Annotated in this window: 110 protein-coding genes (2 of these 110 only partly in view); 57 read left to right on the top strand and 53 right to left on the bottom strand. The window is 71.1% G+C overall.

Going from position 1 to position 111,161, the window contains the following annotated elements:
• The 3 genes in view from ACZ7OU_RS23330 to ACZ7OU_RS23320 are tightly spaced (at most 20 nt apart) and all read left to right on the top strand, a layout consistent with a single transcriptional unit that may run on beyond the window.
• Positions 1–138, top strand: the 3' end of a protein-coding gene (locus ACZ7OU_RS23330) for a DUF6292 family protein (protein ID WP_470256670.1). Its footprint begins 297 nt before the window's first position; the window shows 138 of its 435 coding nt (coding positions 298–435); its start codon lies beyond the left edge, outside the window; the stop codon is at positions 136–138.
• Positions 135–608 carry a DivIVA domain-containing protein gene (locus tag ACZ7OU_RS23325; RefSeq protein ID WP_470256669.1) on the top strand — a complete coding sequence of 158 codons (474 nt, stop codon included), beginning with the start codon at positions 135–137 and terminating at the stop codon, positions 606–608. Before ACZ7OU_RS23330 ends, ACZ7OU_RS23325 begins: the two co-directional genes overlap by 4 nt.
• A gap of 20 nt (positions 609–628) precedes the next feature.
• Positions 629–922 carry a hypothetical protein gene (locus tag ACZ7OU_RS23320; protein WP_470256668.1) on the top strand — a complete coding sequence of 98 codons (294 nt, stop codon included), beginning with the start codon at positions 629–631 and terminating at the stop codon, positions 920–922.
• 61 nt (positions 923–983) lie between these two features.
• On the opposite strand, the gene ACZ7OU_RS23315 is transcribed toward ACZ7OU_RS23320, so the two are convergent.
• From ACZ7OU_RS23315 to ACZ7OU_RS23305, 3 genes are all read right to left on the bottom strand, one after another.
• Positions 984–1,706, bottom strand: a complete 723-nt coding sequence (locus ACZ7OU_RS23315) for an SDR family NAD(P)-dependent oxidoreductase (protein WP_470256667.1) — start codon at positions 1,704–1,706, stop codon at positions 984–986.
• Positions 1,703–2,293, bottom strand: a complete 591-nt coding sequence (locus ACZ7OU_RS23310; protein ID WP_470256666.1) for a VOC family protein — start codon at positions 2,291–2,293, stop codon at positions 1,703–1,705. Before ACZ7OU_RS23310 ends, ACZ7OU_RS23315 begins: the two co-directional genes overlap by 4 nt.
• Positions 2,294–2,384: 91 nt before the next feature.
• On the bottom strand, positions 2,385–5,129 hold the full coding sequence (locus ACZ7OU_RS23305) for a helix-turn-helix transcriptional regulator (protein ID WP_470256665.1): 2,745 nt from the start codon (positions 5,127–5,129) through the stop codon (positions 2,385–2,387).
• Positions 5,130–5,266: 137 nt separating this feature from the next.
• Between ACZ7OU_RS23305 and ACZ7OU_RS23300 the strand changes: the two genes are divergently transcribed.
• The 3 genes from ACZ7OU_RS23300 (at position 5,267) to ACZ7OU_RS23290 (ending at position 8,293) form a co-directional block, all read left to right on the top strand.
• Positions 5,267–5,839 (top strand): VOC family protein, encoded by a 573-nt coding sequence (locus tag ACZ7OU_RS23300; RefSeq protein WP_470256664.1) that lies wholly within the window; start codon positions 5,267–5,269, stop codon positions 5,837–5,839.
• A 76-nt stretch (positions 5,840–5,915) separates the two neighbouring features.
• Entirely contained in the window at positions 5,916–7,280 is a 1,365-nt protein-coding gene (locus ACZ7OU_RS23295) for a dihydrolipoyl dehydrogenase family protein (RefSeq protein WP_470256663.1), read from the top strand.
• 20 nt (positions 7,281–7,300) lie between these two features.
• Positions 7,301–8,293, top strand: coding sequence for an alcohol dehydrogenase catalytic domain-containing protein (locus tag ACZ7OU_RS23290; protein ID WP_470256662.1), 993 nt, complete (start codon positions 7,301–7,303; stop codon positions 8,291–8,293).
• 81 nt (positions 8,294–8,374) lie between these two features.
• Here ACZ7OU_RS23290 and ACZ7OU_RS23285 read toward each other — a convergent pair whose 3' ends face one another.
• The 3 genes from ACZ7OU_RS23285 to ACZ7OU_RS23275 form a co-directional block, all read right to left on the bottom strand.
• Positions 8,375–9,217, bottom strand: a complete 843-nt coding sequence (locus tag ACZ7OU_RS23285) for an SAM-dependent methyltransferase (protein ID WP_470256661.1) — start codon at positions 9,215–9,217, stop codon at positions 8,375–8,377.
• 222 nt (positions 9,218–9,439) lie between these two features.
• Positions 9,440–10,597 (bottom strand): N(5)-(carboxyethyl)ornithine synthase, encoded by a 1,158-nt coding sequence (locus ACZ7OU_RS23280; RefSeq protein WP_470256660.1) that lies wholly within the window; start codon positions 10,595–10,597, stop codon positions 9,440–9,442.
• Between the two features lie 275 nt (positions 10,598–10,872).
• Positions 10,873–11,784 (bottom strand): helix-turn-helix transcriptional regulator, encoded by a 912-nt coding sequence (locus tag ACZ7OU_RS23275; protein WP_470256659.1) that lies wholly within the window; start codon positions 11,782–11,784, stop codon positions 10,873–10,875.
• Positions 11,785–11,915: 131 nt separating this feature from the next.
• Between ACZ7OU_RS23275 and ACZ7OU_RS23270 the strand changes: the two genes are divergently transcribed.
• Complete coding sequence (locus tag ACZ7OU_RS23270) at positions 11,916–12,866, top strand: NADP-dependent oxidoreductase (protein ID WP_470256658.1); 951 nt, start codon at positions 11,916–11,918, stop codon at positions 12,864–12,866.
• A 123-nt stretch (positions 12,867–12,989) separates the two neighbouring features.
• A complete protein-coding gene (locus ACZ7OU_RS23265; RefSeq protein WP_470256657.1) occupies positions 12,990–13,370 on the top strand; it encodes a VOC family protein in 381 nt (126 codons plus the stop codon).
• 136 nt (positions 13,371–13,506) lie between these two features.
• Here the strand turns inward: ACZ7OU_RS23265 and ACZ7OU_RS23260 are convergent, their stop codons facing one another.
• Entirely contained in the window at positions 13,507–13,992 is a 486-nt protein-coding gene (locus tag ACZ7OU_RS23260) for a hypothetical protein (protein WP_470256656.1), read from the bottom strand.
• A gap of 608 nt (positions 13,993–14,600) precedes the next feature.
• Between ACZ7OU_RS23260 and ACZ7OU_RS23255 the strand changes: the two genes are divergently transcribed.
• From ACZ7OU_RS23255 to ACZ7OU_RS23225, 7 genes are all read left to right on the top strand, one after another.
• The gene (locus tag ACZ7OU_RS23255; RefSeq protein WP_470256655.1) at positions 14,601–14,792 is read left to right on the top strand and encodes a hypothetical protein; all 192 of its coding nucleotides are present in this window, start codon (positions 14,601–14,603) and stop codon (positions 14,790–14,792) included.
• Positions 14,793–14,878: 86 nt separating this feature from the next.
• The gene (locus ACZ7OU_RS23250; RefSeq protein WP_470256654.1) at positions 14,879–15,571 is read left to right on the top strand and encodes a response regulator transcription factor; all 693 of its coding nucleotides are present in this window, start codon (positions 14,879–14,881) and stop codon (positions 15,569–15,571) included.
• The gene (locus ACZ7OU_RS23245) at positions 15,568–16,947 is read left to right on the top strand and encodes a HAMP domain-containing sensor histidine kinase (protein ID WP_470256653.1); all 1,380 of its coding nucleotides are present in this window, start codon (positions 15,568–15,570) and stop codon (positions 16,945–16,947) included. The genes ACZ7OU_RS23250 and ACZ7OU_RS23245 overlap by 4 nt, the downstream gene beginning before the upstream one ends.
• Before the next feature lie 47 nt (positions 16,948–16,994).
• Positions 16,995–18,377, top strand: a complete 1,383-nt coding sequence (locus ACZ7OU_RS23240; RefSeq protein ID WP_470256652.1) for a ferredoxin reductase family protein — start codon at positions 16,995–16,997, stop codon at positions 18,375–18,377.
• Positions 18,378–18,390: 13 nt separating this feature from the next.
• Complete coding sequence (locus ACZ7OU_RS23235; RefSeq protein WP_470256651.1) at positions 18,391–18,846, top strand: FMN-binding protein; 456 nt, start codon at positions 18,391–18,393, stop codon at positions 18,844–18,846.
• Positions 18,843–19,586 carry an FAD:protein FMN transferase gene (locus tag ACZ7OU_RS23230; RefSeq protein WP_470256650.1) on the top strand — a complete coding sequence of 248 codons (744 nt, stop codon included), beginning with the start codon at positions 18,843–18,845 and terminating at the stop codon, positions 19,584–19,586. The genes ACZ7OU_RS23235 and ACZ7OU_RS23230 overlap by 4 nt, the downstream gene beginning before the upstream one ends.
• Positions 19,587–19,629: 43 nt before the next feature.
• On the top strand, positions 19,630–20,157 hold the full coding sequence (locus tag ACZ7OU_RS23225; RefSeq protein WP_470256649.1) for a DUF2231 domain-containing protein: 528 nt from the start codon (positions 19,630–19,632) through the stop codon (positions 20,155–20,157).
• Between the two features lie 187 nt (positions 20,158–20,344).
• On the opposite strand, the gene ACZ7OU_RS23220 is transcribed toward ACZ7OU_RS23225, so the two are convergent.
• The 3 genes from ACZ7OU_RS23220 to ACZ7OU_RS23210 are packed head-to-tail and all read right to left on the bottom strand — an operon-like array spanning position 20,345 to position 22,227.
• Positions 20,345–21,583, bottom strand: a complete 1,239-nt coding sequence (locus ACZ7OU_RS23220) for an RNA polymerase sigma factor (RefSeq protein WP_470256648.1) — start codon at positions 21,581–21,583, stop codon at positions 20,345–20,347.
• Complete coding sequence (locus ACZ7OU_RS23215; protein ID WP_470256647.1) at positions 21,580–21,894, bottom strand: YciI family protein; 315 nt, start codon at positions 21,892–21,894, stop codon at positions 21,580–21,582. The genes ACZ7OU_RS23220 and ACZ7OU_RS23215 overlap by 4 nt, the downstream gene beginning before the upstream one ends.
• Positions 21,895–21,897: 3 nt before the next feature.
• Positions 21,898–22,227 (bottom strand): YciI family protein, encoded by a 330-nt coding sequence (locus tag ACZ7OU_RS23210; protein WP_470257647.1) that lies wholly within the window; start codon positions 22,225–22,227, stop codon positions 21,898–21,900.
• A 163-nt stretch (positions 22,228–22,390) separates the two neighbouring features.
• On the opposite strand from ACZ7OU_RS23210, the gene ACZ7OU_RS23205 reads away from it, so the two are divergent.
• The 4 genes from ACZ7OU_RS23205 (at position 22,391) to ACZ7OU_RS23190 (ending at position 25,307) form a co-directional block, all read left to right on the top strand.
• Positions 22,391–22,582 (top strand): hypothetical protein, encoded by a 192-nt coding sequence (locus ACZ7OU_RS23205; RefSeq protein ID WP_470256646.1) that lies wholly within the window; start codon positions 22,391–22,393, stop codon positions 22,580–22,582.
• Positions 22,583–23,403: 821 nt separating this feature from the next.
• Positions 23,404–24,189, top strand: a complete 786-nt coding sequence (locus ACZ7OU_RS23200) for a hypothetical protein (RefSeq protein WP_470256645.1) — start codon at positions 23,404–23,406, stop codon at positions 24,187–24,189.
• Positions 24,190–24,252: 63 nt separating this feature from the next.
• On the top strand, positions 24,253–24,708 hold the full coding sequence (locus ACZ7OU_RS23195) for a MarR family winged helix-turn-helix transcriptional regulator (RefSeq protein WP_470256644.1): 456 nt from the start codon (positions 24,253–24,255) through the stop codon (positions 24,706–24,708).
• Positions 24,705–25,307: an NADPH-dependent FMN reductase gene (locus ACZ7OU_RS23190; RefSeq protein WP_470256643.1), complete on the top strand. Its 603-nt coding sequence runs from the start codon at positions 24,705–24,707 to the stop codon at positions 25,305–25,307. Before ACZ7OU_RS23195 ends, ACZ7OU_RS23190 begins: the two co-directional genes overlap by 4 nt.
• A gap of 29 nt (positions 25,308–25,336) precedes the next feature.
• On the opposite strand, the gene ACZ7OU_RS23185 is transcribed toward ACZ7OU_RS23190, so the two are convergent.
• The 5 genes from ACZ7OU_RS23185 to ACZ7OU_RS23165 form a co-directional block, all read right to left on the bottom strand.
• Positions 25,337–25,924 carry a hypothetical protein gene (locus tag ACZ7OU_RS23185; RefSeq protein WP_470256642.1) on the bottom strand — a complete coding sequence of 196 codons (588 nt, stop codon included), beginning with the start codon at positions 25,922–25,924 and terminating at the stop codon, positions 25,337–25,339.
• Positions 25,925–26,062: 138 nt separating this feature from the next.
• Positions 26,063–26,833 carry an SDR family NAD(P)-dependent oxidoreductase gene (locus ACZ7OU_RS23180; protein ID WP_470256641.1) on the bottom strand — a complete coding sequence of 257 codons (771 nt, stop codon included), beginning with the start codon at positions 26,831–26,833 and terminating at the stop codon, positions 26,063–26,065.
• Between the two features lie 61 nt (positions 26,834–26,894).
• Entirely contained in the window at positions 26,895–27,965 is a 1,071-nt protein-coding gene (locus ACZ7OU_RS23175) for a class I SAM-dependent methyltransferase (RefSeq protein WP_470256640.1), read from the bottom strand.
• 179 nt (positions 27,966–28,144) lie between these two features.
• Entirely contained in the window at positions 28,145–28,288 is a 144-nt protein-coding gene (locus tag ACZ7OU_RS23170) for a hypothetical protein (RefSeq protein ID WP_470256639.1), read from the bottom strand.
• Between the two features lie 188 nt (positions 28,289–28,476).
• Positions 28,477–29,331 (bottom strand): LysR family transcriptional regulator, encoded by an 855-nt coding sequence (locus ACZ7OU_RS23165; protein ID WP_470256638.1) that lies wholly within the window; start codon positions 29,329–29,331, stop codon positions 28,477–28,479.
• A 92-nt stretch (positions 29,332–29,423) separates the two neighbouring features.
• Between ACZ7OU_RS23165 and ACZ7OU_RS23160 the strand changes: the two genes are divergently transcribed.
• A complete protein-coding gene (locus ACZ7OU_RS23160; RefSeq protein WP_470256637.1) occupies positions 29,424–30,158 on the top strand; it encodes an SDR family NAD(P)-dependent oxidoreductase in 735 nt (244 codons plus the stop codon).
• Here the strand turns inward: ACZ7OU_RS23160 and ACZ7OU_RS23155 are convergent.
• Both ACZ7OU_RS23155 and ACZ7OU_RS23150 read right to left on the bottom strand, forming a co-directional pair.
• Positions 30,145–30,909 carry a hypothetical protein gene (locus ACZ7OU_RS23155; protein ID WP_470256636.1) on the bottom strand — a complete coding sequence of 255 codons (765 nt, stop codon included), beginning with the start codon at positions 30,907–30,909 and terminating at the stop codon, positions 30,145–30,147. The two genes, ACZ7OU_RS23160 and ACZ7OU_RS23155, sit on opposite strands and share 14 nt — an antisense overlap.
• Before the next feature lie 80 nt (positions 30,910–30,989).
• On the bottom strand, positions 30,990–31,409 hold the full coding sequence (locus tag ACZ7OU_RS23150; RefSeq protein ID WP_470256635.1) for a MarR family winged helix-turn-helix transcriptional regulator: 420 nt from the start codon (positions 31,407–31,409) through the stop codon (positions 30,990–30,992).
• A gap of 56 nt (positions 31,410–31,465) precedes the next feature.
• Here ACZ7OU_RS23150 and ACZ7OU_RS23145 point away from each other — a divergent pair, with 56 nt between their 5' ends.
• From ACZ7OU_RS23145 to ACZ7OU_RS23130, 4 genes are all read left to right on the top strand, one after another.
• Entirely contained in the window at positions 31,466–31,987 is a 522-nt protein-coding gene (locus ACZ7OU_RS23145) for a DUF6790 family protein (protein ID WP_470256634.1), read from the top strand.
• A gap of 259 nt (positions 31,988–32,246) precedes the next feature.
• On the top strand, positions 32,247–36,740 hold the full coding sequence (locus ACZ7OU_RS23140) for an RHS repeat-associated core domain-containing protein (protein WP_470256633.1): 4,494 nt from the start codon (positions 32,247–32,249) through the stop codon (positions 36,738–36,740).
• A gap of 162 nt (positions 36,741–36,902) precedes the next feature.
• Positions 36,903–39,686 carry an AfsR/SARP family transcriptional regulator gene (locus ACZ7OU_RS23135; protein ID WP_470256632.1) on the top strand — a complete coding sequence of 928 codons (2,784 nt, stop codon included), beginning with the start codon at positions 36,903–36,905 and terminating at the stop codon, positions 39,684–39,686.
• A 94-nt stretch (positions 39,687–39,780) separates the two neighbouring features.
• On the top strand, positions 39,781–41,553 hold the full coding sequence (locus tag ACZ7OU_RS23130; protein ID WP_470256631.1) for an AfsR/SARP family transcriptional regulator: 1,773 nt from the start codon (positions 39,781–39,783) through the stop codon (positions 41,551–41,553).
• On the opposite strand, the gene ACZ7OU_RS23125 is transcribed toward ACZ7OU_RS23130, so the two are convergent.
• Entirely contained in the window at positions 41,550–41,978 is a 429-nt protein-coding gene (locus ACZ7OU_RS23125) for a hypothetical protein (RefSeq protein WP_470256630.1), read from the bottom strand. The two genes, ACZ7OU_RS23130 and ACZ7OU_RS23125, sit on opposite strands and share 4 nt — an antisense overlap.
• A 220-nt stretch (positions 41,979–42,198) precedes the next feature.
• Here ACZ7OU_RS23125 and ACZ7OU_RS23120 point away from each other — a divergent pair, with 220 nt between their 5' ends.
• Positions 42,199–43,710, top strand: a complete 1,512-nt coding sequence (locus ACZ7OU_RS23120) for an FAD-dependent oxidoreductase (protein WP_470256629.1) — start codon at positions 42,199–42,201, stop codon at positions 43,708–43,710.
• Between the two features lie 24 nt (positions 43,711–43,734).
• On the opposite strand, the gene ACZ7OU_RS23115 is transcribed toward ACZ7OU_RS23120, so the two are convergent.
• Complete coding sequence (locus tag ACZ7OU_RS23115; protein WP_470256628.1) at positions 43,735–44,169, bottom strand: hypothetical protein; 435 nt, start codon at positions 44,167–44,169, stop codon at positions 43,735–43,737.
• A 29-nt stretch (positions 44,170–44,198) separates the two neighbouring features.
• On the opposite strand from ACZ7OU_RS23115, the gene ACZ7OU_RS23110 reads away from it, so the two are divergent.
• The gene (locus ACZ7OU_RS23110) at positions 44,199–44,939 is read left to right on the top strand and encodes an ABC transporter permease (protein WP_470238035.1); all 741 of its coding nucleotides are present in this window, start codon (positions 44,199–44,201) and stop codon (positions 44,937–44,939) included.
• A 9-nt stretch (positions 44,940–44,948) separates the two neighbouring features.
• On the opposite strand, the gene ACZ7OU_RS23105 is transcribed toward ACZ7OU_RS23110, so the two are convergent.
• A complete protein-coding gene (locus tag ACZ7OU_RS23105; protein WP_470256627.1) occupies positions 44,949–45,398 on the bottom strand; it encodes a DUF1707 SHOCT-like domain-containing protein in 450 nt (149 codons plus the stop codon).
• Positions 45,399–45,518: 120 nt separating this feature from the next.
• On the opposite strand from ACZ7OU_RS23105, the gene ACZ7OU_RS23100 reads away from it, so the two are divergent.
• The 4 genes from ACZ7OU_RS23100 to ACZ7OU_RS23085 all read left to right on the top strand — a co-directional run bounded on the left by ACZ7OU_RS23100 (position 45,519) and on the right by ACZ7OU_RS23085 (position 49,514).
• Positions 45,519–46,172 (top strand): DUF998 domain-containing protein, encoded by a 654-nt coding sequence (locus ACZ7OU_RS23100; RefSeq protein WP_470256626.1) that lies wholly within the window; start codon positions 45,519–45,521, stop codon positions 46,170–46,172.
• Positions 46,169–48,157, top strand: coding sequence for a glycosyltransferase family 4 protein (locus ACZ7OU_RS23095; protein WP_470256625.1), 1,989 nt, complete (start codon positions 46,169–46,171; stop codon positions 48,155–48,157). The genes ACZ7OU_RS23100 and ACZ7OU_RS23095 overlap by 4 nt, the downstream gene beginning before the upstream one ends.
• 71 nt (positions 48,158–48,228) lie before the next feature.
• Positions 48,229–48,603: a BlaI/MecI/CopY family transcriptional regulator gene (locus tag ACZ7OU_RS23090; RefSeq protein WP_470256624.1), complete on the top strand. Its 375-nt coding sequence runs from the start codon at positions 48,229–48,231 to the stop codon at positions 48,601–48,603.
• A complete protein-coding gene (locus tag ACZ7OU_RS23085) occupies positions 48,600–49,514 on the top strand; it encodes a M56 family metallopeptidase (RefSeq protein WP_470256623.1) in 915 nt (304 codons plus the stop codon). The genes ACZ7OU_RS23090 and ACZ7OU_RS23085 overlap by 4 nt, the downstream gene beginning before the upstream one ends.
• Before the next feature lie 222 nt (positions 49,515–49,736).
• On the opposite strand, the gene ACZ7OU_RS23080 is transcribed toward ACZ7OU_RS23085, so the two are convergent.
• The 8 genes from ACZ7OU_RS23080 to ACZ7OU_RS23045 form a co-directional block, all read right to left on the bottom strand.
• Positions 49,737–50,153 (bottom strand): hypothetical protein, encoded by a 417-nt coding sequence (locus ACZ7OU_RS23080; RefSeq protein WP_470238041.1) that lies wholly within the window; start codon positions 50,151–50,153, stop codon positions 49,737–49,739.
• A gap of 162 nt (positions 50,154–50,315) precedes the next feature.
• Entirely contained in the window at positions 50,316–53,078 is a 2,763-nt protein-coding gene (locus ACZ7OU_RS23075; RefSeq protein WP_470256622.1) for an alkaline phosphatase family protein, read from the bottom strand.
• A gap of 4 nt (positions 53,079–53,082) precedes the next feature.
• Positions 53,083–54,438, bottom strand: a complete 1,356-nt coding sequence (locus tag ACZ7OU_RS23070; RefSeq protein WP_470256621.1) for an ABC transporter permease — start codon at positions 54,436–54,438, stop codon at positions 53,083–53,085.
• Positions 54,435–55,373: an ABC transporter ATP-binding protein gene (locus tag ACZ7OU_RS23065; RefSeq protein WP_470256620.1), complete on the bottom strand. Its 939-nt coding sequence runs from the start codon at positions 55,371–55,373 to the stop codon at positions 54,435–54,437. Before ACZ7OU_RS23065 ends, ACZ7OU_RS23070 begins: the two co-directional genes overlap by 4 nt.
• Before the next feature lie 163 nt (positions 55,374–55,536).
• Positions 55,537–56,802, bottom strand: a complete 1,266-nt coding sequence (locus ACZ7OU_RS23060) for an APC family permease (RefSeq protein WP_470256619.1) — start codon at positions 56,800–56,802, stop codon at positions 55,537–55,539.
• A gap of 98 nt (positions 56,803–56,900) precedes the next feature.
• On the bottom strand, positions 56,901–57,290 hold the full coding sequence (locus ACZ7OU_RS23055; RefSeq protein WP_470238046.1) for a VOC family protein: 390 nt from the start codon (positions 57,288–57,290) through the stop codon (positions 56,901–56,903).
• The gene (locus tag ACZ7OU_RS23050; RefSeq protein ID WP_470257646.1) at positions 57,280–58,044 is read right to left on the bottom strand and encodes a metalloregulator ArsR/SmtB family transcription factor; all 765 of its coding nucleotides are present in this window, start codon (positions 58,042–58,044) and stop codon (positions 57,280–57,282) included. Before ACZ7OU_RS23050 ends, ACZ7OU_RS23055 begins: the two co-directional genes overlap by 11 nt.
• Before the next feature lie 18 nt (positions 58,045–58,062).
• A complete protein-coding gene (locus ACZ7OU_RS23045; RefSeq protein WP_470256618.1) occupies positions 58,063–58,425 on the bottom strand; it encodes a DUF6223 family protein in 363 nt (120 codons plus the stop codon).
• A gap of 193 nt (positions 58,426–58,618) precedes the next feature.
• Between ACZ7OU_RS23045 and ACZ7OU_RS23040 the strand changes: the two genes are divergently transcribed.
• On the top strand, positions 58,619–59,731 hold the full coding sequence (locus ACZ7OU_RS23040; RefSeq protein ID WP_470256617.1) for a sensor histidine kinase: 1,113 nt from the start codon (positions 58,619–58,621) through the stop codon (positions 59,729–59,731).
• Positions 59,728–60,396 carry a response regulator gene (locus ACZ7OU_RS23035; protein WP_470256616.1) on the top strand — a complete coding sequence of 223 codons (669 nt, stop codon included), beginning with the start codon at positions 59,728–59,730 and terminating at the stop codon, positions 60,394–60,396. The genes ACZ7OU_RS23040 and ACZ7OU_RS23035 overlap by 4 nt, the downstream gene beginning before the upstream one ends.
• Here the strand turns inward: ACZ7OU_RS23035 and ACZ7OU_RS23030 are convergent.
• Both ACZ7OU_RS23030 and ACZ7OU_RS23025 read right to left on the bottom strand, forming a co-directional pair.
• Positions 60,383–62,764 (bottom strand): glycoside hydrolase family 32 protein, encoded by a 2,382-nt coding sequence (locus ACZ7OU_RS23030; RefSeq protein WP_470256615.1) that lies wholly within the window; start codon positions 62,762–62,764, stop codon positions 60,383–60,385. The two genes, ACZ7OU_RS23035 and ACZ7OU_RS23030, sit on opposite strands and share 14 nt — an antisense overlap.
• 35 nt (positions 62,765–62,799) lie before the next feature.
• The gene (locus ACZ7OU_RS23025) at positions 62,800–64,533 is read right to left on the bottom strand and encodes an SGNH/GDSL hydrolase family protein (protein ID WP_470256614.1); all 1,734 of its coding nucleotides are present in this window, start codon (positions 64,531–64,533) and stop codon (positions 62,800–62,802) included.
• 206 nt (positions 64,534–64,739) lie between these two features.
• Between ACZ7OU_RS23025 and ACZ7OU_RS23020 the strand changes: the two genes are divergently transcribed.
• The 3 genes from ACZ7OU_RS23020 (at position 64,740) to ACZ7OU_RS23010 (ending at position 67,923) form a co-directional block, all read left to right on the top strand.
• Positions 64,740–66,290 (top strand): family 43 glycosylhydrolase, encoded by a 1,551-nt coding sequence (locus ACZ7OU_RS23020; RefSeq protein WP_470256613.1) that lies wholly within the window; start codon positions 64,740–64,742, stop codon positions 66,288–66,290.
• A gap of 261 nt (positions 66,291–66,551) precedes the next feature.
• Entirely contained in the window at positions 66,552–67,103 is a 552-nt protein-coding gene (locus tag ACZ7OU_RS23015; protein ID WP_470256612.1) for a hemerythrin domain-containing protein, read from the top strand.
• Position 67,104: 1 nt separating this feature from the next.
• Positions 67,105–67,923 (top strand): family 1 encapsulin nanocompartment shell protein, encoded by an 819-nt coding sequence (locus ACZ7OU_RS23010; RefSeq protein ID WP_470256611.1) that lies wholly within the window; start codon positions 67,105–67,107, stop codon positions 67,921–67,923.
• Between the two features lie 12 nt (positions 67,924–67,935).
• On the opposite strand, the gene ACZ7OU_RS23005 is transcribed toward ACZ7OU_RS23010, so the two are convergent.
• Together ACZ7OU_RS23005 and ACZ7OU_RS23000 are read right to left on the bottom strand one after the other, a co-directional pair.
• A complete protein-coding gene (locus ACZ7OU_RS23005) occupies positions 67,936–68,274 on the bottom strand; it encodes a hypothetical protein (RefSeq protein ID WP_470256610.1) in 339 nt (112 codons plus the stop codon).
• A gap of 39 nt (positions 68,275–68,313) precedes the next feature.
• Positions 68,314–69,633, bottom strand: a complete 1,320-nt coding sequence (locus tag ACZ7OU_RS23000) for a serine/threonine-protein kinase (RefSeq protein ID WP_470256609.1) — start codon at positions 69,631–69,633, stop codon at positions 68,314–68,316.
• Between the two features lie 290 nt (positions 69,634–69,923).
• Between ACZ7OU_RS23000 and ACZ7OU_RS22995 the strand changes: the two genes are divergently transcribed.
• On the top strand, positions 69,924–70,928 hold the full coding sequence (locus ACZ7OU_RS22995; RefSeq protein WP_470256608.1) for an ABC transporter substrate-binding protein: 1,005 nt from the start codon (positions 69,924–69,926) through the stop codon (positions 70,926–70,928).
• Positions 70,929–70,970: 42 nt separating this feature from the next.
• Here ACZ7OU_RS22995 and ACZ7OU_RS22990 read toward each other — a convergent pair whose 3' ends face one another.
• Positions 70,971–72,467: an arabinofuranosidase catalytic domain-containing protein gene (locus ACZ7OU_RS22990; RefSeq protein ID WP_470256607.1), complete on the bottom strand. Its 1,497-nt coding sequence runs from the start codon at positions 72,465–72,467 to the stop codon at positions 70,971–70,973.
• A gap of 358 nt (positions 72,468–72,825) precedes the next feature.
• Here ACZ7OU_RS22990 and ACZ7OU_RS22985 point away from each other — a divergent pair, with 358 nt between their 5' ends.
• The 4 genes from ACZ7OU_RS22985 (at position 72,826) to ACZ7OU_RS22970 (ending at position 77,504) form a co-directional block, all read left to right on the top strand.
• On the top strand, positions 72,826–73,629 hold the full coding sequence (locus tag ACZ7OU_RS22985; RefSeq protein WP_470238059.1) for an SDR family oxidoreductase: 804 nt from the start codon (positions 72,826–72,828) through the stop codon (positions 73,627–73,629).
• A 62-nt stretch (positions 73,630–73,691) separates the two neighbouring features.
• The gene (locus tag ACZ7OU_RS22980) at positions 73,692–74,576 is read left to right on the top strand and encodes a helix-turn-helix transcriptional regulator (protein WP_470238060.1); all 885 of its coding nucleotides are present in this window, start codon (positions 73,692–73,694) and stop codon (positions 74,574–74,576) included.
• Positions 74,577–74,700: 124 nt separating this feature from the next.
• On the top strand, positions 74,701–76,197 hold the full coding sequence (locus tag ACZ7OU_RS22975) for a hypothetical protein (protein WP_470256606.1): 1,497 nt from the start codon (positions 74,701–74,703) through the stop codon (positions 76,195–76,197).
• On the top strand, positions 76,194–77,504 hold the full coding sequence (locus ACZ7OU_RS22970) for a GNAT family N-acetyltransferase (protein ID WP_470256605.1): 1,311 nt from the start codon (positions 76,194–76,196) through the stop codon (positions 77,502–77,504). Before ACZ7OU_RS22975 ends, ACZ7OU_RS22970 begins: the two co-directional genes overlap by 4 nt.
• 37 nt (positions 77,505–77,541) lie before the next feature.
• On the opposite strand, the gene ACZ7OU_RS22965 is transcribed toward ACZ7OU_RS22970, so the two are convergent.
• Both ACZ7OU_RS22965 and ACZ7OU_RS22960 read right to left on the bottom strand, forming a co-directional pair.
• Positions 77,542–78,570 carry a hypothetical protein gene (locus ACZ7OU_RS22965; RefSeq protein ID WP_470256604.1) on the bottom strand — a complete coding sequence of 343 codons (1,029 nt, stop codon included), beginning with the start codon at positions 78,568–78,570 and terminating at the stop codon, positions 77,542–77,544.
• 29 nt (positions 78,571–78,599) lie between these two features.
• On the bottom strand, positions 78,600–79,154 hold the full coding sequence (locus tag ACZ7OU_RS22960; protein WP_470256603.1) for an RNA polymerase sigma factor: 555 nt from the start codon (positions 79,152–79,154) through the stop codon (positions 78,600–78,602).
• Between the two features lie 109 nt (positions 79,155–79,263).
• On the opposite strand from ACZ7OU_RS22960, the gene ACZ7OU_RS22955 reads away from it, so the two are divergent.
• Complete coding sequence (locus ACZ7OU_RS22955) at positions 79,264–80,466, top strand: cytochrome P450 (RefSeq protein ID WP_470256602.1); 1,203 nt, start codon at positions 79,264–79,266, stop codon at positions 80,464–80,466.
• An 86-nt stretch (positions 80,467–80,552) separates the two neighbouring features.
• On the opposite strand, the gene ACZ7OU_RS22950 is transcribed toward ACZ7OU_RS22955, so the two are convergent.
• The 3 genes from ACZ7OU_RS22950 to ACZ7OU_RS22940 all read right to left on the bottom strand — a co-directional run bounded on the left by ACZ7OU_RS22950 (position 80,553) and on the right by ACZ7OU_RS22940 (position 81,788).
• Positions 80,553–80,969 carry a hypothetical protein gene (locus tag ACZ7OU_RS22950; protein ID WP_470256601.1) on the bottom strand — a complete coding sequence of 139 codons (417 nt, stop codon included), beginning with the start codon at positions 80,967–80,969 and terminating at the stop codon, positions 80,553–80,555.
• Positions 80,970–81,017: 48 nt separating this feature from the next.
• Positions 81,018–81,224, bottom strand: coding sequence for a hypothetical protein (locus ACZ7OU_RS22945; RefSeq protein ID WP_470256600.1), 207 nt, complete (start codon positions 81,222–81,224; stop codon positions 81,018–81,020).
• 180 nt (positions 81,225–81,404) lie between these two features.
• Positions 81,405–81,788, bottom strand: coding sequence for a hypothetical protein (locus tag ACZ7OU_RS22940; protein WP_470256599.1), 384 nt, complete (start codon positions 81,786–81,788; stop codon positions 81,405–81,407).
• A 232-nt stretch (positions 81,789–82,020) separates the two neighbouring features.
• Here ACZ7OU_RS22940 and ACZ7OU_RS22935 point away from each other — a divergent pair, with 232 nt between their 5' ends.
• Positions 82,021–82,719, top strand: coding sequence for an LppX_LprAFG lipoprotein (locus ACZ7OU_RS22935; protein ID WP_470256598.1), 699 nt, complete (start codon positions 82,021–82,023; stop codon positions 82,717–82,719).
• Positions 82,716–84,248: an MFS transporter gene (locus ACZ7OU_RS22930; RefSeq protein ID WP_470256597.1), complete on the top strand. Its 1,533-nt coding sequence runs from the start codon at positions 82,716–82,718 to the stop codon at positions 84,246–84,248. The genes ACZ7OU_RS22935 and ACZ7OU_RS22930 overlap by 4 nt, the downstream gene beginning before the upstream one ends.
• A 196-nt stretch (positions 84,249–84,444) precedes the next feature.
• Here the strand turns inward: ACZ7OU_RS22930 and ACZ7OU_RS22925 are convergent, their stop codons facing one another.
• Entirely contained in the window at positions 84,445–85,074 is a 630-nt protein-coding gene (locus tag ACZ7OU_RS22925) for a TetR/AcrR family transcriptional regulator (protein ID WP_470256596.1), read from the bottom strand.
• Between the two features lie 193 nt (positions 85,075–85,267).
• Between ACZ7OU_RS22925 and ACZ7OU_RS22920 the strand changes: the two genes are divergently transcribed.
• The 3 genes from ACZ7OU_RS22920 (at position 85,268) to ACZ7OU_RS22910 (ending at position 86,515) form a co-directional block, all read left to right on the top strand.
• Positions 85,268–85,579: a TMEM199/VMA12 family protein gene (locus ACZ7OU_RS22920; protein WP_470256595.1), complete on the top strand. Its 312-nt coding sequence runs from the start codon at positions 85,268–85,270 to the stop codon at positions 85,577–85,579.
• 196 nt (positions 85,580–85,775) lie between these two features.
• Entirely contained in the window at positions 85,776–85,997 is a 222-nt protein-coding gene (locus ACZ7OU_RS22915) for a hypothetical protein (protein ID WP_470256594.1), read from the top strand.
• A 59-nt stretch (positions 85,998–86,056) separates the two neighbouring features.
• The gene (locus ACZ7OU_RS22910) at positions 86,057–86,515 is read left to right on the top strand and encodes a GNAT family N-acetyltransferase (protein WP_470256593.1); all 459 of its coding nucleotides are present in this window, start codon (positions 86,057–86,059) and stop codon (positions 86,513–86,515) included.
• Between the two features lie 343 nt (positions 86,516–86,858).
• Here the strand turns inward: ACZ7OU_RS22910 and ACZ7OU_RS22905 are convergent, their stop codons facing one another.
• Positions 86,859–87,329 (bottom strand): hypothetical protein, encoded by a 471-nt coding sequence (locus ACZ7OU_RS22905; RefSeq protein WP_470256592.1) that lies wholly within the window; start codon positions 87,327–87,329, stop codon positions 86,859–86,861.
• A 281-nt stretch (positions 87,330–87,610) separates the two neighbouring features.
• On the opposite strand from ACZ7OU_RS22905, the gene ACZ7OU_RS22900 reads away from it, so the two are divergent.
• The 5 genes from ACZ7OU_RS22900 to ACZ7OU_RS22880 are packed head-to-tail and all read left to right on the top strand — an operon-like array spanning position 87,611 to position 90,261.
• Positions 87,611–88,240, top strand: a complete 630-nt coding sequence (locus ACZ7OU_RS22900; protein WP_470256591.1) for a YbaB/EbfC family nucleoid-associated protein — start codon at positions 87,611–87,613, stop codon at positions 88,238–88,240.
• Positions 88,237–88,548, top strand: a complete 312-nt coding sequence (locus ACZ7OU_RS22895) for a hypothetical protein (protein WP_470238074.1) — start codon at positions 88,237–88,239, stop codon at positions 88,546–88,548. The genes ACZ7OU_RS22900 and ACZ7OU_RS22895 overlap by 4 nt, the downstream gene beginning before the upstream one ends.
• The gene (locus ACZ7OU_RS22890) at positions 88,545–88,922 is read left to right on the top strand and encodes a hypothetical protein (protein ID WP_470256590.1); all 378 of its coding nucleotides are present in this window, start codon (positions 88,545–88,547) and stop codon (positions 88,920–88,922) included. Before ACZ7OU_RS22895 ends, ACZ7OU_RS22890 begins: the two co-directional genes overlap by 4 nt.
• Positions 88,919–89,674: a WXG100 family type VII secretion target gene (locus tag ACZ7OU_RS22885; protein ID WP_470256589.1), complete on the top strand. Its 756-nt coding sequence runs from the start codon at positions 88,919–88,921 to the stop codon at positions 89,672–89,674. Before ACZ7OU_RS22890 ends, ACZ7OU_RS22885 begins: the two co-directional genes overlap by 4 nt.
• Positions 89,671–90,261 carry a DUF3558 family protein gene (locus tag ACZ7OU_RS22880; RefSeq protein ID WP_470256588.1) on the top strand — a complete coding sequence of 197 codons (591 nt, stop codon included), beginning with the start codon at positions 89,671–89,673 and terminating at the stop codon, positions 90,259–90,261. Before ACZ7OU_RS22885 ends, ACZ7OU_RS22880 begins: the two co-directional genes overlap by 4 nt.
• Positions 90,262–90,361: 100 nt before the next feature.
• Here the strand turns inward: ACZ7OU_RS22880 and ACZ7OU_RS22875 are convergent, their stop codons facing one another.
• From ACZ7OU_RS22875 to ACZ7OU_RS22855, 5 genes are all read right to left on the bottom strand, one after another.
• On the bottom strand, positions 90,362–91,153 hold the full coding sequence (locus tag ACZ7OU_RS22875; RefSeq protein ID WP_470256587.1) for a hypothetical protein: 792 nt from the start codon (positions 91,151–91,153) through the stop codon (positions 90,362–90,364).
• Positions 91,154–91,271: 118 nt separating this feature from the next.
• Positions 91,272–92,018 (bottom strand): SAM-dependent methyltransferase, encoded by a 747-nt coding sequence (locus ACZ7OU_RS22870; protein WP_470256586.1) that lies wholly within the window; start codon positions 92,016–92,018, stop codon positions 91,272–91,274.
• Positions 92,019–92,178: 160 nt separating this feature from the next.
• Positions 92,179–93,195: a helix-turn-helix domain-containing protein gene (locus ACZ7OU_RS22865; RefSeq protein ID WP_470256585.1), complete on the bottom strand. Its 1,017-nt coding sequence runs from the start codon at positions 93,193–93,195 to the stop codon at positions 92,179–92,181.
• 56 nt (positions 93,196–93,251) lie between these two features.
• On the bottom strand, positions 93,252–94,259 hold the full coding sequence (locus ACZ7OU_RS22860; RefSeq protein ID WP_470256584.1) for a hypothetical protein: 1,008 nt from the start codon (positions 94,257–94,259) through the stop codon (positions 93,252–93,254).
• A complete protein-coding gene (locus ACZ7OU_RS22855) occupies positions 94,256–98,419 on the bottom strand; it encodes a phage tail protein (RefSeq protein WP_470256583.1) in 4,164 nt (1,387 codons plus the stop codon). Before ACZ7OU_RS22855 ends, ACZ7OU_RS22860 begins: the two co-directional genes overlap by 4 nt.
• A 151-nt stretch (positions 98,420–98,570) precedes the next feature.
• Between ACZ7OU_RS22855 and ACZ7OU_RS22850 the strand changes: the two genes are divergently transcribed.
• The 3 genes from ACZ7OU_RS22850 (at position 98,571) to ACZ7OU_RS22840 (ending at position 101,915) form a co-directional block, all read left to right on the top strand.
• Positions 98,571–99,116: an SRPBCC family protein gene (locus ACZ7OU_RS22850; protein ID WP_470256582.1), complete on the top strand. Its 546-nt coding sequence runs from the start codon at positions 98,571–98,573 to the stop codon at positions 99,114–99,116.
• 9 nt (positions 99,117–99,125) lie between these two features.
• Complete coding sequence (locus ACZ7OU_RS22845; RefSeq protein WP_470256581.1) at positions 99,126–100,379, top strand: PucR family transcriptional regulator; 1,254 nt, start codon at positions 99,126–99,128, stop codon at positions 100,377–100,379.
• A 96-nt stretch (positions 100,380–100,475) separates the two neighbouring features.
• Complete coding sequence (locus tag ACZ7OU_RS22840; protein WP_470256580.1) at positions 100,476–101,915, top strand: non-reducing end alpha-L-arabinofuranosidase family hydrolase; 1,440 nt, start codon at positions 100,476–100,478, stop codon at positions 101,913–101,915.
• Between the two features lie 211 nt (positions 101,916–102,126).
• Here ACZ7OU_RS22840 and ACZ7OU_RS22835 read toward each other — a convergent pair whose 3' ends face one another.
• Positions 102,127–103,329, bottom strand: a complete 1,203-nt coding sequence (locus ACZ7OU_RS22835; RefSeq protein WP_470256579.1) for a L,D-transpeptidase — start codon at positions 103,327–103,329, stop codon at positions 102,127–102,129.
• Between the two features lie 121 nt (positions 103,330–103,450).
• On the opposite strand from ACZ7OU_RS22835, the gene ACZ7OU_RS22830 reads away from it, so the two are divergent.
• Positions 103,451–104,197, top strand: a complete 747-nt coding sequence (locus ACZ7OU_RS22830; protein WP_470238087.1) for an ANTAR domain-containing protein — start codon at positions 103,451–103,453, stop codon at positions 104,195–104,197.
• Between the two features lie 252 nt (positions 104,198–104,449).
• A complete protein-coding gene (locus ACZ7OU_RS22825) occupies positions 104,450–105,271 on the top strand; it encodes a GAF and ANTAR domain-containing protein (protein WP_470256578.1) in 822 nt (273 codons plus the stop codon).
• A 296-nt stretch (positions 105,272–105,567) separates the two neighbouring features.
• On the opposite strand, the gene ACZ7OU_RS22820 is transcribed toward ACZ7OU_RS22825, so the two are convergent.
• From ACZ7OU_RS22820 to ACZ7OU_RS22810, 3 genes are all read right to left on the bottom strand, one after another.
• Positions 105,568–105,969: an ATP-binding protein gene (locus tag ACZ7OU_RS22820; RefSeq protein WP_470256577.1), complete on the bottom strand. Its 402-nt coding sequence runs from the start codon at positions 105,967–105,969 to the stop codon at positions 105,568–105,570.
• Positions 105,969–107,144: a serine/threonine-protein kinase gene (locus ACZ7OU_RS22815; RefSeq protein ID WP_470238090.1), complete on the bottom strand. Its 1,176-nt coding sequence runs from the start codon at positions 107,142–107,144 to the stop codon at positions 105,969–105,971. Before ACZ7OU_RS22815 ends, ACZ7OU_RS22820 begins: the two co-directional genes overlap by 1 nt.
• Before the next feature lie 73 nt (positions 107,145–107,217).
• Positions 107,218–107,829, bottom strand: coding sequence for an HSP18 transcriptional regulator (locus tag ACZ7OU_RS22810; protein ID WP_470238091.1), 612 nt, complete (start codon positions 107,827–107,829; stop codon positions 107,218–107,220).
• Between the two features lie 105 nt (positions 107,830–107,934).
• On the opposite strand from ACZ7OU_RS22810, the gene ACZ7OU_RS22805 reads away from it, so the two are divergent.
• On the top strand, positions 107,935–108,378 hold the full coding sequence (locus ACZ7OU_RS22805) for an Hsp20/alpha crystallin family protein (RefSeq protein ID WP_470238092.1): 444 nt from the start codon (positions 107,935–107,937) through the stop codon (positions 108,376–108,378).
• A gap of 101 nt (positions 108,379–108,479) precedes the next feature.
• On the opposite strand, the gene ACZ7OU_RS22800 is transcribed toward ACZ7OU_RS22805, so the two are convergent.
• The 4 genes from ACZ7OU_RS22800 to ACZ7OU_RS22785 all read right to left on the bottom strand — a co-directional run.
• Positions 108,480–108,923: an RDD family protein gene (locus ACZ7OU_RS22800; RefSeq protein WP_470238093.1), complete on the bottom strand. Its 444-nt coding sequence runs from the start codon at positions 108,921–108,923 to the stop codon at positions 108,480–108,482.
• Between the two features lie 128 nt (positions 108,924–109,051).
• Positions 109,052–109,702 carry a response regulator gene (locus tag ACZ7OU_RS22795; protein WP_470256576.1) on the bottom strand — a complete coding sequence of 217 codons (651 nt, stop codon included), beginning with the start codon at positions 109,700–109,702 and terminating at the stop codon, positions 109,052–109,054.
• Positions 109,702–110,892, bottom strand: coding sequence for a sensor histidine kinase (locus ACZ7OU_RS22790; protein WP_470256575.1), 1,191 nt, complete (start codon positions 110,890–110,892; stop codon positions 109,702–109,704). Before ACZ7OU_RS22790 ends, ACZ7OU_RS22795 begins: the two co-directional genes overlap by 1 nt.
• Before the next feature lie 25 nt (positions 110,893–110,917).
• Positions 110,918–111,161, bottom strand: partial view of a hypothetical protein gene (locus ACZ7OU_RS22785; protein WP_470256574.1) — the 3' portion only. It continues 203 nt past the right edge of the window; 244 of the gene's 447 nt are visible here — the last part of the coding sequence; its start codon lies beyond the right edge, outside the window; the stop codon is at positions 110,918–110,920.

The following is a 111,161-nucleotide window of genomic DNA, read 5'->3' as shown; positions in this document are numbered from 1 at the left end:
CCCGAGGAAATCACCCGGTTCTTGACGGCGCTGCGCGAGGACGATCACCGCATCGGCCGCCTCGACCCGCCCGTCATCCGCGCCGCCGGCACCCTCACCGAACTGCGGGCCGTCCTCTCCGAGAGGAGAACGGCGTGACCTCCCCGGTTCTGCCGCTGCCGGTCGGTTTCGCCCTCGCCGTCCGCGGATACGACCGTGCGCAGGTCGACGAACACCTCGCCGACCTGCACGACGAAATCCGGCTTCTGACTGTCGACCGCGACGCCGCGGTCGCCGAAGCCGAAACCCTGGCCCGGCTCCTCGAGAGCACTCGCGCCGAGGCGGGTGACCTGCGGGCTCGCCTCGACCGCGTCGTCCGCGCCCCAGCCGACCCGGCGGCCGTCGGCGACCGTGTCCAGCGCATGCTCGAACTCGCCCGCGCCGAGGCCGACACGATCGTCGCCACCGCACGCGAACGCGCCGAGGCCATCCTGCGGCACGCCACGACGGCGGAGCGGCGTACCGCGGCCCGCCTGCGAGCGATCGATGCCTACCTCGCCCGCGCCGAGCACATCCTCGCCGAGGAGCCGGGACCCGCGGTCCGCGGGGAAAGCCTCGCCGCCGCCTGACATCCATCTCGGAGAACGACATGAGCAAGTCCGCGCACGAGGCGGCGGAGAGGATCCTCGCGGCAGCCGCCGAAATCGGTGCCACACGGCAAGAAGTCCTGCTGGTGACCCGGGCGGTGCACGCGATCAAGAAAGGCCGCTCGACCGACGTCGCGCTCACCGACACCGAACAACACCGGCGCCGGAAGCTGGCCCACATCGTCGGCACGCAGATGTGGGACCCGTACCTCGACGCCGACGCCGTACTCGCCGCCGTCACGGGAACTAACCCGCCGGTGGCCCGGGAGCCTCGGTCACCGGCGCTGCTCAGCTAGCCGCCCCAATGGCCTTGGCCCGCCAGGAAGATCGCGGGCCGCGAGGGGAACCGCTCCACCCTCAAAAGACGAACTGCTGACCTCCGTCGATGTCGTACGTCGCGCCGGTCAGGGCCGTGTTGGTCATCAGGTGGACCGCCAGCGCGGCGACGTCGGCGGGGCCCACCACGCGGCCGATCGGCAGCTTGGCGCGCAGCTCGGCCCGGCGGTCCTCCAGCTTGTCGCCGAGCAACGTCGCCGACAGCGGCGTGTCGACGAACCCGGCGGCGATCAGGTTGACGCGCACCGGCGCGACCTCCAGAGCCAAGGCCGCGGTGAACGGCGGCAGCGCCGCGGTCGCGGCCGAGACGATGCCCAAGCCGTGCCCGACGCGGCGGCCGCCGGTGCCGCCCATCAGCAGCAGCGCGCCACCGGGCCGCATCCTCGGGACGGCGTGGCGGGCGATTTCGAGCGAGACGACGATGTGGTCGCTGACCGCTGTCCGGACGTCCTCGGCGCTCATCTCCAGCAACGGCCCGTAGTGCGGCCCGCCCGCGGTGATCAGCACGTGGTCGATCACACCCGGCAGACCGGCGAAGAACCGCGCCACCGCGGCCGGCTCGGAGGCGTCGAACGCGGCCGTGCCGCGCGCGCCGAGTGCTTCCGCGGCGCGGTCGAGCTTGGCGGGGTCGCGGCCGGTGAGGACGACCTCGGCGCCTTCGGCCCGCGCCAGCCGCGCGGTCTCGAACCCGATGCCGGCGCTGCCGCCGATCAGCACGACCGTCTGCCCGTCCAGGTCCTTCATTCCGGCAGCTCCGATCCGGCGTGCTCGGCGACCATGTACCGCGCGTACCAGTCCGGCCAGTCCGGATCTTCGGCTCCGGTGCGCTTTTCGTGCTCGCCGTGGGCGGCCGCCGCGCGCCGGAGTGCGCCCGCCAGGTCGCTCGCGGTCGCGAACGACGTGTCGGTGGCGTCGACGCGGCCAGGCAGCCGCGCGGTGATTTCCTGCAGCAGCCAGGTGTTGCCGTCGGGGTCGGCGAACGTCGCCCGCGAGCGGTAGGTGCGGTGCTCGGGATCCGGCCCCGGCACCGGGCCGTCGGGGCCGATGTGGAAGATTTCGCCCACGTCGGCGCCGGCAGCGACCAGCGCGGCGCGGGCGGCGACGATGTCGGACACGACCAGGTAGCCCTTGCCCGACCCCGGCGCGGCCGTGGTCAGGGTCGCGCCGAACTGGACCGAGCACGGTGAGCCGTGCGGGGTGAACTGCACGACGCCCGGCGGTGTCACGTCCAGCCGCCAGCCGAGGCTCGCGTAGAACGCTTTCGCGCGTTCGACGTCCGACACCGGTACGACGACCACCTCGAGCTTGACGTCGATGGAATCGATTCCCATCACGGCCTCCCTGGCTGGCGCCAAGTCACCGTAGCGCTTCACGGTGGCGAGCGATGTCACCCGATCGCCGGGTCTTGCCGGCGCGAACGGCTCACCGGCCGGCCGGGTCGACCGGCGCCGCCGCCCCGTCGAAGACCGCGTCGCGCAGTTGACGCCGCGAGCTGATCGCGAGCTTGCCGAAAACCTTGCGCAGGTGCCATTCCACGGTGCGCGGGCTGAGGAAGAGCCGCGAGCCGATCTCGGGGTTCGACAGTCCTTCGCGCGCGAGGCGGGCGATCTGGAACTCCTGCGGGGTCAGCTCCTCGGCGGCTCCGGCGGTGCGTTTGCGCGCCGTCTCACCGGTGGCCAGCAGCTCGCGGCGCGCGCGTTCGGCGAAGGCTTCGAGGCCCATCTCCGAGGTCGAGACGTGCGCGGTGCGCAGGTGCTCGCGAGCGTCGACACGGCGTCCTTCGCGCCGGAGCCACTCGCCGAACAGCAGGTGGGCCCGGGCCAGCTCGACCCGCAACGGCGTCCCGGCGAGCAGCGCGACCGATTCGGCGTAGCACTCGCCCGGTGTGAAGCCCGCCAACGCTCGCAGACGGGCTTCGAGGGCTCGGTTCCACACCGTCGGGGTGGCCCGCGCCCGTTCCGACATCCGCTCCAGCGCCGCGGTGACGAGGTCGGCGTCGCCGGTGCGCGAGGCGGCCTCCGCCAGTTCCGCCGTCGCCAGGGCCTGGTGGCCGACCGTGTCGTGCTCGAACACCCGGTAGGCCGCGTCCCGGGCGGCTTCATGGCGGCCGAGGCCGTTGGCGAGCACGGCCTGCGCGTAGTCGGCGAACCGCACGACCCGGCCCTGGCCCCGCTCGGCCGCCGCCGCGGCGGCGGCCGTGATCTCCGCGGAGGCGTCCCTGCCGCGCAAGGCGGCGAGCAGGACAGCGCTGTACCCGACGGGACGGCCCCCGGTGACCTCGGCGAGCAGGCGATCCTCGTCGACGAGTGCCTGTGCCGCCGGCAGATCGCCCGCCAGCAGCTCGTGGTTGCCGAGGAAGTTGAGGGCGAACTGCAGCTGGACGAGCGCGCCGGTGTCGCGCGCCAGCCGCACTTGACGCTCGGCGAACGCACGCCCGGCGGCGTAGTCCAGCACCTCGGTCGCCAGGGTGCCGCCGGCCCGGTTGCCCAGCAGCCACAGCACGCGGCCGGTGTTCTCGCCATCGGTGTCCAGCGTCCGGACGGCGTCGATCGCCTTGGTCATCAGCGGGGCCGCGGCCGCGTAGCCGTCGGTGAAGCGGGTGACGAGCGCGTCGAGCACGAGGTCGACGACGGTCGGGGGCGATTCGGCCGCGGGGGCCGCACGCGCCTGCTTCGCGGCTTCGGTCCCGGATCCCGCCCAGACCGCGGCGCCCAGCGCTTCCAGGTACGTTTCGCGAGCCCGGGCCCCGTCGAGCCGTCCGGCGGCGCGCAGGAGCAACTCCGCCGCGTCGCCGCCTCTGCGCTGGTCGAACGCGATCTGCCCGCGCAGCCGTTCGACCTCGGCGTCCCGCGCGGAGTCCGGTGGACCGGCTTCGGCCGCTCCCAGCAGGTCCAACGCCGCTTCGAGCGCGCCCGCGCCACGTTTCGCCCGGGCGGCCGCGAGCTCCCGCCGGGCCCGCAGCGCCGGATCGGGGGTGAGCGTGGCGGCCTGGTCCAGCAGCGCCGCCGCGGCGCCGAGCCCCCCTCGCGCCTGAGCACGACCGGCCGACCGCTCCAGCTCGGCCGCGACGTCTTCGTCCGGGGCGACGGTCGCCTGCGCGCGGTGCCACGCCCGCCGATCCGGATCGAGCGCCGGGTCGGTGACCGCCGCGAGCGCCCGGTGCACTTCCTGCCGCTCTCGGACCGAGGCGGACCGGTAGACGGCCGAGCGCACCAGCGGATGCCGGAACCGGATCCGCGGCCCGAACTCGATCAGCCCGGTCGACTCGGCGGCGGCAGCCGGGTCCGCGCCCAAGCCGAGCTCCCCGGCCGCGCGCCAGAGCACCGTGGCGTCTCCCAGCGGCTCCGCCGCCGCGGCCAGCAGCAGCTTCCTGGTGCTCACCGGCAGTGGCGCGAGCTGCTGCAGGAAGCAGCGCTCGAGGCGGTCGGCCAGCGCATCGCCGTCCGGCCGGAACAGGCCGTCGGTGTGCTCGGCGGCGGTCCAGAACCGGGGCAGCTCCACCAGAGCGAGCGGGTTGCCGTGCGTTTCGGCGATGATCCGGTCGCGCACGCGGCCGTCCAGCGGCCCTTTGAGCACCGAGTCCAGCAGAGCGCCGGCCGCCGCAGCTTCGATGCCGCGGACAGCCAGCTCCGGCAGGCCGGCCAGATCGAGCTCCTCCGCGGGCTCGCGCACGGCGACGACCAGAGCGATCGGCTCGGCCAGCAGCCGCCGCGCGACGAACGCGAAGACCTGCGCGGACACGCGATCCAGCCACTGCGCGTCGTCGACCAGGCACACCAGGGGCCGGTCCTCGGCGACTTCCCCGAGCAAGGTCAGCACCGCCAGGCCGACCAGGAACCGGTCCGGCGGGTCGCCCGCGGTCAAGCCGAACGCCGTGCCGAGCGCGGCCAGCTGCGGCGCGGGCAGGTGCTCGAGCCGGCCGAGGAACGGCGCGCAAAGCTGCTGCAGGCCGGCGTAGGGCAGCTCCCGCTCCGACTCGACACCGGCCGTCCGCGCCACCCGGCAGCCGGTCGCCCGCGCCGCGACCCGGTCCAGCAGAGCGGTCTTGCCGATCCCCGCCTCGCCGCGCAGCACCAGTACCCGGCTGTGCCCGGCCCGCGCGGCGGCGAGGACGCCGTCGAGCGCGGCGAGCTCGTCGCCGCGGCCGACCAGCTCCGGATCCGACATGAACCGGACCCTAGCGCGCCCCCGGGTCCCGGGCCCGGGACGGACCAGGGTGTCTCACGGGGGCGAACGGGCCCGCTCCGGGGCGAATGTGGTGGCAGCGGCGAAACCCGCCGTCCCACGAAGAAGGAGTTCCGATCATGGACATGAAGCTCGAAGTCGTGGTCCTGCCCGTCACCGACGTCGACCGGACCAAGCACTTCTACAAGACCCTCGGCTGGCGCGAAGACGCCGACATCGCCTTCGGCACCTCCCGGATCGTGCAGCTGACCCCGCCGGGGTCCGCCACCTCGGTCCACTTCGGCACCGGCATCACCGACGCCACTCCGGGCTCGGTCCGCAGCACCTACCTCGTCGTCGACGACGTCGAAGCGGCCCGCAAGGAGCTCGCCGGCCACGGCGTCGAGGTCAGCGAGGTGTTCCACCGCGACGACACCGGCGCGTTCGCCCCGGGCGTGCATCCCGACCGCGGCACCTACTCCTCGTTCGCCTCCTTCAGCGACCCCGACGGCAACACCTGGCTGCTGCAGGAGATCACCAGCCGCTTCCCGGGCCGCGTCGACGGCGTGACCTACGGCTCGACGCAGAAGCTCGAGACGGCGCTGCGCGAAGCCGCGGCCGCGCACGGCGAACACGAGAAGGAAACCGGGGAGTACGACGAGCAATGGCCGGTCTGGTACGCCGAGTACATGGCCCGGCACCAGGACGCCTGAGCCCATCCGGCGGTGCGCGGGGCGACCCGCGCACCGGATCCTCGACATGAAGGCCAGCTCTTCGAAAGAAGGAATCATGGCTCAACGCGATTTCGACGCCATCGTCCTCGGCGGTGGCGCACCGGGTGAACACACCGCGGCCGCGATCGCCGCGGGCGGCCTGCGGGTCGCCGTCGTCGAGCGGGAGCTGCTCGGCGGCGAATGCTCCTACTGGGCGTGCATCCCGTCCAAAACCCTGCTGCGGCCCGGCGAAGCACTCGCCGCCGCCCGCGACGTCCCGGGTGCCCGCGAGGCGGTCACCGGTCAGGCCGACGCCGCCGCGGCGTTCGCCTGGCGTGACTTCATGGTGTCGTCCTACGACGACGCGGGCGCCGAGAAGTGGGCCCGCGACACCGGCATCGAGGTGCTGCGCGGCGAAGGCAAGCTCGCCGGGCCGCACACCGTCGCCGTCGGCGGAAAGGAGTACACCGCCGACCACATCGTCGTCGCGACCGGCTCCGCGCCGGTCATCCCGCCGGTGCCCGGTCTGCGCGACCTGCCCGGGCTGTGGACGAACCGGGAAGCCACCGGCGCCACCGAAGTCCCCCGCCGGCTCCTCGTCCTCGGGGCCGGGCCGACGGGAGTCGAGCTGTCCCAGGCGTTCGCCCGCCTCGGCGCCGACGTCACGCTCGTCGACGGCGCCGACCACGTCCTCCCCCGCGAACCCCGGGCACTCGGCGAAGCCGTCGGAGAAGCACTGCGCGCGGACGGCATCACCCTGCACCTCGGGCAGCACGCGAGCGCGGCCCGGCTCGACAGCGACGAGTACGTGCTCGACTTCCCCAACGGCACGCGGCTGCGCGCCGAACGGCTCCTCGTCGCCACCGGACGACGTCCCCGCGTCGAAGGCATCGGGCTGGAGACCGTCGGCGTCGAGGCGAACCCACACGGGATCCCGGTCGACGACCGCATGAACGCGGGCGAGGGCCTGTGGGCCGTCGGCGACGTCACCGGGCAGTGGAACCTGACCCACGTCGGCGAGTACCAGGGCCGGGTCGTGGCCGCGAACATCCTCGGCCGGCCCGCTTCCGTGAACTACGACGCGATCCCCCGCGTGGTGTTCACCGACCCGCAGGCCGCGGCCGTCGGCGCCGCCGAAGGCGCCTTCACCGCGACGGTGCAGCTCTCCGGAGTCCCGCGCACCTCGACCTACACCCGCGCCTACGACACGCGCCCCGGCTTCCTCACCGTCTTCTCCGACGGCGAACGGCTGACCGGCGCGTACGCGGCCGGCCCCGAGGCCGGCGAGTGGCTGCAGCAGGCCACTCTCGCGATCCGCGCCCGCGTCCCGCTGGCCGTGCTGCTCGACGTCGTCCAGCCGTTCCCGACCTTCTCCGAAGCCTTCCTGCACGTCCTGCGCGATCTCGACCGCCAGGTCCACCCCCTGATCGGAGCCCCGTGATGTCCTACCGTGCGTTCGAAGTGACCGGGACACGCCAGTTCACCCTGGTCGAACGCGAAATCCGCGACCCGCTGCCCGGTGAGGTGCGCCTGCGCGTCGAGTCCTGCGGGGTCTGCCACAGCGACACCCTCGCGGTCGAAGGCCTGCGTGCCGACCCGTCGGCGCCGGTCGTGCCGGGCCACGAGATCGTCGGCGTGATCGAGGCCGTCGGCCCGGGCGTGACGGCCTGGGCCGCCGGTGACCACGTCGGCGTGGGCTACCTCAACGGCCACTGCGGGCAGTGCGACAACTGCCGCCGCGGCGACTTCGTCAACTGCACCGACCAGCCCTGGACCGGCACCACCACCGACGGCGGCTACGCCGAAGTCGCCTACGCTCGCGCCACCGGCCTGGTCCGCATCCCCGCCGGCGCGCAGCCGCTCGACGTGGCACCGCTGCTGTGCGCCGGGCTCACCGTGTACCGCGCGCTGCTCACCGCCGACGCCCGGCCGGGCTCCCTGGTAGCGGTGCAAGGCATCGGCGGCCTCGGCCACCTCGGCATCCAGTACGCCAAGACGCTCGGCTACCGCGTCGCGGCGATCGCCCGCGGCACCGGCAAAGCCGAACTGGCCGCCGAACTCGGCGCCGACGAGTACCTCGACAGCACCGCGACCGATCCCGGCCAGGCGCTGACGAGGCTGGGCGGAGCGGCGGCGATCGTCGCGACGGCGTCCAGCGGCGCGTCGATGTCCTCGCTCGTGGCCGGGCTCGGTACTCGCGGGCAGCTGCTCGTCGTCGGCGCGGCCCCCGACCCGATCGAGATCCGCACCCCCGACCTGATCTTCGGAACGCGTTCGGTGACCGGCGCGCTCACCGGTTCCTCGATCGAGAACGAGGACAGTCTCCGGCTTGCCCACGACCGCGGAATCCGCAGCCGCAACGAGATCATGCCACTGTCCGAGGCACCGAAGGCCTACGAGCGGATGATGTCCGGCGACGCCCGGTTCCGCGTCGTCCTCGACGCCCGGGAATGAACCAGCCGATTTCCGCGAGCCGGTGACGGCGGCAGGCATCAGGCCGGCGCCGTCACCCGCGGGAACGGTTCGGGTCGACCGTCAGGGTTTGCGTGCCACGACACCGGCGATGAGCCGCTGGGCGGAGTTGAGCGGTTTCAGGTTCGGCCCGTCCGACCACCAGTTCGCCAGCAGCACAACCCCCGGCTCCACCGGCACCAGCCCGGGCAGCAGCTCCTCGATCTCCGCCTCGGTGCGCGCGGTGGCGCCGCCGAGCGAGCCGCGGGCGATAGCTTCCTCGAAGGCCGCCATCGTGTCGTGATCGCCGCCTTCGCCAGGGTCGAACAGGTGCGAAATGGCGACATAGGAACCCGACGGGAGCGCCTCGACGTACTCCCGCATGATTTCGGCCGGCCGGTGCCGGTCGCCCTTGTAGTGGTGCAGCGTGGCGACGAACATCAGGGCGATCGGGCGCGACCAGTCGAGGTGCTCCCGCACGACGTCGTCCTGCAGGATCGTCTTCGGTTCGAAGATGTCGCCGGCCACGAACCGGGTCCGGTCGTTCTCCACCAGCAGCGCTTGGCCGTGCGCGACCACGACCGGGTCGTTGTCGACGTAGACGACCTTGGCCTGCTTGTCGACGCGCTGGACGACCTGGTGCACGTTCTCCGTCGTCGGCAGCCCCGACCCGCAGTCGAGGTACTGATCGATCCCGGCCCGCTCGGCGAGGAAACGGCACACCCGGATGAGGTACCGCCGGTTCTCCAGCGCCAGGTCCGCGACCTCGGGCATGACCTGCTGCAGCCGCGCCAGCTCGTCCCGGTCGACCTGGTAGTGGTCTTTCCCACCGAGCACGAAGTCGTACATGCGGGCAATGCTGGCCCGGCCCGGATCGACCCCGACCGGCGTGTTCGGGCCGGCTCCTGCCTCCGATGCCACGATCATCTCCCTTGCTCACGCTGCCGAGGTCGAACCGAGCGTAGCCGGACTACTCTGTTCCGTGAAGGCAGGCTCGGTCACGGCCGAGGTCCTCGTACGGTTCCGCCGGTTGTGCGAAGGGTTTCGGCCTGTCGGCCGGTGAGCGAGTGTCCGCGGTCGCAGACGGCCCGGTCGGCGTAGTCGATCACGGCCGCTTCACCCCGCCGAGGTATGTCCACTCAGGACACCTTAGGTTCCGGATCGGTGGTGCGGGTATTCCGGTGAACGGTGCTGGAAGGACAGGATCGCCGGGTTCCGGATCGTGCCGTCCCGGATTTCCCCGGCCCGCCGCACGGTTTCGTTCTCGTCCCATGCGGACTGTCCGGAAAGGACCGTCCGCAGGTGGGGCAGCAGGGCCTCGCTGATCTCCCAGGTCGCCGAGTTCCACAGGTAGGACGGGCTGTGGTCGACGGCGTAGTAGGTGACGCCGTCGCCGATCGGGACGGTCGGCCGGGCGAACGTCGTGGGCCGGGCCCAGCTGAAGCCCATGCCTTCGTCGCAGGAGACGTCGACGATGAGGCTCCCCGGTGCGAAGGCGGCGAGATCTTCCTCGATGAGGAACGTCAGCGGCGCGCCGGTGTCCTGCAGCACGCAGTTGACGACGATGTCGTGCTCGGCGAGGAACCCGGCCAGCGGTACCCGGCCGTTGCCGGTGATCGCGTGGCTGCGGCGGAGGTCTCCCGGGTTGTTCGCGTCGTGGTCGATGTGCACCATCGTCGCCGAGTGGATCGGTGAGCCGACCGCGCTGAGGCCGCGCGCGGTGAGGACGTCGACGTCGTGGATCCCGTGGGCGTTCAGCGCGGTCACCGAACCGCGCGCCGTCGCGCCGAAGCCGATCACCACGGCCCGCAGGCGGCGGCCGTAGTCGCCGGTCGAGCCGATCAGCTGCAGGGCGTGCAGCACCGAGCAGTAGCCGGCCAGTTCGTTGTTCTTGTGGAAGACGTGCAGGCCGAACGAGCCGTCGCGCCGCCAATGGTTCATCGCCTCGAAGGCGATGACCGTCAGCTTCCGGTCGATGGCCTGCTGGGTCAGCTCCGTGTCCTGCACGCAGTGCGGCCAGCCCCACAGCACCTGGCCGGGCCGCAGCTCGGCGACGTCCTCCCGAAGCGGCTTGGCGAGCAGGATGACGTCGCACCCGGCGATCAGCTCCTCGCGCGTGCGCAGCCCCGCGACGGCGGCCGCCAGTCGTTCGTCGGGCACGCCGAAGGGTTCGCCGTAGCCGTGTTCGAGGTAGATCCTCTTCCGGAGATCGGCGTCGATCCGGTCCAGGTGATGGGGGTGGATCGGCAACCGCCGTTCGTTCTCTTTCCGTGAACGCGCGATGACGCCGAGACTGAGCTGGTGCACGGTGGCCCCTTTGCTAGAAGCCAGTCTTAGCACACTCAGCGACGCCGTCGTGCACGCTGGGTGGTGTCCGAGAGCATTTCGTGCGAGCGCGCCTGCTCGCCGCGCAGACCGAGGGTGACGTACCGCTGCCCGCCTGAGCCACGTCACCTGCCGGCGGTCGGTCTCTGTCCTCAAAGGACGCTTCCGTGGAGACCACCCCACCTGGCCACGGACCCCGGCACCTGAACCCGGACTGACTCCACCGAGGCGAACCGTCCGCTTCTGCCGCAAGTCCGTCAGCCACCCCGGGAACGGTGTCCGTCCGATGCCGCGGGCGATCCGGATCCGGCGTGGACCGCCGGCCGGGTGGCCGGATCGAGCGTGCCCGCCAGCCGCTGAAGTCGTTCGTCGTCCGGGCTGCCCGGCTCGGCGGTGTAGACGATGAGCACGGGCCCGGGCGCGCCCGGCATCGGGTAGGCGTCCCAGTCCAGGCTCAGCTCTCCGACCAGCGGGTGATCGACGCGCATCCGGCCGCGGGTCGTGTCCTCGACGTCGTGGCGAGCCCACAGCGCCGCGAACTCCGCACTGCGCGCCGCCAGCTCACCCACCAGCTCCACCGCGCGCGGGTGCCCCGGCTCGGTGGCGACCTGCGTCCGCAGCATGGCCGTCAGCTCGGCGACCGTGCCCGACCGTTCCGGGCAGGCCTGGTCGGCCTCGGGGTGCAGCAACATCGCCAGCAGGTTCCGCTCGGCCCGCGGCAGCTCGGTGAACGCGCCCAGCAACGCACCGGCCAGCGGGTTCCAGGCCAGCACGTCCAGGAAGCGCCCGACGACCAGGGCGGGCGAGGTCGTCGCGGCCAGCAGCCGCAGCGTGGTCGCCGGCACCTCCTCCGGCGCATACGCCTGCGCGGGCCGGTTCGGGGTGCGCGCGGCGACGGCGAGGCTGTGCAGGTGCCGGGTCTCCTCGGCGGAGAAGCCCAGCGCCCCGGCGATGGCGTCGAGGACCTGGTCGGACGGCCGCACGTCGCGCCCCTGCTCCATGCGCTGGTAGTAGTCCGAGCTCACCCCGGCCAGCAGGGCCAGCTCCTCGCGGCGCAGCCCGGCGACACGCCGCCGGGGGCCCGGCTCCAAGCCGACGTCCTGCGGCCGCACCCGGGTCCGCCGGGTCCGCAGGAACTCGGCCAGCGCGCGGCGAGGGTCATCGGTCACCGGCCCAGTATGCCCGGGACGTGCCCGGCGAGGGTGGGTCCGGCAGACCCAGGACAACGCGAACGACCGTGATTCCGCGGGCACGCCCCAAGATCGGTGGCACACCAGCCGATCACGGGAGGAAACACCAAATGAAGGCCGCACAGATCACCAGCTTCGGAGCACCGGACGTCCTGCGCGTCACCGAAACCGACCGCCCCTCCCCCGGCGCCGGCGAGGTCCTGGTGTCGGTCGAGGCGTCCAGCGTCAACGGACACGACGCGATCGTCCGCGCCGGCGGGCTGAAGATGGTGTCGGGCCGGACGTTCCCGATCGGGGTCGGCCTGGACTTCGCCGGTGTCGTCGTCACGACCGGCTCCGACGTCGAGAGCTACCAGGCCGGGGACCGGGTGTGGGGCATGGTGCACCCCCGGAAACGGCACACCGTCGCCGGGGCAGCCGAGTACGTCGTGGTTCCCGCCGACCGCATCAGCTCCGCACCGGTGGGCGTTTCGGCGGTCGAGGCGGCATCACTGGTCGTCGCGGGCAGCACCGCGCTGCTCGCACTGCGCGACAGTGTCCGGCTGACCGAGGGCGAGCGGGTCCTGGTCCGCGGCGCGGCCGGTGGCGTGGGCACCGCCGCGGTGCAGCTGGCCCACGCGATGGGCGGCCACGTCACCGCGCTGGCCCGCGACCGCCACGCCGCGGTCCTGCGTGAGCTGGGAGCCGACGAGGTCCTCGACTACGGCACCACCACCTCGGAGGAGATCGGGCCGTTCGACGTCATCGTCGACACGGTCGGCACCGAGCTGCACTGCTACCGCGGCAGGCTGGCCAAGGGCGGCCGGATGGTCACCGTCGGGCTCTCGGCTCCCGCACTGGCCGCGATCGCGGCGTCGAGCATCCACGGCTCCCGGCGCATCCGCACGTTCAGCGCCAACCCCGGTTCCGCCGCACTGGACGAGCTGGCCGACCACGTCACGGCCGGCGCGCTCCGCCCGGCGGTGCACCGCGTGTACCCGCTGGCCGACATCGCCACCGCGCACGAGGCCTTCGAACGCGGCGGTGTGCTGGGCAAGCACGTGCTCGCCATCTCCGGCTGAGGCATCGAACGGGGCTGCGCGCTCATGCCGATGAGCGGGCGTCGGTCTTCGTGGTTACGACCTCGGACAGGGAAGCGGCAGTCAGCCGCACCAGGGCGGTTCATCCCGATAAGCTCCCATCTCATGACGAGCCGGGTGGGCGACATCATCATCGACTGCAACGATCCCGAGCTGCTCGCCGTTTTCTGGTGCGAGGTACTGGGCTACCGAGTCTTCGCTCGCGATGAAACCGGTGTGGCGATCCGAGGAGCGACGACCAGCCCGGAGATCCTGTTCATCCGTACCGGCGAGCCGAAAACGACAAAGAACCGCATGCATTTCGATATCTGCCCCACCGATCGCGGACAGGATGAGGAACTTGCGCGGCTGCTCGATCTCGGCGCCCAGCGGTCGAGCATCACCGGCAGCGGTTCTTGGGTGGTCTTGGAGGATCCGGAAGGCAACGAGTTCTGCCTGATGCCCAACCGGATCCCAGCCGAACCGGCATCCTTCCATGACCCGTAGTGCCGGTCCTCGCCACGCTTCCCTTGGAACATGCCAGGGCCTCCGCGCGTCGAGGATCCGTTTCCTCGCGTCCCGAAAGGTGCGTCCGGTACCCGGCCACAGCCTTCTGGCGATCGCGCGGCCGGCTGTCGCGCGGTCAGGAACCTCCGACTGCCTGCTCGTACGTTTGAATGGGCAAGGTGGACGGACTGGTCGGCACGACCGGAGGCGCTGTTGCGGGTGCCGTTGGGGGCGCCGGCTGAGGTGGCGGTGGCGGTGCGGGGTGCTCGCGGGCGAGCAGGCCCTTGCCGAGCACCGCGAGGGCAGCGAGGAACGCGACGTTGAATGCGGTACCCCAGTCGAACTTGGTGATGTCGAATACTCCGGCCGCGAACGATCCGGCGAACGACCCCAAGAACGTCTTCACAAGGCGCAGCAGCAGGTCCGGCCAGAAGCCCAGACTCGTGATTCTCCCGAGGTACTGCACCGCCGTGAGGAAGACGGATGCCACCGCCGCGCTGATGCCGAGCGTGACGGCGTACTTCCACGGCAGGCCCGCGACCGGGGCGCCACCGGCGAGAAGGGTTGCGACGAACACCTGCCCGGCCGACCAGCCGGCCCGCTCCAGGAAGTCGAGAAACACGGCTCGCATCCTGGACCCCGTCGATGCCATCGCTCCATCTCCTTTCAAAGAAAGATCTGCGGAACGGCCCCCGGCTCGGGCACCCGAAATGTCGGACCGTGACCAGTAGCTCGGTCGCGGAAGCGATTTCGTTACAAGAATGCCGAACACCGGGGAAGACGGCCGGCGCCCCGTCACCGCGAGCGCATCCTGAACCGATGAGAGACCGGTCTTCTTGCCGGTGTTCAGCCCGAGCTCGGCCAGCGGGGGAGGGTGCGCCATGGCGGCCTCCGGAGTCGCTGAATGCGTGACGAGCCCAGCAAATCGCGCCGGGGGTGCCACCACCGCTGGCGAACGCCCCCGGCACCGGGGTCCTCGGTCACCACCGGGTGGGACCATCGGCTCTGCCGCTCGCGTGGACCTGGCGGTGAGACTGCGCCGCATGGGAGCCGGCGATCGACGTGAACCGCCTCCTGACGACACTGGGCGCGATCGCCGTGGCAGCGCTCTTCGCGGCTACGCGGCTAGCGAAGCTGAAATACCGGGCCGAGACCGATGAGCGTCCCTGATCCGGCCCCGCTGGGCCCGGCCCGCTGCCGCGCGTTGCTCGCCTCACCCCGGACTGGAGCGTGATCGTCAGCGGGATCGCCATCCTCACGACCGACGTCGAGACCGTGGCCGCACAGCTGGGTGCCGGCCTGCGCTCATGGGCTCCCCCACCGCGCGATCGGCTGCTGCGGAGCAGCCTCGACCGGGTCGACCGCCGCCGGCTCGCCCGTCTGCCGGACGCGGACGACTCGACGGAATCGGGGCCACCATGACACCGCGGAAGCCGCGCTTTACCGGCCGCTAACCCTCCGCTGGCACAACGAAACCCGACAGGACGGGGAGCCCGCACCCGGGCATCATGGCGGCCATGCCGCACCGCGTCCTGCTCGCCGACGACGACCGCGCGATCCGCGAGTCGCTCGTCCGGGCCCTCGACCTCGAGGGCTACCACGTCACCGAAGTGACCGACGGCGTCGACGCACTGGCCACGGCCCGGCGCGACGACTTCGACGTGCTGATCCTCGACGTCATGATGCCCGGCGTCGACGGCCTCGGCGTCTGCCGCGTGCTGCGCGCCGAAGGCGACCCCACCCCGATCCTCATGCTCACCGCCCGCGTCGAAACCCCTGATCGGGTGGCGGGCCTGGACGCCGGGGCCGACGACTACCTGCCCAAGCCGTTCGAGCTCGACGAACTCCTCGCCCGGCTGCGAGCCCTGCTGCGCCGCACTGCACCCGAACCGGAGGCCCGGCGCACCCTCCGGCTCGGCGAGCTCGCGGTCGACCCGGCCGCCCGGCGGGTGTGGTGGCAGGGCACCGAGATCACCCTCTCCAAGACCGAGTTCGACCTGCTGGAACTGCTCGTGCGCAACGCCGGGATCGTGCTCGACCGCAGCACGATCTACCAGCGCATCTGGGGCTACGAGTTCGGCTCCGACTCCAAGAACCTCGCCGTCTACATCGGCTACCTCCGGCGCAAGCTGGAGCAGGCCGGCGCGGCGGACCTGATCCACACCGTCCGCGGCATCGGCTACTCGGTGCGCCCGGCATGAACCTGCGCAGCAAGCTCGCCATCGCGTTCGCCGGCGTCGGCGCGGCCGCGGCGATCCTCGTCGGCGTGCTCAGCTACCAGGCCGCCTCCCAGCGGATCGACGCCGAGCTCGACCGCTCCCTGCTCACGACGTCGGCGGAGGTCGCGGCCGGCGCGACGCAGGTCCTGGCGCCGAGCCCGGTCACCCGCGGCCCCGATGACGACGACCACGACGAAGCCCAGCCCATGGTCGCCCAGTCGATCACCCCGGACGGCACCGTCCGCCCGATCGGCGGCCGCCCGGTCCACCTCGACGTCGCCGACGCCGACCGCGCGCTCGCCGCGACCGGCTCGCTCGGCGACCACCGCTACTGGGACTTCACCGCCGGCCGCGACGACTACCGGGTGATCACCGTGGCGCTCGGGCCCGGCCGTGGCGCCGTCCAGCTCGCCCTCGACGTCGACGAGTCCCGGCACGTGCTCAGCGAACTGGCCACCCGCATCACCGGCGTGAGCGCCCTGGTCCTGCTCGGCGCAGCCCTGGCCGGCTGGCTGCTGGCGCGGCAGATCACCCGGCGGCTGGTCCGGCTGACCGACGTCACCGAGCAGGTCAGCGACGGCCGCCTCGACGACGTCGCCGTGCCCACCGACGGCCGCGACGAGGTCGGCAGGCTCGCGACCTCGTTCGACCGGATGCTCGCCCGGCTCGCCGACGCCCGCGCCGACCAGGACCGCCTGGTCCAGGACGCCGCCCACGAACTGCGGACCCCGCTGACCAGCCTGCGCACCAACGCCAGCGTCCTGCGCCGGTTCTCCGAGCTCAGCCCCGAGTCGCGCACGCGTCTGCTCGACGACGTCGACGGCGAAGCCCGCGAGCTGACCCATCTCATCGACGAGCTCGTCGAACTGGCCACCCGCCGCTATGAAGCCGAAGAACCGGCGCCGGTGGAGCTGGGCGAGACCGTCGAACGCGCGGCCGACCGTGTCCGGCGCCGGTCGGGGCGCGCCATCACCGTCGAGGCGGACGCGTCAACGGTGCGCGGCCAGGCGAAAGCGCTGGAACGCGCCGTCTCGAACCTCCTGGAAAACGCCGTCAAGTTCGCGCCCGACGGCCCGATCGAGGTCGTCGTCCGCGACGGGCGCGTGCAGGTGCTCGACCGCGGCCCGGGCATCGGCGACGACGACGCGGTCCGTGTGTTCGACCGCTTCCACCGCGCGGACGGCGCCCGCGGCCTGCCCGGCTCCGGCCTCGGCCTGGCCATCGTGCGGGACATCGCCCTCGCCCACGGCGGCACCGTGTTCGCCGAGCCGCGCCCCGGCGGTGGCGCGGTGGTCGGGTTCACGGTCGGAGCGGATCTTCTCTTACCGAACTCTCACCCTGGTCACGTCGACGGCTAACCGGGCTCGGGAAGGGTGGATTCCGTAGCGATCACCCGAGGAGCCCGATGTCCGCCACTCTCGCCGCCCGCCCGGTGGCCCGGCCCGCCGTCCGCCTGTGGTGGCGGGACGCCGCGGGCCTGACGGCCTGGCTGAGCGTCCTGTTCGTGGTCGCGCTCTGGGTGTCCGGCCGCGGCCTGCAAGGCCTCGGCACCGACTTCTTCACCTCGACCGGGCGGCTGACCGGGCTGCTGTCGGCGGACCTCCTGCTGCTGCAGGTGCTGCTGATGGCGCGTATCCCCTGGGTCGAGCGCAGCTACGGCCAGGACGAGCTGGCCCGCCGGCACCGGCTCGTCGGGTTCACCTCGATCACGCTGCTCGCCGCGCACCTCGTGCTCATCACCCTCGGCTACGCGGCGACCGACCGCTCCGGCGTCCTGGCCGAGGCGTGGGCGCTGGTGACGACCTACCCGGGCATGCTCCTGGCGACCGCCGGCACGGCCGCCCTGATCATGGTCGCCGTGACGTCGGTGCGCGCGGCCCGGCGGCGGTTGCGCTACGAGTCCTGGCACCTGCTGCACCTCTACGCCTACCTCGGCGCCGGGCTCGCCCTGCCGCACCAGCTGTGGACCGGCGCCGACTTCACCGCCTCCCCGGTCGCCACCGCGTTCTGGTGGACCGCCTACGCCTCGGCCGCGGGCGCCGTGCTCGTGTTCCGCGTCGGGCGGCCGGTGTGGCTCAACCTCCGGCACCGCCTGGTCGTCGAGCAGGTCGTGCCCGAAGGCCGCGGCGTCGTCTCGGTGTACCTGGGCGGCCGCGACCTCGACCGCCTGCCCGTAGCGGCGGGCCAGTTCTTCGTCTGGCGGTTCGCCTCCGGACCGGGCTGGACCCGCGGAAAACCGTTCTCGCTCTCGGCCGCCCCGGACGGGCACCGGCTGCGGATCACCGCGAAGGACCTCGGCGAGGGCAGCCGCCGGCTCGCCACCCTGCGCCCCGGCACGCCCGCGCTGTTCGAAGGGCCGTACGGCCGCCTGACCGGAACCGTCCGAAAAGGACGGAAGCTCGCGCTGTTCGCCTCCGGGATCGGGATCACGCCCCTGCGCGCGCTGCTGGACGAACTCCCCTACCAACCGGGGCACGCCGTGTTGTTCCAGCGCGCCGGCCGCCCCGCGGACCTGCTGTTCCGCCGGGAGCTGGAAGACCTCGCCGCCCGCCGCGGGATCCGGATCCACTACCTGCTCGGCCGGCGCTCGCGCGACCGCGCGTCGTGGCTGCCCGCCGGGTACGCCCCGGTGCCCGACGAGCAGGTGCTGCGCCACCTCGTGCCCGACATCGCCGACCACGACGTCTACGTGTGCGGCCCCGACGCCTGGACCGCCGCCGTGCTCGACAGCGCACGCGCCGCCGGCGTCCCCGCCGACCGCGTCCACGCCGAGCGGTTCGCCTGGTAGGAAAGGACTTCCGATGCGCAGGATCGCCATCACCCTCGCCGCGACCGTGTCCGTCGTCGTGCTGCTGTTCAGCTACCGCACCAGCACCGACGAGACCCCGGTCGCCGCCGGACGGCCGCTCGGCGGCACCCAGCCGTCCCGCACGACCAGCCCACCCGCCTCCGGTACGTCGTCGGCCGCTCCGTCCGGAGGCACCGGGACGTTCACCGGAGAGGCCGCCGACACCCGCTACGGCCCGGTCCAAGTGCAGATCACCGTCGCGGGCGGCAAGATCACCGGAGCCCAGGCCATCGACTACCCGCAGGAAAGCGGCCGTGACGTCCGGATCAACTCCGAAGCCGTACCGGAGCTGAACCAGGAGACGCTGCAGGCCCAGAGCGCCCAGATCGACACGGTCAGCGGCGCCACCTACACCTCCGAGGGCTACCAGCAGTCGCTGCAGTCCGCGATCGACCAGGCCCACGGGTGACCACCACGCACCGGCACCGGCGGTCCTGGACCCGGCCGGTCATGGGGACGGAGGCCAGCCTCCACCTGCGCGGCCCGCGCATCGACTCCGACCCCGCGATCGAGCCGGCGGTGTCGGCAGTGTTCGGGCACCTGCGCAGCGCCGACGAGCTGTTCAGCACCTACCGGTCCGACAGCCAGGTGAGCGCACTCCGCCGAGGTGACCTTCCGCGGGAGGAGTGGCACCCCTGGCTCACCGAAGTCGTGGCGCTCTGCGAAGAAGCACGGGACCTGACGGACGGCTACTTCGACGCGGACCTGCCCGGCGGTTTCGACCCGTCCGGGCTGGTGAAGGGCTGGGCGGCCGAGCGCGCCGCCGCTCACCTCGCGGGCCTGCGCGCGTTCGACCACTACCTCAACGTCGGCGGCGACCTCACCGGCCGGGTCGGCGTCACAAGTGCCCCACCGTGGCGAGTCGCCGTCGAAGACCCCACCGACAAGAGCGCTTTCCTGGCGATTCTCGATCTCCGGTCCGGCAGCGTCGCGACGTCCGGGTCGGCCGCGCGCGGCCCGCACATCGTCGACCCGCACACCGGCCTTCACCCGCGCGAACTGCTCGCCGTGACCATCACCGGCCCGTCCCTGCTGTGGTCCGACGTCTTGGCCACGGCCGCGTTCGCCCGTGGCGGCGCGGACATTGCCGAGTGGGTGTCGACGCGCGCACCGGGTTACCGCGTCGCCTCTCTCGCCCGTGCTCCCTGAGCGCAGCACGTCCCCGATCCACGCACCCTCCACAAAGGACACCATGACCACCGTCAACGGCCTGCCCGCCCACGTGCTGCTCGTGCACGCGATCGTCGTCCTGCTCCCGCTGTCCGCGCTGCTGCTGGTGCTCAGCGCGCTCTGGCCCGCCGCACGCGCCAAGCTCGCCGGGCCGAACGCGATCCTGTCCGTCATCGTCGTGATCCTCGTCCCGATCACGACCGACGCCGGCGAATGGCTGGAGCGCCGCGTCGCCTCGACCCCGCTCGTGCGAACCCACACCGAACTGGGCGACACCGCACTGTGGGTCGCGATCCCGGTGGCCGTGCTCGCGCTCCTGGTCTGGTGGCGCCGGCGGGAAAGCCTGCGGACCCCAGCCGCGGACACCACCGGCCGCCGCACGTTCCTGGCGCCGGCGTCGAGCGCCGTGACGGTGGTGCTGTCGGTCCTGGCGGTCGCGGCCGCGGGCGCTGCGGTGTACGACGTCTACCGCATCGGCGACTCCGGAGCGCAGGCGAGCTGGCAGGGCCAGTTCAGCTCGACCCCGGCCCCGCGCGGCCCTGGCCGCTGATCCCGGCCTGCCATCACCCACTGCCGGCCGACAGCGAGCAGACGACGGCCTCGCGACCCTCTTGGCAGCCCGTCGCCGGAAGACGCACCGGTGCCGAGCTTTGTTATAGGAGAGCCGGGCTGGGCCGGCTTCCAAGTGTCGCCGTCGGGTCCGATCCGGGCTCGGCTCGCCACGGTCACCCGCCGCGTCACGGATCCAGTTCTTCGATCCGCCGGGTGAGGTACCGCCGTTCCGCTTCCGTGGGCGCCAGTTCCCGTGCCTCCCGGTACGCCGCCGCCGCGTCTCCGAGCCGGCCGAGACGACGCAGGAAGTCCGCGCGGGTCGCAGAGAGCAGGTGGTAGCCCGCCAAGAGGCCCCCGGCCGCGAGGTCGTCGGTCAAGGCCAGGCCCGCCGCCGGGCCGTCGGCCATCGCCACCGCCACCGCCCGGTTCAGCTCGACCACCGGGGACGGGCTCAGCTTCGCCACCAGCTCGTACAGCCGGGCGATCCGCGCCCAGTCCGTGTCCTCGGCGCGGGACGCCGTCGCGTGGCACGCGGCGATCGCCGCTTGGAGTTGGTACGGGCCCGGCCGGCCGAGGGCCAGCGCGGTGTCCAGGACGCTCACGCCCTCGTCGATCACCGCGCGGTCCCAGCGGGTGCGGTCCTGCTCGGCCAGGGTGACCAGGTCCCCCACGTCGTCGGTGCGAGTCGCGTGGCGGGCGTCGTGGAACAGCATCAGGGCCAGCAACCCGCTCGCTTCCGGTGCGGTCGGCAGCAACCGGACGACGACGCGCGTGAGCCGGATCGCCTCTGCCGTCAGTGCCCGGCGGACCAGGTCGGCGCCCGCGCTGGCCGAATAACCTTCGTTGAACAGCAGGTAAAGCACGCCCAGCACACCCGCCGTCCGCTCGGGCAGCAGGTCGGCCGGCGGGACGCGGTACGGGATGCGGGCGTTGCGGATCTTCCGCTTGGCCCGCACGATCCGCTGCGCCATCGTCGCTTCCGGCACCAGGAACGCACGGGCGATCTCCGGGGTGGTCAGGCCGGCGAGCGTCCGCAGCGTCAGCGCCACCTGCGCCTCCAGCGGCAGCGCCGGGTGACAGCAGGTGAACATCAGCCGCAGCCGGTCGTCCGGGACGTCGTCCGGCTCCGGCGGCGCGTCGTCGCCACCGGACGCCGTGACCGCGACGTCCCGCAGCCGGTTCGCCTCGGCGGCGCCGCGACGCAGCTTGTCCAGCGCCCGGTGGCGGGCGGTCGTCGTGAGCCACGCCCCGGGACGGCGCGGCACGCCGTCCCGGGGCCAGGTGTCCAGGGCCTTGGCGAACGCTTCCTGCGCGCACTCCTCGGCCAGGTCCCAGTCGCCGGTGACCCGGATCAGGGTGGCGACGACGCGGCCCCACTCGCCGCGGAAAGCCTCGTCGACCGCCGCGCGGACGGTGTCCGTCACTCCCACACCGGGCGCAGCTCGATGGCACCGAACTTCGCGACCGGGTGCGCCGCCGCGATGTCGATCGCTTCGGCGAGGTCGACGCAGTCGAGGATGTCGTAGCCGGCGATCTGCTCCTTCGTCTCGGCGAACGGGCCGTCGGAGACGAACGTGCCGCCGTCGCGCGGCCACAGCGTCGTCGCGTCGGCGACCGACCTCAGCTGGCTGCCTTCGAGCCGGCGGGCGCCGGCTTCGGCGACCCAGTCGTCCGGGTGGTCTTCGGCGGTGCCGACGAGCTCGGGGTCGACGCACACCCACATCAGGAACTTCATCGTTCAGTCCTCCCCGAACGGCCGGATCTCGATGGGGAACCGCCCGGCGGCGGGGTGCGCGGACGCGATCGCGATGGCTTCGTCGAGGTCGCCGCACTCGACGACCTCGCAACCGGCGATCCACTCCTTCGTCTCGGCGAACGGGCCGTCCGACGTCAGCCGCCGCCCGTCGCGCACCCGCACGGTCACGGCTTCGGCGGGTGGGCGCAGCAGCGTCCCGGCCCGGCGGGCGCGCCGCGCTTCGACGTCGCGCAGCCAGGCAACGAACTCGGGCTTGGCGTCGATCTCCGGCGGGCTGGACAGCTCCGCGCCGTCATCGCAGATCATCAGCATGTACCGCAAGGCTCCTCCTGGTCGTCTGGTGCAGCTTCTCACCCACCCGACGCCGCCGCGGCCCGGAATCGACAGGTCCTCGAAAAGTTTTCCGGCGATCTGTCGATCCGGGCGAAGCGCGGCGTCGTCCTGGCGGAACCACCCCACGACCGGAGGAGCCGTCATGATCCCGATCAGCCAGACCGGACAGCTGTGGACCGCCACCCACCAGGGCGAACGCGACCGCCGCCGGGCCGAGGAACGCCTGGGCGAGCTGGTCGCCCGGTGGACGCGCCGCCGGCGTCCGTCCACCGGGGAGCCGCGCGCACCCGGGTGGACGGGAACCCAGCCGACCCGCCCGTCGATACAGGAGTAGAACGCCTTCGGCCGTCCGTGGTGCTGCCCTCGTGGCCTGAGCTGTCAGCCACGCCAGCCAGCGCACCTTGCGGCCGTCACCGCAGCCGCCCGATCCAGATCAGGGTTGGCTCGGCAAGTTGCCCGGCGGGCCGATCTCGCACGCTGATGTGACGCTTCCCGAGGGTGGCTGCCGCAGCGTGCGTTGCCGGGCACGGACGGGAAATTGGCGTGCGTGAAGACGCAGTCGGTGGGCACAATTGCGACATGAATGCCAACCCGTCGACGGTGCCAATGCGATTTGCCGATCCCGGTGTATCGCTGTATGCCCTGGCGGAGAACGCGATTCAGGTGGTATGTCCGGACTGCCAGGCCCGCGCTGAGGTGGTGCCGTGGCTTGAAGGGTAACCGCGTAGCCCCTACTCGATCCGATGGCCTCGCCGGCTGGCGTGCCGCGCCTGTGGCCACGTCAGGAACTGGCCCGGTGAAGTCAAGCACGCGAGCTCGTGCTGGGGCGGTCCGGTTGATCCGTACTTCCGTCAACCGCTGTGGCTGCGAGCGGACTGCTGCGGAAACCATACCCTGTGGGGGTTCAACGAACGCCACCTGGACATCTTGGAGGGATACGTCGGTGCCCGGCTCCGCGAGCGCGGCGAACGTCCCGGGATGACTATGCTGGCCCGGCTTCCGGAATGGATGAAATCGGCCAAGCACCGCACCGAGATCCTGCGAGTCATCGGCCGGCTGCGAGCGTCCCTCTCGCAGTGACGGGACGGTCCTTGGCGTTCACGTCCGGTCGTGCCGACGAGATTATCGGCTTGGGGGCAACGGTAAAATGGAGTCGTGATGCTGTCCGGGGAACAGTGGTTGGCGCAAGTCTTCCGACCGGCTGTGGCCGGGGTGAGCCGTGCTCGGCGCGAAGGGTCTGCCGGTGTGGTTTCGGTGGATCCGTTGCGCATGCTGGGAAGTCGGCTCGCGGCGCAGGTCGAAGCGCTCGGCGATACCGGCGTGCTCACCGACGAGCAGGAAAGCGCCGCGCTCGACGCCCTCGAGGAGGCCGGGATCAGACCGGAAATCCGGTCGGTGTCGTCCTCGACGGCCACGAGCGCTTTCGCTCCCGTGGCTATGCGGGCGGGTTCGGCGCCGGTTGTCGCCCCCGAGCCGGCCGAGCCACCGACGTTGCGGGATGTGCTGGTGGGGCCGCGGCAACTCGGTCACCTCGGCGGACGGCCGGTGACACTGATTTCGGCGGAGCTGTGGAGCGACCGGTTTCTGGTCGACCTCTACACCGACCCCGGCCCGGAGCACCGCGACAGGCGCGCGCGGGCCTCGCGTGAGCACCTGGAGTGGATGAAACGCCAACGCCGCGGGCAAGCCACCGAGCGACCGGGCCGGGCGGCCGTCGGCTCGCCACTGGCCGAGCTCACCTGGGAACTACGCGACGAGCAGGGCACCGCGTACCGCCGGACCGGCGGCACGGGCGAATCGGGAGACCATCTCGACCGGCAGCGAATGCAGTGGTCTCCGGCACCCCCTGCGCACTCCGGACGCCTGACTCTGCTCGCCACCGACACCACCGGCACGATCGTGCTCGACGCCGAAATCCCCGCCCCTCGGCCAACCACGTAACGCCGCGGCGCGGTGATTCCGCCTACTGTTCACATGTGAACTGTTCACACGTATACTACAAGAATGAGTCCGCAATCGTCCCTGCATCGGGACCTCATGCGTTACCTGCACCGGGCGGCGTTGCTCAGTGAACGAGCCGGCGATCGCCGGTTCCAGCAGCGGATCGGCATCGGACGAACACAGTTCCTCGTGCTGCGGTCGATCGGCGAAGCCGACGAAGTCCCCCCGTCCCAACAGGAGATCGCCGACCTCCTGAGCTTGACGAAAGGCGCGGTCAGCCGCCACGTCGAGACGGCCCGGCAACGCGGGTGGCTGGCCGTCGCGGCCTCATCCGCGTCTCGTCGTGAGCACGCGTTGACGCTGACCCCCGCAGGCCGGTCCCTCGTGCAGGAAGGGCTGGCCGTGCAACGCGAGTACGACAAGCTCGGCGGCGAGCAGATGACCGACGCCGCCATGTCCACCACGATCCGAACCCTGAAGACGTTGTGCGAACTTCTGGAGACCGAGGAGCGGCGATGAGAATCGAGGTCATCCTCGGCAGCACCCGGCCCGGACGCCTCGGCGACCGCGTCAGCCGGTTCATCATGAACAAGGCAGCCCTCGTCGACGACGCCGAGTTCGCCCTGCTCGACCTCGCCGACCATCCGATGCCGTTCTTCGACGAGCCACTCGCGCCGCTGGCCAATCCCGACCGCCGGCCATCCCCGGTCGTAAGGGCTTGGCTCACGGCCATGGCGGCCGCCGACGCCTACGTCTTCGTGACACCCGAGTACAACCACGCACCACCGGCAGCTCTGAAGAACGCCCTGGACTTCCTGGCCACCGAAGCCACCGGCAAACCCGCGTCGATCGTGTCGTACTCCACCACCGCACACGGCGGAACCCTGGCCAGCCAGCAACTGCGTCTGGCGCTCAGCAAAGCGGGCATGCTCCCAGTACCCAAGAGTCTTCCCCTCGCCCACGCCGACCGACTCATCAGCCCCACCGGCGAAGTGGCCGAGCAATCCGATCGGGCACGCCGCGTCGCCGAGTTCGCGTCAGCGTCCCTGCACGACCTCGTGGCTCACGCCCGCGCGCTCAAGCCCCTGAAGGATGCCGGCAGTAAGGCGACCGGGTAACCCATCCAACGAACGCTCATGACTCCCCTTTATGTCAAGGGGTGACCGGACCAGGCCCTGTCGCCCAGTCTTGAGTAGCCGATATGCGGACTCGCCCTCAGCGACCACCCGAACTTCTCGCCGTACTCGGGACTCGTGATCGACGGCGGCCGGATGTCACGCGGCCCGAAGAACGTCTGCAGCAGCGCCCGAGGAACCGGCCGCGACGTCTTCGCTGCCTTTCGGCAGGTCACGCGAGACGGACTCGTCGTCGACGAGGTCGACCGGCCGCGCTCCTCGCCGAGGAGGCCCTTGGTGTGCCCGGCGAACAGGCTGATGATCGACGGCACCGCCTGCGCCAGCGCCGGCAGGAACGCCGCGAGGCTCGGCAGGAACCGGTCGGCCGATGGTTCGACCGGGGCAGGTCCGTCGGATCCCGCGTCGCGCACCTGGTCGGCGGCGGGCGACGTCGGCTGTCCCGCACACCCGGGATTGGCACGTGGTTTCCTTCGGGCGTGCCTGAAGAGCGGATGAATGGTGCCTGGCGCAACCACCGGGCCAGAAGTGGCATCATGCTGCGAATCTCGCTCGCGGCAGGCACCTGAAACCGCTTCCTCGCCAACGAGCAACCCCGCCACTCGCCCAAGCACCAACGTCTGTCATGCCGCGACGGGGGACCCGTCAGCGAGTGCTGGTCGACTACGCCGACAAGTTCTGCTGCCGGTTTGTTGAAGCGTCCTCGGCCGTCCGGTAGGGCGAAAGCCGGCGGCGAGACATCAGCCGACGTACGGCGCGATCGCCGTGTAACCGCCGTCCACGGCCAGCTCCGCGCCGGTCACGAACGAGGCGCGGTCCGACAGCAGCCACGCCGCCGCCTCGGCCACTTCCTCCGGGCGGGCCAGCCGCTTCAGCGCGTTCCACCCGGCGACCCGGTCGCGCTCGCCGGGGACCGAGTCGAGCCACGGCCCCGTCTGCGGGGTTTCGGTGACGCCGGGGTTCAGGACGTTGACCCGGATCCCCGACGCGCCGTACTCGGCGGCCGCCGACTTCGACAGCCCGACCACGCCGTGCTTGGATGCGGAATACGCGGCGGAGAAAGCGGTTCCGAAGAACGCGGCTGTGCTGGCGTTGTTGACGATCGCGCCGCCGCCGGCCGCTCGCATCGCGCGGATTTCGTGTCGCAGGCACTGCGCGACGCCGGTCAGGTTGGTCGCGAGCGCCGCCTGCCACGCCTCCGGTGACGTGTCCGCGAGCGGCGTTCCCTCCGGACCGACGCCCGCGTTGTTGAAGGCCACATCGAGCCGTCCGAACTCCTCGACCGCCGCGGCGACGGCCGCTTCGCAGTCCGCGTCCCGGGCCACGTCGGCGACGACCGCGGCGGCCTGCCCTCCCGCGGCCCGGATCTCCTCGACCAGCGCGGCGAGCTTGTCCGCCGAACGCGCGCTCAGCACCACGGCCGCGCCTTCCCGGGCGAAGAGCCGCGCGGACGCGGCGCCGATCCCGGTGCTCGCTCCGGTGATCAGGGCGACCTTTCCCGCCAGCAGCATGACGCGACCTTAGAACACCGCGCCGGGCAAGCAAAGGGCGTTCCCCGGACGGATGCGGGGGTTACGCGGCGTCCCGGCGGGCCACCACCCGGTACGCGTTGGACCACCCGCGCCGCCGGCCGAAGGGTGCACTGATCCGGTCCGCCGCCGCGGCCAGTACGAACAACGGCACGCACGCGACGAACGTGGCCTTGCGCAGGATCCGCCGCCACCGCGATGGCGGCGCGCTCCGCCACGGAAGATCTTCCCCGGCGATCGTCAGGGCGTTGACCGCCATGATCGACGCGGCCAGCACGTCGATGGCGGAATGCGGCTCGGCACGTTGCTCGGCGACCACCGTGAACCCGCGGGCCGCCAGCTCGGCCCGGAGGTTGCCGATCGGCATCAGGTTCAGGTGCTGGGGTTGCAGCCACGGCATCCACCACCGGCCGAGCACCTTCGCCCAGCGGCATTCCGGATCGGGCAGCTCGATCGCCAGCAGCCCGCCGGGCCGCAACACCGTCATCGCCGCCGCCAGCTCTCGCCGGGGTTCCGTGGTGTGTTCCAGGTAGTGGTACATGCTGACCACGTCGTAGCGCCCGGCGAGCTCCTCGGCCAAGTCCACGAACGAGCCCCGGTAGCCGGTGCGGATCCGGCCCTGCCGACGCGCCAGGTCCACCGCGTCGCCGAGATCGAGACCGTCGAACTTGACGCCGGGCAGCACCGCGGCAGCTTCCTGGCAGAAATGCCCGTGTCCCATGCCGACGTCGAGCCACTCCCCCGACGCGCCGGCGTCCCGGGCCAGCTCGGCCCGGGAGCGATAGCCCGCCCGGTTGCCTTCGAACATCCCGGTCATGTTCTTTTCGCCGAGCCCGTCGTAGCAGTCCCGGTAGTAGAACTCGAGCCCGTCCGGGTTCAGCCGGGGGTTCTGGAAGACGTGCCCGCAGTCCCGGCATTCGTCGAGCAGGAACCGGCCCGGCTTGTGCTGCAGCAGGTCGGTCGTGCGCAACCGGCCCCGAAGCGCACCGGAGCCGCACCACGGACAGCCGGTCCGGCGAGGCTCGAAGAACCGATCCACACCGCCGGCCAGGTCCTCCAGATAGGCCGGACGGCGCGAGGCGACCGGATCGGCTGGCGTGTCGTCCTCGATCATGGAGGCGGAGCCTAGTGCGCGGACCAGCGGGAGGTGCACCGTCGAACGGACCAAAATTCCGGCACGTTGCCCATCGACAACAACGGTCAGCTGTTCCGTGTCGCGCAGCCGCATGGCGCCACCTGACAGGATCCGGTACCGGCACGCCGCGAGGCGCCGCAACGGCCGCGGCCGATCCGTCACGGCCGTTCGGGGCCGAGCAGCGGTGTCGTGAGTTCGTCCAGCAACGTGATCGTCCGCCGCAGCTGCTCCGGTTCGTCGTCGCTCGCCAGTGCCGGGCCGATCGAGCGGGCGCCCCGGGCGCTGAACACCTCGCGTGGCATGGCCGTTGCGATCCGCGCGAAGCCTGGTCACCGTCTTCGACACCTAGTTCTGCGCGAGCCCGGTCCGGGCGGCGACCTCCGAGACCCGTGGCATCGGCTGGGGCGACGCCCCAGTTCTTCGCCGCCCTGCACGAAACCGTCGTCGCGGAGGGCTCCCGCGCCCGCCCTCACCGGCAGCCGACTGAAAGCTACCGGAACAGGTGACCTGCCGTGCGGACGAGCCCGGCGATGGCCAGGGAGCGGCTGTGAGCAGGCCAGGCGAGAACCGTCGTGACAGGAGATACGCCGGTCAGCGGAACGGCGACATGTGCGCTCCACAGCCAAGATCGGGCGGACGCGTCCGTGACGGCGACCGTGTGCCCGAGGGCGATCAGCTGCGCCAGCTGGGACTGGTCGTGGATCTCGGGGCCCGGGCCAGGTGAGTACGCGCCGCCGTCGCAAGGCCAGCGGGCGAGCGGTAGGTCCGCCAGATCGCTGATGTCAGCCATGGTCAGCGATGTGCGTGTGGCGAGGGGATGCCCCGCGGGCAGGATGGCGATCTGCTCCTCGGTCAGCAGGTCTTCGGTGTCGAACCCGGTGAGGTCGTGGAAAGGGCGCTGCATGAGCGCCACGTCGGCGCGGCCGTCTCGCAGCATCGGCGCCTGTTCTCCCATTCCGCACAGCAGCACCTCGATTTCGGCCGCGTCGGGCTCGGCGGCGTGGGCGTCGAGAAGCTTCCGCAACAGCTCGTGATTCGCGCCGGCCTTCGTCGCCAGCGTCAGGCCGTTCGGGGCGGACGCGGCGCGGCGGGTGCGGCGGACGGCCGCGGCGGCTCCCTCGAGGATGACGCGGGCCTCGCCGAGCAGCACCCGGCCCGCGTTGGTGAGGGTGACGCCGCGGCGGTTGCGTTCGAGCAGGGTGACGCCGAGACGCCGTTCGAGCTGCTGGATCGCCCGGGACAAGGGCGGCTGAGCGATGCCGAGGCGCTCGGCCGCCCGGCTGAAGTGCAGTTCCTCGGCGACGGTGACGAAGTACCTCAGCTCGCGGGTCTCCAGCGTGTCCACCGCACCACGATACTGCGGTGATACCGGGCGGGTATGACAGCGCACCTGATCGGTGTTGGGACACCGCTCGCCGGGTGGGCAGGATCGAGGTCATGAGCGACAAGAAGCTCGCGCTGGTGACCGGCGCGAACAAGGGACTCGGCTACGAGATCGCCGCGGGGCTGGGCGCGAAGGGCTACCGCGTGGCGGTGGGTGCCCGCGACGAGGCGCGGGGCGAGGCGGCCGTGAAGACGTTGCAGGCCAACGGGTTGGACGCGTTCGCGGTCCCCTTGGACGTCACCAGTGACCGCAGCGTCACCGAGGCCGCGGAACTCGTCGGACGTCAAGGCGGACGCCTGGACGCCCTGGTCAACAACGCCGGCATCTCCGGAGAGATGGGACCGGGGTGGATGCAGGACCCGACCACGCTCGACCTCGACGTCGTGCGCGAGATCGTGGAGACCAACGTCTACGGCGTGATCCGGGTGACCAACGCGATGCTGCCGTTCGTGCGGCGCGCGGCCTCTCCGCGCATCGTCACCATCTCGAGCAGCGTCGGGTCGGTGACGTTGCAGGCGGACCCGGACGTCGAAGTCGGCCCGATCATGGCGGCCTACGCGCCGACGAAGTCGTACCTCAATGCCGTCACCGTGCACTACGCGCGGCAGTTCGCCGGCACGGGCATCCTCATCAACGCCGCCTGCCCGGGCCTGGTGGCGACCGATTTCTCCGGTTTCCGAGGGCGTCCGGCTCGGGAGGCCGCGGCCATCGCGATTCGCCTCGCCACCCTGCCTGACGGCGGACCGACCGACTCCTTCTTCAACGACGACGGCGTCATCCCGTGGTGATCCGGCCGGCCCCTTCGACGTACCGATCGTCAGCTGGTGCGGGAGGCACGGGATCCGGCTCTGCCTCGGGCCATGACTCAGGCGCGGGGCCGAACGCGCGTCGGGCGGCACGGACGGCCAGGGCGGCCACGGTCGCGTTGGCGCCACCGCCGATCACCGCGCCGATGCCGAACGGAGCCACCCGGCCGAGCACGATGATGCCCTGCCTGGTGCCGTACTTGGTGACGAAGTTCTTGCCCAGGACGCTGTTGATCTGGCGCAGTGCCGTCGCGGGCACCTTGTTGACGAGCTGGGCGGCCCAGTGCTTACCGGTGCGTTCGGCGGCCTTGCCGACAATGGTCGAGGAACCCGACTGGCCGAGCAGGATCCCCATGACCAGTGTCCGCCGGCGTTCGATCTCGTCCAGCGGAACGCCGTGGACTTCGGCGACCGAGAGCACGAACAGGGCGCTCAGTTCGAGCGAAGAGAAGGCCTCCCCCGCCGACAACGCCAAGGCGACTCCGGTGCCGACGGCAGGCGCGGCCGCCGTGGCCCCGACCGCGGCCCCGGTGCTCGTCAGAGCACTGACGTACATCCGCTCCAGGGTGCGCACGACCTCCGCCGGTGTCGCTTCCGGGTTGCGCTGACGGGCCCGGGCGATGTTCTTGCGCACCAGTGGTGTCTGCAAGCCGATGGCCTTGTCCAGCAACTCGAGGGCCGGCCCCGGCCCGCTCGACGCCGGGACCGGTCGTTCAAGGGCATCAGAGGCCACAGCGAGCTCCTTCGCGTCGTCCGTTGTCGCCCAGTCTTGCACCCACGGCCGGAGCCCGTGCAGCCTATGGTGAGCCGTGGTCAGTCGGACTCGAGGAGCTCGGCCAGCCGAACCGTGTCTTCGAGGTAGCGCTCATAAGGGAACCCGGCGGCGACCAGCGCCGAACGGAACTCGTCGTAGAGCGGCTTTCCGTTGTCCTGGAACGCTTTCCGGCCGACAGCAGTCAGCGTCACCAGGCGTCGACGCGCATGAGTGGGGTCGACGACGACCTGCACCAAGCCGCCCTCCTCCAGGGGACGCAAAGCGCGGCTGATCGCCGGGTCCGATACCGACAACGCTTGCGCCAGGCGGTGTTGCGTTGCCGGTTCGATGTCCTCCAGCGTGCCCAGCAGCCGGATCTGGCTGTACGTCAGGCCGTCCTGGCCGTCGGTGCGGCGCCGGGCTGCTTCGCCCAGCAACATCACCACGCGGTGCAGCAAGTCTGCGAGTCCTTCGTCCACGTCGCCAGCCTAACAGAGTGTTGACTAGTTAATGTTAACCATGCAAGATTCGGGGCATGGACAACTTCGGTTACGTCGCCCAGTCAGCCTTTCCCCTGGTCTGGATCCTGGTCCCGGCCATCGGCGCCTTCGTGCGAGCCCGCCACGCCACCTCCGCCCGGGAACGACTGGAGATCTGGCAGCGCTGGTGGGCCATCGGCGCCTTCGGCGTCGGCAGCCTCTGGATGACGGTCGCGTTCCTCGCCTTCCCCGACGTCATGGCCACCGCGATCGGCTTTCCCCGGACGCCTTTCCTGTTCGAGATCGCCTTCGCCAACCTCGGGCTGGCCGTCATGGGCTACCGCGCCGCTTCGGCGTCGGCGCGCGAGCGCATCACCATCGGCCTCGGCGGTGGCATGTTCCTGTGGGGCGCGCTGGCCGGCCACCTCTATCAGTGGTTCGCCGGCGACCACGCGCCCGGCAACACCGGTGGCGTCCTTGTCAGCGACCTGCTCATCCCGGCGGTCATGATCGTCCTCGCCGTGCGCTCCCGGCGTCTGGCCGCCGCGCCTCAGCCGGCCGGTCCTGTCGCCGCCTGAACCGACTCACGAAGGACGTAGCGCTCACCGCATCGGGTTGCCGTTGCCCGTTGAGTCACGGACCGTGGCCGTTCGGGCAGCCCGGCACCGACCTCTACAGCAGTCGTGGCGGCATTGCTATCCTCCCGCCGAGTGATCTCTTTCGGAGGGGGCGTGAGCGCATGACGGATAACTGCGGTCGCGGAATCCGGCCCGCGCGTGCCGTCGGAGAACTCCCCGTGGTGATTCGGTTCACGGAAAGCGTCGGAAAGGTCGCGTAGTGAGCAACCCGCTGGTCGCGGAAACCAAAGATTCCACCAAGGCGTACTCGGGGATTTCGCTGCTGGAGACGGCGGCCGACCTGAAATCCGCCATCGAGAGCGGCGACTGGGCGTCGGTCGCGATGGGTGCCGTCGGTACCGCCCTGGACGCCCTCTCCATGGCCATGGACCCGTTCGGGGCGATCCTCGCCGCCGGGGTCGGGTGGCTGATCGAACACGTCGGTCCGCTGAAGGAAGCTCTCAACGGCTTGACCGGCAACGCCGACGAGATCGCCGCACAGTCGGAGACCTGGAAGAACATCGCGACCGAACTGGGCAGCGTCGGGGAAGACCTGACCGGGATGGTCAAAGCGGACACGACGTCGTGGGCCGGGACCGCCGGGGACACTTACCGGCAGCGCGCCCAGGACACGGTCACGTTGCTGGAAACCGCCCAAAAGGGCTGTGAAGGCGCTTCCAGCGGAGTGAAGACCGCCGGTGAGGTCGTCGCGGCGGTGCGGGCGCTGGTGCGTGACATCATCGCGGAGCTGATCGGTCACCTGATCAGCTGGGCACTCCAGGTGATCTTCACCCTCGGCATCGGTATGACGTGGGTCGTCCCGCAGGTGATCGGTGCGGTGGCGAAGACCGCGTCGAAGATCGCGGATCTGGTCAAGCGGCTGGTGACCGCGCTCAAGGCGCTGGTCCCGCTGTTGAAGCGGGCCGGTGACTTGTTCGGTGACGCGGCGAAGGCGTTGAAGAACATCAAGCCGGGCAAGGCCGCGCCGCCGCCCAAGCACGCCGACATCAAGGGCAACCCGAAGGGACTCGACGGCCCCAACGGCAAGGGTGGCGACAGCACCACCACCTCGGGTGCGAAGGGCGACAACACCACCCCGTCCGGGGACCACACCCCGCCGAAGGGCGACCCGCCGCCCGCGTCCAAGGGCCCCGGCGACCCGAACGGCGACACCACTCCTTCCGGTGGAGGTAAGGGCCCGGACACCCCGGGCGGAGGCAAGCCAAAAGACGGCGGGGGCAAGCCGAAGGACGGCGGGCTGGCCGACAACAACGGCGTTCCCAAGGAAAACTCGACCCCGACCGACTGCCGCCCCGGCAGTGGCGACCCGATCGACATGACGACCGGGCGGATGATGCTCGCCCAGACCGACGTCGAGATCGACGGCGTCCTGTCGCTCGTGCTGGACCGCAGCCACTTCTCCGGCTACCGCAGCGGTGTCCACTTCGGACGGTCGTGGGCGTCGACCGCCGACCAGCGCCTGGAAACCGGCGACGGGCGCGTCGACTTCGCCGTCGAGGACGGCACCCTGCTCGTCTACCCGGTCCCGGGCGCGGCGGCGGTCACGCCGGTGGACGGCCCCTGGTGGCCGCTGCGGCGGCTCGGCGACGAGTACATTTTGGACCAGCCGGACCTCGGCCGCTCCCTGCACTTCCCCGCCGGCGGCGACACCGGCTGGCTGGCCGCGATCTCCGACGCCGACGGCAACCGGATCGCCTTCGACCGCGACGCGCACGGAACCCTGCGCGAAGTCCGGCACTCGGCCGGGCACCGCGTCGCGGTGACCACAGTGGACGGCCGGATCACCGAGCTCGCCTCCGTCGGCGGGCACGACGACGACCGCGTCACCCTCGCCCGGTTCGCCTACGACGAGCGGGCGCACCTGGTCGAGGTGATCAACTCGTCGGGCCGGCCGTACCGGTTCGCCTACGACGACGCCGGTCGCATCGCCGGCTGGCAGGACCGCAACGGCTGGGGCTACGAGTTCACCTACGACGAACGCGACCGCTGCGTCCGCGGCACCGGGCCGCGCGGGGTCCTCAGCTACACCTTCGCCTACGACCGGGAAAACCGCGTCAACCGCGCCACCGACTCGCTCGGGCACACCACCGCCTACGAGCTGAACGAGGAGTTCCAGCTCGTCCGGGAGATCGACCCGCTCGGCGGCGTCACGGCCTACGAGTGGGACCGCCACGACCGGCTGCTCGCCTGCACCGACCCGCTGGGCCGCGTCACCCGCTACGGCTACGACGAGCACGGCAGGCGGACGTCGGAAACCCGCCCGGACGGCAGCGTGCGCAGCGTCCGCTTCGACCCGCGGGGGCGCCCGCAAGCGACCGTCGAGCCGGACAGCGCGGTCTGGGCCTACGACTACGACGACTCCGGGCGGCTCGTCGCGACCACCGACCCGATGGGCGGGGTCCGCCGCTACGGCTACGGCCCGCGCGGGGCGCTCAGCTCGTTCACCGACGAAGAGGGCCGCACCACCGGGATCGAGTGCGACGCGCTGGGCAAGCCCCGGACGGTGCTGGACCCGGCCGGCGGCCGCACGTCCTACACCTACGACCGGCTGGGCCGCATCGAGTCCGTCACCGACCCGACGGGCCACACGACGACGTACGCCTGGACGGTCGAAGGCGAGCTGTGGAAGCGCACCGCCCCGGACGGCTCGGTGGAGCGCTTCACCTACGACGGCGAGGTCAACGCGGTCGAGTACACGGACGCCACCGGCGCCGTCACGCGCACCGACTTCGGGCCGTTCGACCTGCCCATTTGCGAGATCGCCCCGGACGGCAGCCGCACCCGGTTCGAGTACGACACCGAACTGCGGCTCGTCGCGGTCACCAACGCCGCCGGCGCGCGGTGGCGGATCGAGCACGACGCGGCCGGGCGGGTCGTGCGGGAGACCGACTTCGACGGCCGGGTCGTCGACTACGTCCGCGACGCCGCCGGGCAGCTCGTCGAAAGCACTCCCGGCACCGGGGCCCCGACGACGTATTCGTGGGACGCGCTGGGCCGGATGACCGGAAAACGGCGTGGGAACAGCGTCACGACGTACTCCTACGACGCCGCGGACCGGCTGGTGCGGGCGAAGAACGCCGACGCCGACCTGACCTTGGCCTACGACCGGCTCGGGCGCGTGGTGGCCGAAAGCTGCGACGGCCGCGAGGTCCGCTCCGGTTACGACCGCAGCGGGCTGCGGACCGCGCGTCGCACCGCCACCGGCGTCACGAGCACCTGGGCCTACGACGCGGCGAGCGCACCGGCCGAGCTGAGCACCGCGGGCCGGTCGATCCGGTTCGCGCACGACGCGGCCGGGCGCGAGGTCCGGCGCGTCTTCGGCGCGGCGACGCTGGCCCAGACCTGGGACGCGAACGACCGGCTGGTCGAACAGGTCGTCGCGGGGGCGGACGGGCAGCCGCGGCAGCGACGCGCGTACCGGCACCGGGCGGACAGCGTGCTCGCGGGCGTCGACGATCTGCTTTCCGGTCGCCGGGAGTTCTCGCTGGACCGGCTGGGCCGCATCACCGGGCTGCACCGGGCGACGGGCAGCGAGCGCTACGCGTACGACGCGATGGGCAACGTCACCACCGCCGACTGGACCGCGCCGCACCCCGCCGCGGGTTCCCGCGAGTACAGCGGGACGCAGGTCCGGCGCGCCGGCGACGTCCACTACCGCTACGACGAGCTGGGTCGCCTGACCGGGCGGCAGCAGCCGGGCGGCGAGTGGACGTTCGCCTGGAACGCCGACGACCGGCTCGAGCGCGTGCGCACCCCGGACGGCGGCGAGTGGCACTACGCCTACGACGCGCTGGGGCGCCGGGTGGCCAAGCGCCTGATCGGGCCGGACGGCACGGTGGCCGCCGAGACCCTGTTCGTCTGGGACGGGATCCTCCCGGCCGAGGAGATCGTCACGACGGCCGGGGCGCCGGCCCGGGTCACGACGTGGGACTGGGAGCTGGACCGGCCGGTGCCGGTGAGCGTGCTGGACCGCCGGTCCCGCGCGGACGGCGGCGTCGACGAGCAGTTCCACGCCGTCGTCGCCGACCTGGTCGGCAGCCCGGCGGAGCTGGTGGACGAGACCGGCCGGATCGCCTGGTACGCGGCGCAGACGCTGTGGGGCGTGGAAACCGCGGCCGCGGCGCCGACGCCGTTGCGGTTCCCCGGCCAGTACTTCGACGCCGAGACGGGCCTGCACTACAACGTGAACCGGTACTACGAACCGGAAACGGGCCGCTACATCAGCCCGGACCCGATCGGCCTCGGTGGCGGCACCAACCCGCACGCCTACGTCCGCAACCCGACCGGCTGGCTCGACCCGGTCGGCCTCAACACCAAGAAGTGCAAGGGCGGCAAGGCGAACAACCCGGTGCTGGCCAACAACCGCCCGGGCCAGCCGGTCTTCCACGGCAACGCGAACGTCCCGGTGACGGAGATCAGCGACAAGAAGTTCGTCGGCATCCTGGAGAACCTCGCCGCCGGCCGCGGCGAAGGTTCACGCCGCGCGAAGGAGCTGCTGAAGCAGATGCAGGAGGGCCGCGGCTGGCAGCAGACGGCGGGCATCCACCAGGGCGGCCTGGGCGGCGCCGCGGGCGGCGCGGACCCGAGGCCCCACATCACGGTCAGCGTCGGCGGCCGCGGGTACCACGTGCACGTCGGAGGGAAGAACGGGAACCTGTTCGCGCAGGACATCACCCCCAACCCGATCCGCTGAGCGGGAACCGGCGGAGCCAAGGCCGGTTCCCCGTCCTGACCGGATGCGCGGCGGTCATCGCCATCCTGGGCGTATCCCGGGGGTAACGGTTGAGCCGCGTCGCCGGGATCCGCTAGGACAGGAGACCGCAAGGCTGGACGGTGGGTGGAGGGGGCCGGCCCGATGACCGTGGAGTTCCGTCTGCTCGGCCAGGTCGAGGTCCGGCTCGACGGCGAGCCGCTCGACGTCGGTTACGCGCAGCTGAAGGCCGTGCTGGCGCTGCTGCTGGTCGAGGTGAACCAGATCGTGGCGGTCGACCGGCTGGTGGATCGGGTCTGGGGCGACCGGCGCCTGCCGCAACGGCCGCGCGGGGCGATCCAGCACAGCATCGCCGTGCTGCGCGCCGCGCTGGCGCCGGTGCCGGGTTTCGCGATCACCTGGCAGCGCACGGGGTACCAGCTCACCGCCGACCCCGGCACCGTCGACCTGCACCGGTTCCACCGGCTGGTCGCCGACGCGCGCACGGCCGGCGACGACCCGCGCGCGGTGGCGCTGTTCGGCGAAGCCCTGGAACTCTGGCGGGGAGAACCCTTTGCCGGCTTGGACATCCCCTGGCTGGCCGAGTGTCGCACGTCGCTCTTCCGGCAGCGCGGCACCGCCGAGCTCGAGCTCACCGACATCCGGCTCCGCCAGGGCGACCACGCCGCGCTGCTGCCCGGCCTGGCCGAGCGGGCCCGCGACGACCCGCTCGACGAACGGCTGGCCGCCCAGCTGATGCTCGCGCTCTACCGCGACGGCCGCGCCGCCCACGCCCTCGAGCACTACCAGCGGTTCCGGACCCGGCTGGCCGACGAGCTCGGCACCGATCCGGGCCCGCCGCTGCGGCGCCTGCACCACCGGATCCTCGCCACGGATCCGGCGCTCACGGTCTCCTCGGGCACAGCCGCACCCGTGCCGCGCCAGCTGCCCGCGGCGCCGCGGTCGTTCACCGGCCGGGCCGCCGCGCTCGCCGACGTCACCGCCGCGCTGACCGAGCCGGGCCGGGGCGTGCCCGTCGCCGTGGTCACCGGGTCCGGCGGCATCGGCAAGACGTGGCTGTCGGTGCATTGGGCCCACGAGCACCTCGAGGCGTTCCCCGACGGGCAGCTGTACGTGAACCTGCGCGGGTTCGACCCCGGCGGCGAGCCCGTGCCGGCGGCGACCGCGCTGCGCGGGTTCCTCGACGCCCTCGGTGTCGCGGTCGAGGCCACCCCACCGGAATGGGACGCGCAGGTCGGGCTGTACCGCAGCGTGCTCGCCGGAAAGCGCTTGCTCATCGTGCTCGACAACGCCCGCGCCACCGACCAGGTCGTGCCCCTGCTGCCGGGCAGTCCCACGTGCGCGGTGCTGGTCACCAGCCGCCACCGGCTCGACGGCCTGGTCACCTCGCACGGCGCCCGGCCGGTCGCCCTCGACGTGCTGACCGGCACCGAGGCCCGGCAGCTGCTGGTCGGGCACCTCCACCGCCACCGGATCACCGCCGAGCCCGACGCCGTCACCGAGCTGCTCGGCTACTGCGCGGGCCTTCCGCTGGCGATCGGCATCGTCGCGGCCCGCGCCGGCCACCACCCCGGGTTCCCGCTCGCCGCGCTGGCCGCCGAGCTGCGCGACCAGGCCGGCCGGCTGGCCGCCCTGGACACCGCCGACGCCGACGTCAACCTGCGTGCGGTGCTGTCGTGGTCCTACCGCGCCCTGTCCCCCGACGCCGCGACGGCGTTCGGGCTGCTGGGGCTCGCCGCCGGGCCGGACATCAGCCTCCCCGCCGCGGCGAGCCTGCTCGCGCGGACCACCGCCGGCGCGCTCGGGCTCCTGCGCGAGCTGGAGCACGCTTCCCTGGTGCAGCAGTACGATCCGGGCCGGATCCGGATGCACGACCTGGTCCGGCTGGCCGCCGCGCAGCACGCCGAGCAGGACCTTCCCGAGCCGGTCCGCACCGCGGCGCTGCGCCGCCTGGCCGACTTCTACCTGCACACCGCGCACGCCGGCGACCGGTTGCTCCAGCCGTTGCTCCCGCCGATCCGGCTCGCCGAACCCCACCCCGGCTGCCAGGTCGTGCCGCTGGCCGACCAGGCGTCCGCGCTCGCCTGGTTCGCCGCCGAGCACCCCAACCTGCTCGCCCTGCAACGTCTCGCCGCGGCCCGGGGCTGGGCGGCCGTCCGCTGGCAGGTCGCGTGGCTGCAGACGACCTTCCTGTACCGCCGGGGCCGGTTCCACGCCGCGCTCGACGCGTGGAAGGCCGGGCAGGAAGCCGCGAAGGAGCTCGACGACCCCGCGGTGCACGCCGGAACCCACCAGCTCCTCGGCGCGATCTTCACCGAGCTGGGGCAGCACACCGAAGCCGGGCACCACCTCGCGCTGGCCGAACGCAGCGGCGACCTTCCCGCGCAGGCGTACACCCACCACGCGCTGGGCTGGTCGTGGTCGCTGCGCGGCGCCGACCGGCGGGCGCTGGAGCACGCCACCGAGTCCCTGCGCCTCTACCGGGCCCTCGGCATGCCGGCCGGGGAAACCCGGGAGCTCACGGTGTCGGGCTGGTACCGAGCCCGGCTCGGCGACTTCGCGGAAGCCCGTACCCACACCGAGGCGGCCTTGGTGCTGGCCCGCCGGCACGGGTATCGCGAAGACGAAGGCCTGGCCACGGGAATCCTCGGCTTCCTGGCCCAGCACACCGGCCACTACCGCGATGCCGTCAGCCACTACCGCGAGGCCGCCGGCGTGCTGCACGAGGTCGGGAACTCCTACTTCGAGGGCACCGTCCTGGATTTCGCCGGGCAGACGCACCTCGCGCTGGACGAACCCGAGTCCGCCCGCCGGAAGTGGCAGGAGGCGCTGGAGCTCTACCGGATCCAGTGCCGCACGGCCGACACCGACCGCGTCCGCCGGTCCCTGGCGGAGCTCGGCGGGCGGTTGCCGGCCGCGACGCGCTGACCAGCACACATCAGCGGTGCCAAAGCGTGGCCGAAGCGGGACGGCGCACAGTCTGCCGTGCCCGTCGACGGGCCGAGCGCGGGGGGACTGGCGGATGGAGATCAGGTTGCTGGGCCCGGTGGAGGTGGTCGCCGGGCGCACCCCGGTTCCGGCCGGACGGCGGCAGCTGCGCGTGATGCTGGCGGTGCTGGCCACGGCCGCGCCCCGGGCGGTGCCGGTGGCCCTGCTCATCGACCGGGTGTGGGGCGAGCACCCGCCGCTGCGCGCCCGGCAGGCCGTGTGGACCCGCGTCGCCGAACTCCGCAAGGTGCTGGCCGGCGCCGCCGGCGAACCCGAACCGCTGGTCTCGTGGCAGCCGGGCGGGTACCTGCTGCGCGTGGAGCCCGACCGGGTGGACCTGCACCGGTTCCGCCGGCTCGCCGCCGCCGCGCGACGGCCCGGCCCCGGGCGCGTCACGCTGCTGGCCTCGGCCATGGACCTGTGGCGAGGCACTCCCCTGGCCGGCCTCGGCGGCGAATGGGCGACGCGGCAACGGGAAAGCTGGCAGCTGGAACGGCTGGACGCGGCCGTCGCCTGGGCTCGTGAGGCCGGGCGCGTCGGTGCGCACACCGCCGTCATCCCGGTGCTGCGGGACCTCGTCGACGACCACCCGCACTCGGAACCGCTCGCGACGGCGCTGGTCCGCGCCCTGGCCGCGGACAACCGGACCGGGGAGGCGATCGCCGAGTGCCGGGCCGCCTGCGACCGCCTGCGCCGGACGCTGGGCGTCGAGCCCGGTCGTGAGCTGCGGACGGTCCGGCAGGCGTTGCTGAGCGGTGACCCACTGGGGGCGCCGGCCGCGGCCGGGCCGCTGGTCGTGCCGGCCCAGCTCCCGGCGGACGTCGCCGGGTTCGTGGGCCGGCGCGCCGAAATCGCCCGCTTGGACGTCGCCGGGGGCGTGCTCGCGGTGTCCGGGACCGCGGGTGTGGGCAAGACCGCGCTCACGGTGCACTGGGCCCACCGGGTCCGCGACCGGTTCCCGGACGGGCAGCTCTACCTGAACCTGCGCGGGTTCGACCGGACCGGGCCTCCGCGGGATCCCGCGGAGGCGGCGCGGCTGCTCCTCGACGGCCTCGGCGTGCCCGCCGGCCGCGTACCCGCCGACCTGGACGGCCGGGCCGCGCTCTACCGGAGCCTGCTCGCCGGCCGGCGGATGCTCGTCGTGCTCGACAACGCCCGGGACACCGCGCAGGTCCGGCCGTTGCTGCCGGGTACCCCGGGCTGCCTCGTCCTGGTTTCCGGCCGCACGACGCTGACCGGCCTGGCCGTCGCGCACGGTGTCCCGCTCCTCGTGCTGGACCTGCTGTCCGACGCCGAAGCACGGCAGCTGCTGGACGCCCGTCTCGGCCGGGCGCGCACCGAGGCCGAACCCACGGCGGTCACCGGCATCATGACCGCCTGCGCGCGGCTGCCGCTGGCGCTGGCGATCGCGGCCGCCCGGGCGGTCGCCCGGCCGCGGCTGCGGCTCGGCGTCCTCGCGCGGGAGCTGCTCGACGCCCGCTGCCGGCTGTCGGCCCTGTCCGGCGACGACCCGGGCACCGATCTCCGCACCGTGCTCTCCTGGTCCTACGCCGCGCTGAGTCCCGAGGCACGCCGGCTGTTCCGCTTGCTGGGCACGGTTTCCGGGCCCGACCTCACCCTCGCGGCTGTGGCCGGCCTCGCCGGCGTCCCGGCCCGGCAGGTCGAGCCGGTGCTGACCGAGCTGACGCTCGCCAACGTCGTCACCGAGCGCGTTCCCGGCCGCTTCGGCTGTCACGAGCTGCTGCGGGGCTACGCCGAGGCCGTCGGGCCCGAGGCGACCGCCCCGGACCCGACGCGACGTTCCTAGGTGAGCGACTCCCAGCCGATCGTCTGCACCCGCACGCCCGGACAGGTCAGGCGGACGTTGTAGGTGCCCACCGCCGGCAGGGCCGTGCTGTTGATGCGCTGCCCGTTCGAGCAGATGATGTAGACCCGCATCGCGCCCGAGGTGACCTGGCAGGTGAAGTCGACGATCTGGAACGGCGACCGGGAGAACCAGTTGCACGTGAAGACGGCGGCGGTCGTGGTCTGCTGCCCGTCGGTGGCCCGCGGGGCGACGTTCCAGTGCCCGGTCATCGGCGCGGCGGCGGTGACCGCCGCATCGGTGTTCGCGGGTGCCGCGGAAGCCACCGCCGGGGCGGCCACCCCCACGGCGACGAGCAGCACGCCCATGGCCAGCAACGCTTTCGCGGCCCGCGTGACGATCGAGCGGGACCCGGGTGATCGACGCATGCGTATCTCCTCCGTTGGTCGAGCGAAGTCCGGCGTTCGGGGACGCGGACGGCTCCCACGCTGAACCACCGGCTTGCGCATCGGGCTGACCGGATCCTTACCGCGCTGGCACCCGGCGGGCGCCGCTGTGCGCGCTTGTCACCCCCGTGCCAGCGCCGTGTGCGCGCCCTGAGCGCGGCGCGCCGCAACCTGAACGGGTCGCTACGGAAGGGGATTTCTCATGCATGACGCAGTGATCGTGGGCGCCGGTCCCGTCGGTCTGTTCCTGGCCTGTGAGCTGGGCCTCGCGGGCTGCTCGGTCCTGGTGCTCGAACGGGAACCGGAGCCCGGCACCCCGTGGCGGACGGCCCCGCTCGGACGGCGCGGCCTGTTCGCCACCTCCATCGCCGCGTTCCACCGGCGCGGGCTGTTGGAGCCGCTGCTGACCGAGGCGGGTCCCGCCTTCGGCGCCGGCCCCGACGACGAGCCGGCTCGGGCGCGCTTCGCGGGGCACTTCGCCGGGATCGTGCTCGACGCGGCCGACGTCGACCTCACCGCCCTGCCGTTCCGGCTGCCCGGCCCCGTGCCGGACGCCGTCATGACGAGCCTCGACACGCTCGAAGCGGTCCTGGCGGAGCGAGCCGCCAAACTCGGCGTCGAAATCCGCCGCGGGGTCGTGGTGGACGGCCTCACCCAGGACGACGACCACGTGGTCGTGCACGCCGGCGGCCACGACCACCCGGCGCGCTGGGCCGTCGGCTGCGACGGCGGGCGCAGCGCGGTGCGCCGGATCGCGGGCTTCGAGTTCGCCGGCACCGAGCCCCAGTTCACCGGCTACGTCGCGCTCGCCACCATCCCCGACGCCGACAAGCTGAGCCCGGGGTTCACCTTGACCCCGCGGGGCATGTACCTCCGGCTGCCCGCGGACGGGCACATCGGCGTGATGGACTTCGACGGCGGCGCGTACGACCGTTCGCAAGAGCTGACGCGCGACCACCTTCAGGAAGTGCTGCGCCGCGTGTCCGGCACCGACGTGACGCTGACGGAGGTCCGCCTCGCCTCGAGCTACACCGACCGGGCGATGCAGGCGACGACCTACCGGCGGGGCCGGGTCCTGCTCGCGGGCGACGCCGCGCACATCGTGTCGCCCCTCGGCGGGCAGGGGCTCAACACGGGCCTCGGCGACGCGGTCAACCTGGGCTGGAAGCTCGCGGCGACCATCCGCGGGCAGGCCCCGGAGGGGCTGCTCGACTCCTACACCCGCGAGCGCCACCCGGCCGGCGCCTGGGCGCTTGACTGGACGCGGGCCCAGGTGGCGTCGATGCGGCCGGATCCGCACGCCCAGGCGGTCCAGGGCGTGCTGCGCGACCTGCTCGGAACCCGGGACGGCACGACGTACGTGTTCGAAAAGCTGTCCGGCACCTCGGTCCGCTACGACCTCGGCAGCGACCGGCCGCTGGTCGGCCGGATGGCCCCGGACTTCCGGCTGACCGACGGAACGACCCTGGCCGACCTGATGCAAGACGGCCGCGGCGTCGTGCTCGACTTCAGCGCCGAACAGGACCTGAGGGCTTCCGCGGCGGGCTGGGAAAGCGACCTGCGGTACGCCGCGGGCACGGCGGAGAACGACCTGGGCCTCGGCGCGGTCCTGGTCCGTCCCGACGGGACCGTCGCCTGGGCCGGCGAGCGCGTGCCCGACCGCGGCTCGTTCGAGCGAGCCGCCCGGCGCTGGTTCGGTGACGCGGTCGGCTGATCCTCGGCGGGATCCGGGGGCTGCTCAGGCGTCTCGGCGGGTGGCGGGTACCGCTGGGTGGCGAGCCCGCATGAGCCCGCTCGCGACCAGGACGATCAGAGGCGCCAGCACCGACGTCGTGCACACGGCGATCAGCGGCAGGCCCGGGCGCGGCCGCCCGGTGACCCCCGGCGGCGGGTCGGGTGGGCGGAAGCGCAGGCTCGTGGTCATGTGGTGCCAGACGAAGATCTCGCGGTAGATCGTGTACCAGCTGAACGCCCACACGAGCACGGCGACTCGTCGCACCCATCGCAGCGGCCGGTCGTGGTCAGCCGGCATGGCGATCAGCTCCTCGTCCGGCGGCCGCGCCCGGTCGGCCTGGTGCTCACAGGTTACCGCGCGGCCGCCGGCTTCGATCTCGACGTGCACGCCTGCGCGCACCCGGCAGGACTGTCCACTGAGGACGCAGTGAGCCCGCATTCACCGGAAAGTAGGGCAGAATCGGCAGCGTGAACAACGGAGCGATCACCTTCGGGCCCGCCCTCGTCGCGGTGCTGGTCCTGCTCACCGCCGCCGGGGCCGCCGTCGTCCGGTGGGGAGAGATCGGTCAGGGCCGGGCCGTCGTGATCGCCGCGGTCCGGGCCGTCGCACAGCTCGCCCTGGTGTCACTGGTGATCACCGCCGTCCTGCGGTCGGCTCCGCTCACCGGGCTCTTCGTGCTGCTGATGTTCACCATCGCCGCGGTGACGTCCGCCCGCCGCGTCGGGACCTGGGCGAACCTGCCGTGGACCGCGGCGGCCATCGCGGCCGGGGTCGCCCCGGTGCTCGGCCTCGTGCTGGGCGCCGGTGTCGTCCCGCTCCGGCCGATCGCCGTCGTGCCGATCGCCGGCATCGTCATCGGCGGCGCGATGACCGCGACGTCACAGGCCGCGCGTCGCGCCCTCGACGAGCTGAAGTCCCGCCACGGCGAATACGAAGCCGCGCTCGCCCTCGGGTTCCTGCCGCGGCCGGCCGCGCTGGAGATCTGCCGCCCGTCGGCCGGGCACGCACTGATCCCGGCCCTCGACCAGACCCGCACCGTCGGCCTGGTGACACTCCCCGGCGCCTACGTGGGCGTGCTGCTCGGCGGCGCCGGACCCATCCAAGCGGGCCTGACGCAAGTGCTGGTGCTGATCGGGCTGCTCGCCGCCGAAGCCGTGTCGATCCTGGTCACCGTGCAGCTGGTCGCGGCCGGCAAGCTCACCAGGTGAGGCACCCGGTCAGCCGCCGTGGGCGTGCTCGAACGCGCCCATCTCGTGGCCTTCGAAACCGTCCGCCCCGAAGCCGTGCACGGCACCCACGACGATCGCCGCGGCGATCAGGAGTCCGATGAGGACAGTCAGGAAGAGCAGCAGCCGGCGACGGCCGGGCGCGGGTGCTCGGCCGCGCAGGACCGCGACGTCGGCTCTGAACGCGGCGCCGGCGGCGGCCAGGATCCGGCGCCACCCGTCGGTGGCGGCCTGCTCCGGCGCGGGCAGGTCGGCGGTCATCGAGGCCAGCTCGTGCCGATAGCGGATCTCCTCGAGGCGCCCCAGACGTTCTTCGACCTCGGCGATCGTCAGCCTGCCCTCACCGGCCGCCGCGCAGAGGGCGGCGCGGACCTCCTCGCGTTCCGCGTCCGAGCAGCGGATCCCTTCGGGCACAGTGGTACCCGGCGCGTTCTCGCTCATCGATTTCCTCTTTCGTTCCGAAATCACCTCTGCCCGAGGCTAACCGCGGCCGGGCGCTTCTTAGCGAAACCCAGCGCGATCCTCATCGAACTCTCATGGTCGGGCGACACCGTCTGACAGGTGACTCCACGGATCGCGCTTTCGCCCACGCCGCTGGCGACGCTGACGCTGGTCATGGCCGCCGTCGCGCAGGCGATCATCGCCGGGCTGACCTTCGGGCTCGCGGGCTACGTCAGCCCGTGGCGCGACCCGGTCAGCGACTACGCCTGGCACCGCGGCGGCCGGCTGCTGTTCGCCGTCGCCATCCTGCTGCTGCTCGCCTGCGCGGCGGCGCTGGCGGTCGCCGCGCAGCTGGCCTCGCTGCCCCGCGGTCCGCTGGTGAGCACCCTCTTCCTGCTCTGGGCGGCCGGGCTCATGGTGGTCCTGTTCTTCCGGAGCAGCGTCAGCGCCGCGGACCCCACCGTCTCGGGTGAGATCCACCGGTTCGGCGGGGCAATGCTGTTCGCCGGCCTGCCGCTCGCGACCTGGGCGTTGAGCACCCGGTTGCGAGCCGAGCCCCGCTGGCACACCGCGGCCCCGGCGCTCCGGCGCGGCGCGATCGCCGGCGTCGTGACCGCGGCCGCGTTCGGCGCGGCGCAGATCGTCAGCTGGCTGCCGGCCGGGCTGCTCGAACGCGTCGCGCTGCTGGCCGAGTTCCTGATCGTCGCCACGATGGCGGTCGCCCTGCGGCGCGCGGACCGCGGTCCCTCCACGACTCCGGCGGCCGTCCGATGACCGCCCTGGCCATCGTCTGTGCCTTGGTCGCCGCCGTGTTGTTCGCGGTGGCCGCGACCCGGCAGCACGCCGAGGTCACCGAGCTGGCCGTCGAGGGCACGCCCGGACTGCGCTCCCTGGCCCGGCTGCTGCGCTCCCCCGGTTGGTGGGCCGGCACGGCGCTGGCGACCGGTGGCAGCCTGCTGCACGTCGTCGCCCTGTCGCTGGCGCCGCTCCCGGTGGTCCAGCCGCTCGGGGTGTTCAGCCTGGTCCTGACCGTCCTGTTCGGACGGCGCGCCCGCGACCGCCGGGTGGTGACCGCCGTCGTGCTCGTGGTGGCGGGCGTGGCCGGGTTCGTGGCCCTCGCCGCCTCGGCCACCCCGGCCGTGACGATCAGCGCGGGAACGGCCGAAGCCGTTGCCGTCACCGGGTTCGTGGTCACGGCGCTCGCCTGGTTCGCCCGGGCCGGGTGCGCCGCGCTGGCCGCCGCGTCGGCTGTCCTCTTCGGACTCGGCTCGTCGGTCGTGCACGCCGCCGCGTCCCAGCCGCCGGCCACCGCGGTGCTGCTCGGCGGGCAGGCGCTGCTGCTGCTCGGCGCCGGCGGCGTGATCCTGCACCGCGCGTACGCCGCGGGTCCCACCGCGGTCGTCGTCGGCACGACGACCGTGCTCGATCCCCTGACCGCGGTCGCCGTGGCCGCCGTGGCCTACGGCGAAGTCCCCCAGCCCGCGGCGGCGCTCGCCGCGGTCGTCGCTCTCGCCGGTGTGCGCGCGCTCGCCGGTGCCGTTCCGCAAGCCCATCCGAAGATCGAGGAGAAACCCGTGCCCGAGCACCCGACCGGCCTTCGCGTCCTGATCGGCGCCGACACGTTCCCGCCCAACATCAACGGCGCGGCGTTCTTCGCCGAGCGCCTGGCCCGCGGGCTCGCCGGCCGCGGCCACGACGTCCACGTCGTCTGCCCGTCCGACGACGGCCCGGCCCGCACCGAGCGGCGGGACGGCTACACGATCCACCGCGTCCGGTCCCGCGCGATCCCGTTCCACGGCGACTACCGGTTCTGCACCCCCGGTGGCGTCCGCGCCGCCATCGGCGAAATCGTGGACCGGGTCCGCCCGGACGTCGTCCACGTCCAAGCCCACTTCGGCGTCGGCCGCGCGCTGCTCGAAGTGGCGGCCGGCCGCGACGTTCCCGGCATGGCGACCAACCACTTCATGCCGGACAACCTCCTCGGCTACACCCCGTTCCCCCGGCGGGTGAAGGCCGCGATCGCGCGCTGGGCCTGGAAGGACCTCGTCCGCGTCTACCGCGACGCGCGCATCATCACGACGCCGACGCCCCGGGCGGCCGAAGTCCTCGCCGGGATCGGCCTCGACCGGCCGGCCCAGGTCGTGTCCTGCGGCATCGACCTCGCCCACTACGCCGCACCGGCCCGCCCGCTCGACCGGCCGACGTCGGTCCTGTTCGTCGGGCGCCTCGACGCGGAGAAGAACATCGACCAGCTGCTGCGCGCCCTCGCCCCGCTGCCGCACGTCCGCGCGGACCTCGTCGGCGACGGCACCCGGCGCCAGGAGCTCGAAGCCCTCGCCGCGGAACTGGGCATCGCCGGCCGGGTGACCTTCCACGGCTTCGTCTCCGACGCCGAGCTCGTGCACCACTACGCCGAGGCCGACGTCTTCTGCATGCCCGGCACGGCCGAGCTCCAGAGCCTCGCGACCATGGAGGCCATGGCGGCGGGCCTCCCGGTCGTCGCCGCCGACGCGCTCGCCCTGCCCCACCTGGTCCACCACGGCGAGAACGGCTACCTGTTCGAGCCGGGCGCGATCACCACGATCTCCCGCTGGATCGCCGAGCTGGCCGCCGACCCGGACCTGCGCGCCCGGATGGGCGAGGCGTCCCGGGCGATCGTCGCGCGCCACGACATCGCGGACGCGCTGGCGACTTTCGAGACGCAGTACCGGATCCTGCTGGGCATTCCCACGTCGTCCACCGTCGGCCAGGCCGCGTAGCCGGTCCCGGGTGAGCGCCCGGCCGAACTCCGATCGGCCGGGCGCTTACGACAGCCGTGTAGATTCCGAGGATGGGGAACCGGCGGAAGGACACGGCACGGCGCGCGCCCGGCGCGCTGGAAGCCGAGGTGCTGAGCGTGCTGTGGGGCGCGGACGGACCCCTGTCCCCCACCGATGTCCAGGCGCGGCTCGACGACGACCTCGCGTACACGACCGTCGTGACGATCCTCAGCCGGCTGCACGACAAGGGCGTCGCGACGCGGGAGAAGCACGGACGCTCGTTCCGCTACCACGCCGTCGACGACGAGGCCGGGCTCGCGGCCCGGAAGATGACGAAGGTCCTCGACGGCGAGCCCGACCGCGACAGCGTCCTGGCCCGGTTCGTGACGCAGCTGTCGGACTCCGACGAAGCCCTGCTGCGAGACCTCCTGCGCGGCAAGAAATGACCATCGACCTGCTGATCCCGCTGCTGTTGCCGGTGCTGGCCCGGCCCGCGGCCCGGCTGGTCGAACCCCGTCTGCCGCCGCGCACGGCGAGCCGGCTGCTCACCGGCGCCTGCCTGGTCCTCGCCGCGGGCAGCACCGCGGCCCTGGCCCTCCTCGCCTTCTCCGGGCTCTCGCTGATCCCCGCGGTCGCCACCCTCGGCCGCTGGTCGCCGCAGGCGTTCCGGGCGGCGAGCGGCGTGGACGTGCCGGTGTCGATCGCGAGCGGCGTGGTGCTGGCCGTGGTGGTGACGCTGCTCGCGCGCACGATCGTCCGGTACGCGCGGTGGGCCCGCCGCGTCTCGCGCGAACTGGACGAACACGGCCGCGACGGAGTCGTGCTGCTGCCCGGCGCCGAGGCCGTGGCGTTCGCCGTGCCCGGCCGCGGCGGCCGCATCGCCGTCTCGAGCGGCCTGCTGGCGGCGCTGGACCCGCGTGAGCGGTCCGCTTTGCTGGCGCACGAGCGTGCCCACCTCGCGTCCCGGCACCACCTGTTCCTGCTGGCGTTGAAGCTGTCCTCGGCGCTGAACCCGCTGCTGCGCCCGCTGTGCGCGGCGGCCGGGTTCGCCCTCGAACGCTGGGCCGACGAAGCCGCGGCGCACCGGATCGGCGACCGGACGGTCGTCGCGCACGCCGTGGCCAAGGCCGCCCTCGCCGGCCGCTCGCACGACGGCTTCGCGCTCGCCGCGACCGGCGGCCCGGTCCCCCGCCGGGTGTCCGCCCTGCTGACACCCCGGCCGCGCGTCTCGAGCCGGACCCCGGTGGTGCTGCTCAGCGCACTGGTGATCGGGCTGGCGGGCCTGTCGGCCGAGACGGCGCTCGACAGCGCGGCCGACCTGCACGACGGCATCGAGCTCGCCCAGGCCGGCCGCTAGGTGTGATGTCCGGGGACGTTGTTCCGGGTCAGGACGGCGTGCACGGTCGAGGCGGGGATGCCGAGCCGGCCGGCGATCTGGACCGGGCCCAGCCGTGTGCGCCGGCGCAACCAGTCGGGTGCGTGGCGTTGGGGTGGGGCACGAAGGCCTCCGGCGGGTGAAGCGGTTCTACAGTCACCACCGGCCCCAGCGCTCGCAGCCGACGCGACCGCGCCGGACGGGTCAGCCGCTCAGGTAAGCCGCGACGCGGATTCGCAACCCGCGGACGTGGACCAGGGCGAGCGCGAACGCCGTGACCGGGCGGTACCCAGGCCGGGGCTCCGCCAGCAGGCACGGTCCCGCGATGTAGACGAAGTCGTCGTCCAGGTCGTAGTGCGGCACCGACCACACCGCTCGGTCGCCGGCCGAGACGTCCGCCGACCGGGATCGCGCCGACCAGTAGTCCGGGAGCTTCATCGCCTCGCCCAACGCCGCTCCGAAGCCGGGCAGGTCGGCTGCGGGCATCGCCAGGCCGCGCCCGCTCCACACCCGCGGCGCGGCGTCGCCCGCCCGGTCCAGGGGATCTCCCAGGTGCGTGAACGTCGCTGTCTCGGTGGACGACCTGATCATCCAGTGCGGTGTCTCGGTGGCGGTCGCCACGGGTCGCTGCTCCTCATCGCTGGCGGCCTCCGGATCCGGCGACGGTAAGGGATCTTCCCGCGCCGGACCCACCGCCACGCGCGACACCACCGAGGGTCACCCGGCAGGACGGACGAGGCCCCTGCCCGGCAGTACCGGACAGGGGCCTCAGGACCTGCTGCGTCAGCCGTCCGAGTCGGCCGACGGGATGTACGCGCCCGGAACCTGATCGGGCGGGTAAACCTGGTTCTCACCGGGGTAGGGCTGCTGCCACCCGTACGTCTGGTACCACGTGAAGTGGTTCATCTGCGCGGGGTTGGCGTAGTCGGCCACGGCGTTCGGCCCGGTCAGGCGCTGGTGCGCCTGCCACTCCGTCCACTGACCCGCCACCTGCCGCTTGTCCGCCGGTACCGCCGAGGACGGCACCGGCGCGGCGGCCGGGTCCGGGGGCGCGGGGACGTCCGCACCGCAGGACGGCGGGGTCGCGAGCCCGCCGGTCAGCGAGGTCCGGTTCGGCAATGCCGTGAACGGGGCGAGGTTCGGCTTGGCCGTGAACGCCGCACTCATCGGCGTGGCGGCGCTGTCCTTCTGGTTCATCGGCCGGACCCCGAGGATCTGCTCGATCGTGCGGATCATCGTGATCTGCGAGTAGTAGTGGCTGTCCACGACGCCGTGCTGGGCGTACGGGCTGATGATCTGCACCGGAGCCCGGTGGCCGTCGACGTGGTCGAGACCCGCTTGGGAGTCGTCCTCGACGACGAAGATCGCCGAGTCCTTCCAGTACTGGCTGTGCGAGATCTCGTCGACGATCTTGCCGACGGCGAGGTCGTTGTCGGCGACCTGGGCGGCCGCGTTCGGCGGGCCGCCGGTGTGGTCGCTCGACAGCCAGAACATGTTCAGGTTGGCCGGCCCGTTCTTCTCGAAGTCGTTCTTCCAGATCTGGTACCGGTACTGGTCCGGCACCGCGGTGTCGAACTTCGGGAAGCCCGGCACCGACACGCTGTTGAGCGACGGGATCGGCGACGACGACACCATCGGGTACGCGCTCGGCTCCCCGGTCGCGGCCATGTTCTTCGAGTCGCAGTAGAGGTTCTGCCAGCTCGCCGCGGCCGGCTTGGTCAGGAACTGCTGGAACTCGCCGAAGTCCCGCACCGACTTCCCGGCCGCCTGCGCGCCGGTCCAGAGGAAGCCGGAGCTCTGGTGCCCGAGCGCGTCGTCCTCGGTGTCGTAGCTGCGCAGGTACTCCCCCGCCGACGACTCGGTGTACTCCGGGTTGTCCGCCTGCATCAGCCAGTTGTGGCCCTCGGCGGAGTTCGTGCCGATGTCGTAGGTGTTGTCGTACAACCCGAACTGCCGCTCCAGCGCGTGCTGGTTCGGTGTCACGTTCTCGCCGAACTGCGCCACGGCCGGGTCGCCGTTGCCGCGCGGTTCGTCACCGAAGAGCTGGTCGTAGGTCCGGTTCTCCTTGACCAGCAGGAAAACGTGCTTGATCGTCGACGGGTCGCCGAGCCGCGCCGGGACGGGGACCGGGTTCCGGTGCCCGTTGTCGTGCGCCACCTGCACCGAGTTGTCCGTCCAGCCGTTCTGCCGGAAGACCTGGCCGGTGTACCCGCGGATCGCGCGGTCGTCCGGCAGCCGGAACTTCTGCACGCTCGACGTCGTGTCGTGGGTGCCGTGCCCGGCCGCCGTCGTGGGCCGGCGGGCGTCGATGCCGCGGGTGTTGGAGACCACGACGTCCTTGCCGACCGTGGTGATCGCCGTCGGGAAGTAGTCCGTCGGCAGCAGGCCGACGTAGCTCACCGGCTCCTGCGCCCGCTGGTAGCGGTACACGGCGACCGCGTTCGCGCGGCCGAGGGTCACCAGCAGGTGGCCGTCGTCGGTGAGGGTGACCCCGTCCGGCTCGTAGCCGACCGAAGCTTCCGGCCACGGCTGGGTCGCGATGGTCTGGACGACCTTGTCCCGGGCGGTGTCGATGACCGAGACGGTGTTGCTCGCGGTGTTGGTGACGAACAGCGTGCCGCGCTTGACGTAGACCGCGGTCGGGTGCAGGCCGACGTCGATGCTCTCCGGCGCCGCGGCCGGGTTCGCCAGGTGGATGACGCTGACCGTGCCGCTGGTCGTGGCGCCGGTGAACTGATTGGCCGGCACCTGGGTGTTGTAGGAGTTCAGCGTCGGCTCGCCGGGGCGCGCGGGACGCCCGCCTTCGTTGCTGACGTAGATCTTGTTCCCGGCCAGGACCAGGTCACGCGGTGCGTTGCCGACGGCCCAGCTCTGCCGGATCGCCCCGGTCGCCGCGTCGAGGGCGACGACGCGGTTCTGGCCGTTGACGGCGGAGTAAACGGTCGAGCCGTCGGGCGAGAACACGGCCTGCGCGACCAGCGCGTGCTTGGGCCCGTCCGCCGGGATCTTGACCGCCGTCGGGGCGGCGACGGTGCCGTCCGGGTTGACGGCGAAGCGGGTGTAGCCGTCGGTCTGGGCCAGCCACAGCGTCTTGCCGTCCGGCGAGTACGTCGGTCCTTCCTGACCCACGTCGTTGCCGGCGATGCGCAGGTTCGCCGTCGCGGAGTTGCCGACGAGCTGCTGCACCTTCCAGCTCTTCAGGTCGACGATGGTGAGCGCGATCCCGCCGTCGGTCGTCAGGGCCGCGAGGTGGCTGCCGTCCGGGCTGACCGCCGACGCCATGATCTTGCCGTTGTTCACGACCAGGCGGTCGCCGATGGGCCGGAGGTACTGGTCGGCGGAGACGACCTGGCCCTGGTCGGTGACCTGCCCGACCTGGTCCTCGCCGAACTGCTGCGTCGACGCGACACCGATCCCGGTGCCGGCGGCGACGAGCACGAGCGTGGCCGAGCCGGCGGTGACGAAGCGGAGCCGGTGTGCACTGAAGTGACCGAGAAGGCCGGAACGGCCCTTCCCGACACGCCGTCTGCGGCGTGTTACCTGCATCGGGTTATCCCTTCGGGGTGGAGGAGAGCAGCTCGACGTTCGCGTCGAACTGCCAGAGCGGGTTGGGCTGGTCCCCGTCCGGGGTCCGCACCTGGAAGTAGCCGTTCACTTCCTTCGGTCCGTCGCCGTCGGCGACGTACCGCCCGTCCGAGGTGACGTCGAGCTGGTAGATGGCCGACCCGGTGGCCTCGACCCCGGGGAGGTGCCAGGAGACGACGCACCGCCAGTCGTTGCCGGGCCCCTCCGCCGCGACCAGGCCGTCGCCCTTGGTGCAGGCGGCCACCGCCGCCAGCTGCGCCTCGGTGACGTCGGGCCGGTTGAGCTGCCGGGTCTGCAGGCGGTAGAGGTGGGCGAACGCCGTCGCGACCGACCGCTGCACCTTGTCCTGGTCGATGCCGGAGCCCGAGGCCGGCGTCGCCGCGGCGATGATCCCGGCCGTGACCACGAGGAGCCCGGCCAGTGGCAGGGCGCCGACGGTCAGCGCCCGGCGCCCCGAGCCGTCGTGGGCGGGGTTGGTGAAGTCGCGCCGCACGAACAGCAGGTAGGCCAGCGCGGTCGCGACGGCCGCCCACGCCAGGCTCACCCCGATCCCGACCAGGAGCGGCCCGAGCTGGGCCGGGTCGGTGAACAGGCCGTTCCACGCGATGAACGCGTAGCTGGGCAAGGCGAGGCGCACGGCGACGGGCAACGGCAGCAGCTGGGCCAGCGCCATCGCCAGTGCGACGACGGCGGGCAGCAGCAGGCCCATCGGCGACCGCCCCCACACCACGGACCCGAGCAACCCGACCCCGGCGAGGCCCAGCGTCGGGGCGAGCACGCACACCCACGCGAGCAGGACCTGCCCCGCGGCGTCCCCCGGCGCCAGGAGGTGGCCGTCGAAGCCGACCAGCGCCCGGTCGCCGACCGTCAGGAGGCCGCCGGCCGTGCTGGAGACGGCCATCCCGGCCACGAGCACCAGGATGACCGTGAGGCTGGCAAGCGCTTTCGCGACGAAGACGCGCCGGGCCGACCGGACCGCCACCAGCAGGTGACGCCAGGTGCCGAGCCGGTCTTCGGCGGCGAACACGTCGCCGGCGACCACCGACGTCAGCAGCGGGAGCGCGTAGGTGCCCGCGAACCCGAGCATCACCAGCGGCCCGGCCCAGCCCGTGGCGTTCATCCAGCGGCCGAAGAGGGTGTCGACGGGCAGGGAGCTCTGCTCGCTCACCGCGGCGACGAACAACGCGGGGGCGACCCAGCAAGCGAGGACCAGCAAGCGGATGCGCCACGTGGAGAACAGCTTGACGAGTTCGAAGCGGTAGCCGCGCGACACCGGGACGGGGCGGGCGGCGACCGGGACGGCGGCGACGTTCGCGGTCATCGGCCGGCCTCCTGTCCGGTGAGGGCGAGGAACGCGGCCTCCAGCGGAGACACCACCGGCGCGAGCTCGCGCACGGCGATGCCGTCCTTCACCAGGCGCGGCACCAGTTCGTCGAGCGCGGGCACGAGCGCGCGCACCACGAGCAGCTCGGCATCGCGCCGGACGCCGGCGTCGTCGACGAGACGAATCCCCGCCGTGTCACCGATCAGCCGCCGGGTGGCGCCGGGGTCGGAGGTGCGCAAGCGGTAGTCGAGTTCGCGGTTTTCGGCGGACAGCTTGCCCAGCGGACCGGTGAAGACGACCCGGCCGGTCGCGAGGATGGTGACCTCGGAGCACAGCGCCTCGAGATCGTCCATCCGGTGGCTGGAGAGCACCACGGCGGTGCCGCCGTCGGCCAGCCGCTCGAGGACACTGTGGACGGTCTTCTTGCCTGCCGGGTCGAGGCCGTTGGCCGGCTCGTCGAGCACCAGGAGCCGGGGTTCGGTGAGCAGGGCCGAAGCGAGGCCGAGGCGCTGGCGCATCCCGAGGGAGAAGCCGCGGACCCGGTCGTCGGCGACGTCGGTGAGCCCGACCTCGCCGAGCACGTCGTCGATGCCCGCGGACCGCTTGTCCCGGCCGCGCAACGCGGCCAGCGCGGCGAGGTTCTGCCGCGCGGTGAGCGAAGGATAAAGGCCCGGCCCGTCCACGAAGCCCGCGACGCCGAAGGGCGCGGCGAGCGCCCGCCCGACCGGCGTACCGAGAACCTCGAGGCTGCCCTCGTCGGCGACGGCCAAGCCCAGCAGCAGGCCCAGCAACGTGGTCTTCCCCGCGCCGTTCGGGCCGGCCAGTCCGTGGATCCGACCGTGCACGACATCCAGATCGATGCCGTCGAGGGCGACGACGTCACCGAAGCACTTGGTGATCCCCCGTGCCCGCACTGCCCGAGGAGTTTCCATGGGGCTGTCACCTTCTTCCTGACCCGCCCGAAAACTTAGGGACAGCAAGTGACTGCGGCGGGCGGGGAAGGTGAACGTTCACGAAACGCGGATCGACCAGCGTCAGCCGTGCCGGTGAAATGTCCGAATTAAAGCGGTGACTGGCAAAGAATTAACCACGGCCTCACCTTGCGGCGAGCACGACCAGCCGGCCGGCGAAGCCGACGACGAACACCGCGACCCCGGCGACGATCGACTGCCACGGCAGTGTCGTCACGAGGACGAGACAGCCGAGCAGGCCGAGGATCTGCAGCCAACGCGGCCACCGGCGTTCCGGCGGCCGCTGGGTGAACGCCGAGATGTTCGCGACCGCGTAGTAGACCAGCACCCCGAACGAGGAGAACCCGATGACGCCGCGGAGGTCGACAGTCAGGACCAGCACGGAGACGACCGCGGCGAGGGCGAGTTCGGCGTGGTGCGGGACCTGGTACCGGGGGTGGACGGCGGCGAGCCAGTCCGGCAGGTCGCGGTTGCGGGCCATCGCCAGGCTCGTGCGTCCGATGCCGGCGATCAGGGCGAGCAGCGCGCCGAGGCTGGCGACCGCACCGCCGATCCGCACGACCGGGGCCAGGCCGCCGGCACCCGCGTCGGTGACGGCGGTGGTCAGCGGCGCGGCGGATTCGGCCAGCCGGGCGGGTCCGGACGCGAGCAGCGCGGCGACGCCGATGACGAGGTAGACGACCACCGCGATGCCGAGCGCGAGCGGGATGGCGCGCGGGATCGAGCGCGCCGGATCACGGACTTCCTCGCCCATGGTGGCGATCCGCGCGTAGCCGGCGAAGGCGAAGAACAGCAGCCCGGCGGCCTGGAGGATGCCGTAGACCCCACCGGAGGTCCACGCGGACGCGTCGCCGAGGTGCGCGGGCGTCGCGGCGCCACCGAAGGCGATACCGGCTACCAGCACGGCGAGCGCGATCAGCGTGATCGTGACCAGGAGCCGGGTCAGCTGGGCGGTGCGGGTGACGCCCCGGGTGTTGAGCAGGGCCAGCGCGAGGACGCCGGCGACCGCGACGAGACGCTGCAGCCACCACGGGCCGGGGACCGCGTAGGTGGCGAAGGTCAGCGCCATGGCCGCGCACGAGGCGGTTTTGCCGACGACGAACCCCCAGCCGGCGGTGAAGCCCCACCACGGGCCGAGCCGCTCGCGGCCGTAGGCGTAGGTGCCACCGGAGGTCGGGTACTGCGCGGCCAGCTGCGCCGAGGCGGTGGCGTTGCAGTAGGCGACGATGGCGGCGAGGACGAGCCCGATGAGCAGGCCGCTTCCGGCGGCTTTGGCCGCCGGGCCGAAGGCCGCGTAGACACCGGCACCGATCATCGACCCGAGCCCGATGACGACGGCGTCGCCGGTGCCCAGCCGCCGCGCGAGTGCGGGAGTGTTGCCGGTGGTCATCGTCGGGCCTTTCGTCGTGCGGCACCGGTACTCAGCCGTCGCGCGAACGCCGGAGTGTTGCCGCCAGTCATCGTCGAGCCTTCCCGTGCGTCGGCGGGTCAGGTGCGGGGCTGGAACAGCTCGACCGGGTTGCCCGCCGGGTCGTCGAGCACGATCTGGCGGCCGCCCGGCCCGCCCACGACCTCGCTGCGGAACGCGACCCCCGCCGCGCGCAGGCGGGCCACCTCCGCGTCGATGTCCTCGACGATCAGGTGGATCCGGTTCCAGCCGCCCGGGACAGGCTGGGCGCCACCCGGCAGGGTCCGGCCGGCCGAGCTGGTGGGCCCGCTCAGCAGCAGCCGCAGGTTGCCGCGGGTCACGTCCGCGAACGCCGGGGGGAAGTGGGTCCGCACCGCGAACCCGAAGTGCCCGGTGTAGAAGGCGATCGCGGCGTCGACGTCGTCGACCAGGTACCGCACGCTCACGAGGCCGTCCAGGTCAGCGGTCATGATCGGTTTCCTCCGCATCGGTCGTCAGGGTGAAGGGCAGGAACCGGATCCGGGTGTCCAGTTCGGCGGCGGTGCGCTCGAACGCGGGGAGGGTGTCGCCGCCCGGATCGGGCTCGCGGGCCGGGTCGGGCAGGCTCCAGTGGATCGTCACCGGCCGCCCCGGGAAGGCCGGGGCGACCTCCCGGACCTTGTCGCACAGGCTGATCACCCAGTCGAACCGCCGTCGCCGCAGCGAGTCCAGGTGGGTCGGCTCGTGCTCGAGGGTGATCCCGCGCTCGGCCGCCACGCGCACCGCGTTGGGGTGCAGGGGTTTCGGGTGACTCCCGGCGCTGGCCACCTCGACCGCACCCCGCGTGCGGTGCCGCAGCAACGCCTCCGCCAGCGGGGAACGGCCGCTGTTTCCCGTGCACAGGAACAACACCCGCGCGCGACCCGGGCGCGACGCCGTGACCCCGAACCCGGGGTGCAACGCCGCTCCGGCTTCGGCCCACGCGTCCGCACACCGCGTGAGGTCGAGGTGGTAGTAGCTGTCGCGGCCGTCGAAGCTGCTGCGCCGCGCCGTCACCAACCCGGCCGATCGCAGCTGCCGCAGGTGGTACGACACCAGGTTCTGCGGCTGCCCGACCGCCGCCACCAGCTCACGGACCCGCCGGTCGCCGGCGGCCAGCTCACGCGCCAGCCGCCACCGCAGCGGATCGGCCATCAACCGGACGAACGCCGGCGGCTCCTCGGACGTCACCGCCCGAATATACATCAAACTGGATTGATGTATCTAGACTCGGGCCGAAAGCCGGGAGCGGGCCACCACCAGCCCGCCGAGGACCGCGGCGACCAGCCCCATCACGACGGCCGCGGCGCCCCCGACCACTCCGTTGCCGGTGCCGGGACCACCGTCGGCGACGGCCAGGTTCAGCACGCCGCCTGCCGCGGCGGTCAGCCCCCCGACCAGGGCCACGATGGCTCCCCTGCGACCGCCGTTGCCGGTACGACGGCCGGAGCGGGCCAGCGCCAGCGCACCGATGACCGCGGCGGCGAGCCCCAGCAGCGCGGCCGCGGTGGCCCAGAGCCGCGCCGCGGTGAGGGTGTAAGGGGCCACGGTGGCTGCCGCGGCAGCGAGCAGGTGATGGACGGACATGACGTTCTTCCCTTCCTACGACTGGACTTTGGCCTGATCATGTCCGCCGAACCCCCATCAGTCGTCGTGCGGACGCGGGCACTTCACGCTGCCGCGAGCGCAGCAGGAATGTCGGAAGTACCGCGAACGCGGTAGGCGGTTCATCCTCCGCACGCAGGACTCGCGCGGACGAACATCCGGCTAGGGTGCGCGCATGGGCCGGGCATGGATCGGGGACTGGGTGATCGCCACCGGGGTGGCGGCGAGCCTGCTGGTCGCCGGGCTGGCCGAGCAGCACCCCGCGACGAGCCTCGACCCGGTGGGCTACGCGTTGCTGGTCATCGGCGGGCTGGCGCTGGCCGCGCGCCGCCGGGCTCCGGTCGTCGTGCTGGCCGTGACCGCGGTGTGCGCGCTGGGTTACCAGGCCGTCGGTTTCGACGTTCCGGTCGTGGCCTACCTGTTCGCGGTCTACGGCTCGGTGCGGGCGGGACACCGCGTCGTCACGGTGGCCGCTTCGGTGCTCATGCTGGCTGCCGTCCCGCTGGCGCTCCTCGCCTCTCCCCGCGGCTTCGCGGTGGGCGACGCGTTCACGCAGGCGCGGGACGTCCTGCAACTGGCCTGGCTGATCGCCGCCGGTGCGGCGGGTGAAGCGCTGCGCCAGGCCGAGCGCCGGGCGGATCAGGCCGAGCGCACCCGCGAGGAGACCGCGCGCCGCCGTGCCGACGAGGAGCGGCTGCACATCGCGCGGGAGCTGCACGATTCGCTCACCCACCAGATCTCGGTCATCAAGGTGCAGGCCGAAGCCGCCGTGCACGTCGCCAGGAAACGGGGTGAGGAAGTACCGGACGCGCTGCTGGCGATCCGCGAGGCCGGTCGTGAGGCGGCCCGGGAGCTGCGCGCGACCCTGGGGGCACTGCGTGACGACGACAAGAACGTGTCGCACGGGCTCGACCACGTCCCGGACCTGGTGCACCGGGCCCGGACGAACGGCCTGGACGCGACGCTGACGATCGAGGGACACCACGACGACGTGCCGGCCGCGGTGGACCGGACCGCCTACCGGATCGTCCAGGAGTCGCTGACCAACGTCGCCCGGCACGCCGCCGCCGCGACCGCGTCGGTCCGGATCGACTACCGGCCCGACGCACTGGTCATCCGGGTCGAAGACGACGGCGAGGCCGTGCCGGACACCGCGCCGGTGCCCGGCGTCGGGCTGGTCGGGATGCGCGAACGGGTCGCCGCCCTCGGCGGTCAGCTGCGGGCCGGACCGCGCAGCGAGGGCGGCTTCACCGTCCACGCCGAACTTCCCGTGGATCACCCGTCATGATCCGGGTCCTGCTGGTCGACGACCAGCCGCTCATCCGCCGCGGATTCCGCGCGCTCCTCGACATCGAGGACGACATCGAAGTGGTGGCCGAGGCCGGCGACGGCCTCGAAGGCCTGGCGCTGGCCGAGCGGCACCTGCCCGACGTCGCGCTCGTCGACATCCAGATGCCGGTCCTCGACGGCATCGAGACGACCCGGCGCATCGCCGCCGACCCGGCCCTGGCCGCGGTGCACGTCGTCATCCTGACCAACTACGGCTTGGACGACCACGTCTTCGAGGGGCTGCGCGCCGGCGCGGCGGGATTCCTCGTCAAGGACATCCTGCCGGAAGACTTCCTGCACGCCGTCCGCGTCGCGGCGCGCGGCGACGCCCTGCTCGCGCCGACGATCACCCGCAAGCTGATCAACCGTTACATCACCCGTCCGCCCGGCACCCGGCTGAAAGTGCTGAAAGAACTGACCAACCGCGAACGCGAAGCCGTCACCCTGGTCGCGCGGGGCCTGTCCAACGACGAGATCGCCTGCCACATGGTGATCACCCCGCTGACCGCGAAGACGCACGTCAACCGGGCCATGACCAAACTGCGCGCCCGCGACCGCGCCCAGCTCGTGGTCTTCGCCTACGAATCCGGCCTGGTGACCCCCACCGGTCTCAACCCAGCTTGAGGTTCTGCGCGATCACGTTGCCCGCGTAGGCGTTCACACCGAACCGCCCGGACGCGTAGGTGGTGTCGGTCGCGTCGATGAGCGGGTCGGCGGCGTCTCCCAGCCAGACCTGGATCCGCGATCCCGCGGTCCGGACCGTCACGTGGTAGGTCCGCCCCTCGACGATCGGCGTCGTCTGGATCGCGATGTCCTTGCCCGGCCGCCACAGCTTGAGCAGGCCGCTGGTGTCGATGGTCGCCGTGTAGCCGGTTCCGTCGGCCGCCGCCCGGAACGTCAGGCCCGCCGCCGTCCCGTTGGTGACCGACAGGTCGCCCTGGTAGGTGAAGTCCGTTCCGGTGCGGTCGCTGAGGAAGAAGCCGTCACCGGCCGCACTTCCGCGCAGACCGGCCGGGGTCGTCGTCCACGTGCCGCTCGGCGCGGTCCACGGCCCCGACGGGAAGGCGGTGAAACCGCCCGGGCCGGTGTTCAGGTTCTGGACGGTCGCCGCTCCCCCGTACGCGTTCGCGCCGGACAGCCCGGACGCGTACGCGGTGTCCGTCGCGTCGATGACCGGGTCGCCGCCGTGGTCGAGCCAGACCCGGATGCGCGAACCGGCGGTCTCCACGCGCAGGTGGTGGGTCTGGCCCTGCGCGATCGGTGTCGCGTACGTCGCGATGTCACGCCCCGGCCGCCAGAGCTTGACCACGCCGCCGCGGTCGATGTTCGCCGTGTAGCCGGCTCCTTCGGGCGTGGCGCGGAACGTCAGGCCCGCCGCCTGGGCGGTGTCGAGCCGGACGTCACCCTGGTACACGCCGTCGGACGCGCTGCTCGCGCTCAGGTAGAACGCGTCTCCGGTGGTCTGCGCCCGCTTGCCGCCGCTCGTGTCGGTCCACGCGCCGCCGGCCGCGTGCCACGGACCGGCCAGTGTGCTCTCCAAAGTGGACTGGTCGGTGCCCCAGCTGGTGCCCAGCCGCGTGAACGTCGCGTTCTCGAGGCGTACCTGGCCCCCGGTGGCGAACAGCCGGATCCCCTGGCTCACCGCGGCCGAGTCGAAGTCGACGTTGTCGGCCAAGGAGAACTTCCCGCCGTCGGCGAACAGCTCGAGCTGCCCGCGGTCGACCAGCAGCCGCACGCTCACCTTGTTCCCGCTGGGCGCCAGCGGTTTGCCGTAGAGCGTGCCGGCGGCGCGGTCGTAGGCGACGACGCGGTCGGCCGTGCCGTCGGACCGGCTGTGCAGCGCGAACCCGAACTGGCTCGCGGTCGCCCCGGCGAGGTCGAACGTGGCGGTGATCTCGTAGGTGTCGGCGCGGATCCCGTCGAAGAGGTTGCGCCCGTCCCGGACGGTCTCGTTGCGCCACGTCCGGCTGTCGGCGCGCAGCGCGTTCAGCTCGGTGACGGGCGTGCGCGTCACCACGGGACCGTCCGGCGAGTCCGCCAGGGCGAGCGTGACCGGGAAGGTCGCGTTGCCGGTCCAGGTGCTCCCGCGGTTTCCGCCCTGCCACGCCATCTGCACGACGCGGCCGTCGGGCGTGCCGGTGAACGTCTCCGCGGCGTAGAACGTGCCGCCCGCGTACGTGGTCCCGAGGTTCATCTTCTTCGGCTGCGGCCGGTCGGTGCGGAACGTGCGGCCGTCGAACGTGCCGACGACGTAGTCGCTCGACGCCGACGTCAGCACCCACTGCCCGCCGAGCGGGAACAGGTCCGGGCACTCGAAGAGCCAATCACCCGCGTACCGGCCGGCGAAGGTCCACTTCAGCAGGTTCGGCGACGTGTAGAGGTCGACGCCGTTGCCGCCCCGGTTCGACCAGACGACCATCACCCACTGGTTGCGGGCGGCGTCCCACACCACCTTCGGGTCGCGGCTGTCCGCCGGGATGTCGATCTGCTTGCGGCCCTGGTCGTAGGACTGGAAGCTGCGGCCGTCGTCGTTGCTGTAGAACACGCTGACGCCGTCGGTGTTGGAGAACACCACGATCGGGTCGAGCGGGCCGGTCTTGAGTCCCGACGTGTTCGCCTTGTCGACCACTCCCCCGCCGGAGAACAGCGTTCCCGGGTGCACCCCGGGCTCCAGCGCGACCGGTTTCTGCGTCCAGCGCACGAGGTCCGGGCTCGTCGCGTGGCCCCAGTGCATCGTGGCCCAGTCCAGGCCGTGCGGGTTGTGCTGGTAGAAGAAGTGGTAGTGCCCGTTCGCGTAGACCAGCCCGGTGGGGTCGTTCATCCACCCCGACTGCGAGCTGAAGTGGAACTGGCCCCGGAACGGCTCCGAGTAGGTGGTGGCCGGGTAGGGGAACTCCGGGTAGTCCCAGGCGGTTCCGGCGCTCGCCGGAGTCGCGGGAACCAGGACGGCCGACGCGGCCAGGAGCACGACCGCGAGCATCCGGCGGACCATGGGACTCTCCTTTCACGACACTCCGAAGTGGACGTTCACAGCCGGTCGAGCGGGACGGCCGCGGCCATGGCGCGGTAGCCCGCGTCGCCGGGGTGGAGGTGGTCGCCGGAGTCGTAGCCGGCGAGCATCGTCTCCGGGTCGGCCGGGTTGCGGACGGCGGCGTCGAAGTCGACCCAGCCGTCGAACACCCCGCCGTTGTCGCGGATGAAGGCGTTGACCTCGACGCGCGCCGCCAGGTGTGCGTCGCTGCTGCAGGTGCACCCCTTGATCGGGGTGAGCGTGCCGGCCAGCACCCGGATGCGGGCCGCGTGCAGTCCGGCGGCGATCTCCTTCAGCCCGGCGATGACGTCGGCGGCGCTCGCACCGCTGTTGATGTCGTTGATGCCTTCGAGGACGATCGCGGTCCGCACCCCCGGCAGGCTGGTCAGGTCGTGGTTCAGCCGGGCCAGTGCGCTGACGCCGGCCGTGCGGCCGTCGGGGAGGCCGCTGAAGGCGTCCTGCAGGATCCGGTTGCCGGAGATGCCTTCGTTCACGACGGCGCGGCCCGGCAGGCGCCGCGCCAGGAAGTCCGGCCAGCGGCTGTTCGTGTTCGGGGTCGACAGGTAGCCGTCGGTGATGGAGTCGCCGAACGCGACCACGGTGCCGCCCGGGCCGGTCACGTCGATGCCGGAGAGGATCGTCCAGAAGCCGAAGGTGCCCGAGGACGGGAACTCGGCGACGTCGGCCGTGTGGTCCCCGGTGCCGTCCGCCGTGGTGTACATGTCCTGCACGGCGACGCTGTGCATGGGCGCGTTGGTGACCGTGCCCTTGAGGTACAGGCTCACCAGCAGGTCCGCGCCGGCGGGCACGGCGAACGGCACGGGGTCGCTGACGGCCTGCCCGCCCGCCGGGAGCGCCGCTTCGCGCTGTCCGCCGAAGGTCAGCGTCACCGGTGTGCGCGTCGGGACCGCGCCCGCGCCCCGGACGGCGACGGTCGCGTGGCCGACGACCAGCGGCCCGGGGTCGTAGGCGTTGTCCAGCCGGATCCGCACCTGGGAGCCGCCGCGGCTGGTGTGCTCCACCATCCGCAGCGTGCGTTCGGTCCACGGGCCGGCGGCGAGGCCGTCGTCCGTGGCGGTGGCCCACGTCGGCGTCCAGGTCCCGGACGCCGGCCGGGTGCCGATCGAGAACACGTGCAGAGCGCCGCCCGAAGCCGTCTTCGGCAAGGTGACGGCGGTGACCGGGGCGCCGGGGTCGAGCGGGACCGAGACGGTGTAGAGCTTCGCGGGAACGGCGCTGGGGCCGGCCGGGGTGTTCCACCGCGGGAACGCCACCGTCAGCCGGCCGCTCGGCCCGACGATCCAGTCCGGCGCGCTCAGCCGGAAGTCCCGGACGTGCCCGTCGGCGTACTCGAGCTGCCCGGTGCCGTCGGTGGCCGTCCCGGTGCTGGTCACGAGGAACGACAAGGCGGCACCGGTGAAGCGGCCGCGGATGCGCTGGCCGTCGGCGACAACGTTGTCGGGCGTCCCCGGCGCGGCGACGGGCAGCCGCAGCGGCGCGCCGTCGACCGTGACGACCCGGCCGCGGTCCCAGCCGGCGGCGGTGAAGTCTTCGGCGACGAGGCTGTGCCCGCTGCCGTCCAGGTCCGCCGACGCCGGCGCGCCGGCCGGGCTGGTGCCGGTGTTGTCGAACGCGGCCGCGAGGTCCGGGTAGGTGACCGCCGCGTCCGCCGGCGCGGCCGGGACGAGCAGCCCGGCGACCAGCAGGGCGGCCGGCAAGATCCGTTTCACGAGTTCCTCCGCGGGGCAGCGCAGTATGAAACGTTTTACGCACCATGGCACCGCGTCCACGACGTCAACAACCGCCAATGAGGTGAGATCACGTCCGCGCCAGGCCTGCACCGGACAAGAAATCGGCCATTCCTTGACGGCCGTGACCTGGATCACGTAGCTTGCCGACACTTGAATCGTTTCATATCGCCGGCCCGGGAGGAACCATGAGATCGATCCGCACTCTTGTGCTCGCGCTGGCGACCGCCTTGGCGCTGGCTTCTCCGGCGACCGCGGCGACCGGATGCGCCTTCACGACGACCGTCACCAACTTCGACGCCCGAGGCGACCAGGTCGTCCGGTTCGACACCCAGGGCAACTCCGTGGACGCCCACGACGGAGAGATCGCTTTCTTCGGCGGCACCTACTACCTCTACGGCACCAGCTACGACTGCGGGTTCGCCTGGCAGGCCACGAGTTCGCCCTTCTGCGGCTTCAAGGTCTACAGCTCCCCCGACCTGCGGCACTGGACCGACCGCGGCCGGCTCTTCGACGCCAGCGGCGTCTGGCAGAGCCGGTGCGACGGTGCCACCTACGGCTGTTTCCGTCCCCACGTCGGGTACGACGCGAGCACCCGCCGGTACGTGCTGTGGGTGAACGTCTACGACAACCAGGTCGGCTTCCGCGTGCTCACCAGCGCGGCCCCGACGGGCCCGTTCACCGAGGCGCCGGTGCCGACGCTGGCGGTCAACAACGACGCACCCGCGCGGGAAACCAACAACGGCGACCACGACGTGTTCGTCGACACCGACGGCACCGGCTACCTCGCCTACACCGACTGGCGCACCGGGGGCGACATCGTCGTGGAACGCCTGTCGCGGAACTACCTCACCGGGACCGGGCAGTACACCCGGGTCGGCCAGACCCGCACGGAGGCGCCGGCGCTGTTCAAGCGCGGCAGCACCTACTACCTGACGTACTCCGACCCCAACTGCGGCTACTGCTCGGGCACCGGGACGTCCTACCGCACCGCGCCGAGCCCGCTGGGGCCGTGGTCGGCACCGGCGAAGATCAGCGACAACTCGTGCGGCGGGCAGCCTTCGTTCGTCTCGACGATCCCGACGCCATCCGGCACCGCCTACCTCTACGCCAGCGACCTGTGGAACAACGGCCAGCGCAACGAGGCACTCGCGAACTTCTTCTGGACACCGCTGGAGTTCACCGCGGCCGGGGCGATCGCGCCGATCACCTGCCGGAACGACTTCTCCCTCACCCTCGCCCCAGGCGCGCCGGGCAACCAGCTCCCGCTCCCGCGAGCCGACCAGTCCGACGGCGTCGACGGGTTCCGTTCGTACTGCGACGTCGGCTCCGGCGTCGCCCGGTTCCAGACGTTCGTCGCCGGCCGGACCGGCACCTTGTCGGGGGTCTCCTACACCAGTTTCCAGGCCGGCAACCCGAATGCCGGGCTGGAGATCAGCGTCTACCGCGCGGACGACGCCTCCCGGCCGACCGGCACCGCGCTCAGCACGACCGTCGTGCCCACGACGAGCATCGGCTGGTCACCCCGCGACGTCACTGTGCGGCCGAACGTCGGCGTCACAGCCGGGCAGCGGTACGGGTTGATGGTGCGCTCGGCCACCACGACCGGCTGCTACGGCTTGGCATACAACGATTCCACGCCGTACCCGGCAGGCGGCGAGGCCTACAGCAACGACGGCGGCGCGACCTTCCGCGCGGAGCCCGGGCGGTCCTTGAAGTTCTGGACCGCCGTGCGGTGAGCCGGGCTCACGACCCGAGCACGACAGCGGTGACCGCGAGTCCGAACTGGACGACCGCCGAGCGGCAAGGCGCCGAACACCGAAGTACCGATGGCGCCGCTCCGACCGGCTCGTCGTGGCGGTAGCGGCGCAGGAACAGCTCGTCGGAACCTGGCGCCGGGTGTCCGGTCGCACCGGTCCGGCAGCCCTTTTCACCCGTCAGTGGGACTCCGGCGGCCGAGCCGGGTTTGCGCGACGCGCCATCCGGGGTAGGAATGCGGGATGGCCGACATCACCAGCCTCATCCTCGACGACCACGACTGGTTCCGGCGCCAGTTCGCCCGGCTCGACGACCTCACCGACCCCGCCGACCTGGCCGAGGTCTGGCAGCCGCTGGCCGACCTGCTCGACGTCCACGCCCGCGCCGAGGAGGAGATCTTCTACCCCCACCTGCTCCGCCGCGGCGAAGACGCCGAGGAGGAGACGCTCGACGCGATCGGCGACCACAACGACATCCGCGACGGCGTCCACGAGGCCGCCCTGCACCCCGTCGGCAGCACCGCCTGGCACGCGGCCGTCCACCAGGCACGCATGGCCAACAGCGAGCACATGGCCGAGGAGGAGGACGAAGGCCTGTCGGACTTCCGGCGGCACGCCGACCCCGGCCTGCGCGAGGAGCTCGGCCGGCGGTTCGCGGAGTTCAAGCGGCAGCACGAGGGCGCCCGCGACCTGGACGTCAGCGACCTCGACCCGCAGGAGTACGTCGAGGCGAAGCTCGGCGACCGTCCCGCCGACGCTTCGCTCGGCATCGGCAGCCTCAAGGAACAGGACTGACATGAACCACCTGATGCGCGACCTGGCCCCGATCACCGACGCGGGCTGGAAGGAGGTCGACGCCGAGGCCAAGGAGCGCCTGCAGACCCACCTCGCGGCCCGCCGCCTGGTCGACGTCTCCGGCCCGCACGGCTGGGGCCACTCCGCGACCGACCTGGGACGGACTTCGACGCTCGCCGCCGCGTCACTGGCCGAAGCGGGCGAAGGCGCGGTGGTCCGGCAACGAAAGGTCCTGCCGCTCACTGAGGTGCGCGTGCCGTTCACGGTCTCGCGCGCCGAGCTGGACGACGCCGAGCGCGGCGCCGACGACCTCGAGTTCGACGACCTCGACCGAGCGGCGAAGCAGATCGCGATGATCGAAAACCGCGCCGTCTTCCACGGCTGGCCCGCGGCCGGCATCACCGGCATCACCGAGACCTGCCCGTACGACACGCCGTCACTCGGCGACGATCCCGACGCCTACCCCGGCGTCGTCGCCCGCGCGGTGGACACGCTGCGCCAAGCGGGCATCAAGGGCCCGTACGGGCTCGCGATCGCCCCGGCCGGCTACACGCGCATCGTGGAGAGCACCGAGCACGGCGGGTACCTGCTGTTCGACCACCTCCGCCGCGTCCTGGGCGGCGGCAAGGTGGTCCGCGCCCCCGGCCTGGACGGCGCCCTGATCGCCAGCCTCGACGGCGGCGACTTCTCCCTCGAGCTGGGCCAGGACCTGGCCATCGGCTACAGCCACCACGACGCCGAGACGGTGACGCTCTACCTGGAGGAAAGCTTCAGCTTCCGGGTCGTCGAACCCGACGCCGCCATCACTTTGACCACCTGATCCCGACGGCAGTCAGGCGGTGGGCGGCGGTGTCGTCGGCGTCGAAGGTGCGACCTGGCAGTCATCAGGGTGCTGCGGCCGGGCCGGAGCGACGCCGGCCAAGCGCGGCAGCGTCGAGCCGTCCACCGGCCAGTACGTGACGCTGACACATTCGCCGACGCGCAGCCCCGCGAGCTGGTCCGGGGTTTCCAAGCTGAAGCAATGGGCGCCGGTGTCAGCTTGCCGGTTCAGGCACAGGTACGGCGACAGAGTGGTGACGGCACCACTCTGCTGCTGCGGGTCCCTTCCGCACGCGGCGAGGACTGCACAACAGGCCACCGCTACGGCCGACACCGCCAGCACACGACGCATAGCCCGAAGTATGGCACCACCGCACCCGCCAGGCGCGAGTCAATGGGCGGTACAGCTGAGTACCTCCGGGACCCGGCTCTGGCCGCGATCGACCGCGATCAGGCCGAAAGTGGTCGCTCCGTCGGCCTTCACGCCGGCGTTCCACGCGGCGTTGACGACCGTGACCGAGGTGCTGGCCTGCGTGATCGTGCCGTCCCAGAGGTCGACGACGCGCCGGCCGCCGGCGGGTTGCCAGCTCACCGCCCACCCGTGGGTGTCGACGGCGCCGGTGTTGCTGACGGTGACCAGCGCCTTGAAGCCGCCCTGCCACGATTCGACGACCTGCGTGGCCGCCGCGCACGTGGGGGGACGACCTTCTCCGGTCCGCACCGTCGGTTGCGCGACCGGCAGGGAGCCGGCCGAGCGTGTCGCGCCGCCGGAAAGGCCCACGGCGGCGATGACCGCCGACAGTCCGACAACGACGCCGGCGACGACCACCCGTCGTCTCCTGGACTTGGTTCCCCGGCGCCGTTCCGGGACCGGCCGCGACCGGCGTTTGTTCGGCGGCGACGCCGGCCGCACCGCCGCCTTGGCGAACATTTCCTGCGCTTCGACCATCGAAGGCCGATCGCCGGGCTTTCGGGCGAGCATGCGCAGCAGGGCTTCCGCGAGCGGCCCACGGCGCACCGGCGGGGTGACCTCCTCCCGGGCGATCCGGGCGAGCATGACGATCGGGTTCCCGGCCCCGATTTCGATGGGCGGCCGCCCTTCGAGAGCCGCGTACAGCGTCGCTCCCAGGGAATAGACGTCGGAAAGCTCGGTGACCTCGCCGCCGTCGGCGACCTCCGGTGCCAGGAACGCGGGCGTACCGGGGACGAACGGCCGGCCGGTGACGAGGGGCTCCCCGATCGCCTCGGCGATCCCGAAGTCGGCGATCTTGGCGGCGCCGTCGGCGGCCAGCAGAACGTTGCCGGGACTCACGTCGCGGTGCAGCACCCCGGCGGCGTGGGCGGCCGTCAGCGCGGCGGCGATCTGACTTCCGATCGTGGCGATCTGACCCTGCGGAAGGGCGTGACGTTCGAGCAGGAGCCCGGCCAAGCTGGCCGGCAGCAGCTCCATCACGAGGCACAGCCCGCCGTCGTGCTCGAGCACGTCGTAGACGGTGACGGCGTGAGGGTGCGACACCCGTGCCGCGATCCGGGCCTCGCGCATCGCCCGCAGCGCCGCCTTGCCGGTGGCGCGGTGCGGAACGAGCTGTTTGACCGCGACGGCACGGCCGAGCAACTCGTCCTGCGCTCGCCAGACGGCGCCGAACTGCGAGGGCCCGATCCGCGACAGCAACCGGTAGCGCCCGCCGATCAGGTCTTCGTCGTCAGTCATGCATCGCTCCCCGTGCTCGGTCCCGCGGGCAACGCGTCCACCACGCACACGCATCCGGCGGCCGAGCGGTTCACGCGGCGCTTTGTCAGCTCCGTACAGCCGATACGGCGAGTGGAGCAGTTGGTCTAGGCCAAGCCCTAAGAGTGACGCGACCACACTGACAAATGTTGATCCCGCCCGTTGTGAGCGAGCTGCCACCGCCTCTACAGTGGCCGCCGTGACTCCCGGGAATGAGTCACTCACTCCCCAGGATTCGGTCCCGGACCATCACTTCTTTCAAGGAGCAGGCCTTGCTTGGAAAGGCCGTGAGCGGTGGCCGGGTTCGCACTCGCCGCGTCGCGCTCGGGCTCACCGTCGTCGCCATCACCGCGCTCACCGGCTGCAGTGCGCTCGAGTCGAGCGCCGCGACCGGGGGCAGCCTGGAGAAGACCAAGATCAAGGTCGCGATCCTGCCCACCGTCGACACCGCTCCACTGTGGCTCGCCCAGGACGCCGGTTACTTCAAGGCCGAGGGCCTCGAAGTCGAAGCCGTCATGGCCGCGAGCGGCCAAGCCGCGCTCGCCAAGGCCATCTCCGGCGAAAACGACATCGCGATCTCGAGCTACATGCCGTTCTTCGTCGCGAAAAGCACCGGCGCGGCCGACATCCAGCTCGTCGCCGACGCGACGTCGGTCAGCCCGAAGTCCGTCGCCATCGTGACCACGCCGAACTCCCCGGTCAAGACGATCAACGACCTCGCCGGCAGGCGGATCTCGATGACCGCCCGCAACACGGCGAGCGATCTGCTGGCCAAGTCGCTGATGAAGGACCACGGCGTCGACATCGACAAGGTGAACTGGGTCCAGATGCCCTTCCCGAACGTCGGAGCGGCGCTGGCGCGGGGTCAGGTCGACGCGGCCCTGCTGCCCGAGCCGTTCCTCACCCAGGCCGCCATGACCGCGGGCGCGATCCCGGTGATGGACGTCAACACCGGGGCCACCCAGGACTTCCCGCTTTCGGGCTTCGGCGCGACGTCGAAGTGGGTGAAGGCGAACCCGAAGACCCTCGCGGCCTTCCAGCGCGCCCTGCAGAGGGCGACCAGCGAAACGAACCGGGACCGGTCCAAAATCGAGCCACTGCTGGTGAAGTACGCGAAGATCGACGAAAATTCCGCCAAGCTGCTCAGCTTGCCCAGCTTCGTCGCGAGGCTGGATGCCCGTCGCCTCCAGCGCGTGCCCGACCTGATGCTCCAGATGGGCGCGATCACGACCAAGGTCGACGCGGCGGCGATGATCGCCCCGCAGGCGGCCGGCTGACCCGACGAAACCGCTCAGCGAACCTGGCCGCGGCAGCGGGGCCTACGACGAGAACGACCAGAGCTGGCAAGTGTTGTTGAGCCACATCCACATCTGCGTCTTCGTGCCGTTGGCGGTGCCGCAGTTCTGGTCGTCGAGGACCATGCCGCTGTTCTCCACCACCAGCTCGTAACGCCCGTTGCCGGCCGGGATCACCGCCCACTGCTGGCACTTGTTGCCGAGCGACTGCCACAGGTCCGTGGCGGTGCCGAGGGCCAGGCCGCAGTTGACCGCGTCGAGCACCCGGCCCGAGTTGACGTTGGTGATCGTCCACTTGTTGGCGCCGACGCTGCTGAAACGCCACTGCTGACACGAGTTGTTCAGGTTCTGCCACAGCTGGACCGCGGTGCCGTTGGCGGTGCCGCAGTTGACGGCGTCGAGGACCTTGCCGGCCGCCAGGTTCGTCAGGCGGTAGCTCGCGCCGTCGACCGGGAACGTGACGCTCTTCGCGTAACCCACCGAGACGATGTTCGCCTGGACCGCGTTCTCCGTGGCGTCGGACGGGTAGCCCGAGGTCATCACGCCCTCGAAGAACGAGCCGACCGAACCGTTGCTGTTGTCGCCGCCGATGCCGAGGATGATGGCGCCCTGCTTGGTCATCGGCTGGTAGCCGCCCTGCGTCGGCAGGGATCCGTTCCAGCGGGTCGCGAGGCCGCCGGACTGGGCGTTGCCGTCCTTGATCGCGTACGTCGAGGTGCCGTTGTTCTTGGTCACCGCGGTGACGAACGCGCTGCTGCGGCCGGCGTTGGCGGTGTTCGAGCCGTTTCCGCCGGCGAACAGGCCGTTTTCCAGGTCGGCCATGACCTTCGGGGCGGAGCCGCTGCACGGCGAGAACCAGCACAGGGTGCCGAAGTAGATGGCGTCCATGTCACCGTTGCCGGTGTCGTTGTTGCTGGTTTCGGCGTTGCCGTAGTCGAAGCAGCAGCGGTCGTTGAAGTGCGTGCCCTCGGTCACCATGTACATGCCCTCGGGCGCGCTGCCGGTGGCGATACCGTTGGTGTTGTTGTTGCGGTAGCCGTTGCCGGCCGAGATGTAGACCCCGTACACCTTGTGTCCGCCCGCGGTGACCGGCAGGGCCGCGGCGTTCGCTCCCTGGTCGGCGGTGGGGTTGGCGCCGCCGCCGGGAGCGATGGTCAGGTCGTTGTGGCGCGACGTCTGGTCGTAGATCCGCACGATCGTGCAGTACGTGCCCGAGCAGAAGGAGTCCTGCGTCGCGGCGTTCGCGTAGCCGCCGGCGCTGAGCACGCCGATGGTGGCGGTGGCCCCGTCGGACCAGCGGCGCACCTGGTAGAGCGACCCGCCGTAGGAGCCGAACAGCGCGCGAGTGGTGCTGTGCGCGGCGACGCAGGGGGTGCCACCGGAGGCGTAGATGTCGCACGGCCTGGTGCCGGCGGCGGTGGCGGTACCCGTCGTGACGGTCAGCGCAGCGCCTGCCAGCAGGACGGCAGCTCCGACCGCGAGCACCTTCCGCCAGCGGTTGCGGAGAACCCGGAAACCCATGGCTGTCTCCTTTCGTGTGCCTGCGAAACCGTTCAGTACGAGTGGGGCCGGCGCCGCCGCGAGCACACCCAGCACGATAACGGTCACCAGCAGCGACGACAAGGCGTTTCTGTTATCGCTAACAGCCCATGTTCAGGCGATGATTTCCGTGCTCGCCGTCCAACATCGTGTTGAGCTGGGAAAATTCGAGATCGAGCCCGACTGACTTCGGCAGACTTGTCACGCAAACTGTTAACGCTAACAGTCGCAGCCGACGGGGTGGCTCTCCCAGTACCTGTATCACCAGGGTCTCCCGGACGCCCAGGACGTCTGCCAACGTGGTCGGCACAAGCTTCTACGGAAAAAGGAACGAAAATCAATGGCGGACACCCACTTCACCACTCACGCAGACCTTTTCGACCTGAGTGGGAAGTACGCACTGGTCACCGGCGGAACCAAGGGCATCGGAATGATGATTGCGCGCGGCCTTCTGCAGGCGGGCGCTCGCGTCGTCATCAGCTCACGCAAGGCGGACAACTGCACGGAGGCACAGAAGATACTGTCCGAATTCGGCGACGTCCGAGCGATTCCCGCCGACCTGTCCCGGCACGACGAGTGTCAGCGCCTCGCCGATCTCGTCAAGGACGGCTCGGAACGCCTGGACATCCTCGTCAACAACGCGGGAGCGATGTGGCGCGAGCCGCTGGAGACGTTCCCGGACGAAGCATGGGACACCGTGCTCGATCTCAACCTCAAGTCGCCGTTCTGGCTGGTGCAGGCGCTGCTTCCCGCGCTGCGCCGGGCGGGCACCGCCGATGATCCCGCGCGGATCATCAACATCGGCAGTATCGCCGCCATCCACGTCGCCGAGTCGCCCAACTACTCGTACGCCGGCAGCAAAGCGGCCCTCCACCAGCTCACCAGGGTGCTGGCCCGGGAACTGGGCCCCCAGCACGTCACGGTGAACGCGGTGGCGCCGGGACCGTTCCCGTCGCAGATGATGGCGTCCACGCTCGACGCCGTCGGCGACACGATCGCGGCGAAGGCCCCGCTGCGCCGCCTCGGCCGCGACGACGACATGGCAGGCATCGCCGTGTTCCTCGCCAGCCGGGCCAGCTCTTACCTGACGGGCAGCATCATCCCGGTCGACGGCGGCATCGCCACGACCGCGACAGGTACCTAGGCGTCAGGAGGGGGTACCCGCAGTACCTCCCTTGGCCCGCGGACAGCGCCTAGGGTGAGGAGGTGGCCAAGATCGACCTGCGCACCGAGATCAAGGAGTTCCTGAGCTCGCGCCGCGCCCGGATCACGCCCGAGCGGGCCGGACTGCCCGCGTACGGCGGCAACCGCCGGGTCAAAGGTCTGCGTCGCGAAGAGGTGGCGCTCCTGGCGGGGGTATCGGTCGACTACTACGTGCGCATGGAGCGCGGCAGCCTCGCCGGCGCCTCCGACGGGGTGCTCGACGCGCTGGTCGTCGCGTTGCACCTCGACGAGGCCGAGCGCGATCACCTGTTCCACCTCGCGCGGCAGTCCAAGGCGCCCGGCGGTCCACGCCGCCGGCGCCCCGCCGCGACGGTGCGTCCGGCGCTTCAGCAGGTCCTCGACGCCATCACCGACGCGCCGGCGTGGATTTGCAACGGCCGTTACGACGTCCTGGCGATGAATCATCTTGCCCGAGCGCTGTATTCACCGGTACTGGCCGACACGCGACGGCCGGCGAACACAGCGCGGTTCGTGTATCTGGATCCCGAAGCGGCAAAGGAATTCTTCGTCGACTACGACCGAATCGTCGCCGATGTAGCAGCGAAGCTCCGCATGGAAGCCGGCCGCAATCCGCACGACGAGGAACTGATCGCCCTGGTCGGCGAGTTGTCGACCTGCAGTGAACTGTTTCGGAAGCGGTGGGCATCTCAGGACGTCCGGCTCCACCGGTCCGGACGCAAGCGGATGCACCACCCGGTAGTGGGGCGGCTCGAGCTGGACGTCGAGTCGATGGAGCTGCCCGCCGATCCCGGCCTGCTCCTGACGGTCTACACCGCACCGGCCGGCACGGCGACCGCGGACGGTCTGGCCCTGTTGGCGTCGTGGGCGGCCAGCCAGGAGAAGCCGGCGGCGTCACCGGGTCGGTAGCTGAGCTTGCCGAACCGCGCGCGGCGGTGTAACGGCGGGCATGGTCATCACGACGCATGGTCAGTACCACCAACAGGTTCATCCGAGCCGCACGCGTGAGCAGACTCCTGAGCCGTGGAGAATGATGGAGATCGTCAGCACGCTGTATCAGGTCGGTCTACCCACGCTCGCAGGTCTGTTCATCTTCTTCGCCTACCTCAGACCGACGATCCGGCTGCTCAACCGCACGATCCACCGAAAGTTCAAGATCACCCGGATCGTTCGGGCGACCTGGATGGTGTTGACCTTCCTCAGCTACGGCCGATCACGCACGGAGCTCTACCGGGCGGCTTGCATGCGGGTCGAGGCCGAGCTGCTGCACCCCCGCCCGGAACGACCCGACCGCTGGGAGTACCGGCGCCGCTCCGATTTCCGCGCGGACCTGCAGGACTACCGGAAATCACTACGGGCGTGGCACGACGACATCGGTTTGCTGGCCGACAACCTGATGAAGTCTTCCGACAAGAACAAGATAGTCGTGGACACCTGCTTCGCGATCTCGGATGTCCAAGAGGGAATTCTGAGCTACTTCCGGGTCCGGCTCGCGGAAAACGCGAAGGTCGACGCGAACCCGGAAGTCTTCATGTCCGAGGTGCACGTGCAGGAGGCCTTCGTGGCACCCTTGCAGCTGCTGTCCGGGCTACTGGGCAAGTACGACGAAGACTGGCCCAAGCTCATCGAGGGCCACCGCGCCACCGTCGACGAACTGGACGACAGTCTCGGAGACCTCCGCAGCTTCCAGGCGTTCTTGTTCACGTGCTGGCTGACCTGGGGGCCGAGCATCCCGTTCGGCACGTGCAAGCGCTGGGGCGGGCACAAGATCATGCAACTCGGTTACGGGGACGAGAGCAACTCGATCGGGCTCGCCGTTCGAAGCACCGACGAACCTCCTCCCCCGCGGACGGCCCGCGACGGACACGTGGTCCTCGCTGAATGCTGGCAGGTGACCGGCGTGATCAAGACGGCGGCCGCGGTCGATCATCTGCAGCTGTGCAGCGCACAGAACGAGGTGTTACGCACCGGGCAGAACCAGCTGGTGCTGGAGACGAGCGCACCGATCACCACCCCGAGCGAGGCGGAGAGCATCTACTACTCCGCCTACATCTGGGTGATCATCGTCCTCTGCGGACCCGATGGGCGGCCGAAGCACAGCGAACCGTGGAAGAACATGTTGACGTTCTTCGAGCACGGCAACGTCGCCGACGACGCCACGTACCTGATGCTCAAGCGGCAGCTGGCCGCCAAGGTGCGCACCTCCCTGGAGTCGATCCTGCGCGAGCATCCCGACCTGATCCTGAGCTTCGCCTGCGCGATCGACGAATGCGGGTGCGGCGAGCCGATCAGCTTCCCGGCCCCGCCGGGCGAGTCCATGCGCGAGCTGCTGTTCACCGAGTCCTGGCTTTCCCGGCTGGACGCCGAGGGCCGGCGGGACCGGATGCGCACCGCCCTCACCGGCAAGGCCCGCGTCGCGCACGCGGCCTGCAAGCTCCCGAACACCGTGTCCGGCTACCAGAAGGACCAGGTGAGCCGGACGAATCCCGACCCGGTCGACCGACGGCACCGGGAGGTGGTGCCCGGTTGATCCGCTTCCACGACCTCACCGCCACCGACGCCGACATCGCGGCGCTCTCCGCCTTCTACCAGGACCACTACGCCGCCGAGTTCCCCGACCCCGACGAGCGGGAGTCGCTGGCGAACATGATCGACTACCTGCGGTTGCGCGAGCGGGGCTGGTACGGGCGCAACAACTACCACATCGTTCTCGCGTCGAAGAACGGTGTCGCGGTGGGCTGCTCGGTCATGGACTACTTCGCCGGACCCAATGTGGGGATGATCGAGTTCCTGATGGTCGTCCCCGCGGTCCGCAGCACGGGCGTGGGACGCGCCATCCTCGCCGAGACCGAACGTGTCCTCGACGCGGATGCCGTGGCCGCGACCGGTACACCGCTCGCCCACGTGTTCGCCGAGATCAACGACCCCTTCTTCCCGGCCGGGACGCCGGACAACCTCGACCCGGCCGATCGCGCGCTGATCTGGGACCGGTGGGGCTTCCACGGCCTGGACCTGCCCTACGTCCAGCCGGCCTTGTCCGAAACCCAGGCACCGGTCACCAACCTGCTGCTCATCTGCAAGACGTTCGGCAAGCCGTGCACGCCGCCGACGGTGCGCTCGGCCGTCGCCGAGTACGTCCACTGGGCCATGCGCGTGGCGGACCCGGAGCGCTGCCCCGAGTTCCGGGCGCTCGCGGCTCATCTGGACACGCTCGCGTCCGTGGGGACGTTTTCCCTCTCGCGCTACGTAGGACGTCCGATCCCGCACGCGCGGCCGCTGACCGCGCCGACCGACCCCGACTGGGCCGCCACCATCGATCTCTACCGCAGCGCCTTCGGCACCACGGAGTACCGCATCCCCGAGTCGGAGTTCACCCGGGAGTACCCGGTACCCCTGCATTTCTGGGCACTGCGCCGCACTCCCACGTCCGCGGTCGCCGGCCTGGTCACGTTCTTCACCCTGACCACAGCCGGCTTCGGCGGCTACGGGCTGTTCACCGGCGACCTACGCGGCGTCGGGGCCCTGCGCCCGATGATCGCCCAGGTCGAGCTCCGGATGCTCGCCGACCGGCCCACCACCCGGGGCTGGTACATCGAGGTGGCACCGAAGACCGACCGAGCCCCGTTCCGGGCTGTCGGCTTCGTCGAGCTCCCGGTCCGGTACACGGTCCCGTCCCAAGACGGGGACGAACTGCCCGCCACGCTCATGTACAAGCCGATCGGCCGGCACTACCCACCGGCGCTCCCGGCCGAGTCCGAAGTGGACGCCGCGGTCCGGGAGATCAGGGCAGTCGTCTACGGGGTTCCAAGCCGGCGAACCGATTCATCGAAACGCTGAAGGAGGGCCGGGACGATCCCGGCCCTCCCAGGACGGATCAGATCTTGCCCGCGGCCACGTCGGCGAGGGTCACGCGAGCGGACTTGTAGTTCACCACGTAGTGCTTGGACGATTCCGCCGAGGTGATCTCCTCACGGATCGGCAGGCCGTTGTCGGCGTTGATGATGAGGACGTCCGTACTGCCGCCCAGGATGGCGGGAGGCGCGGTGAGGGTCAGCGCGGCCTGGCCGTCGACGGTGGTCTTGCCGACGATCATGTCCGGGATGGTCGCGTACAGCTTCAGCACGCCCGCGCGGACCTCCGCGTCGGCGGCGTTGGCGAACAGCGCGTGTTCGGCGTTGCTCCACAGGTGGTTGTCGATCAGATCCTCCAGCTCCTTGCCCGTCGGACGCGGCCGGGGGGCGGGCACCGGCTTGCCGATCTTGCGGAACATCTCCGCGGTCTCCGCTTGGGCGTCCGCCCAGGCCTTGTCGGCCTCGGCGGGGCTCAGGCCGACTCCCAGAGCATTGCCGGCCGCGGTGATCATCGCGATCCTGGCCTGGTCGACGTCGCCGTTCGCGGCGAGACGGGCCGCCGCCATCACCTTCCCGTCATACGGCGTGGCAGGCTCGCCGTGGCCCTTGGCGACCGCGTCCACCAGCGACTTCACCGAGTCGCCCGTGAACTGCTCGCCCTTGTCGGTGTAGACGGTGTAGTTGAGGTCCGGTTTGCCGTCCAGCCCGAACTTCGTGTTGACGATCAGCGACGCGTCTCCCGGCAGCGTGCCGGCCGCCTTGACCGCGGAGGCCAGCTTCACCAGCGGCGCCTCGACCGCCTGCGGTACCCCGGCCGCCCGCGGGGGCGCGTCGGACGGGCCGGCCGGGACGCTGCCGCCGGAGGTACCCAGCACCACGGCCGCCGCGACGGCTGCCGCGCCCACGGCGGCGACGCCGACCTTGGGCCAGGAGAACCAGCGCTTCGGTCGCACGACCTCGGCCACGGGTTCCGCCATCGCCGTCCGCAGTGCCGCGCGGGCACGGTCATAGGCCTCGGGACCGGGGGACGGCACGTCACGCAGATTCTTCATGAGATCCATTTCATCCATGAGGCTGTCTTTCACGTTGTCGGGACTCGCAGCAGCGCGACCACTTCGGGGGCTTCACGCAATGCCTTGCGCGCCTGGTGCAACAGGCGGCGGGCGGTGCCGGCCGGGATGTCGAGCACCCGGCCGGCTTCGGCGACGGTCAGGTCCTCCCAGGCGACCAGGCCCAGCACTTCCCGCTCTTCCGGTTTGAGCCGGGCCAGTGCCCTGCCCATCAGTGCCTGCGTGTCCACGCGGGCATCCACCGCCGGCCAGGGGTTCCAGCCACTCGCCACGCCGGTCAGGTCCGGCGCCGGCTCCTCGGCCCGTTCGGACCGCCAGTGCCGGCGCAGCATGTTCAGCGCGACGCCGTACAACCAAGGCCTGGCTTCGGGATACGACGGGTCATACTTCGCACGGGACTCGTAAGCCGCCACCCACACATCGCCGAGCACGTCCTCGGCGGCCTGTCGCCCCACCCGTCGCGCCAGATAGTTCCCGAGCGCGGTCTCGTGCCGGCTGATCACTTCCACGAAGGCATCGGTATCTCCGCGCAGCGACCTACCGATCAGTTCCGCGTCTGACGACATGAAGCTCCTCGGGTTTCGCTTCGCCCTGACACCCCGTCTTTGCCAACGCGCGTCCAAAGCGTTCAGACTAGGTCTCCCCACGACGAACACCGCTGGTCAGGAGAGCGCGATGACAGCGAAGGGTCGGCCACCGCTGTTCCCGTTCGAGGCACCACCCTCGACCGACCCGGCCGCCGAGGCGATCCGGATGCTGCACGCCGACCCGGTGCCCTTGGTCCGGTTGGCGAGCGGGCACGAGGTCCGGCTGGTCACCCGCTACGACGACGTCCAGCGCGCGATGGCCGATCCCAGGATGAGCCGCGCCGCCCTGGCGACACCGGACGCACCCACCATCGTCCCCGGCCTGCAGTCACCGGACATGATGCCGAACATGGACCCACCCGACCACACGAGACTGCGTCGCCTGGTGGCGAAGGCGTTCACCACCCGCAACGTCGAACTCCTGCGGCCGAGGGTGGAAGCGGTCGCGACCGGCCTGATGGATCGGATGCTGGCCGCCGGACCACCGGCGGACCTGGTCAGCGCGCTGGCCGAGCCACTGCCCGGCACCGTGATCTGCGAACTGCTCGGCATCGCCCACGACGAGCGCGAACCCCTGCTCGCCTTCATCGAAGCGATGTCCATCACCACCACGTTCGACCAGGAGGCGTTCGCGGCGACCGGCGCCGTCGCCGCGTCGCACCTGCTCGGGTTGATCGAGGGCAAGCGTCACCAGCCCGGCGACGACCTGCTCTCCGCACTGACCCAGGTGCACGACGAGGACGGCGACCGGCTCAGCGAAGCCGAGCTGCTGATCACCGTGATGCTGCTGATCGGCGCCGGCCAGGAGACCACCATGGCCCAGCTGACCAAGTCCGTGCTGCTGCTGTCCCGCCACCCGGACCAGTGGGCTCGTCTGGTGGCGTCGCCCGACCTGGTGCCGAACGCGGTCGAGGAACTGCTCCGGGTCGTCGCCCTCGGACACGCCGGGCAGCCGAGAATGACCCGTGAGGACGTCGAATTCTCCGGCCGGACCGTCGAAGCCGGCACCACGGTGTTCCCGGTCTCGAACGCGGCCAACCGGGACCCCGCCGTCTTCCCCGACCCGGACCGGTTCGACGTGGGCCGCCCCGAGGCGTCCCACCACCTGTCGTTCGGCCGGGGTGCGCACTTCTGCCTCGGCGCGCCGCTGGCCAGGATGGAACTGCAGGTCGCGTTGCACGCCCTGGTGACCAGGACGCCCGGCCTGACGGTGGCCGAGCGGGAAGATGAGCTGGCGTGGCAACCCGAGAGCCTGACCCGAGGACTGCGGCGGCTCCTGATCACGTGGTGAATCCCTGGTTCGTCGTCTGCCCTTCCGGCGATCAAACGACGGCAGCAACCCCGAGCTCCGGACCGTCGGCGCGGTTGGCCGGTCGATCACCGCCCTCGCATGTCGTTGATGATCCGCTTCCATTCGGAGCAGTACCGCTCGACCTGAACCCGGAACCAGACGGAGAACTCCGCTTCGCCGTCACCTTCCATGACGAATATCCAGTCTCCTACGCGCCAGAGCAGGATTTCCCAGCCCTGCTCCGCATCCGTGTACGGATCCTCGGCACTTCCTGCCGGCACGTCGGAAATCGACCATCGGCCCAGGTCTCTTTCCACGTTCGTCCACCACGGGAACTCGACGACCGAATCCAGCACCGGGTCCACGAAGCGCAGTCCGTACCCCTGGACACTGGGATCGGGAAAGACCTCGATCGCGAAGTTCTCGGCGACCGGAAACCTCTCAGGCGACAGGATGGGCAGGTCGCGGTGATCCTCGAGCAGCCAGCGGCCTTGCCCCGTCATGCGAACCTCCCTTGGCGTCGCGGACCGGACCCTGTGCTCATCGCGCCATCATCCCACCGGTTCGCCGATCGCCGCCTCGGCGCAGCACACGCCGAGGCGGTGGCCGGCCAGTCCCAGTGAATGGTTGACCACGGCATCCGGTTGATCCCCGGCCGGTTCCTTGATGTGCCGCTGCGGACGGCGCCCTCGATCGCCTGGTACGCAGTGCAGCGGCAGAGATTGCTCCTTGAACGCGCGCGGCAGGTCGGTGGTCATCAGCTCGCCGTCGCGGGTGAGACCATCCACAGTGGTCACTCGGGGGAGGAGCCCCGCTGGCCCTGCGCGTCCGGCACCAGCACCGTCCGGGGCTTGCTGTTCGCGGACGTATCGCAGCCTCGCGCGTGGTCGACATCCTGCTGTTCCAGGCGTTGCGGACCGGGGCCGGCCACGGACGACTCAGTCGTATCCGCGAACTTCCTCTCGGCGCGACCTCGAAAACAGCGCCACCACTCCCGGATTCCCGGGAAGGGACCATTGACCTCCCGGCCACGCCACTTCGGACGGACGCCAGCCCGACAACGTTCGCTTCGACACCAGCTCGACGTTCCCGTTGACCAGCGCACGAGCAAGCGACTCGAACTCTTCCAAGTCTTTCGACGAAGCTTCGTCCAATTCGAACGGATCAAGATCTTCGATGAACAGCTCCGCCACGCTCCCCGTCGATCGCAATTCCAGATGGGGCCCGTCCGAGCGCCCCGGCTCCAGCTTCGCGACCGTTTCGTCATCACCATCGTCGATGGTCAGCGTAACCGTTCCGCTCTCGAGCAGCTCGTGATACACAGCCCTGAGAGAAGCCAGGAACCGGCCACCTGACGACTCCGGGTGGCTCATCGTCCTCCCTCGACAATGTGGTGGTGGAAGTGGAGATCCGCTTGCCACGGAATCGTCCATAGCGCCCGCGGAACCCCAAGAACGAACGCGTCGACCCGTGTTGATGGGCGGGTTCCGGTCACTCCATCACGATCGCCAGGCAGTCTGTTCCGGAGCACGGCCCCTGATCTAGGGTGAACGCATGATTCTGCGGCGTACCATGCTCGCGGCGATGGCTCTGGGCGCGGCGATCGTCACCGGCTGCTCCTCGGGCGGCGACGCGTCGTCGCCCGGCGCCGCTGCCCTGCCCGACGCCGGTGCCCTGCTCAAGGACAGCGCGCAGGCAGCGAGCGGCGTCACCAGCACGCACTTCACGCTGAAGGTCAACGGCAAGGTCCCGGGCCTGAGCGTGCACAGCCTCGACGGCGACCTGACCAAGGCCAACGGCGGTGGTGCGAAGGGCACCGGCACGCTGGAGCTGATGGGCCAGGTCGTCGACGCCCAGTTCGTCCTGGTGAACGGCTCGCTGTACATCAAGGGCCCCACCGGCGGGTTCCAGCAGATCCCCGCGGCGCTGAGCTCCTCGATCTACGACCCGTCCGCGATCCTCGACCCGCAGCGCGGCATCCCCAAGGTGCTGTCCTCGGTCCAGGGTCCGCAGACGGAGGGGAAGGAAGACGTCGACGGCACGCCGGCGTACCGCGTCACCGGGACGGTGCCGAAGGACGCGCTGGCCGCCCTGGTGCCGGGGGTGGCCTCGGACGCGAACGCCACCCTCTGGCTCCGCCAGGACGGCGGCCACCTTCCGGTCAAGGCTTCGCTGGGGTACCCGGGCGGCGCCAGCGTGGACGTCACGCTGTCCGACGTGGACAAGCCGGTCACCGTGACCGCGCCGGCGTGACCGGGCCGACCGGCTCGCGCGGCGGCCGCGCGCTCGCGGTCGGCGCCGGCGGTCTCGCCGTGCTGCTCGGCGCGCTGGACACCTACGTCGTGGTCGGCCTGCTGCGGCAGATCATCGACGACCTGAGCGTTCCGGTGAACCGGCTGGAGATCGTCACCCCGGTCATCACCGGCTACCTGCTCGGCTACGTGGCCGCGATGCCTCTGCTCGGCCAGTTCTCCGACCGGTTCGGCCGCAAGCTGCTGCTGCAGGCCTGCCTCGGCGGCTTCCTCGCCGGGTCGGTCATCACCGCGCTGGCCGACACGGTGCCGGTACTGGTCGTGGGCCGGGTGATCCAGGGGACCGCCGGGGGCGCGCTGCTCCCGGTGACCCTCGCGCTGGCCGCGGATCTGTGGCCGGGCAACCGCCGCTCCGCGGTGCTGGGGGTCGTCGGCGCCGCCCAGGAGCTCGGCAGTGTGCTCGGGCCGATCTACGGCATCGGGCTGGCCGCCGCGACCGGCTGGCGCGGCGTGTTCTGGGTGAACGTCCCGCTGACGGTGCTGGCCGCCGTCGCGGTGCAGGTTTCCGTGCGTGGCAAGAAACCCGCCGAGCGGCCGCGCGTGGATCTCGGGGGTGTTCTGCTGCTGGCGCTCACGCTGGCGTTGCTCGTCATCGGCCTGGACAACCCGAACCCGCGCGAGCGGGTGCTGCCCCCGTGGGGAGTGCCGTTCCTGATCGGCGCCGGGCTCAGCCTGGTCGCGTTCCTCTGGTGGGAGTCGCGCGCCCAGGTCCGGCTCATCGACACCGCGACCGTGTCACTACGGCCCTTCCTCACCGCGCTCGGGACGAGCGTCGCCGCGGGGGCGGCGTTGATGATCACGCTGGTCGACGTCGACTTGTTCGCGCAGACCTTGCTCGGCCGCGACGACGGCGGCAGCGTCGAGCTCCTCCTGAGGTTCCTGGTCGCGCTGCCGGTCGGCGCGCTGCTCGGCGGCCTGCTCGCCACGCGGATCGGCGAACGCTGGATCGCCGGCGCCGGAATGCTGATCGCGGCCGGTGGTTACCTGCTGATGTCCCACTGGCCCGCCGACGTTCTCGCGGCCAAGTCCGTCCTGGGGCTGCCGCGCCTCGACGTCGACCTGGCGCTGGCCGGACTGGGGCTCGGCCTGGTCATCGCCCCACTGTCGACGGTCGCGCTGCGTGCGGTGCCGCGCGCCCAGCACGGCGTCGCGTCGGCCGCGGTGGTGGTCGCGCGGATGACCGGCATGCTGGTCGGCGTCGCCGCGGTGTCCGCCTTCGGCCTGCACTACTTCCACACGTTGACCGCGTCGCTGAACCCGCCGATCCGGATCCTGTTCCCATCCGCGCCGGCCTACGACCAGGCGCTCGCCGGCTACCTCGGCGCGGTCCGCGAGGCGCTGCTGACGGAGTACCGCGCGATCTTCCTGATCACGTCCATGGTTTGCCTGGCAGGCGCGGCGGTCGCCGTGTCCATCGGCGGCCGGACACTCAGGGCGAAGCCTGTCGAGGACGCACGCTCGTGCCGATGACAGTGTGCGTTCCCGTATCTGCTGCACGCATGCCACGGTCGGTGGCGTGCTGTCGGCACCCGATCGACCTTCGGTCAGCGTGGCGGCCGGCCCACGGACGGTCACTTGCCTGTACGGCAGCTGAAATGGCGCTGACCGTGGCGAGTATTCGAGCGGAATCGTCCTCGTCGGTCGGTGGGACGTCGTCATCTGTGAATCAGGAGTGCGCCGGGGTCCGGTAGAGGGTGCTCCAGATGATATCGGTCATCACTCCGACGATCGTGGCGTCGCCGGCCGGGTCGGTGTTGCGGACCATCTGGTAGCCGGTGCGTTCCACCATCCAGGTGAGAGCCGCAGCGGTCTCCATGGGCGGCACGTCGCGAATGACGCCAGTGGACTGGCCCCGTTCGATGGCGGCACTGGTGGCGTCGATGATCTGGCGCATGGTGGTTTGGAGCTCTTCGGCCACGAGGGGGTCGTACGTCGCGGTTTCCGACATGGCCGTGAAGGCCGCCGGGTGCCGCCGGTAGATGTCGACGATCGCAGCCACGGCCGCTTTCAGCTGCGTCGGATCTGCCTGTTCAGCGACCGTCCACCAGCGGTCGGACACCTCGCGGAGCTGGGTCAGCACCGTCTTGGAGAGCTTGCGGACCAGATCACCCTTGTCCTGGAAGTGGACGTAGAAGGTCGACCGCGAGATGCCCGCGGCGGCGGCCAGCCGTTCGACGCTGACCTCGGTGAACGAGCCTTCGCGGACAAGTACTTCGGTCGCGGCGAACAGCCGTTGCTCCGTCGCTTCCCGTCGATCGGACCGGTTGGCCTGCGCGGCCCGGGTCACTGATGGCATGGGCAGCTCCGAGTTCGGGGTGCAGTCATGGTCTGCCCGCATCGTATCCGGCGGCTCGGGAACATCACTTTCCGGACACCTGTCCGGACATAGTGTCTTGACAGAGTGTCCGAATGAGCTCACCCTGGTCGGGATCGAGAGGGAGGACCGCTGTGAATTCTGGTGAGTCTCTTTGTGCGGCAGGGGAAGCCCGGTGACCGCGGTGCTGTGGGTGATGCTCAGCCTGGCCTGGGTCGCGTTCGCCGGCACCGCCACACTCTCGCTGTACCTGGCGCGGCGAAGCCGCCGCGGCGATACGGGAGCTGACATGGCCCTGCTCGCCCTGACGCCCTTGCTGATCGTCGACTTCCTGCTCTCCGTGCTTGGCACAGTTGCGGGCGGTTGGCTCGCCGTCCGGCTCGACGGTCTCGGCGCCCGGCTGATCGCCGGCATCGGGGCCGCGGTGCTGCTGGCCCGCATCGCGCTCGGGGCGGCGCAGATGTGGTGGTCTCGGTCAGCCGAGTGACTCGCCTCGCGGGTGGTGCCGGGCAAATGTCACCGCGACAACGCCGCTTTGCCGACGACCATGCGCCCGTACCATTACTTCGCCTGAGTCAGGGAAAGGGAAGCCAGTGGATCTCACGGGTCGGCAGGCAGCAGTCAGGACGCTCTCCGAGGCGCATCGCAAGGCGCCGTTCCCCAGCCGGTGGCGAGGTGCCGACGTGGGAGGCATCGACATGGTGATGCTCGATGCAAACCCAGCCGGTTGCGTCTCCGTCTGGCTGGAGCAACAAGGTCTCCTGAACGACCAGAAACGGAATGTCCTCGCCGAATGCGAACAGCGACTCATCCGAGTCATCCCCGAGCTCGACGCCTATGGTCGCGAGTACTACCAGCGGATTCTGGACATGACGGTTTTGGTGCTGGAGGGGAACCGCCGATAGCGCTGACTGGTCGTCCGCCGGGATGCGCGCTCATGCCGAGAGTCAGTACGATCCCGGTCATGACCGCGGACAAGTTCGTGCCAGTCGGCTTCGATCCGCCGACCTCGCTCGTCACCGACCGGTTCCACCTTGAACCGCTGGGGTCGCGGCACAATCGCGCCGATCATGCCGCCTGGATGTCGAGCATCGAGCACATCCGGGCCACTCCCGGCTATCCCCAAGGCAAATGGCCACCACGCGACGGCATGACGCCCGAGGCGAACCTCGCCGACCTCCGCCGCCACGCCGACGACTTCACGCGGAGCACAGGTTTCACCTTTACGGTTCTCGATCCGCGTGACAACGACGTCATCGGTTGCGTCTACCTGTACCCCTCAACCTCCGAGGAATGGGACGTCACGGTGCGCTCCTGGGTGCGGGCCGACAGATCAGACCTCGACGTACCCCTAGCCGACGCCGTCGCACGCTGGCTCGCCACGGATTGGCCCTGGAAGCGCGTCGACCGCTGCGGTCGCTGACTCCGAACGTCCGCTCATATCGGTTTGCCCGGCGCATACGACGCGTCCGCGTCGGCGACCCGACACGCGGTCACTCGCCCATGAACCGCAATAGAGGTGTGTTCCACGTTCGACAAGCCGGCACAGGGTCCAGTTCCACACACGCGCCAAACATAACGGAACCGTCAGTTTCCGGCGCAGCATCAGCATCCGTGGCGCGATGAACGGTCGACACCAGGACGCACGCTCATGCCGATGAGCGGCGTTGCCTGTCCCCGCCGCGTTGACCAGGCCGGCGAGAACACCTGACGGCCAAGGCAACAGACGAGCATGAGCGCACTGATGACGGGGATGAATTCCGCGGTCATCCCGGCTTGGAGAAGAACCCGTAGACCGAAAAAACTACTGCAACGACTACCCCGAGCCATCCGACATCCGAAACCCCGACGCAGTAGCAAATTATTCCCAACATAAACGCCACGTGTTGAGGGCGGCATGCCTGCGTAAGGTACGCATGCCTGTTGATCGAAAAGACTCTGAACGACACTTGTATCGAATAGATCGAAGACTTTGTCGTTGAAACTTGATCTTTCATTTCTTGGGAAACCAATGGAACGAGCGCCAAGGTCAGTATGCCGAAGATGATCGACACCCCCAACAACCACACGGTCAACGATTGCATCACCGCGTATCGAAAGATCACATTCTTCGACGCAACCCATCCGATTGCCGCAACTGTTGCGACCAGAAGATAGTTACTCCACCTTTCAAAGGCTTCAAGAGCAGCGATCTTGGGGTCATCACTGGCGGACTCTTCACCTTCGTCGTGGTTCACGGAACCTCCCAGCGCAGGAACTCCCAGTCTCCTCGTACTGGACGCGCTGGGTCCACAGTCTGTTACTTCACGTCGCTGCCGTCGATGGCAGCGACGCTTGCCTGACGTCCGCTGATGCCGATGAGCGGATGTTCGGCGCCGCTGTCGGCCGGTTGCGTAATGGCCGCACGGTGGCAGCTTTCATGTCGCCCCCCGGATGTTCAAGCGGATAGACCTGGTTGTCGGGTGGATGGGCTGCTGCTCACCCAGAAGCGAGCTGTACGTCACCTTGAAGTCGGGCTATGGGCAAAGTGCTCTCGACACGAGCCTCGATCAGCTACGCTGACCCGCGTGGGGTGACCGACCTGCGACCACCAGTGATGATCGCAGTTACCGCCCCCGGAGAGTGCATGTCGGGAACGTGGGGAGGCGACACCGACGTGGTGTTTTACGCAGACGTGATGCGGCAACAGGCCGCAGAACTGGACGAGGAACTCGACCGGGTCCAGTTCACCGGCCAATCGCGCGACGGCGTGGTGACCGCGGCCGTGAGCGGCCACGGACGGCTCATGGACCTGAAGATCAGCGCGGCAGCGATGCGCGGCGCCCATCCGCACACCATCGGACCCGACGTGGTCGAGGCCGTGGCGGCCGCCCGCCGGCAAGCCAGCACCCTGGCCACCGCGAAGATCCGCGCGGTCCTGGACAAAGACCAGGTATGGCAGCCCGCCCCAGTCCCACCACCCGACGGCGTCGGCAGCGACCGCAGGACCGGCGCCACCCACGACCAACGCACGCAACCAGACCCACTCCCGCCGAGCCCCCCGGCGCGCGCACGTCCCCAAAGCGAGAAACCAGAAGAAGAGAACTTCGAGAACCTCGACTTTCTGAGCGACGACCGCGGCGAGGACGAGGAACGGGGACGCTGGTGAACTACCAGGACGAGCTGTACAACCTGGCGCGGGAAATCGACGCCGCTGTGGCCACCGTGACGCAAACCGCTCGCGGTGCCGAACACGCGCCGCTGGAGTGGCAGCTGCCGGGCGAACTGGGCACGGTGACCGTGTCCGGGGCCGGCGAACTAACCGCGGTAACCCTCGACGTCGCCGAGATGCACCAATACTCCGCCGACGCGCTGTCCCGCACCCTACTGCAAGGCATCCGCGACGCCGAACAACGAGCCGATCAGCGCCGGGGCGACACCGTCGCCACGGTGGTCGCTGAAACGGGGCTGGCATGACCTTCGACCCCAACGACATCACCGGCCACGGCTACCGCGTCTACCCCGAGTCCCTGCGCAAAGCCGCCGACGACGTCACCACCGCCGCCGAGCTCGTCGTCACGTTCGCGCAGCAGGACCTGGCCGGAACGCTGCTCGGCGAGTTCGATCTGGGACTGCCCGGGACGCTGACGACGATCATGCCCAGGAGAAACGGCGCGGGAACCGTCGAGCAGTACAACCGGGCCATCGAGACCATCCGCGGGATCTCGAGCAAGAACGCCGAGACACTGCACCAGCTGGCCCACGCTCTGCAGACCGCTGCCTCTTACTACGAACAGCAGGACGCCGCCGAGTACGAACGGCTCAAGAAGCTCGAAGGAGGCCTCCCATGAGCGCCTTTCCCCCGTCATGGTCGGCCGCCCCTCCGTCACCGGTCACACCGCCGCAGGCTGAGATGCCGTACCCCACCGACGCCGACGCAAAGATCCGCTACTGGGCCGACTTCATCGGTGCACACGGCATCATCACCTTGCTGGACAAGCTTCGTGTCTTCATCGCCGGCGACATCGGCAAGGTCCTCCACCTCGCCGACACGTTCGCCAGCGAGACGGCCCTGACCAAAGCGGCTGAACAGCTCAACGCCGCCCAGCTGACCCTCGCGAAGGCTTGGCACGGCGACGCCGCCGACCAGTTCAACGCCTACGCCGGCAAGGCCGTGACTGCCCTGGGCCAGAACCAGAGCTCCATGATCAGCCTGACCAGCACCATGTCCTCGATCGCCGAGACGATCATCGACACCTACAAGAACCTGCTCATGACCATCGGCAAATGCGCGATCAACCTCGCCCAGCTCGGTGGGAAGATCGGCATCGCCGTCGCGGAATCCGCTGCTCTGCCACCGCTGGCCATCATCGGTTTCAAGGACGTCGCCGACGCGATCAACTCGGCGTTCGCGACATTCTGGAACGACTGCCTGACCTTGCTCGGCGGGCTGATGACCAACATCGGCAAGCTGGTCGGCAACCGCATCCAGCTGACCACGATCGAAGCCACCTTCACCAGACTGCCCGACGTCGGGGACAGCAACGAGGTGATCGACGACCCGGGTCGCTGGCGGGTCAAGCCGGGAGCTACCCACACATGATCGATCGCCGAACTCTCTGCGTTGCCGTCGCCGCCCTGGGACTAGGGCTGGTTGCCGGCTGCTCGCCCGGTCGGCCGCCGGCTCCGGCAGAGCCGTCAGTGTCAGTCCCGCCGATCCCCGGGATCGGGATGAGCGGGGCCGGGCGGTTCCGCGCCGATCCGTGCGCCGCAGTCACCGTCGAGCAGCTCACCGCTATCGGCTTCGCCGGCGGTGAACGCAGCCGAGACGGAAACCGATGCGTCACGACGTTCGGTACCGTCGCCAATGTCAGCACCTCGAACCGAGGCGACACCCTGCGCATCCTGTTTCAGGAGCATGCCTTGGGCCACGACACCGGCAACCACTGGGAGCCGATCACTGTCGAGACCATCTATCCCGCGGTCATCGTCGCCATCGAGGAGAACGTCCCCAGCAAGCAGGCCGACGGCCCGCTCGGGTGCACTCTCGCACTCGCCGCTGACGACACCACACTTGTCTACATCAACGCCGCCACCGCTGACGAGTCCGAAGCCGGCCCTTGGCAGCACGACCCTTGTGGCGCCGCGAAAAAGATCGCCGCCCTCACCGTCAACAACCTGACCGCGTAAGCGCGCCGCACCTTCACTTGCCTGTTCCTCGGCTCGACCAAACGGGATTCTCCAAGCTCCGACCGCCTTCCATCCAGCCAGGCAGGCTGGAGACGGCCGTTCAGGGAGACCAGCGCCATCGGTCCAGGTCGGGCCAGAGGGCAGGCAGGGTAGCGGCAAGCCGGCCACCGAAGGCAACCGTTCCCTCGTGAGAGGCATAGGCGATCCACGTGAGCGTGTCGTCGCTCCACACGCCTTCAGCACCGGTGTATCGAGGCGCGACCAGGTCCACGTCGATGAGGTATTCCTCGCCGTATTCGCGCAACTCGGTCACGCGACCCCCGCCTGCCGCCCGCAGCGCAGTGCGCACGTGCGCGACGGCCTCCGGCAGTTCCCACATGACCGCCTCGACCAAAATCAGCACCTCCGACGGGGTCTCGGCAGCGATCATCGGATGCCACGCCCGGTCGACCAGCCCCCAGCGCCGCTGCAATTGCCGCAGCCGGGCGACCGATTCAGCCGACGTGAGCACACGCCGATACGGCAATGGCTGTACCGGCAGATCACCGCGGCCGACCCACTCCCCCACAGCCAACGAGAACAGCCGGCGCTCCTCAGCTGTCACCGCCGCGGCCACCTCGTTGTGCTCCGGCTCGGTGAACGGGGACTGGGCAGTGGCTGCCGCCTCGGCAAGCTGGGCCAGCAGGCTGGACGGCTCAGGAAGCCGATCCGGATCGAGCCGCTCGACTTGCGCCAGCATCGCCTCGACCACGTTGTAGCGCGGGAAAATCCGATAGGCCTCGGGCCGGTAGCCGAACCCGGCGCGTCCCTGGTCAGGGAGCGCGGCGTACTGCTCGACCAGCTCGTCGTAGCGATCCATCAGGTACCGACGAGCCGCCACGTGCAGCGTCACTGAGTCCACAACCGCAGACTTCCACATGCCCAGCCGCCGATCGACCGCGGTGCCGCGACGTCCGCACATGCCGAGGTGAGTGAGTCCCGGTGCCGGGGCACCGGGACTCACTCTGGTGTCAGCGATCCATCAGAGCGAAGACGCCCCAACCGAGGTACTCACGCTGGTATCGGGCGTGGCGTGCCGGAGCGGTGGTGAGCTCCGCGCGCATCTCGCCGGCCAGCTCGTCGTCGGGATGTGCGTCCAGCCAGCGGCGGGTGTTGAGCCACTGAGCCGCGACGTAGCGGTCCCAGCTGTCCTGGTCGGCCAGGACCATCTCCACGACGTCACACCCCAGCTCTCCGAACTGTTCCAGCAGTTCCGGCAGCGCGCGGAAGTCGTCTTCACTCGTGGCGTGGCAGCCTTCGACGGTCGCCTGGTCCAGGGGTTCCCTGCGCCAGTACGGTTCGCCGATCAGCATCACGCCGCCCGGGCGCACGCTGCGCCGGAGCAGGTCCACGGTGCCGGCGACGCCACCACCGATCCAGGACGCGCCGACACACGACCCGATGTCGACCGGGTCGTCGGCGACGTGGTTCGACGCGTCACCGTGGGTGAAAGCGACCTGCTCGGCGACCTCGAGCTCGATCGCCCGTGCCCGGGCCGAGGCCAGGAACACGGTGCTGATGTCGACGCCGGTTCCGGTGATGCGGTGATCGCGGGCCCAGGTGCACAGCAGCTCGCCCGAGCCACAGGCCAGGTCGAGCATCCGAGTGCCCGGCGCCGGATTCAGCGCCTCGCCCAGGACAGCCAGTTTCTCGCTGGTGAGCGGGTTGTGGATGCGGTGGCTGCTTTCGCGGATGGTGAAGCTACGGGGTAGATCCACTTCGGGGATTCCTCACGTCCAAGGGGTAGTTCACAGTGCTCAGCGCTGAGTCGGCCGTCGACGGCCGGGCCACCCGGACATTCATGCAATGCACCTCTTAGGACGGAAGGCAAAACGGTTCGACGGAAGGCTAAGGGGGTCGCACGTGCCGGTCCACCGGTTATTGCTTCGACCCGGGCCCGGAGTCCGATGCCACGGGCCCCTGACGCAGGGCCGCGGCCATCCATTCCTGGACCGCCGCCGTCTTGTCCGGGTCCGGCGTCGGCGTGCCGTTGATCGTCGCCACCAGCGTGCTGTACCTGACCATCAGGGTCATCCCGGTCAGCCTGGCCCGCGTCTCCGCCGACCGGGTCCGGTCGAAGCCGGCCATGCTGCGGCGGGCCTTGCCGACGTCGTGGACGCCGGTCATCGCGGCGACGAAACCGGCCGAGTCGGCCGCCATCCGCTCGGCGATGTCCCGGGCCTGCGGGGAGTCCGCCGGTATGCCCGCCTGGTGCGCCGCCTGCGCCTCCACGTAGAGAACCCGCTGCCGCTCGGCGTGGGCCAGCATCTCCGGTGTGGCTATCAGCTTGCCCTTCTCGGTGGCGAAAGTGCGGTGGAGGAAGGTCCGCAGGGCCGTGCGGAACTCGTCATCCTGCACGATCTCGGCGAGTTCGATCCAGGCCTCGAGCTGCTCGGTGGACGGCTCTTCCGGCAGGTGCGGCCGCCGGCTGCGCAGCCGTTCCACGTAGCCGGGATGGACGTCGAGACCGTCGGTCACGTAGTCCCAGAACCGGCTGATGAGCCGGTCACGGTCGTCGTCGGACATCGACACGAGCTTGTGCATCAAGCTCACCTGCTCCGCCGTGGTGTGCTGCCGCACGATGGTCCGCAGCACCGCGCGGCGCGCGTGGAACTGCCGCAGCTGGTCCTCGACCAGCCGCAGGTGCCGGACGGCCAGCTCCCGCAGGGTGTTTTCCGCGGCGAGCACCCGGCGGACGTCGTCCAGGCCGGCGCCGAGGTCGCGCAGGGTGCGCACGAGTTCGAGCCGGGCGATGGCGTGCACGTCGTACTGCCGGAAGCCGCCCTCGGTGAGGCTGGTGGGCATGACGACGCCCTCGTCGGCGTAGAACCTGATCGCGCTCACGCTCAAACCGGTGCGACGGGCGACATCCCCGATGGGGTAGAGCTCGTTCATACCCACCACTATGAGATCTCGAGCGGCTTGAGAGTCAAGGCCGGCGAGGCGCCGGGTCAGTCGGCTTCCGCATCATCCCCGGGAAGCAGGTCGAGGAGCCGCTGCCGTTCCGGCTCGGGGATGCGTTCCGTGACGGCCTTGCGGACCGCGTCCGGCGCGACGGCGGCGAGGTCGCGCAGCAGCCGGGGCCGCATCGAGGCGGGTTGCTGCGTGGCGAGGAAGGCGAGATGGCCCGCCCAGCCCGGATTGGCGTGGATCAGCGCGCGTGCGTTGGCCCAGAGCCACTTCGGATCGTGCTTGAGCAACCTGCCCGCAGTGCTGCGCGGGCCGACACCCGACAGCGCCAGCTCCTGGGACAGGGCCAGCGCCGGCCGGTCGGTGGCCCGGCCGGTATCCAGGAGACGGGTGTGCAGTACGAGCACCGCGTCGTCAAGCAGCGACACGGACGGCGTGCTCGGGTGGGGGGTCTCCGCGAGCCAGTCCCGGCGCGAGGTCACCATGGCGGCGACGCGTTCCGCGCCGGGAGCCTTCCGCTCGGTGGTGAAGAACTCGAGAGCGCCCACGACCAGGCGTGGATCGTTGGAGTACAACAGATCGGCGATCGCCGCGCTCACTTTCGCCTGTTCGCGGGGAAGCAGGTGGAACAGCCGGACCAGCCACGCCTGGCGGAGGTCGACGCCAGGCGGGTGGAACGGCTCCTCCAGCACGGCGGCCGCGGCGACCGCGACCCAGTCGGCGCCGGCGTCCAGAGTCACGCCGTCGAGCACCGCCGGCAGCTTCAGGGTCGGGTGACCGTCGCAGTACCAGCGGAGTTTCTCCGGGTACAGGTCCTCCGATTCGCCGCCGACCCAGTAGGTCCAGGTCTCCAGGTGCTCCTGGCAGGCGCACCAGTAGCGGCGCACCGTGCCGCCCGGCTGCCCTTCCGACCGCACGGCCTCCCCGCAGTCCGGGCAGCGCAGGTTGTTGCAGCCGACCGCGACGGCCCAGCCGACCTCGAAGGCTTCGGTCGGCAGCCAGTTGTCCGCTCCGACCAGCTGCGGGTGGGGGCGGCACCGTCTCGTCACGTGGCGCTGTCCTTCCCCGGCGCGGCCTTTTCGTCGGGGAACTTGCCGTTGCCGTAGCCGCGCAAAGTCGGTTGGTCGAGCGGCTTGATGTGCCGGTACATCTTCCGGCTCTTTTCGTACGTGGGACCGAACGGCTCCGCGGCTGCCAGTATCTCGACCAGTGAGTGGTGCCGGTAGCCGAGCAGGAAGCCGATGCAGGCCAGCCTAGCGTCGTCCCGGTCGGCCCGGAACGCCACCGCCACGTTCATCATCGCGTTGGTGGTTCCGGACGGGCCCGCGGCGACCGGGATGCCGAGCGCCCGCATCTGCCGCGCCCACTCCTGTGCCCTTCTGCCCAGCTCGCTGTCCGTGAACTTGTCGCCCTTCCTGATCCGCCAATCCTTGGATCCGGCCTCCCACTTCAGTTTGTGCAGGGCCTGGTCCCAATTCTTCTGGACCGTCCGCTGCTGCGCCACCTCGCGTGGGGTCATCGGCAGGCCGAGTTCGTCGGCTCGCAGGCCGACCTTCCTGCTCACGCTCGCGCCCCGTTTGGTTCGCGCCTCTGCCTGGAACTCGACGTCCGATCCTTCCGGCACGGGGGCCATGGCGCCCCGGACGTTGCGCCCTCCGGAGTTCTGCACAGCTTCCGCCAGGGTCTCCAGCCGGTCCAGGTCCAGGTCCACCGCGGTGATCCATCCCGCCACAGCGTCCTCGAACCGCCTCGGATCGAGGAGATCGGCACCCAGCACGTTGCTGTAGAAGCTGATGAGGTGGGTGAATCGCTCGGACAGCGCGCCCTCGTCGAAGACCGCCATGACCGGCTTCATCAGCATCACCTGCTTCGCTGCCTCGTCCGCCTCCGTCTCCACGGCGTTGAGGTCGACCACCGAGCCGGCCCGGGTTGCCAGTTCGACGTTCGTGGCCGCGATCTTCTTGATCAGCTCGTGCAGCTTCGTGTTCGCACGGTCCCAGCTGCCCGCGGCCTTGATGAGGTACTGCTTCGCCTTCGCGGCCATGCCGGCCAGCGCGGCGTTCGCTGCCGGATGCCCGGCCGCCCCCGAGCCCAGCGCCTCCTCGAACTTCTTCGCGTCCGCCTTGAAGTTCGGGTTCTCGCCACCTTCGGTCTCCTTCGAGGTCGGCCCGGTCAGTTCCGGGTTGATCAGGCCGTAGACCGCCCACCGGCCGGTCTTCTGTTCCACCGGCCGCAGCACGGACAGGCCGTAGCGGACGCGGATCGCGGTCAGCACGGGCTCGATCAGGCGGCGCCCGATCGAGCGCCCGCTCAGCCGGTTGACCGCGCGAACCCCGGCCGCGACCGCGGCGCGCAACCGCTTGCGCTGTCCGTCCGGCGTGTTGTCCCGGCGGCTCACCCGGTCCTTGGGCCGGCGCGGCTTGCCCGGCTTCTTGTGACGCTTCTTCTTGGGCTTCAGCTTGGCCCAGAGTTTCTTGACCAGGCCGACCATCTTCTTGATGACCCAGTCGATGGCCCGGTTGACCGGCCGCGCGATCTTCTGGAAGACCCCCTTGACCTTCCCGGCGATCCCGCCGATGCCCAGCAACGCCGCCAGAGCCCCGATCAACACCGGAATCGCGCGGGCCAAGGCACGTTCCACCAGAGCAGGCACACCACCCGTACCACCCCGGGCAATAGCCAAGATCGCGTCCAGGACCGCGTTGACGAACTCGATGATCTGACGAGCGTTGGTCACGATGAAACGGACGATGTCGATGATCATCTTGCACGCGCGGATGAACGCCGACGCCGGGTTGAACAGCGAGACGATCCACGTGATGCCCGCGATGATGATCGTCGGCAGCAGGAACGAGACCAGGTTGCCGATCAGGTCCTTCTTCAGGTCGCCGACGCGGGTCTTCAGGTCGTCCCACATGCCCGCCACGCCGCGGCTCTTGACCTGAGACACCAGCGGCACCGCGGTTTCCGCCGCCACCAGGGCCTGGTTGGGGACCTTGCGGGCCAGGCGCGCGCGGATGTTCGCCCACGACAGGCCCAGGATCATGGCGATCAGGCTCAGGATGCCGAGGATGTCGAACGTCTTGGGCAGCTGCAGACCGATCGCCCCGCCGGTGCCCAGTAGCCACGCCAGCACGCCGCCCTCCAGGTGGCGGCCCGCGTTCTTCATGAACAGCTTCAACCCGCCGCCGACGCCGGTGACGAGGTTGCCCAGGAAGCCGATCGGGTCCTTCAGGATGGCGCCGATGGCCGACACCGCCTTCAGGAGCAGGCCCATCAGCATGCGGCCCAGGTCGATGATGGCCTTGATGGCGCCGCCGATCGCCTCGGCCGCCTTGGCCACCAGGCCCTTGTTCTTCTCCTTCTCCGCGGCTATTTCGTCGTCCACCGACTTGACCGCGTCGGTGTACTTGGTGGCCAGCGTGTCGACCAGCTCGGTGCCCTTGTCGTTGACCGTGTCCTTCAGCTCGTCGAACTTGCCTTCGAAGTCCGTCGCCGCCTCGCGGCCGATCGCCTTCAGGTCGGCCGGGAGCTTGTCGACCGCCGCCTGCAGTTCCTTGCGGCCCGTGGCGATGCGGTCCTTGGCGCGCTTGAGCTCGGCCTCGACCGTGCCGGCGATCTCGGTGATGATCAGGTCCATCGCCGCCAGGTAGTTGTCCCTCGCGCGTTCGTAGATGCGGTTGGCTTCCTCCGGGAGGCCCGCGAACAGGTCCTTGGTCCACCTCGCCCAGCCGAACGCGCCGCCGTAGCGCTCGTCCTTGTACCGCTCCATTCCCTCTTCGTGTTCGCGCGTGAAGCGGTCCCGTGCTCGCTTCTCCTTCGTCGTGAACTGGTCGTCGACCTTCTCGTCCAGGTCGGTCAGGATCTTCTCGACGTCGCCCTTGGTCTGGTCGAAGACCTTCTGCAGGAGGTCGGTGACCTCTTTGCGTTTGTCCTCGTCGGTCTTCTTCGCGCCCTTCTTGCCGGTGCCCACCCGCTGGCCGGTGGCGACGCGGGTCGCGTGGATGCCCGCCATCCCGGCGGAACCCTTTGCGGCAGCGGTGTTCTTGACCTGCTTGAGCTCGCCGGCCTCGTCGGTGCGCAGTTTCTTCGGGGCGGCCTCCGAGTGGTCTTCCAGGGTCTTCTTCTCTTTGACCGCCTTGTCGAACTGGGGTTCGCGGGAGTTCTCGAACGACAGCTGCCGGTCGGTGACCTGGGCGTCGGCCATCTGCCGGTCGACCTGGTCCGGACCGGCCGACATGTCCGTCGCCGACGGCGGCAGCTGGTCCGGGGCCGCCTGGGCCGGGTTCGGGGTGCCCGGCTTGCCCGGCACCTTGTCCGCGGCCAGGGGCACGACCCGCTTGGCGTCCGGTGCCGGTTCCGGCGGTGCCGCGGTCGTTTCGGCGATCTCCTGCGCCGAGGCGTCCTTGCCTTCGCCGACCTTGCCCTGGACCTCGGTCTTGACCTCTTCGGCCTTGCCGGACTCGCCGAACTTGTCCGCCTCGTCCAGGTTCTTCGGGGCCTTGTCGGCTATCGCCTTCTTGACCGCCTTGATGAACTCCTGCTTGTCGAACTCCTTCGGCTGGGCGGCGTCCATGTCCTCGGCGTGCGCTGCCTTGCCGCGGGCCTCCTGGTCGTCCGCCGGGGCTTCCGCGGCTTCCTGAGCCGATCCCGCTTCCGCGGCCGCCGGCGGATGGCTGGCGCCGACGGCCTTCTTCTTGGTGCTGACGTCCTTCTTCAGCGCCTGGAACTTCGGGTCGGCGCCGGGTGAGCGTGGGCCGGTGCCCTTCTCCTTCGCCGCGTCCTTCTCCGGGCGTTCCTCGGGCGTCGTTTCCTTCGCCGGATCCTTCTTCTCCGGGACGGACGCCGGTGCCGCTTCGGTCTTCCGGACGGCCGGCTTGGCGGGCGGAGGCTTCTTCGGCGCGGGTGCGGGCTTGGCCGGTGCCAGGGGGACGGGTACGGCGGCCTGGTTCGCGACGGCCTGGTTGCCCACCAGGTTCTGGCCGGCCAGCATCATCTGCCCGGTCCACGTGGCCGGCTGGGGCTCGGCGCCCCTCGGCAGACCGCCCATCGCCGAGGTCACGGCCGCATTGCCCAGCTGCGCGCGGGCGCGGACCACGTCCGCCGGGCCGGGGTCCGTCGCGCCGCGGGTTTCCGGGCGGCGGTGCCGGACCGATGGCGACACGGCCGGGGCGGGCGGTCGGCCGCGGGCCATCAGGGGTGGCGGCATCCGGCGCCTCCACTGGTCGGCTCAGGGTACCAGGCGCGAGCAGGATGCCATCCGGCCCGTCGCGACACCGCGATCCAGGCGTCGCCGAAGCGTCACCAAAGCGCGTGTCTTGATACGGTCGCCTCCGATACGCAAGTGGTGGAGGCCCGCCTTGTTCCCCTCCGGAGTCGCACCCCGCCCCGCGGAGCTCGCCGCCGCGGTACCCGGCGACGAACTGGTGCCCCACCCCGACGTCGTGATGGACCGCGGCTTCACCCTCCCCGCTCCGCCGGAACGGGTGTGGCCGTGGTTCGCCCAGCTCGGCAAGAACCGCGCCGGCTGGTACCTGCCCACCTCGATCGAGGCGCTCCTCCCCCGGCGCCGCCGCGCCCTGCGCCACATCGACGACGCGCTCCAGCACCTGCGCCCCGGCGACGTCATCGACGACTGGGGCGGGCGCGACGCGACGTTCGAGATCGTCACCCACGACCCGCCGCACACCCTGGTCCACCGCTCGACACGCGGGCGGCTCGAGATCAGCTGGACGATCCTCTTGACCGCCGACGGCGACGACACGCGGGTCCATCTGCGGTTCCGCCTGGCCGGAGCGCGGCATCGCCGGCTCGCCGAGTACGGCGGCGGCCTCCTGGATCTGCTGACCGTCGCGGGACTGGCCGCCGGGCTTCGGGAACGCGTCACGACCCCGCCGCGGCGGTAGCATGCGCGGATGATCGACGACGCGGCTGTCACGACCCACGTCGAACGGATCGCGGACGCTTTCATCGAGCAGGCCGGCACCCTCACGGCGGAAGTGGTGGAGGTCTACACCCGCGAGCTGCCGAACCTCGTGTTCGACGACGAAGCCGTCGTGAACCTGCTCTCGGCGAGCTTGCTGCAGAACCTCGACACCGTCCTGCGCGTCTTCCGGCACGGCATCGACCCCCACCAGGTCCGGGCGCCCGCCGCGGCGATCGAGTACGCCCGGCGGCTGGCGCAGCGCGGCACACCCGTCATCGACCTGATCCGGGCGTACTTCCTCGCCCAGAGCACGCTCATCGCCCGCGTTCCCGCCGAAGCCGTCAAGCAGTCGGTCGGCAGCGAGATGCTGGGCGCCATCATCGAGCGCTACATGGCGGGCGCCTTCGCCTTCATCGACCAGGTGACCCAGCAGGTCGTGTCCGCGTACCAAGACGAACGCGAGCACTGGCTGCTCAACCGCAGTGCGGTCCGCGCGGCGCGGGTGCGGGACCTGCTCGCCAGCGACCGAGTCGATGTGGACGCGGCCGAGAAGACGCTGGGTTACCGGCTGCGCGGACGTCATCTCGCGGCGTTCGTCTGGTTCGACGAGGCGGCTTCGGGTCGTCGTTCGCTCGAGTCGATCACCACAGCGGTCGCGGCGCACCTTCCCACTTCGGCGGCCCCGTTGATCGTTCCGGCGGACGAAGCCTGCTTGTGGGTGTGGTTCCCGCTGGCGGCGACGGCCTTCGACGACGATCTGATCCAGCGCGCGGCGGCGCTCGTCGACCCGGACGTGCGCATGGCGTTCGGCGACCCGGGTGACGGCGTCAGCGGCTTCCGCAGCAGCCACGAACAAGCCGGCCGAGTGCACGCGCTCGCGGTGCTGGCGGGGGATCATCCCGACCACTGCCTCACTTTCCGGGACGTCGGCACGCTGGCGCTGATGACCGCGGACCTCCCGGCGACGCGCAGCTGGGTCAAGGGCGCGCTCGGCGAACTCGCCACCGACGATGACCAGAACCGGCGCCTGCGGGAAACGCTTCTGGTCTTCTTGACCACCGGCGGCAGCTACACCGCCGCGGCCACCACGCTGTCCATGCACAAGAACTCGGTCCAGTACCGCGTCCGCAAGGCGGAAGAGCTGCTCGGCCACCCGATCGCCGACAACCGGCTCGAGATCGAACTGGCGCTCAAGCTCTGCCGCCACCTCGGTCAGGCACTGCTTTCCCCGGCCCGAAAGTAGATCGAAACTCTTTGCGGGGCGTCGATCCACCGTGGGAGGCTCGACGGACCGTCAAATGTTAGCGATAACATCGCGCGTCGCCAGGAGAGGTACACCATGAAAAGAACAGGTACCAGCCGGCGGATCGCCGTTCTCGCCGCCGCGGTGACGGTCGCCGCGACCGTGGTGTCGGCGGTCACCCTGGGCGCCGGCGCGGCCGCCGCCGACGTCACCGGCGCCTTGCACGGTGTCGGGTCCGGCCGGTGCCTGGACGTCCCGAACGCGAGCCAGACCGACGGGACGTACCTGCAGATCTACGACTGCTGGGGCGGTTCCGGCCAGCAGTGGACGTCGACGGCGGCCGGCCTGCTGACGGTGTTCGGCGGCAAGTGCCTGGACGTGCCGGCCAGCGCGACCACGGCCGGGACCCGGGTGCAGATCTGGACCTGCCACGGCGGAGCCAACCAGCAGTGGCGGCTGAACTCCGACGGCACGGTGGTCGGCGTGCAGTCCGGGCTCTGCCTGGACGTCACCGGCGCCGGCACGGCCAACGGCACCGCGGTGCAGCTCTGGACGTGCACCGGCGCGGGCAACCAGAAGTGGACGGGCCTGTCGACCACACCGACGACGACCACGACCGGGGGAAGCGGGAGCTGTTCGTTGCCGTCGACGTACCGCTGGTCGTCGACGGGCGTGCTCGCGACGCCCAAGAACGGCTGGGTCTCGCTCAAGGACTTCACGAACGTCGTCTACAACGGCAAGCACCTCGTCTACGCGTCGAACGTCTCGGGATCCAATTACGGCTCAATGGCTTTCAGCCCGTTCACGAACTGGTCCGACATGGGCTCGGCCGGCCAGAACGGGATGAGCCAGGCCGCGGTGGCGCCCACGCTCTTCTACTTCGCGCCGAAGAACATCTGGGTGCTGGCGTACCAGTGGGGCGCGTGGCCGTTCATCTACCGCACGTCGAGCGACCCCACCAACCCGAACGGCTGGTCGTCGCCGCAGCCGTTGTTCACCGGCAGCATCTCCGGTTCCGGCACCGGCCCGATCGACCAGACGCTGATCGCCGACGGCTCGTCGATGTACCTGTTCTTCGCCGGGGACAACGGAAAGATCTACCGGGCGAGCATGCCGATCGGCAACTTCCCTGGCAGTTTCGGGTCGTCGTACACGACCGTCCTGAGCGACTCGACGAACAACCTGTTCGAGGCGGTCGAGGTCTACAAGGTCCAGGGCCAGAACCAGTACCTCATGATCGTCGAGGCGATCGGCGCGAACGGGCGTTACTTCCGCTCGTTCACGGCGAGCAGCCTGGGCGGGTCGTGGACGCCGCAGTCCACCGGCGAAAGCAACCCCTTCGCGGGCAAGGCCAACAGCGGCGCGGGCTGGACCAACGACATCAGCCACGGTGACCTGGTCCGCACCAACCCCGACCAGACCAAGACCATCGACCCGTGCAACCTGCAACTGCTGTACCAGGGCAAGTCCCCCAGCGCGAGCGGCCCGTACGACCAGCTGCCGTGGCGGCCGGGTGTCCTGACGCTGCAACGCTAGCCGGTCCGCCTCGACGAGAAACCCAGCCGCGCGCCGGCTGGGTTTCTCAGGTGCCGCTCCGTCACGGACGAGCGCGCCAGAACCGTGCTCAGGGCGTTCGACACCGTCGTCGACGACCTGGCTCGTTGATCGCGAACATCATCTCGCCGACGTATGCGGCGAACGTGTCCATCCGGATCGACACCGCCGGCCGCCGTCCAAGCGGCCGGGCTCAGCCGCGCAGGGCGCTGCCCGCCTGCCAGGCACTCCAGCTGATGGCCCAGTCGCCGTGGCCGTTGTTGATCGCCAGTTGGGGGCCGCCCGAGTTGGTGACCTCGACGACGTCGCCGACGTTGAAGTTGTCGAAGAACCACTTGGCGTTCTCGGTGTTCATGTTGAGGCAGCCGTTCGAGACGTTGGCACTGCCCTGCACGCCGACCGTCTTCAGGTTCTCGTGCAGGTATTCGCCGTCGTTCGAGATCCGGACGTTCCAGTTCTCCGGCGCGCTGTAGTAACCGGGGTCGCCCTCGCACACGCCGTAGCTGCAGGAGTCCATGATCTTGTGCTCTTCCTTCCCCAGCACCGTGTGGGTGCCGGTGAAGGTCGGCGTCGCGCCTCGCGGCGGGGTGTCGGCGGTCTTGCCCATGCTGGTCGGCGCGGTCTTCACCAGCTGCCCGTTGTGGAACGCCTGGATCTGGTGCGTCTTGCCGTCCGCCTTGGCGATCCAGGAGTCGTGCACCTTGTACGTGGCCGAGACGTCCTGGCCGCCGTACACGCCACCCCCGATCGGCGTGCCGAAGGTCGTGGTCTCGAGCTTCACGGTCGAGCCGGCCTTCCAGTAGTCCTTGGGCCGGAAGTGCACCTCGCGCTTGCCCACCCAGTACCAGCCGCCGTCCTGAGCGGGCGAGGACGTCACCTTGAACGACTTCTCCACCGTGGCCTTGTCGGTGATGTCGTGGTCGAACTTCAGCCCCAGGATCAGGCCGACGCCGATATCGCCGGACGCCGGCTGGAAGAGCGACGGCGTGGCGACCCCGGACGGCTTGAGCGTGTGCACCTCCCCGCGCTGCTCCGTCGCCGCACCCGCCTGGTTCACCGCGGTGGCGACCACCTGGTAGGTGGCCGCGTACCGGAGGTGATCGTTGCTGGTCCACGTCGTCTTGTCCGGCGACAGCTCGCCCTTGACGGCGTTGCCGGTCTGCGGGTTCGTGACGGTGATCGCCTGCAGGGTGCCACCCGACGCCTTGACGACGATCGGGTCCTTCGGGCTCAGCTGATCCGCGGGGGCGAACGCCACCGTCGCGGCCGGCACTCCGGGCGTCGTCGCCGCGTCGGCCGCTCCGGCAGCTCCGGCCGGGTAGGCGGTTCCGACGGTCTGCCCACTGCACGCGGCCAGCACCAGGACTCCCAGGCCGAGCCCGGCGATACGGATCACTCTCACGTCCATCAGACGTCCGGGACCGCCCGAAGTTGTGCGGCGATCCCAAGCAGCTTCCGCGGCCCGCAGCACCTACTGTGGTCCGAGACTCCCAGTCCCCGCCTCGATGGAGCACCACATGGACGACAAACTGCTGTCCGAGCGGGACGCCGCACGAAGAGTGGACGACGTCACCGACGCGCTGGATCGCCTGGCCGGCACCTTCGCGGAAGAAGAGGAGCTGCTGGTCGTCCTGCAGCGAGTGTGCCGGCAGGTCATGCACGCGGTGCCGGACGCGGAGATCGCCAGCATCACGCTGCTGCGCGACGGCGCCCCGTACACCGCGACAGCGACCGGTGACAGCGCGCACCACGTCGATCAGGCCCAGTACGACGCCGGGCGCGGGCCGTGCCTGGAGGCCGCCCGGACCGGCGAACTCCAACGCGTCACGGTGACCGAGGCCGCAGAACAGTGGCCCGAGTTCGCCGCGGCCGCGAGCGAACACTCGGTCGTCGCGTACCTGTCCGCGCCGCTGTTCGTCGACCACCACTACCACGGTTCACTCAACCTCTACGACACCGGCGGCAACAGCTTCGGTGCGCTCGACGCGGCGCTGCTGGACCTCTACACCGCCGCCGCCGAATCCGCGCTGCGCAGCACCCGCCGGCACCAAGCCGCCCGCGAGACCATGGGGCAGCTCCGCACCGCGCTGACCTCTCGCGCGGTGATCGACCAGGCCAAGGGCGTCCTCATGGCCCTGCACAGCATCCAGCCCGACGACGCTTTCGAACTGCTCGTCAAGGCGTCGCAAGAGCAGAACGTGAAACTGCACGACGTCGCCGAACACTTCCTCGCCGAGGTCACGGCTTCCCCGAACCGGCAGTGACCCGGTCGGGCGCGACGAAGACGCCGGCTCGCTGCTGAACCGACGCCGTCGCCGAGCCCCGCCGCGTACGAAGGGGACCCGGTGATCAGGTACCCGGCTCCCCGGTCCGCTGAACGCGGATCCGGTTCCGACTGCCCGATCACCCGGCGTTTGTGCCCTGCCATCGGGCCGGAGACCCAGCGCACGGATGAAAGTCCCGCCAGCGGGTACACCCCCGTGTCTCGTGTGTGTGAGGCACGGAAGGGATCCGAGATGACCGATGTCCATGGGCAGACCGACGACGGCTGGGCGGCGGACCGGGTCGTGTTCCGCGCCGATCCGGGTGGCGACGGCTGGGACCGCTGTCCCGTCCCGTCGGACGGGCCGATGGCCTCCCACTTCGGGTCACTGGCCGGTGTCCTGCTGGAGGCCGAGACGCTGCACGAAGCGATGGACCAAGTGGTCGCCGCGGCGTTGCGGATCGTCCCCGAGGCCGATCTGGTCAGCATCACCCTCCGCTCCCCCGACGGCGGCTTCCACACACCGGTCAGCACCGACGAGATCGCGGAGGAACTGGACCGCATCCAGTACCGGACCGGCGAAGGTCCCTGCGTGGCGTCGGCGGAACACGACGGTCCCGGCCACGCGCTGGCGAACGACCTCGCGCACTCGGAGGCGTTCCCGGAGTTCGGCCCGCGCGCGGCCGAACTCGGCTTCGGCTCGCTCCTGGCCACGACGCTCCTCCCCGACCGCAGGTCCGACCGGGAACCGGGCGCCATCAACCTCTACAGCCGCCGGCGAGGGGCCTTCGACGACGGCGCCGTCGACCACGCGCTGATCCTCGCGGCCCACGCGTCGGTCGCACTGGCCGGAACCGCCGCGCACACCGCGGCCGCCTTGCGCGAAGAACAGCTGCGGCGCGCCATCGACAGCCGCGACGTGATCGGCCAGGCCAAAGGCATCCTGATGAACCGTCGCGGGGTGACCGCCGACGAAGCCTTCGACATCCTGCGCCGCACGTCGCAGGACCTCAACGTCAAGCTCGGCAAGCTGGCGCACACCCTCACCGAGCGACACCAGGAGCTCGACGGCTGAGGGCGGCTCGACGTCGAGTCGTTCTCAGCGAGCTGCCCGATACGCCGAGGACACGACCAAAGCCGCGCAGCGACCCAGGGAGATGTGGCGTTCGCGGGCCATCTCCCTCAGCTCGACACTCGCTCGGGCGGGCCCGAGGCCCCGGGCGGCGAGGATGGCGACCGCACGGTCGACCTCGTTGACGGGCACGGCCACCCTCTTGCGAATCCGCACTGTGCACCTTTCCGGCGGTATGACTCGGTCGGGCGCGGATACCCCGCGCGCACCCGTGGTAACCGCGGAAATCGAAGATCGGCTCAGCCGAACTCGACGACCGCCCACACCGTCTTGCCGGCGTTGTCGAGGGCCTGTCCCCAGGTGCTCGCCCACTCGCCGATCATCCGCATCCCGCTCACACCGCGGATATCGGGCGCCGGGACGAACGCGAGCGCGGAACTGCGGTCGGCGACCTTCACCACCACGCGGTCCGTCTCCACGGACAGCACGACGTGGCGGCAGCCCCCGCCGTGGAGCACGGCGTTCGACATCAGTTCGTCCACCACCAGCAGCAGCGTGCCGACCTGGTCGTCCGCGAGCTCCGGGGTGACCTGCCGCAGGGTCCAGCGGGCCCAGTCGCGGGTCCGCTCCAGGCTCTCCGAGCCGCTTCCGGGCATCAGGACGCATTGGGCCTTCGCCTGCCGCCTTTCGTCGAAGTCCATCACGGTCTGCCCGGCGTCCCGCCCCGGCCCACGGCTTTCCCGGCGCCGGGGTGGTGGGCGTCCTCCGGTTTCGCCGGGCCGCCGTCCGGCTTCGCCGGGGCGGTCTTCGGGGGCACGGCGGCGACCACACCCACGGACACCGGTTTCGCGGATCGCGACGAGGCCACCACGACGGCCGAGCCCGGGGACAAGGTGACCTGAGATGGAACCGCGGCGGACGTGGTGGGTGGTGCGGGTTCGGGTTGCCCGGCCGGGGAGTCCCCCGGATCGGCCGGCCGGGTGAGCAGCACCGCGAGCACGCCCGCCGCCGCGGCCGCCAGGACACCGGCCGCGACCGACGTCCGTCGCCGCCCGGGCGCCGGAGCGGGGAGTGCGACCGCGGTCGTGGGTTCCTCGCACAGCAACCCCGCCAGCTGCTCGGCGGTCGGCCGGTCCGCGGGGTCGCGGGCGGTCATCCGGCGCACCGCGTGCGCGAGCGCGCCGGGTGTGCCGTCGGGAATCCGCGGCGCGCGGTGCAGCCGGGCCATCGCCGATTCGGCCAGGGTGCCGGGGAATTCGCGCTGCGCGGTCAGGCATTCGAGCAGGATCAGGCCGAGGGCGTAGATGTCGGCGGGCGGGCCCGCCTGCTCACCGAGGATCTGCTCGGGCGCGAGGTACGCGGCCGTGCCGGTGACCAGCCCGGTGCCGGTGATGCGCGTGGAGTCGAGCGAGTGCGCGATGCCGAAATCGGTGATCAGCGGACCGTCCGGACCGAGCAGGACGTTCGCGGGTTTCAGGTCGCGGTGCACGATGTTCCGGGCGTGGACGTGGGCCAGCGCGTCGGCCAGCCGGAGCGCCAGTTCGCTCACCTCGTCGGCGGTGAACGGCCCGGCGAGCAAGCGCTCGGCGATGTTCTCCCCCTCGACCAGCTGCATGACCAGGTACGGCCGGTCTCCCTCGGCGCCGCTGTCGAACAACGCCACCACCCGGGGGTGGTGGACGCTGGCCAGCAGGGTCTTTTCCCGGGCCAGGCGCAGCTGCTCCGCCGCCGCCACGTGGTCGTCGTAGACCTTGACGGCGACCTCGCGGCCCAGCTCACGATCGACGGCCCGGTGGACCCGCGCGGTGGCGCCCTTGCCGATCATCGGCCCGATCTCGTAGCGACCGGCGATCACGTCCGGCAGCTCGTCGCTCATCGCAGGCACCCCATCCGGTTCGTGGTCCTATCCGTTACCCGAAAGGGGGGTCCTGGCAAACACGAGAAAGCCGTTACCTCTCAGGCCTGCGGCGGCGATCGGCCGCGTCACGCCGCAACCGGTCGGTGTGCTCGCCGATCGCGCCGACCCGTTCGGCCAGCCCGGCGTGGTCACGCTCGAGGTGCGTCCGGACCTCGGCCAAGGGCGTCAGCAGACCGGCGACGTCGTCCTCGCCCAGCGCGGCGCCGAGCCGTTCGGCACTCGCCCGCCCGGCGTCGCCGAGGTCGTCCACGACGCTGACCTGAGCGGCCAGCTGCCGGAGCACCCCCGCGTTCCGGCGCGCCCAGTCCGCCACCGCACGATCGCCGGCGCGACGACCCCGCTCGGCATCCACGCGCCCTTCGCCGGTCGACTCACCGGTCACCGCGGGCCGCACCCGGAGAAACCGGCGCTCCGCCGCCTGCCGGCTCGCCACACCCAGAGCCGGGGCGAGCTCGGCCCAGCTCACACCGCCGGCCCGCGCCGCCGCGATCAGCTCCGGCTCCCACGAACCGAGCTGCTCCCGCAAGGCCCGCAACCGGGTCAGCGCACCGAGCGCGTCGGCGGGCGCGACGCCGCCGGCCCGGGCCGCGCGCACGACATCGTCGATCCCCTGCACCGCGGGACCCCATGCGTCATCCTTCATTTCGTCATCCTATCGACGACTTCACACTTGTCATCCATAAGACGACATGTTAGAACAGTGGTGCGTGTTGACGCCAGACGAGACGACTTCCGGAGGTGGACACGGATGTTGATGCGCACCGACCCGTTCCGCGAGCTGGACCGCTTCGCCCAGCAGATGTTCGGCACCCCGGCGCAGGGGACCTGGTCCAAGCCGGCCGCGATGCCGCTGGACGCCTACCGCGCCGGCGACGAGTTCGTGGTCTGCTTCGACCTCCCCGGCGTCGATCCCGATGCCATCGAACTCGACATCGAACGCAACGTCCTGACCGTGAAGGCCGAACGACGGCCCCTGCCCGCCGGCGACGAAGTGCAGATGCAGGTGTCGGAACGGCCCTTGGGCGTGTTCTCCCGGCAGCTGTTCCTCGGCGACACCCTCGACGCCGACCGGATCGCCGCCGACTACGACCAGGGTGTGCTCACCCTGCGCATCCCGATCGCCGAGCGGGCCAAGCCCCGGCGCATCGAAGTCACCGGCGCGACGAACGATCGGCAGCAGATCCAGCCCTGATCCGGTTCCACCCGGGTGGCCGGACCGAGTGGTCCGGCCACCCTCGGCGGCACCACCATCACCCCGGCACCGGCCCGGCTCACCCGTGCCGAAACGTGGGCTCAGCGCCGGTCTTCGCCGACCCGGACCACCATCGTCCGCGCCACCAGGTCACCGAGCCGCTGGCGGCGCTCGGTCGCGGCGATGGCGACGACCGCCACCAGCCCCAGCAGCAGCCCGTCGACCGTGAGCAGCACCCAGCGGATCAGGTAGGCGCGCCCGGTCGGCTGCCCACCGCGCAGCGTCTCGACCCGCAGGCCCATCACCAGCATCCCCGGGGTGACCCCGCCGCGGCGCACCGGGACCCAGATCTGGATCACGATGTCACCGGCGAAGGAGACCGCGATGAACGTGATCAGCGGCCCCCACAGGATCAGCTTCGGCGGCACCCAACCCCACTGCAGCAACGGAATCGCGATCAGGCCGACGACAAGAGCGGCGTACACCCCGACACCGGTGGCGAGAGCCCGGTCCAGCCCGGCCTGGACGGCCCGGCGCCCCGCCATTCCCAGCCGCTCCCCCACCTCCGCCTTCCGGTCGGGCGCCGGCGATTCCGGAGCCGGCTCAACGGAGGCGGCGGTCGCGCTGAGAGCACACTCGGCGAGTCTCGCACGCCGGTCAAGCGGCGGCGGCCTCATCCGAGCAGGCCTTGCCGCCAGGCCCAGACGGCGATCTCGGTGCGGTTGCGGAGCTCGAGCTTGCGCTGGACGCTCGACAGGTGCGTCTTGACCGTCGACAAGGACACCCGGAGGTCGTCGGCGATCTCGGCGTTGGTCCGGCCCCGGGCGACCGCGAGGACCACCTCGGATTCGCGGTCCGTCAGCGGCGTCGCCACCGGCTGCGCCCGCCGCCGGGCCTTTTCGGTGAACCGGGCCAGCAGACGCACGGTGACCGACGGCGAGACCATCGCTTCGCCGCCGGCCACCGCGCGCACGGCGTCGACCAGCATCCGCGGGCCCGCGTCCTTGAGCAGGAACCCGCACGCACCGGCAACCAGTGCGGCGTAGACGTTTTCGTCGGCGTCGTAGGTCGTCACCACCACGACCCGGAGCGGCTCGGCCACCGCCGTCCCGGCGAACAGCTCGGTCGCCCGCAGACCGTCCACTTTGGGCATTCGGATGTCCATCAGGGTGACGTCGGGCCGCAGCCGCCGCGCGAGGCGGACCGCGGCTTCCCCGTCGGCGGCCTCGGCGATCACCTCGATGTCCGGCGCGGCGTCGAGCACCAGCCGGAAACCGGTGCGCACCATGAGCTGGTCGTCCGCGACGAGGACCCGGATGGTCATCAGATCCCCCGCGGCAGCGACCCGAACGGCGCGTCCTCGGCGCCGAGCGGAAGCCGGACCTCGACCCGCCAGCACGAGCCGGCCTCCCGTTCCGCGGTGAGGCCACCGCCCAGCATCGCGACGCGTTCGGTCATCCCGACGATCCCGAAGCCGCCCGGTGACGGCAGCGGTACCGCCGGGACGCCGTTGTTGCGCACCCGGAGCACCAGGTCGTCGGTCTCGACGTGCGCGGAGACCGACACGTCGGTCGCCTCCGGTGCGTGCCTGCGGACGTTGGTCAGCGCTTCGGTCACGACGCGGTGGATCGTCGTGGCCAGCTGCGCCGGCACCGGAAGCCGGTCCAGTTCCTCGGCGACGTCGATCCGGGCGGCGGAACCGGTGGCCGCGCGCACCGCGTCCCCGAGGGCGGCGCCGGACGGAGGCGGCACGTCTTCGGTGTCCCGCAACATGCCGACGAGCCGGCGCGCGGCGGCGAGCGCGGCGCCCCCGGCTTCCTCGATCTCGCGGTAGACCGCGGCGTGGTTCCCCTCGTCGGCCTTCGCTTCGGTGATCGCGCGAGCGGCCTGCACGCGGACGACGATCCCGCTCACGTGGTGGGACACCAGGTCGTGCAGTTCCCTGGCCAGCTGCAGGCGTTCCTGGCCGCGCGCCCGCTCCAGCGCGTCCCGCTGCCGTCCGTCCGCCGCCCGCAGGATGAGCCCGACCCCGAGGCACGCGCCCCAGTACGCCGCGGCGGCCACCGCCAGCAGCGCCGCCGGCACGCCGGCGCCGTACCGCAGCAGCGGCGCGGCGATCATCACCACGCCCAGCGCCGGTGCCAGCGCGAACGCGTACTTCGGTTCGAGCTTGCGGCCGGCCGAGGCGGCGAGCACCCCGGCGGCCACGATCTCCGCGACCGGCGGCTGGGTCCGGACGTGCCCGGCGAACGGCACGATCGTCCCGATCGCCGACAGCACGACGACGACGCTCCCCAGCACACCGACGTGGCGGGGGAAGCGCCGCCGCAGCACGGCCAGCACCGGGATCGCCGTCCCCGTGGACGCCAGGACCCCGGCCAGCGGGGCCAGCCCGCCACCGTCCCCACCGGGCGCCCGCAATATCAGCACGATGTCGGCGACGACCGCCGCCGCCAGCACCACGATCTCGCTGCCGAGCATGCCGCGCCGGGCTCTGGCGCCTGCTTCGCGCATGGCCGTCATGATCCGCCGATCGGCGTCAGCCCGCGCGCCGGACCCCGGCGATGTAGCGGTTGGACGGAGACAGGTAGCTGAGCACGGTCGCGACCACCGCGACCCCGCAACTCACGTAGGCCGCCCACGACGGCTGGGTGGTCAGCAGCGAAGCGGCCTGCAGCAAGGTGAACACGGTCAGCGTGACTCGGGCCCAGTTCCGGCCCGCCTTGAGCTTGAACGACAGCCACAGGTAGACGAGCGCGATGACCGCGGCGATGGCGACCGGG

It is taken from the genome of Amycolatopsis sp. NPDC114505, from assembly GCF_055633615.1.
This window is presented reverse-complemented; position numbering and strand designations above follow the sequence as displayed.

What these genes read in the sequence shown, in the direction of transcription:
- ACZ7OU_RS23225 (WP_470256649.1), top strand. Translation starts at nt 19,630, where the DNA reads ATGACCACCGTCAACGGCCTGCCCGCCCACGTGCTGCTCGTGCACGCG.
- ACZ7OU_RS23120 (WP_470256629.1), top strand. Translation starts at nt 42,199, where the DNA reads ATGCATGACGCAGTGATCGTGGGCGCCGGTCCCGTCGGTCTGTTCCTG.
- ACZ7OU_RS22890 (WP_470256590.1), top strand. Translation starts at nt 88,545, where the DNA reads ATGACCTTCGACCCCAACGACATCACCGGCCACGGCTACCGCGTCTAC.
- ACZ7OU_RS23095 (WP_470256625.1), top strand. Translation starts at nt 46,169, where the DNA reads ATGACCGCCCTGGCCATCGTCTGTGCCTTGGTCGCCGCCGTGTTGTTC.
- ACZ7OU_RS23040 (WP_470256617.1), top strand. Translation starts at nt 58,619, where the DNA reads ATGGGCCGGGCATGGATCGGGGACTGGGTGATCGCCACCGGGGTGGCG.
- ACZ7OU_RS23320 (WP_470256668.1), top strand. Translation starts at nt 629, where the DNA reads ATGAGCAAGTCCGCGCACGAGGCGGCGGAGAGGATCCTCGCGGCAGCC.
- ACZ7OU_RS22795 (WP_470256576.1), bottom strand. Translation starts at nt 109,702, where the DNA reads ATGACCATCCGGGTCCTCGTCGCGGACGACCAGCTCATGGTGCGCACC.
- ACZ7OU_RS23000 (WP_470256609.1), bottom strand. Translation starts at nt 69,633, where the DNA reads ATGACTGACGACGAAGACCTGATCGGCGGGCGCTACCGGTTGCTGTCG.
- ACZ7OU_RS22805 (WP_470238092.1), top strand. Translation starts at nt 107,935, where the DNA reads ATGTTGATGCGCACCGACCCGTTCCGCGAGCTGGACCGCTTCGCCCAG.
- ACZ7OU_RS23060 (WP_470256619.1), bottom strand. Translation starts at nt 56,802, where the DNA reads ATGACCACCGGCAACACTCCCGCACTCGCGCGGCGGCTGGGCACCGGC.
- ACZ7OU_RS22845 (WP_470256581.1), top strand. Translation starts at nt 99,126, where the DNA reads ATGATCGACGACGCGGCTGTCACGACCCACGTCGAACGGATCGCGGAC.
- ACZ7OU_RS23285 (WP_470256661.1), bottom strand. Translation starts at nt 9,217, where the DNA reads ATGATCGTGGCATCGGAGGCAGGAGCCGGCCCGAACACGCCGGTCGGG.
- ACZ7OU_RS22925 (WP_470256596.1), bottom strand. Translation starts at nt 85,074, where the DNA reads ATGCCATCAGTGACCCGGGCCGCGCAGGCCAACCGGTCCGATCGACGG.
- ACZ7OU_RS22965 (WP_470256604.1), bottom strand. Translation starts at nt 78,570, where the DNA reads ATGAAGAATCTGCGTGACGTGCCGTCCCCCGGTCCCGAGGCCTATGAC.
- ACZ7OU_RS23130 (WP_470256631.1), top strand. Translation starts at nt 39,781, where the DNA reads ATGGAGATCAGGTTGCTGGGCCCGGTGGAGGTGGTCGCCGGGCGCACC.
- ACZ7OU_RS22935 (WP_470256598.1), top strand. Translation starts at nt 82,021, where the DNA reads ATGATTCTGCGGCGTACCATGCTCGCGGCGATGGCTCTGGGCGCGGCG.
- ACZ7OU_RS23135 (WP_470256632.1), top strand. Translation starts at nt 36,903, where the DNA reads ATGACCGTGGAGTTCCGTCTGCTCGGCCAGGTCGAGGTCCGGCTCGAC.
- ACZ7OU_RS23295 (WP_470256663.1), top strand. Translation starts at nt 5,916, where the DNA reads ATGGCTCAACGCGATTTCGACGCCATCGTCCTCGGCGGTGGCGCACCG.
- ACZ7OU_RS23265 (WP_470256657.1), top strand. Translation starts at nt 12,990, where the DNA reads ATGACGAGCCGGGTGGGCGACATCATCATCGACTGCAACGATCCCGAG.
- ACZ7OU_RS22830 (WP_470238087.1), top strand. Translation starts at nt 103,451, where the DNA reads ATGGACGACAAACTGCTGTCCGAGCGGGACGCCGCACGAAGAGTGGAC.
- ACZ7OU_RS23075 (WP_470256622.1), bottom strand. Translation starts at nt 53,078, where the DNA reads ATGCAGGTAACACGCCGCAGACGGCGTGTCGGGAAGGGCCGTTCCGGC.
- ACZ7OU_RS23315 (WP_470256667.1), bottom strand. Translation starts at nt 1,706, where the DNA reads ATGAAGGACCTGGACGGGCAGACGGTCGTGCTGATCGGCGGCAGCGCC.
- ACZ7OU_RS22910 (WP_470256593.1), top strand. Translation starts at nt 86,057, where the DNA reads ATGACCGCGGACAAGTTCGTGCCAGTCGGCTTCGATCCGCCGACCTCG.
- ACZ7OU_RS23170 (WP_470256639.1), bottom strand. Translation starts at nt 28,288, where the DNA reads ATGCCACGCGAGGTGTTCAGCGCCCGGGGCGCCCGCTCGATCGGCCCG.
- ACZ7OU_RS22885 (WP_470256589.1), top strand. Translation starts at nt 88,919, where the DNA reads ATGAGCGCCTTTCCCCCGTCATGGTCGGCCGCCCCTCCGTCACCGGTC.
- ACZ7OU_RS23145 (WP_470256634.1), top strand. Translation starts at nt 31,466, where the DNA reads ATGGACAACTTCGGTTACGTCGCCCAGTCAGCCTTTCCCCTGGTCTGG.
- ACZ7OU_RS22985 (WP_470238059.1), top strand. Translation starts at nt 72,826, where the DNA reads ATGGCGGACACCCACTTCACCACTCACGCAGACCTTTTCGACCTGAGT.
- ACZ7OU_RS23030 (WP_470256615.1), bottom strand. Translation starts at nt 62,764, where the DNA reads ATGGTCCGCCGGATGCTCGCGGTCGTGCTCCTGGCCGCGTCGGCCGTC.
- ACZ7OU_RS23215 (WP_470256647.1), bottom strand. Translation starts at nt 21,894, where the DNA reads ATGAAGTTCCTGATGTGGGTGTGCGTCGACCCCGAGCTCGTCGGCACC.
- ACZ7OU_RS23115 (WP_470256628.1), bottom strand. Translation starts at nt 44,169, where the DNA reads ATGCGGGCTCACTGCGTCCTCAGTGGACAGTCCTGCCGGGTGCGCGCA.
- ACZ7OU_RS22945 (WP_470256600.1), bottom strand. Translation starts at nt 81,224, where the DNA reads ATGACCACCGACCTGCCGCGCGCGTTCAAGGAGCAATCTCTGCCGCTG.
- ACZ7OU_RS23065 (WP_470256620.1), bottom strand. Translation starts at nt 55,373, where the DNA reads ATGGAAACTCCTCGGGCAGTGCGGGCACGGGGGATCACCAAGTGCTTC.
- ACZ7OU_RS23055 (WP_470238046.1), bottom strand. Translation starts at nt 57,290, where the DNA reads ATGACCGCTGACCTGGACGGCCTCGTGAGCGTGCGGTACCTGGTCGAC.
- ACZ7OU_RS23005 (WP_470256610.1), bottom strand. Translation starts at nt 68,274, where the DNA reads ATGCGTCGTGTGCTGGCGGTGTCGGCCGTAGCGGTGGCCTGTTGTGCA.
- ACZ7OU_RS22790 (WP_470256575.1), bottom strand. Translation starts at nt 110,892, where the DNA reads ATGCGCGAAGCAGGCGCCAGAGCCCGGCGCGGCATGCTCGGCAGCGAG.
- ACZ7OU_RS23195 (WP_470256644.1), top strand. Translation starts at nt 24,253, where the DNA reads ATGAGTCCGCAATCGTCCCTGCATCGGGACCTCATGCGTTACCTGCAC.
- ACZ7OU_RS23175 (WP_470256640.1), bottom strand. Translation starts at nt 27,965, where the DNA reads ATGATCGAGGACGACACGCCAGCCGATCCGGTCGCCTCGCGCCGTCCG.
- ACZ7OU_RS22975 (WP_470256606.1), top strand. Translation starts at nt 74,701, where the DNA reads ATGGAGATCGTCAGCACGCTGTATCAGGTCGGTCTACCCACGCTCGCA.
- ACZ7OU_RS22900 (WP_470256591.1), top strand. Translation starts at nt 87,611, where the DNA reads ATGGGCAAAGTGCTCTCGACACGAGCCTCGATCAGCTACGCTGACCCG.
- ACZ7OU_RS23105 (WP_470256627.1), bottom strand. Translation starts at nt 45,398, where the DNA reads ATGAGCGAGAACGCGCCGGGTACCACTGTGCCCGAAGGGATCCGCTGC.
- ACZ7OU_RS23305 (WP_470256665.1), bottom strand. Translation starts at nt 5,129, where the DNA reads ATGTCGGATCCGGAGCTGGTCGGCCGCGGCGACGAGCTCGCCGCGCTC.
- ACZ7OU_RS23090 (WP_470256624.1), top strand. Translation starts at nt 48,229, where the DNA reads ATGGGGAACCGGCGGAAGGACACGGCACGGCGCGCGCCCGGCGCGCTG.
- ACZ7OU_RS23035 (WP_470256616.1), top strand. Translation starts at nt 59,728, where the DNA reads ATGATCCGGGTCCTGCTGGTCGACGACCAGCCGCTCATCCGCCGCGGA.
- ACZ7OU_RS22960 (WP_470256603.1), bottom strand. Translation starts at nt 79,154, where the DNA reads ATGTCGTCAGACGCGGAACTGATCGGTAGGTCGCTGCGCGGAGATACC.
- ACZ7OU_RS22955 (WP_470256602.1), top strand. Translation starts at nt 79,264, where the DNA reads ATGACAGCGAAGGGTCGGCCACCGCTGTTCCCGTTCGAGGCACCACCC.
- ACZ7OU_RS22840 (WP_470256580.1), top strand. Translation starts at nt 100,476, where the DNA reads ATGAAAAGAACAGGTACCAGCCGGCGGATCGCCGTTCTCGCCGCCGCG.
- ACZ7OU_RS23240 (WP_470256652.1), top strand. Translation starts at nt 16,995, where the DNA reads ATGTCCGCCACTCTCGCCGCCCGCCCGGTGGCCCGGCCCGCCGTCCGC.
- ACZ7OU_RS22815 (WP_470238090.1), bottom strand. Translation starts at nt 107,144, where the DNA reads ATGAGCGACGAGCTGCCGGACGTGATCGCCGGTCGCTACGAGATCGGG.
- ACZ7OU_RS23235 (WP_470256651.1), top strand. Translation starts at nt 18,391, where the DNA reads ATGCGCAGGATCGCCATCACCCTCGCCGCGACCGTGTCCGTCGTCGTG.
- ACZ7OU_RS23270 (WP_470256658.1), top strand. Translation starts at nt 11,916, where the DNA reads ATGAAGGCCGCACAGATCACCAGCTTCGGAGCACCGGACGTCCTGCGC.
- ACZ7OU_RS22800 (WP_470238093.1), bottom strand. Translation starts at nt 108,923, where the DNA reads ATGGCGGGGCGCCGGGCCGTCCAGGCCGGGCTGGACCGGGCTCTCGCC.
- ACZ7OU_RS22855 (WP_470256583.1), bottom strand. Translation starts at nt 98,419, where the DNA reads ATGCCGCCACCCCTGATGGCCCGCGGCCGACCGCCCGCCCCGGCCGTG.
- ACZ7OU_RS23245 (WP_470256653.1), top strand. Translation starts at nt 15,568, where the DNA reads ATGAACCTGCGCAGCAAGCTCGCCATCGCGTTCGCCGGCGTCGGCGCG.
- ACZ7OU_RS23210 (WP_470257647.1), bottom strand. Translation starts at nt 22,227, where the DNA reads ATGCTGATGATCTGCGATGACGGCGCGGAGCTGTCCAGCCCGCCGGAG.
- ACZ7OU_RS23010 (WP_470256611.1), top strand. Translation starts at nt 67,105, where the DNA reads ATGAACCACCTGATGCGCGACCTGGCCCCGATCACCGACGCGGGCTGG.
- ACZ7OU_RS22950 (WP_470256601.1), bottom strand. Translation starts at nt 80,969, where the DNA reads ATGACGGGGCAAGGCCGCTGGCTGCTCGAGGATCACCGCGACCTGCCC.
- ACZ7OU_RS22825 (WP_470256578.1), top strand. Translation starts at nt 104,450, where the DNA reads ATGACCGATGTCCATGGGCAGACCGACGACGGCTGGGCGGCGGACCGG.
- ACZ7OU_RS22820 (WP_470256577.1), bottom strand. Translation starts at nt 105,969, where the DNA reads ATGGACTTCGACGAAAGGCGGCAGGCGAAGGCCCAATGCGTCCTGATG.
- ACZ7OU_RS23015 (WP_470256612.1), top strand. Translation starts at nt 66,552, where the DNA reads ATGGCCGACATCACCAGCCTCATCCTCGACGACCACGACTGGTTCCGG.
- ACZ7OU_RS23050 (WP_470257646.1), bottom strand. Translation starts at nt 58,044, where the DNA reads ATGTATATTCGGGCGGTGACGTCCGAGGAGCCGCCGGCGTTCGTCCGG.
- ACZ7OU_RS23310 (WP_470256666.1), bottom strand. Translation starts at nt 2,293, where the DNA reads ATGGGAATCGATTCCATCGACGTCAAGCTCGAGGTGGTCGTCGTACCG.
- ACZ7OU_RS22865 (WP_470256585.1), bottom strand. Translation starts at nt 93,195, where the DNA reads ATGAACGAGCTCTACCCCATCGGGGATGTCGCCCGTCGCACCGGTTTG.
- ACZ7OU_RS22810 (WP_470238091.1), bottom strand. Translation starts at nt 107,829, where the DNA reads ATGAAGGATGACGCATGGGGTCCCGCGGTGCAGGGGATCGACGATGTC.
- ACZ7OU_RS23160 (WP_470256637.1), top strand. Translation starts at nt 29,424, where the DNA reads ATGAGCGACAAGAAGCTCGCGCTGGTGACCGGCGCGAACAAGGGACTC.
- ACZ7OU_RS23300 (WP_470256664.1), top strand. Translation starts at nt 5,267, where the DNA reads ATGGACATGAAGCTCGAAGTCGTGGTCCTGCCCGTCACCGACGTCGAC.
- ACZ7OU_RS23180 (WP_470256641.1), bottom strand. Translation starts at nt 26,833, where the DNA reads ATGCTGCTGGCGGGAAAGGTCGCCCTGATCACCGGAGCGAGCACCGGG.
- ACZ7OU_RS23205 (WP_470256646.1), top strand. Translation starts at nt 22,391, where the DNA reads ATGATCCCGATCAGCCAGACCGGACAGCTGTGGACCGCCACCCACCAG.
- ACZ7OU_RS22990 (WP_470256607.1), bottom strand. Translation starts at nt 72,467, where the DNA reads ATGGGTTTCCGGGTTCTCCGCAACCGCTGGCGGAAGGTGCTCGCGGTC.
- ACZ7OU_RS23020 (WP_470256613.1), top strand. Translation starts at nt 64,740, where the DNA reads ATGAGATCGATCCGCACTCTTGTGCTCGCGCTGGCGACCGCCTTGGCG.
- ACZ7OU_RS23070 (WP_470256621.1), bottom strand. Translation starts at nt 54,438, where the DNA reads ATGACCGCGAACGTCGCCGCCGTCCCGGTCGCCGCCCGCCCCGTCCCG.
- ACZ7OU_RS22880 (WP_470256588.1), top strand. Translation starts at nt 89,671, where the DNA reads ATGATCGATCGCCGAACTCTCTGCGTTGCCGTCGCCGCCCTGGGACTA.
- ACZ7OU_RS23125 (WP_470256630.1), bottom strand. Translation starts at nt 41,978, where the DNA reads ATGCGTCGATCACCCGGGTCCCGCTCGATCGTCACGCGGGCCGCGAAA.
- ACZ7OU_RS23085 (WP_470256623.1), top strand. Translation starts at nt 48,600, where the DNA reads ATGACCATCGACCTGCTGATCCCGCTGCTGTTGCCGGTGCTGGCCCGG.
- ACZ7OU_RS23250 (WP_470256654.1), top strand. Translation starts at nt 14,879, where the DNA reads ATGGCGGCCATGCCGCACCGCGTCCTGCTCGCCGACGACGACCGCGCG.
- ACZ7OU_RS23045 (WP_470256618.1), bottom strand. Translation starts at nt 58,425, where the DNA reads ATGTCCGTCCATCACCTGCTCGCTGCCGCGGCAGCCACCGTGGCCCCT.
- ACZ7OU_RS23190 (WP_470256643.1), top strand. Translation starts at nt 24,705, where the DNA reads ATGAGAATCGAGGTCATCCTCGGCAGCACCCGGCCCGGACGCCTCGGC.